Here is a 115,343-nt window from a genome sequence, read left to right on the forward strand (position 1 = left end):
CCGGGTATGTGTCAAAAATCATGAGTTATAAAAAATTAGCCTGATTCTTTTCTTTTATTGATCTTGTTCGAGTGGAGTCCGCCGTGTCACTTTCGCTTTGGCAGCAGTGTCTTGCCCGATTGCAGGATGAGTTACCTGCCACAGAATTTAGTATGTGGATACGCCCATTGCAGGCGGAACTGAGTGACAACACCCTGGCGCTTTATGCGCCCAATCGTTTTGTGCTGGATTGGGTTCGCGATAAGTACTTAAACAATATCAATGGCCTGTTGAATGATTTCTGCGGTACGGATGCCCCCTTGCTGCGTTTTGAAGTGGGCAGCAAACCGATCTCCCAAATCATCAGCCAGACCGTTACCGCCAGCGTGAGTGCAAGCGCACCCAGCGCACCGGTAGCGCGCGCCGTGGCGCCGTCCCGCCCCAGTTGGGACAACGCGGCTCCTCAGCCTGAACTTTCCTACCGCTCCAACGTTAACCCAAAGCATACCTTTGATAACTTTGTTGAGGGTAAATCCAACCAGTTGGCGCGCGCGGCGGCCCGCCAGGTGGCGGATAACCCGGGCGGCGCCTATAACCCGTTGTTCCTGTATGGCGGCACCGGCCTGGGTAAAACTCACCTGTTGCACGCGGTAGGCAACGGCATCATGGCCCGCAAGGCCAACGCCAAAGTGGTCTATATGCACTCTGAACGCTTTGTTCAGGACATGGTCAAAGCCTTGCAGAACAATGCCATTGAAGAATTTAAGCGTTATTACCGCTCGGTCGATGCGCTGCTGATCGATGACATCCAATTTTTTGCCAATAAAGAGCGTTCGCAGGAAGAGTTCTTCCATACCTTTAACGCCCTGTTGGAAGGCAATCAGCAGATTATCCTGACCTCAGACCGCTACCCGAAAGAGATTAACGGCGTGGAAGATCGCCTGAAGTCTCGCTTCGGTTGGGGGCTGACGGTAGCGATCGAGCCGCCTGAGCTGGAAACTCGCGTGGCGATCCTGATGAAAAAGGCCGACGAGAACGATATCCGTCTGCCGGGCGAAGTGGCGTTCTTTATCGCCAAGCGCCTGCGTTCCAACGTGCGTGAGCTCGAAGGTGCGCTGAACCGCGTGATTGCCAACGCAAACTTTACCGGCCGTGCCATTACCATTGATTTCGTGCGTGAAGCGCTGCGCGATCTGCTGGCTCTGCAGGAAAAGCTGGTCACCATCGATAATATTCAAAAGACGGTGGCGGAATACTATAAAATTAAAGTCGCGGATTTGTTGTCCAAGCGGCGTTCGCGTTCCGTTGCCCGCCCGCGCCAAATGGCGATGGCATTGGCAAAAGAACTCACCAACCACAGCCTGCCAGAAATCGGCGATGCGTTTGGTGGCCGCGACCATACCACGGTGTTGCACGCCTGCCGGAAGATTGAGCAGCTGCGTGAGGAAAGTCACGACATCAAAGAAGATTTCTCCAATTTAATCAGAACATTATCTTCCTAGCGCTATGAAATTTATCGTTGAACGTGAGCATCTGCTAAAACCGCTGCAACAGGTGAGCAGCCCGCTGGGCGGCCGCCCAACCTTGCCAATTCTGGGTAACCTGCTGTTGCAGGTGACGGAAGGCTCCCTGCTGCTGACCGGCACCGATCTGGAGATGGAGATGGTGGCGCGCGTTGCCCTGTCCCAGCCCCATGAAGCGGGCGCGACTACCGTCCCCGCGCGTAAATTCTTTGATATCTGCCGTGGTCTGCCTGAAGGGGCCGAGATCACCGTAACGCTTGAAAGCGAGCGCATGTTGGTGCGTTCCGGCCGCAGCCGCTTCTCACTTTCTACGTTGCCGGCGGCGGATTTCCCGAACCTGGACGACTGGCAGAGCGAAGTTGAATTTTCGCTGCCACAGGCAACGCTGAAGCGCCTGATTGAAGCTACGCAGTTCTCGATGGCTCATCAGGACGTGCGTTACTACTTAAACGGCATGCTGTTCGAAACCGAAGGGGAAGAGCTGCGTACCGTGGCGACCGACGGTCACCGTCTGGCGGTGTGCTCGATGCCGATCGGCCAGGAATTGCCGTCGCATTCGGTGATCGTGCCGCGTAAAGGCGTGATGGAGCTGGTGCGTCTGCTGGACGGTGGTGAGACCTTGCTGCAACTGCAGATCGGCAGCAACAACATTCGCGCTCACGTCGGTGACTTTATCTTCACCTCCAAGCTGGTTGACGGCCGTTTCCCTGATTATCGCCGCGTATTGCCGAAGAACCCGGACAAAACGCTGGAAGCCGGCTGCGACTTGCTCAAGCAGGCGTTTGCCCGCGCGGCCATTTTGTCGAACGAAAAGTTCCGCGGTGTGCGCCTGTACGTTAGCCAGAACCAGCTCAAGATCACCGCCAACAACCCGGAACAGGAAGAAGCGGAAGAGATCCTCGATGTCAGCTACGACGGCACCGAGATGGAAATTGGTTTTAACGTCAGTTACGTGCTGGACGTTTTGAACGCGCTCAAGTGTGAAGATGTGCGTCTGCTGCTGACCGACTCGGTTTCCAGCGTGCAGATCGAAGACGGTGCCAGTAAGTCTGCTGCTTACGTCGTCATGCCAATGCGGCTGTAGAATTTATCGGGCTATCTTACTTGCCCCTTTGCGATTGGGCAGTGCTCGCAATCCTCACGTACTCTGTGTACGCTCCGGTTGCTGTGTGCTGGCCGCACGCAAAGGGTCTGCGACAATAACGCCCTGGGCTGTTCGATGATTAAGATAACTGCAGCATGGCATTAACGCGTTTACTGATTAAAGACTTCCGCAATATAGAAGCGGCGGATTTGGCGCTGGCGCCGGGATTCAACTTCCTGGTTGGTGCCAACGGCAGCGGGAAAACCAGCGTGCTTGAGGCGGTGTATACCCTTGGGCACGGGCGTGCGTTTCGCAGCCTGCAGGCCGGCCGGGTGATCCGCCACGACCAGCCGGAGTTCATTTTGCACGGCCGCATTGACGGTGCAGAACGTGAAATATCCGTAGGATTAAGCAAGAGCCGTCAGGGTGACAGCAAGGTACGCATCGATGGCAGCGACGGCCACAAAGTGGCTGAACTGGCGCAGTTATTGCCGATGCAACTGATCACCCCCGAAGGTTTTACCCTGCTAAACGGCGGGCCGAAATTCCGGCGCGCCTTCCTGGACTGGGGCTGTTTTCATAACGAACCCGGTTTTTTCACCGCCTGGAGCAACCTGAAACGGTTACTGAAGCAGCGCAATGCCGCGCTGCGCCAGGTCAGTCGCTATGCGCAAATCCGCGCCTGGGATCAGGAACTGATCCCGTTGGCAGAGCGCATCAGCGAGTGGCGGGCAGCTTACAGCGACGCGATTGCCGCGGATATTACCGCGACGTGCGCGCAGTTTTTGCCCGAATTTGCCCTGAGTTTCTCTTTCCAGCGCGGCTGGGACAAAGAGAGCGACTACGGAGAGCTGCTGGAGCGCCAGTTTGAGCGCGACAGGGCGTTAACCTATACCGCGGTGGGGCCGCATAAGGCGGACTTCCGCATTCGTGCCGACGGCACGCCGGTAGAGGATTTGTTATCGCGCGGTCAGCTTAAATTGCTGATGTGCGCATTGCGCTTAGCGCAGGGTGAGTTTCTCACCCGGCAGAGCGGGCGGCGTTGCCTGTATCTGATTGATGATTTTGCCTCCGAGCTGGACACCGGCCGTCGCCGGTTGCTGGCCGATCGCCTGAAAGCCACCCAGGCCCAGGTCTTTGTCAGTGCCGTGAGCGCTGAACAAGTGACCGATATGGCCGGTGAAAAGGGCAAGATGTTCCGCGTGGAACAAGGTAAAATAGAGGTTCAACCACAGGACTAAAATGAGCGAGAAACGTTGATGTCGAATTCTTATGACTCCTCAAGTATCAAGGTATTAAAAGGGCTGGACGCGGTGCGTAAGCGCCCGGGCATGTATATCGGCGACACCGATGATGGCACCGGTCTGCACCACATGGTATTCGAGGTTGTGGACAACGCTATCGACGAAGCACTCGCTGGCCACTGTAGTGACATTCAGGTGACCATCCATGCCGACAATTCCGTTTCGGTACAGGATGATGGCCGCGGTATCCCGACCGGTATTCACGAAGAGGAAGGGGTTTCCGCAGCACAGGTGATCATGACCGTGCTGCATGCTGGCGGCAAATTTGATGACAACTCCTACAAGGTCTCCGGCGGTCTGCACGGCGTGGGCGTCTCCGTTGTTAACGCCCTGTCTGAGAAGCTGGAACTGGTGATCCGTCGTGAAGGCAAGGTGCATGAGCAAACCTATGCCATGGGCGAGCCATTGTCGCCGCTGAAAGTGGTCGGTGAAACCGATCAGACCGGCACCACGGTCCGTTTCTGGCCGAGCTATGAAACCTTCACCAACAATACCGAATTTGAGTACGACATTCTGGCCAAGCGCCTGCGCGAACTCTCTTTCCTGAACTCCGGCGTGTCTATCCGCCTGAAAGACAAACGTACCGACAAAGAAGACCACTTCCACTACGAAGGCGGTATCAAGGCGTTTGTTGAATACCTGAACAAGAACAAAACCCCGATCCACCCGAACGTGTTCTACTTCTCGACCGTCAAAGACGACATCGGTGTGGAAGTGGCGCTGCAGTGGAACGACGGTTTCCAGGAAAACATCTACTGCTTCACCAACAACATCCCGCAGCGTGACGGCGGTACCCATCTGGTCGGTTTCCGTACCGCGATGACCCGTACCCTGAACAGCTACATGGATAAAGAAGGCTACAGCAAAAAGGCTAAAATCAGCGCCACCGGCGACGATGCGCGTGAAGGTCTGATTGCCGTGGTTTCGGTGAAGGTGCCTGATCCGAAGTTCTCTTCTCAGACCAAAGACAAGCTGGTGTCTTCCGAGGTGAAAACCGCGGTTGAAACGCTGATGAACGAGAAGCTGGTCGATTATCTGATGGAAAATCCGGGCGATGCGAAAATCGTCGTCGGTAAAATCATCGACGCGGCGCGTGCTCGTGAAGCGGCGCGTAAAGCGCGTGAAATGACCCGCCGTAAGGGCGCGCTGGATCTGGCCGGCCTGCCGGGCAAACTGGCGGACTGCCAGGAACGTGATCCTGCGCTGTCTGAACTGTACCTGGTGGAAGGGGACTCAGCGGGCGGCTCTGCCAAGCAGGGACGTAACCGTAAGAACCAGGCAATCCTGCCGTTGAAGGGTAAAATCCTCAACGTAGAGAAGGCGCGCTTCGACAAGATGCTGTCTTCGCAGGAAGTGGCGACGTTGATCACCGCGCTGGGCTGCGGCATTGGCCGTGACGAGTACAACCCGGACAAACTGCGCTATCACAGCATCATCATCATGACCGATGCCGACGTCGATGGCTCGCACATCCGTACGCTGCTGTTGACCTTCTTCTACCGTCAGATGCCGGAAATCATCGAGCGTGGCCACGTGTTCATTGCTCAGCCGCCTTTGTACAAGGTGAAAAAAGGCAAGCAGGAACAGTACATCAAAGATGACGAGGCGATGGATCAATACCAAATCGCCATCGCGATGGACGGCGCAACCCTGCACACCAACGCCAGCGCCCCGGCACTGGGCGGTGAGCAACTGGAAAAACTGGTTGCCGAACACTACAGCGTGCAGAAGCTGATCGGTCGTATGGAGCGTCGCTACCCGCGCGCGCTGCTGAACAACCTGATCTACCAGCCGACTCTGCAGGAAGAAGATCTGAGCGATCAGTCCAAGGTTAAGACCTGGATTGATTCTCTGGTGAAACTGCTGAACGACAAAGAGCAGCACGGTAGCAGCTATGACTCGGTGATCTTCGAGAACCGCGAGCGCCAGATGTTTGAGCCGGTGCTGCGCATTCGTACCCACGGTGTGGATACCGATTACGCGCTGGACTTCGACTTCATCCACGGTGGCGAGTACCGCAAAATCTGCGTGCTGGGCGAGAAACTGCGCGGTCTGATCGAAGAGGGTGCCTTCATCGAACGTGGTGAGCGCCGTCAGCCGATTGAAAGTTTCGAGCAGGCATTGGAGTGGCTGGTGAAAGAGTCACGTCGCGGCCTGGCGGTACAACGCTATAAAGGTCTGGGCGAGATGAACCCAGAGCAGCTGTGGGAAACCACCATGGATCCGGAAAGCCGCCGTATGCTGCGCGTGACCGTGAAGGACGCCATTGCTGCAGACCAATTGTTCACCACCCTGATGGGTGATGCGGTCGAACCTCGTCGTGCCTTTATCGAAGAGAATGCCCTGAAAGCGGCAAATATCGATATCTAACGCATTGATGACTGTGAAAATCCGCGCCGGGCAACCCGCGCGGATTTTTTTACGCCGTTTTTGACGCTGACACGGCGGGCTGAAACGCGTTAGCATGGAAAAAAACCACTGGGAGAGGATCGAATGGCTATTGAACTGATTGCGATTGATATGGACGGCACGCTGCTCAACCCGCAGCACCAAATTACGCCGTCGGTAAAGCAGGCAATCACCGAGGCGCGCCGCAAAGGGGTGCATGTGGTGCTGGCCACCGGGCGGCCTTACGTCGGCGTGCAAGACTATCTGCGTCAGTTGGACATTCAGGGACCTGGTGATTTTTGTATTACCTATAACGGTGCGCTGGTTTTGAAGGCGGTAGATGGTGCCTGCATCCTGCAGGAAACGCTGGGCTTTGAGGATTATCTCTACTTCGAGCAGATGGCGCGTGAACTCGGCGTTCACTATCAGGCGTTTGATTTCGATACGTTGTATACACCGAACAAAGATATCGGCAAATACACCGTGCATGAATCGGAGATGACCGGCATTCCGCTCAAGTACCGCAGCGTGGAAGAGATGGATCCGGCGATCCGTTTCCCTAAGTTGATGATGGTTGACGAGCCTGAGCTGTTGGATCGTGCCATCGCCCGCATCCCGGCTGAAACGCGGGAGCGTTATACCATCCTGAAAAGCGCGCCGTATTTCCTGGAGATCCTGCATAAGAACGTGGATAAAGGGACCGGCGTAAAAATGCTGGCCGATCATCTCGGTATTGCACAGCAAAACGTGATGACGTTGGGCGATCAAGCCAACGACACCGCAATGATCGAGTATGCCGGCGTTGGCGTGGCCATGGGCAATGCCATTGAGGAACTGAAGGCGGTGGCGCAGTTTGTGACCACCACCAATACCGAAGACGGCGTGGCACGCGCCATCCAGAAATTTGTGCTGAATGCCTAACGTTGTTTTGCATCAGGGGGCGCAGTTGCGCCCCTTAATTTCGTTATAACCGCGCTAAAATTCCCTTCACAATCTGCACATCCTGAATCGCCAACCCGGTCAGATCGGCCAGGGTGATTTGCTCCGGATCGCTGCGCACCTTCTTTCCTTGCGCCAGAGCGGTACCTAATTCGACGATGGGTATCGAAGCCAACAATCCTTGCCGATAAGCCGTGGCGATTTCGCCGTATTCTGTACATTGAGACACAGAGTCTGCCAGCAACACATCTGCCCTGGCCACCAGACCGCTCTCCAGTTCCTGCTTGCCATGGGAATCGGCGCCTACCGCGGTGATGTGGGTGCCGGGCCGAATATCCGTCGCCCGCAGAATCGGCTCTCGGCTGGGCGTGGTGGTGATAATCAACCGGCAGTGTGCCGCCAGTTCTGCCGCATCCTGGGTTGTATGCACCCGAAATCCTTCGGCCTCGGCACGGCGACGGTAGGCTTGCAGCGCCGACTCGTTGCGGCCCCATACCCAGACTTCACGGCAGGCGGTCAGAGGTTTTAGCTGTTGCAACTGCAGCAGGGCCTGCATGCCGCAGCCGACGATACCTATGGCCGGGATCTCCGTCGGTGCGCACAGTTCGGCGACGATGCGCCCGGCCAGAGCGGTGCGTAATGCGGTTAACCAGCCTTCGTCCAGCAACAACGCCTGCGGTTCACCGGTTTGTGCTGAGAAAGCCATCATCAGCCCTTGATTGCTGGCCAACCCCTGCGCTGGATTACGGTAAAAACCGGAGGAAACCTTGAGGACAAATTGCTCGTCTCCTTCCAGCCACGCCGATTTAATACAGCAGTCACCGGCTGCCTGCTCAAACAGAAAATGTTGTACCGGCGGTTGCTGTACCTGCCGTTTTGAATAGGCAATAAACCCTTCTTTTAGCAGTAACGTGGTGGCATCTGCGTCGAAAGCTTCAAGTATCTGCCTTTTGTTAAGGATTTTCATCGGCGATCGCCTTGAGGTATTTCTCGAGCACGATGTTTTTTCCGCACAGGACGACGGCCACTTTTTTCCCCTGAAATTCCGGTGCCAGTTTGATGGCGGCGGCTAAGGCTACCCCGGCAGCCCCTTCGATAATCCAGCGATCGCTGACGGCAATTTGGCGCATAGCCTGCTTGATTTCAGTTTCACTGACCAAGACTTTGCGGTCGATCAACTGCTGACACAGAGAGAAGGTAATAGCACCGGGCTCCACGCCCCCGGCAGTGCCGTCGGACAGGGTATCTTGCTCTTCCACCGGGAAAATGTGGCCGGCTTCCAATGCGCTGTACATGCTGGTGGCGTTTTCCGGCCAACAGGCAATTAGCTGCGTTTTCGGCGATAGTTGCTGCAAAACGCTGCCAATGCCCGAAATATAGCCGCCACCACCCACCGCGACAAACACCGCATCCAAATCCGGCTGTTGTTCGACCAGCTCCATGCCGCAGGTCCCCTGACCGGCGATGACCTGCTCGTCATTATAGGGAGAGACATAAACTTTCCCTTGTTCCTGCGCCGCCTTTTCCCCCGCCTGCTCGGCATTCAGCGCATCGCCCGCCACCAGCTCTACCTGGGCTCCCAGCGCGCGAATGGTATCGAGTTTTATCGCCGCTGCCGTTTCCGGCGCATAAACCTTGACCTCAACGCCCATCAACTTTCCCGCCAGCGCCATCGCCTGGCCATGATTGCCGCTGGAGGCGGCGATCACTCCGCGTTGGCGTTGCTCTTCACTCAGTAGCCGCAGTTTATTACTGGCGCCGCGAAACTTAAAAGAGCCGGTAGGCTGCAGGTGGTCGCATTTCAGGAACAGTTCGCAACCCAAGCGTTGCGACAACAGTACGCTGCGTTCCAGTGGGGTGACGCGAACCTGTGGGCGCAATTGTTGATGGGCGGAAACAATTGCATCGAATAAGTGGCTCATGACGGCTCCAGTAAAGAAGGTGGTATAGACTTTAAAATCCAGTTTGTACTTTTTAGTCTTTTATGTAAACCCCGAAGTTACACAACCAGAAGGCGTTTATCTTATTGTCTGTTTTGTGATCTTGATTGTAGTACGATATTAATAATTAGTACTACAATCAGGCGTCGGTAGGTGAGTGAGTTATGAAGATTGTGCTGCAACCGCAGGACGCCAGCAGGCGCTACGGGTAAAGTGAATCCGTCACCACAGCATGGCGAACGCCACGGAGTCATTATGAATAAGCAGCAGATCGGGAAAACAGACCGAATCATTATTGAGATTGGCCGGCAGATCGTCGGCGGAAAGTATATGCCGGGTTCACCACTGCCGGCCGAGGCCGAGTTGTGCGAAGAGTTTCAGACCTCGCGCAACATTATCCGCGAAGTGCTCCGCGCGTTGATGGCAAAGCGTTTGGTCGAGGTTAAACGCTATCGCGGCGCCTTTGTCACCCTGCGCAATCAGTGGAATTACCTGGATACCGACGTACTGAACTGGGTGTTGGCCCAGGATTACGACCCACGGCTGATTGCTGCGATGAGCGAGGTTCGTAACCTGGTGGAGCCTTCTATAGCCCGCTGGGCAGCGGAACGGGCGACGTCCAGCGAACTGGCGGTGATTGAGTCGGCGCTGAACGACATGATGACCCATCACCAGGATCGTGAACGCTTCAATGAAGCTGATATCCGCTACCACGAAGCGGTGCTGGCGGCGGTGCATAACCCGGTATTGCAACAACTTAGCGTAGCGATTAGTTCGCTCCAGCGCGCGGTGTTTGAGCGTACCTATATGCCGGATGAGGGCAATATGCCGCGTACCCTGCGTGAGCATCGGGAATTGTATGACGCTATCCGTCATCAGGATCCAGATGCTGCCGAACAGGCGGCACTGGCAATGATTGCCAGCTCTACCAAAAGGTTAAAGGACATTACATGAGTGACAGCTTTATCGCGATTGACTGGGGTTCCACTAACTTGCGTGTCTGGCGCTACGAACAGGGTGTCTGTGTCGACAGCCTGCAGTCGGAGGCCGGTGTTACCCGCCTTGGCGACCGTTCGCCGCAGCAGGTTTTCAGTGAGATGATGGCTCGCTGGGCGGAACCGCTGCCGGTGGTGATGGCGGGGATGATCGGCAGCAATGCCGGTTGGTTGCAGGCACCTTATCTGCAATGTCCAACCCGTCTGAACGATGTGGCGCAGCAGTTAACCGTGGTAGAGCAGGCTTTACCTTATTCCGCATGGATCATCCCGGGAATATGCGTCGAACGTGCAGATAATTGCAATGTCATGCGCGGTGAAGAAACCCAACTGATTGGCGCTTATGCGGAACGGCCCTCGGCGGTGTATGTGATGCCCGGCACCCACAGCAAATGGGTGCGGATGGAGGGGGATACTTTGGCCGATTTCCGCACGGTCATGACCGGTGAGTTGCATCATCTGCTGCTCCAGCATTCGCTGATTGGTGCAGGGCTGGGCAGGCAGCATCCTGATCCGCAGGCATTTGTGCGTGGGTTGGAGACCGGCATGCATGAAACTCATATTGTGCGCAGCCTGTTTGAAACCCGTGCCGCTCATGTGCTTGGAAAACTGGAAAAAAGCGCGGTCAGCGACTGGCTTTCGGGGTTGCTGATTGGCAACGAGGTCGCGCAGATGCAGCGTAAGTATCCGCTGCCGCCGGGAGCGGAGCTCACGGTAATCGGTAATCCGCAACTGGGTGAACGTTACGCTCAGGCGCTGAATATGGCCGGGATATGCCACCAGATACTGGACGGCGATCGGGCTTTTCAATCGGGGATAAGGAGCATTGTGCATGAGCTGGAATACTGAGTTGCCGTTGATCGCCATCTTGCGCGGTATTACGCCGCAGGATGTAGGCGAACACGTCCAGGCACTATTACGTGAAGGGTTCGACGCGATCGAAATACCGATGAACTCGCCGGACTGGCAGCAAAGCATTGGCGATATGGTAAAAAAATACGGCGATCGTGCGTTGATTGGCGCCGGCACCGTGCTGCAATCGACACAGGTCGATGAGTTGGCCAGGTTGGGGGGCAAACTGGTAGTGACGCCCAACACCCAGCCGACGGTGATCCGCCGGGCGGTTGAGCTCGGCATGACGGTCTGTGCCGGTTGCGCCACCGCCTCGGAAGCGTTCAACGCGCTGGAAGCCGGCGCCCAGGCGCTGAAGATTTTTCCGTCGGTGTCCTTTGGCCCAGATTACATAAAGGCATTGAAGGCAGTATTGCCACCGCAGGTGCCGGTGTTTGCCGTCGGCGGTATTACGCCGGAAAACCTGCATCAATATCTGGCCGCAGGCTGTGCGGGTGCCGGGTTGGGGGGCGATCTCTATCGCGCCGGTCAATCGGTTGAGCGCACGGCACAGCAGGCTGCCGCATTTGTTCGGGCCTATAAGGAAGCGACTCAATGAAAATAACCAAACTGACCACCTATCGGCTGCCGCCGCGCTGGATGTTCCTGAAAATTGAAACCGACGAGGGCATTGTCGGCTGGGGCGAGCCGGTTATTGAAGGGCGCGCGCGTAGTGTAGAAGCGGCGGTACATGAGCTGTCGGAATATGTGGTCGGCCAGGATCCGGCGCGGATAAACGATATCTGGCAAACGCTGTATCGCGGCGGTTTCTATCGTGGCGGGCCGATACTGATGAGCGCGATAGCCGGTATCGACCAGGCGTTGTGGGATATCAAGGGTAAGACGTTGGGTGTGCCGGTCTATCAGCTGCTGGGTGGTCTGGTGCGTGACAAAATCAAGGCCTATAGCTGGGTAGGTGGCGACCGTCCCTCCGATGTGATAGCGGGAATCAACAAGCTGACGGAAATCGGCTTCGATACCTTTAAGCTGAACGGCTGTGAAGAAATGGGCATTATCGACAGCGCGCGCAAGGTGGATGCTGCGGTGGCGGTGGTTGCGCAGATCCGCGAAGCTTTTGGCAACAGGATCGAGTTTGGCTTGGACTTCCATGGGCGTGTTGATGCACCGATGGCGAAAATCCTGATCAAAGAGCTGGAGCCTTATCGCCCGCTGTTTATAGAAGAGCCGGTGTTGGCGGAGCAGGCGGAATACTATCCACGACTGGCTGCGCAGACCCATATCCCGATTGCCGCCGGTGAACGTATGTACTCGCGTTTTGATTTTAAAAGGGTGTTGGCGGACGGTGGCCTGGCAATTATTCAGCCTGACCTGTCCCACGCCGGCGGCATTACCGAATGCTTTAAGATTGCTGCCATGGCGGAATCTTATGACGTCGCGTTGGCACCGCATTGCCCACTGGGGCCGATCGCGCTGGCCTCTTGTCTGCATGTGGATTTTGTAGCGCGCAACGCGGTGTTCCAGGAACAAAGCATGGGCATTCACTATAACCAGGGTGCCGAGTTGCTGGATTATGTTGTGAATAAAGAGGATTTCAAAATGACCGATGGTCATTTTTATCCACTGACCAAGCCGGGTCTTGGCGTAGAGATCAACGAAGAACTGGTGATCGAACGCAGTAAACAGGCGCCTGACTGGCGTAATCCGATATGGCGTCACCCGGACGGTGCCGTTGCCGAGTGGTAATTCTTTATTAAATAACACATTGTAAATTAACGCTGAAAAGATACCTCGATCAGGTCTCGCCTGTCATTGCTGTCAGGCGAGATGCACACCTGCAAAATAGAATGTGAGGGTAGGCGATGAATAACGATCTGTACTCCTCAATAATTAAAAAAATGAATATAAGAATCATACCTTTCATTATGATTCTTTACCTGGTTGCTTATATAGATCGCTCAAATATTTCCGTGGCTGCATTGCAGATGAATGCCGATTTGGCCATGACGGCGGAAATGTACGGCATTGCGGCCGGTATATTTTATATTTCTTATATTATTTTCGAGGTGCCGAGCAACGTCATATTAACCCGCGTGGGCGCCAAACTGTGGATCGCGCGCATTATGATCACCTGGGGGGTTGTCGCCGCCGGCATGAGCCTGGTGCAAACCGCGAATCAGCTGTATGCGATGCGTTTCTTGCTGGGTATTGCGGAGGCCGGGTTTACCCCTGGGATTATCTATTATCTCTCCTGCTGGTATCCCCGCAGCGATCGTGCACGTGCGATGTCATTGTTTTATATAGGTGCTGCATTGGCTTCGGTGATTGGGTTGCCGATATCCGGATCCATCCTCGGCATGCATGGTTTTTTCGGAATTGAAGGCTGGCGCTGGTTATTCCTGCTGGAAGGCATTCCGGCGATGGCACTGGGTATCATGGTGTATTTCTACCTTGACGATGCGCCGGAGAAAGCGCGCTGGCTGACGCCACAACAGCGTGCATGGTTAGCCGAAACCCTGACGAATGAATCTGGGCAGGCGACTCTGGGCCACCACCATGGCTGGAAGGCGGCGCTGAAAAGCCAACGCGTGTGGGCGTTGAGTTTACTGTGGTTGTTGCAGGCATTCGGCACCATAGGCATCACGCTGTTTTTACCTCTGATAGTTAAGGGCGTGGTGGCCGAGCAGAGCAATTTTATTGTTAGTCTGCTTTCCGCGGTCCCCTTCCTTTTCGCCTGTCTCTTTATGTATTTGAACGGAAGGCATTCCGATCTTACCAAGGAGCGCTCTTGGCACCTTGGGCTTCCACTGATGGTCGCCGGGGGATTGCTGCTATTGGCGATTTACAGCCATAACCTGATCCTGGCCTACGGTCTGCTGGTGCTGACCGTGGGTCTGAATTGGGCGATCACTCCCATATTCTGGGCCGTGACGACAGAAACGGTGGCGGGGGTTGCCGGTGCGGCATCGATCGCCTTGATTAATGCGGTGGCCAATATTGCCGGACTTATTTTTCCACCGGTGATGGGGCGAATTAAGGACGTAACCGACAGTTATACGGCAGCGCTGATTATTGTCGCTATAGCATTAATTATCGGCGGCGTGATGGGCATAAAACTGGGTAGGCAAAGAAAAAGTACAGTCTCGCCTGAGAATATAAAAACCATTAATCATCATTTGTAATTTCAGCTGGTGAGTTGCCCTACAGTTTCTTCTCACCATTATTAAAATCCGAAAAATAACGGAATAACAAGAATGGACACAACCTTGACCTCAACACCACGAAGTAAACGCCGCTACCTGACGCTATTAATGATATTTGTCACCGTAGTCATTTGTTATGTCGACCGCGCCAACCTGGCGGTAGCTTCGGCGCATATTCAACAGGAATTTGGCATCAGCAAGGCGCAGATGGGCTATATTTTCTCGGCTTTTGCCTGGACCTATACTCTGTGTCAGATCCCCGGCGGTTGGTTTCTGGATCGCGTCGGGTCAAAACTAACCTATTTTATTGCCATCATGGGTTGGTCGATCGCCACGCTGCTGCAGGGATTTGCTGGCGGTCTGGCATCCCTGATCGGTCTGCGCGCAGTGACCGGCTTATTTGAAGCGCCCGCGTTTCCCACCAATAACCGGATAGTCACCAGTTGGTTCCCCGAGCAGGAGCGTGCATCGGCGGTTGGGTTTTATACATCCGGTCAGTTTGTCGGGCTGGCGTTTCTGACGCCGCTGCTGATATGGGTGCAGGAAATTTTGAGCTGGCACTGGGTATTTATTATCACTGGCGGTATCGGCATCGTTTGGGCGCTGATATGGCAGCGGGTGTACCAATCACCGCGCAACAGCAAAGGGGTGAACGCTGCCGAACTGGCATATATTCAAGCCGGTGGCGGCATGGTCGACGGCGACGTTGCATCGGAAAAGAAAAGCCGCGTGGCGCTCACCGCCGCCGATTGGAAACTGGTGTTCCACCGCAAGTTGGTGGGGGTTTATATCGGCCAGTTTGCCATTACCTCTACGCTGTGGTTTTTCCTCACCTGGTTCCCTAACTACCTGACCCAGGAAAAGCATATCGCCGCACTGACCGCAGGCTTTATGACTACGGTGCCATTTCTGGCCGCATTTTGTGGCGTCTTGCTATCCGGCTTCGTGGCCGATCGTTTGCTACGCAGCGGCCGCTCTATCGGTTTTGCGCGGAAAACGCCGATTATCTGCGGATTGCTGCTTTCCACCTGCATCATGGGGGCAAATTACACCAATGATCCGCTGTGGATTATGGTGCTGATGGCACTGGCGTTCTTTGGCAACGGTTTCGCTTCCATCACCTGGTCGCTGGTGTCATCGCTGGCGCCTACCCGCTTGATTGGCCTGACCGGCGGGGTTTTCAACTTTGTCGGCGGGCTGGGTGGCATCACCGTACCACTGGTGGTGGGATATTTGGCGCAGGATTATGGTTTTGCTCCTTCGCTGATTTATATCTCCGTCGTGGCATTGATTGGTGCGCTGTCGTACCTGCTGTTGGTGGGTGATGTGAAACGCGTCGGGTGATCCGGTAAGATGGCGGCTCAGTGCCAGCATGCGCAGGGGAGCCGCCATGAGCCATCGGGAAAAACAGCTGACTTTTGACCCACGTGGGCATCAGTTAACCAATATTAATGTCTGGACGCCGGACAGCCAGTGGCTGGCTTACGACGTACGCCCGAACGGTGCCTTCTTCACCGGTCTGAGCATCGAGCGGGTGAATGTCGATACCGGCGTAGTCGAAGTCGTGTATCGCGCGCAACAGGGCGCCCACGTTGGGGTAGTGACCGTCAGCCCGGATGAACCCGCCCGCTATGCTTTCATTCATGGGCCTGAACACCCAGACAGCGTCTGGCATTACGATTTTCACCATCGCCGCGGGGTGATCGTCAGCGAACCCGACCGCGAACTGGCCATTACCCTTGATGCGATGGACATCACTCCCCCTTATACGCCGGGTGCACTGCGTGGCGGCACTCACGTACACGTGTTCAGCCCGGACGGCAGTCGCCTGAGCTTTACCTATAACGACCACGTCATGCACGAACTGGATCGGGCGCAGGACCTGCGTAACGTTGGCGTGGCCGTACCGTTACAGGGAGTGAACCCGCCGAAGCAGCATCCTCGTGAATATGACGGCAGCCATTACTGCGTGCTGGTGAGCGAGACCACGCCACAACCCCAACCCGGCAGCGATCAGATTAACCGCGCCTATGAAGAGGGCTGGGTCGGGCAAAGGGGCTATGTACGGCCCGATGGGCGTCAGCAGCGCTGGGCGTTGGCATTTATCGGCGACACTCTTTCTCATCACGGTGAAAAGTTGCCGGAAGTATTCATTGTGGATTTGCCGCAGGATGACGCTGATTACGCCAGGGCAGGTTCCCGGCCGCTGCAGGGGACCGCAAACAGCTTGCCTGCGCCACCGCGGGGCGTGCACCAACGGCGGTTGACCTTTACCGGCGAGCGTCGTTATCCAGGCGTGGTAACCGCCCCTCGTCACTGGCTGCGCAGCTCGCCCGATGGCAGCATGATTGCCTGTTTAATGAAGGATGATGCGGGTGTGGTACAGCTGTGGACGGTTTCGCCAAACGGCGGTGAACCGCGGCAGGTCACTCGTGGTGAACAGGGGATCCAATCGGCGTTTAGTTGGCATCCACAGGGGGGGCGGATTGCGCTGGTGTGTGACAACAGCCTGATGCTGTGCGAGGTGGCCAGCGGCCGCATGCAGCGCCTGACTCAGCGGACGGCGCTACCGCCATCGGGCGATGCTATCGTATTTTCACCGGATGGAAACAAAGTGGCCTTTATGCGCGAGGTCGACGGATTCAGCCAGATTTTTGTGGTTGAAGCCTGATCGAGGGTGCGGGCGAGAAGCCCGCATCAGAATATTTTACTGGGGTGTGGTCGTAGCGGCATGGGCCGGATCGCCGCTAGCGGCCAGGTTCTGCTCTTCGCCGCGCAAAATACGCGCTTTAGGTGAGTCTGCGGTGCTGTCGCTGCCGGAGCGCATGTAGTCGTAAGGCAGTAATACGGTATCCATCACCGCCGAGAATGGCAGGTCCAACGCCACCAGCGGCATCATTGCCCAGCTGGTATTGTCGTCCTTCAGCATATCCACGCTGGCACGGGTGCCAGGATAGTAACCCTGATTAGGGCCGGTATGACTCATTACGCTGGAGCAGCCGTTGGTCGCTAACAGCATGCAACTGGTTGCTATGACTCTTATCGTTTTCATTTTCCATCCTGCAGGGTGCTGTTCCCCAAAATCTGCTGATCTATAACATCCTCTGGATGTTTTAAAAGGAGCAAGGACCCGCTCTGTGGCGGTTGTCTCACTTTATTGTAAGGGATAAAAAAACTTTCGCCGAACTGATTGTCATTTTTTTGATCGTGAGCGGTTGAAATGGTGAAAGCGACCCCCATTTTCTTATCAAGGCCAAATTAAGAATTTGCCGTAAGGGAATTCTGGCTATTTAGTCTGTCCATGATGGAAGGCTTAATTATTCAACCTCGCTGAAGTGCCTTAGGAGGCTGTTTTATGCGTAACTTTGATCTTTCACCGCTTTACCGTTCCGCTATTGGGTTTGACCGTTTGTTTAACGCGTTGGAGGCAGGTCAGAGCCAAAGCAATGGCGGTTATCCACCCTATAACGTTGAGCTGGTCGATGAAAATCATTACCGCATTGCGATCGCGGTGGCCGGATTTGCCGAACAGGAGCTGGAGATCACCACTCAGGATAATCTGCTGATAATCCGAGGCGCTCATAATAACGATCCAGCGGAAAGAACCTACTTATATCAAGGTATTGCCGAGCGAAACTTTGAACGTAAATTCCAGTTGGCCGAGCATATCCAAATTAAAGGCGCCAAACTGGAAAACGGGTTGCTGTATATCGATATGGAACGCCTGGTACCGGAAACATTAAAACCGCGTCGTATAGAAATTAAATAATTCATATTTCATCGGCGAAACGTCTCGCTGGTGAAATGTTAATGCCTGCCGACAGGGGGCATACCTTAATTTACCCTATAAATTTCAAGCTACGGGTAAAATCTCGCTTCATAGAAGGAGTTTACATCATGCGTAATTACGATCTTTCACCTTTGCTTCGTCAGTGGATTGGTTTCGACAAACTGGCCAGTTCAATGGGCGGCCAGGAGCCACAGGGGTTCCCGCCTTACAACATTGAGAAAAGCGACGACAACCATTACCGCATTTCTCTGGCGTTAGCCGGGTTTAAACAAAGTGAACTGGATATTGAAGTAGAAGGCCCACGCCTGACCGTACGTGGCAAGCCGACACCGCCAGAAAAACAGGTGGAATACCTGCATCAGGGGTTGGTGTTCAAAGACTTCAACCTGACCTTCACGCTGGCTGAACACCTGCAGGTCTCTGAGGCCAAGTTTGAAAACGGCCTGCTGCATATCGATCTGGTGCGTCATGTCCCAGAAGCTCTGCAGCCACAGCGTATCGCCATCGGCACCACGCCGGGGTTAGAATCAAAATAACGCTTTGAAAAATTTATAGTTTTACCTATGCATTTCAGGCCACAGAGGTTCGTACGGCGGCCTGAAAGAGGAAAGGTATCGACGGGGGAAGTCCAAACGGGCTTCCCCCGTTGCATTATGTGGCTTAACCCACAGTCGCGTTTTCCTACCTATGCCAAAATCCCTGTTAATTGTGTGACTTTGACCGCAAACCGGTTGTTAAACTTCTGGCAAGGATGTGACCTATGAGCGAAATCGCCCTGACCGTCAGTATGTTGGCGTTGGTGGCCGTTCTCGGGCTGTGGATGGGTAACTGGAAGCTGTATGGGGTTGGGTTGGGGATTGGCGGGGTGCTGTTTGGCGGCATTATCGTCGGGCATTTCGCCCAGAGTTGGCAGCTCAGTCTGAATGGCGACATGCTGCACTTCATTCAGGAGTTTGGCCTGATCCTGTTCGTTTACACCATAGGTATTCAGGTCGGGCCCGGTTTCTTCTCTTCTTTGCGGGTGTCCGGGTTGCGGCTCAACGGCTTCGCCATTTTGCTGGTGCTGGTAGGCGGGGTGGTCGCGGCGGTGGTTCACAAGCTGTTTGACGTCCCGCTGCCGATCATTCTTGGCGTGTTCTCCGGTGCTGTCACCAATACCCCCGCACTCGGCGCCGGGCAGCAAATTCTTACCGATTTGGGCTCAGATCCGGCAATGGTCGATCGCATGGGGATGGGCTATGCCATGGCCTATCCGTTCGGTATCTGCGGCATTCTGCTGGTGATGTGGCTGATACGCCTGTTTTTCCGCATCAATATCGAACGGGAGGCTCAGGCTTTTGAAAGCAGCCTGGGCAACCAGCGCGAGCTGCTGCAAACCATGAATATCGCGGTGCGTAACCCGAACCTGCAAGGGATGGCGATCAAGAATGTGCCGCTGCTGAACGGTGAGGATATTATCTGTTCACGCCTGAAACGCGGCGAGTTGCTGATGGTACCGGCGCCGCTCGAGAGACTGGAGCTGGGCGACTATCTGCATCTGGTGGGCAAACGCGAAAGTCTGGAAAATGCGCGGTTGGTGATTGGCGAAGAGGTTGACGTCTCGCTGTCAACGCGGGGGACGGAACTGCAGGTGGTGAGGGCGGTGGTGACCAATGAAAAAGTCTTGGGCAGCAAAATCCGCGATCTGAACCTGAAGCAAAAGTACGACGTGGTGATCTCGCGCCTCAACCGCGCGGGGGTTGAACTGGTGGCAGGCAGCAATGTAACGCTGCAATTCGGCGACATCCTCAATCTGGTTGGCCGCCCGGAGTCCATCGAGGCGGTGGCGGCCATTGTCGGCAATGCCCAACAGAAGCTGCAGCAGGTGCAAATGCTGCCGGTGTTTATCGGTATCGGTTTGGGGGTACTGTTGGGATCTGTGCCGCTGTTTATACCGGGTTTTCCTGCTGCGTTGCGCTTGGGCCTGGCCGGTGGGCCGCTGGTTGCGGCCTTGATACTCGGGCGTATCGGTAGCATTGGCAAGCTGTATTGGTTTATGCCGCCCAGCGCTAACCTGGCGTTGCGTGAACTGGGTATCGTGCTATTTCTGGCGGTGGTGGGGCTGAAGTCGGGCGGCAACTTTGTCGATACCCTGATTAATGGCGAAGGGTTGGCGTGGATTGGTTACGGTGCACTGATCACCGCAATTCCGTTGCTCAGCGTTGGCGTATTGGCGCGGATGGTGGGCAAGATGAATTATTTGACGCTGTCCGGCATGCTGGCAGGTTCAATGACCGATCCGCCAGCGCTGGCCTTTGCTAACGGTCTGCACCCGACCAGCGGCGCTGCCGCGCTGTCTTACGCCACGGTATATCCGTTGGCGATGTTCCTGCGCATCATGTCGCCGCAGCTGCTGGCGGTGCTGTTCTGGGCAATGTAAGGCTTTGGGGCGCTGTCTGAGCGCCCCTTATTCAAATCAGCCAGCTTCCTGATGAGCACGCTCGATCTCTTCCGCCAGTATCGCCACGCCACGTTCAATTTTCTCCGGATCCGGCACGTAGTTCATCCGCATGCACTGATGAGTATGCGGCCATTCATGCTCCAGCCCCGGGAAGAAGTAGTGGCCTGGCACCATCAGCACGCCGCGCTTTTTCAGGCGCTGATACAGCAGCTCGGTGGTGATCGGCAGATCCTTGAACCATAACCACAGGAAAATCGCCCCTTCCGGTTTATGGATCAGGCAGCGTTCCGGCGACAGATAGCGGCGGATAATGCCGATAGTCTGCTCGACGCGCTGCTTGTAGAACGGACGGATCACCTCGTTTGACAGTCGCAACAGGTCGCCACGTTCGATCATTTCCGTTGCCATGGCCGGCCCCATGCTGCCTGGCGACAAGCTGATAATGCCGTTCATGTTGGTCAGGGCACCGATGGTTTTCTCATCGGCGATCACGATGCCGCAGCGCGAGCCGGGCAGGCCAAGTTTCGACAGGCTCATGCACAGGATAATGTTCGGGTTCCACAGCGGCGTAGCGTCGCTGAAGATAATGCCGGGGAAGGGTACGCCGTAAGCGTTATCGATCACCAGCGGGATATTGCGCTGCTGCGCCAGCCGATCGAGTTTCATCAGCTCTTCGTCGGTGATCACGTTACCGGTCGGGTTGGTTGGGCGCGACACGCAGATCATGCCGATATCGTCGCCGATATTCAGATGTTCGAAGTCAACGTGATACTTGAACTGACCTTCCGGCAGCAGCTCAATGTTGGGCTTGGCCGAAACAAACAGCCCCTCGTCCAACCCGGCATCGGCGTAGCCGATATATTCCGGCGCCAACGGAAACAGCACGCGGCGACGGCTGCCGTCGGCATAGCGCCCGGCAAACAGGTTAAACAAGTAGAAAAATGCGCTCTGACTGCCATTTGTCAGTGCAATGTTCTGTGGCGAGATCTGCCAGCCCAGCTCATCGCGCAGCAAATTAGCCAGCGCTTTAAGCAGGGCGTCTTTGCCCTGCGGGCCGTCATAGTTACACAGCGCCTCGGTCAGTTTGCCCTGATCGAGCATGTCCTGGCACAGTTGTTTGAAGTAGCTTTCCATCTCTGGAATTTGCGCTGGATTACCGCCGCCGAGCATGATGGCACCGGGGGTGCGCAGGCCTTCGTTCAGGTCATCCATTAAACGGGTAATGCCCGCGTAACGGGTAAATTTGTCGCCGAAAAGTGAAAAAGTCATAGGTGCAACTGTATTGTTTTTAGCAGGTAATACCCCACCATACCGCCAGACAATTTCCGGTGCAATGCGGTTCATAAAACAACCACCGGGAGTAAACTTCACCCGATGGTTTTTTAGCAGCATATCTCTCTGAATTATTGTGACCGATCGCCGACCCAGGCCACCATCACTTTATCGTCGCCGAGCCGACGGCTGAAAGCATAGTAGTGTGCCGTTTGCTGCGACTGCTGTGTGCCGGCACCGATCGCCGGGTGACGAGCGCGGAATTGACCCAGCCGCTGCCAGTGTGCCAACAGAGGAGCTTTGCTACCCTGCAACTCGGCCCAGTTCATATCGGAACGGGTACCCTGCAACGGATCTGAGCCGGTAGGGCCTAGATCACGGCCACTTTCATCGCCGTAGTAAATCTGCACCGCACCGAGTGCCAACAGCAACAGATCGGCAGCGCGCTGCTGCAGCGTTAGCGACCCTTTAGCATCGCTGGCAAAGAACAGCCGGGTATCGTGCGAGGAGATGTAGCTCAACACGTTGAAATCCTGCAGCTTGTCGGCCATCTGTCGGTAGGTGGCATCGATGTTGGAGAAGCAAGCCAAGGCCTGGGAAGCCTGATCCTGGAAGTCAAAATTGATCATCGCGTCGAAGCCGTTCTGGTAATAGTCGCTTTTCATCACGCCATGGCCCCAGGCTTCGCCGGTCATCCAGAAAGGAGCATCATCCAGCGCCTGTTGTGGATGGGCGGCTTTCCACTCTGCCAGAGCTGCGGTGGCGCGCTGTTTCAATAGCGCCAGCGTTGGTTTTTCTACGTGCTTGGCGGTGTCGACGCGAAAACCGTCAATGCCATAGTCACGTACCCACTGGCTAAGCCAGGTGGTCAGGTAGTCGCGTGTGGTGGCGCCGGGAATCTCCCGCGCGGCGGTATCGGGTTTATGGCGGTAAAACAGGGGCAGACCACTGGCTCCGGGCGCTTCAGTTTTGATGTCCGGAAGGAAAGCCAGCGACATGGTGAGATCGTTATAGCCGGGTGGATCGTAGTCACCGATATCGGTACGGATCCAGTTTTTGCCCCACCATGAACTCCAGCCCGCTTTATCGCTGAAGTTGATGTAATCGTTGAAGCTGTGCCAGTTTTGACCTGGGCCTGGTCGCCAGTCGCCCCAATGTTTACCCAACGTTTTTTCGATTTCTTCCTCCTTCAGATACAGCGAACCGAATTGGAAGGTCTGCATATCTGCCAGCGTGGCGTAGCCGACGTGATTCACTACCACGTCAAACAGAATGCGGATACCGCGTTGGTGCGCCTGATCGACCAGCGTGCGCAGGTCTTGCTCGCTGCCCATATTGGCATCGAGTCGGGTCCAGTCCAGCGCGTAATAGCCGTGGTAAGCGTAATGCGGAAAGTCTCCTTTGGTGCCGCCGCCGACCCAACCGTGGATTTGCTCCAGCGGCGAACTGATCCACAGCGCATTGACGCCAAGCTGTTGCAAATAATCCAGTTTGTTCATCAGGCCAGCCAGATCGCCGCCGTGGAAGGTGCCGATCTCCTGCATGCCGTCGCTGCGGCGTCCGTAGCTGTGGTCGTTGGCCGGGTTGCCGTTCTCAAAGCGATCGGTAAGGGCAAAATACACCGTGGCGTTGTGCCAATTGAAGGGCGCCGGTTTTTCGCTACCGGCAGATTCCAACAACAGCAATCCACCGCTACCGGCGGCGGGTTGCAGGGTGATTTTGCCCTGGCTGACCTTTGCCGTTTGGCCTGAATAGAAATCGCGTACCAATTCGCCTTCGTCAAAGGTTGCCGCGACGTCAAGGGTGACCGGTTTACCGTCCCAGCGTTGGCAGGTGTGCGTGGCGGCGGCAGTGGCGATTTCCGCTGCGGTTTTCAGACTGAGTTGTAACGTCGGCGTGCCGCTGCGCGTGTCGATGCGCACCTGATATTCCCCGGTGCGGAACAGCCGCCAGTTAACCGGCGGGTTATCGCCGCAGGGTTGCAGTGACAACGTCTGGTTCAGTTTGACCGGCGCAGTTGGCTGCCAGCATTGCTGGTCTTGGTAAATTTTCAGCGGCAGTTCGCCTTTGGGCAGCGTGGCGTGGCTGGTGAACAAGCCGTCGGCGGAAGTACCGTCAAAGGCTGGGAAGCTTTGCAGCGTCCAGTTTGCCATTGCCGCAGGCGACAGCAGCATCAGCAGGGGAAGGGTCAGGCGTTTCATGGCTCTCCTTACGCGTGGCAGGAAGCGTTTTTATCGTAGGGTAACGCCCAGTGTGACGAACGATGAAAAAATAGCCTCATCCCGGCGCGAGATTTTCAGGGAGGAGAAGGCAGGGGGAGGTGAAGCTGTTATCCGGTGATTTTTTAATCTATATTACAATGTATACATTGTAGTGTGAGGTGATCTATGAGCGTGATGTCCGTTCGACTATCGGAAGATCTCAGTGAGCAGCTCGAAGCTTTGGCCAAAGCGACCGGCAGGACTAAATCGTTTTTGGCCGGGCAGGCCATCCGAGATTTTATTAACCGTGAAGCCTGGCAAATTGCTGAAACTCAGCAGGCAATTATTGAGGCGGATCAGGGAGATTTTGTTTCTGACGATGAAATGGAAGCCCGCTTCAAGAAGATGGGGGTGATTGTTAACGATGAAAATTAAATGGCTAAGGAAAGCCGCAAGCAATTTTGATGACGAATATGATTGGTTTTATCAAGAGAGTCCTCAGGTTGCGACAGAGTTTGCCAGGGAGGTTTTTCGCTTAGTGAATTTGCTGGTTTCAAACCCGGCCCTCGGCAGGGCAGGCAGGGTGATGGGCACCCGGGAAATTGTGATGAAAACCTTCCCGTACCTGATCCCGTACAGAATTAAAAACAATGAAATACATATCCTGAGAATATTTCATATGCGCAGGCGTCCGCCCAAAAGGTGTTGGTGATTTTGCATGGATGCCAGTTTCTTGCTTACTGGCACCCATGAACGTTACTACTTCAACAACTGCGGGTTAACGCAGTTTTCTGTGACCTTGGCGGTCAGCGCGGCGATCAGGTTGTCCACGGCGCAGGCGGCCATGCCATAACGGGTCTCATGGGTCGCAGAACCGATATGCGGCAGCGCTACTACGTTCGGCAACATCAACAGCGGTGAAGATACCGGCAGCGGTTCCTGTTCGAACACGTCCAGCCCGGCGGCATGAATAGTGCCGTTTTGCAGCGCCTCAACCAGTGCCGCTTCATCCACCACCGGACCACGGCCGGCGTTGATCAGAATGCCGCTCTTCTTCATCTTCGCCAGTTGGTCACGGCTAATCATATGGAAAGTTTCGTCGGTCAGCGGCAGCGTAATGCAGATGAAATCGGATTCGGCCAACAGGGTATCCAGGTCACAGCGGCGGGCATTAAAACGCTGCTCTGCTTCTTCATGAGTGCGGCGGGCGTTATACAGCACCGGCATGCCGAAGCCGAAATGAGCACGTTGCGCCAGCGCCAGACCAATACGACCCATGCCGAGGATGCCGATAGTTTTGTGGTGCACGTCAACGCCAAACCAGTCTGCCCCGATGCTGCCTTGCCATTCGCCGGCCCTCACTCGATCGGCCACTTCTACCACGCGACGAGCTGTCGCCAAAACCAGGCTCATGATGGTGTCGGCGACGGTTTCAGTCAGCACGGTTGGGGTGTGCATTAGCAGCACGTTATGGGCATTAAGCGCGTCAACGTCGAAATTATCGTAACCGACGGAAATGGTTGAAGCCGCGCGCAGTTTGGGTGCCTGCTGCAAGAAAGCCTCATCAATTTTGCCACCGGAACCGATGATCCCTTCTGCCTGTTGCAGCGCCTGGCGCAACTCATCGCGGTTTTCCGGGTTTAGCCCGTTGAAGGCGTGCACGGTGAAGTGTTGTTCCAGTCGTTCACGCAGATCGGTGGGAATGCTTTTGTATAACACGATAGAAGGCTTCATCACTTACTCCAGCAATACCCTTCGTCTTTCAGACTGCAGCGTTGTTAACTGCTCGAACTTCCCCCAGTGACTTACTTAAGTCAGCGCCTGGGGGAAGTTCGTTTGTCGCCTGGCTGCAGCCTGAAATCCATTGGGTATATTCAACAGAAAATAAATTATAACGAGACTAAGCCAGTTGTGGGTGAGCCTCGTTGCGAGCGGGCTTGACGATCAGCGTCACCACCACGGCCACCAGCAGCGCAATGGCCATAAACATATACGAAGCTGCCGGGCTGCCGGTTGCGCCGTTGAGGTAACCGACGAACCAGGAACCGAAGAAGGAACCCAGCGCGCCCATGCTGTTGATCAATGCCATGGCACCGCCGGCGACGTTTTTCGGCAGCATCTCGGGAATGATGGCGAAGAACGGCCCGTAAGGGGCGTACATTGCCGCACCGGCAATCACCAGCAGGGCATAAGAGATCCAGAAATGGTTGGCGCCTACGGCATAAGAACCAAAGAACGCCAGCGCGCCAATCAGCAGCAGTGGCCAGACGAACAGCTTACGGTTTTGCATTTTGTCCGAAGCCCAGGACACCAGGATCATGGCGATGGTCGCTGCCAGGTAAGGTACCGCCGACAGCCAGCCGGCCTCCACCATGCCCATTTCCATGCCGCTGCGCAGGATAGAAGGCAACCACAGCACGAAGCCATACACGCCAATGCTCCAGGCGAAGTACTGGACGCAAAGCAGGATCACGTTGCGTGAGCGGAAGGCTTCGCTGTAGTTACGCACCGCCTTGATGCCTTTCTGCTCTTCTTCCAACTGCTGCTGCAGGGCCAGCTTTTCGTCATCGCTCAACCATTTGGCCTGTGCAGGTTTGTCTTTGACCAGCACCCACCAGCAGAAGGCCCAGATCACCGCCGGAATGCCTTCAAAGATGAACATTTCACGCCAGCCGTAGGCATGGATCAGGTAGCCGGAAACCACCGACATCCACAGCACGGTGACGGGGTTACCGAGGATCAGGAAGGTATTGGCACGCGAACGTTCGGACTTGGTGAACCAGTTGCTGATGTAAATCAGCATTGCCGGCATCACCGCGGCTTCCACCACGCCGAGGATAAAACGGATGGCCGCCAGCATCGGGATATTGCTGACCATGCCGGTCAGCGAGGCGCAGGCGCCCCACAGGATCAGGCACCAGAAAATCAGTTTTTTAACGCTGCGGCGTTCGGCATAGATCGCCCCCGGGATTTGGAAAAAGAAATAGCCGAGGAAAAACAGCGCGCCCAGCAGCGATGACATGCCTTTGGTGATGCCCAGATCGTCATTGATGCCAGCCGCCGAGGCAAAGCTGAAGTTGGCTCGGTCGAGATAGGCCAGGCTGTAGGTGATAAACACGATGGGCATGATGTACCACCAGCGTTTAGCCGCGATAGTCGCTTTGGTCATGTTCAGATTCCTTCAGTGGTGTCGTGGTGCTCTCCCGGCGGATCTGGTTGTAGGGCCAGAGACATCAGCCGTTCGGAGAAGGCTATTAACTGATATTGTTTTGTTATATTTATTCAGCCAGTGCCGCGCGGGTCGGCAACCCTTCGCTGTCACCGATGGCCTGAATGGCCAGCGAGCCGATTTTATTGCCGCGTTGCACCGCCTGTTTCAGCGTTTTGCCTTCCAGCAGGGCGCTGATGGTCCCGACGGCAAAGCCGTCTCCTGCACCTACGGTATCCACCACATTGCTGACTTTGATTGCGGCTACCGCCGCCTGATCGCCCGCTGCGGTTTTAAACCAGGCGCCGTCCGGGCCGGTTTTAATGATCACCGCCTGTACGCCGCGCTCCAGATAAAAATCGGCAATCCCTTCCGGTGTCGACTGGCCGGTAAGAATTTGCCCTTCTTTCAGCCCCGGCAGCACCCAGTCGGCGGCAAACGCCAGCTTGTTCAGCTGCTCGGTCATCACCTGCTGGCTGGACCACAACACCGGGCGCAGATTGGGGTCAAATGAAATGGTTTTGCCCATCGCCCGCATCTCGCGCGCCGCGTGGTTGCACAGCGCCAGCGATTGACCGGACAGCGCTGCCGCCACGCCGCTCAGGTGCAGGTGGCGTGCGGAACCAAAGTAATCGCGGTTGAAGTCGTCGACCGACAGGTGGCTGGCCGCCGAGCCTTTGCGGAAATACTCCACACTGGGATCGGTACCATCGGAGGTTTTAGATTTGATCTGAAAACCGGTCGGATAATTAGCATCCACCGTCACTTGCTGGGCGTTGATGCCTTCTTTTTTCAACTGCTGCAGGGTGAAGCGGCCGAAAGTGTCGTTGCCGACGCGGCTGACCCAGCCGACGTTCAGCCCCAGACGAGCCAGGCCGATTGCGACGTTCAGCTCGGCGCCGGCAATGCGTTTGGTGAAGTTGTCCACTTCCGCCAGATCGCCGGTTTGGGTTGCCACGAACATCGCCATGGCTTCACCCAGAGTGACGACGTCCAGTTGCGCGCGATGCGCGGTAGTCAGCGTTGTCATGATGTTTACTCCGCGCGCAAAAGGTTAACGTAGTAGCGGGTCACGTCTTCCAGACTGTCACCTTGCAGTGGGAATTCAATGCCGCGTGGTGCGTCCAGCGGCAGGCGAGTCAGCAGATCGCGCCATTTGCCATCGCTGTCATCCAGCGCCACGGCACGCCAGCCTTTCAGGCTATGAGTTGCGGCTTTAACGTGAACGTAGCTGACGTGGCGGGCCAGGCGATCGGCGGCGGCGAAGGCGTCTTGCCCCACCCAGTGCCAGTTGGCCATGTCGAACGTCATGCTGACCGGCAGACGGTTATCTTCTGCGGCGTGGAAAAAGGCGTTGAGCAGCGACAAAATCCCGCAGTCAGGCGTTTGATCGTTCTCGACCACCAGGCTGACCGGATGTTGCTCCAGTGCCACTTTCAGTTCGGTAAAGTCGAAGCCCGGCTGGTAATGTCCAAGCGAGAGTTTCAACTGACGCGCGTTCAGCGTTTGGGCTTCCGCCAGTAGTGCCGGCAGGTTCGGGTTGAGCGTATGTTGTGGAGTGAACAGAGCCTCAGGCGCAGAGTAAACGGCAAACAGTTGCTGTTGTTCGATGGCCTGAGCCAGTGCCGGCAGGTTTTCCAGCTCCTGGGTAGAAAACAGTTCGCGGCGGATCTCTACACCGTCGGCGCCGGCATCGGCAATGATCGGCAATAATGCGGTCTGGCCGCCGAGCTGTTGGACGGTATCGGTGCCGTAGGCACCGGTCACCACGATAATTTCTCTTGTCATTTTTTGCTCCTGAGGTGGCGTTATCCCACCGCTGCTGTTAACCACACGTTAAATGGTACCGGTTCCAGGCGAAAGCGACAGAGTGTAAAAATATGATCGCAATCACGAACATGAGCAAAAAATAGTCTGGGGAGGATGTGGCTGGGGCGCCGTATGTCGCGCCCTGAGCGGGAAAGAAGGGGGGATTATCGGGTGGTGGAACCGCGCACGATCAGTTCACCGGGGAACATCTGCTCGCTGATGGGGGTATCCAGACCCTGAATGCGTTGCACCAGTTGCTCTAGCGCGGCGTGGCCCATCTGATAGGTCGGCTGTTTCAGCGTGGTGATGCCCACGCCGGCCAGTTCGGCCCATTCCAGTTCGTCAAAGCCCAGCAGGCCGATATCGCTGCCCCATTGGATACCCAGTCGACGCATGGCGCGTGCTACCTGCAGGGTCAGGGCACCGTTGGCGGAAATCACCGCTTTGCGCATGCCGCGATGGCGAGTATTGAAGTCGCCGAGCACCCCTTCCAGCAGCTTGACGTCGTTCAGCGGAACTTCGGCCTGTTCGGCCAACAGACCGGCATGTTGCGCCATGGTTTGGTTAAACGCGTGCAGCCGCTCCAGGCGGGTATTGACCGTGCCAATGGGCTCGCTGAGAAACAAAATGGCTTCGAAACCCTGTTGCAGCAGGTGTTCCGTGGCGGTCGTCGCGGCTTCGTGGTTGTTGAGGCCCACCACATCGCAGGCGAAATCATGAATTTTTCGGTCGATCAGTACCATCGGCAGCATGGATTGTTGCAGCGTCGATAACGCCTCTTCGCGCATACCAACGGCGTTGACCACAATGCCCTCTACCCGGTAGCTGCTGAGCAGTTGCAGGTAGTGCTGTTCCTGATTGACTTCGTTGTTGGTGTTACACACCAGCAGGGTAAAGCCGTGCTGACGGCAGGCGGCTTCGATGCCGCGCATCACGTCCACCGAATAGGGGTTGGTTATATCGGCGATAATCAGGCCAATCAGCCGCGTCTGTCCGCCTTTCAGGCTCCGCGCCATCTGGCTTGGGCGGTAGTCGAGCTGGAGGATAGCCTGCTCGATGCGCTGTTTGAGATCGTCAGAAAGCAGGTGCTGCTCACCATTCAAGTAGCGCGATACGCTGGTTTTACCGGTCTTGGCGGTTTTCGCCACATCGCTGATGGTGGCCCGCCCCGAGGCGCGTATTGCCTTAACACTGCTCACAACCGATCTCCCCTGAGGTTAATTGCCAAGGAGACTATCACACAGAATGTATAGCCGGGAATGTTGAATGGGATACGGGAAGGGGATCGACAGGATAAAAATGGCGGGGCATTGTGCCCCGCTCGGGATTATTGCAGCGGGCTGAGGGTGATCTCGACGCGACGGTTTTGCGCCTTGCCTTCTGCCGTGCTGTTGGAGGCGATCGGATTATCCGGGCCTGCCCCGGTGGTGCGAATGCGGTTAGCCGCCACGCCCTGGGTGATTAACGCGCTGCCCACGCCGTCGGCACGTTGCTGCGACAGGGTCATGTTCAGTGAACGGGAGCCGGTGCTGTCGGTGTAGCCGACCACGTTAACCGCCGTTTTCGGGTATTCCTTCAGTACCATGGCAACGCCGGTCAGGGTGTTGGCACCCGCCGGTTTCAGGGTGGCGCTGCTGCTGTCAAAGGTGACATTGTTCGGCATGTTTAGCACGATATTGTCGCCCTGACGGGTAACGCTGACGCCGGTGCCTTTCATTTTGTCGCGCAGCTTGGCTTCCTGCACGTCCATGTAATAGCCGGCGCCACCGCCCAATGCTGCACCTGCCGCTGCGCCGATCAGTGCGCCTTTGCCGCGGTCTTTTTTCGACGAGGACAGCACGCCAACGCCGGCACCCAGCGCGGCGCCCAGGCCTGCGCCAATACCGGATTTACCGGCTTCGGATTCCCCGGTGTACGGGTTGGTGGTACAGGCTGACAGCGTGAGCGCCACGCTCACCGCGCCGGCAATAATCGCAATGCGTTTTTTCATCTTTTTTCCTTTGTGGCATCAGAATCTGGGTGCGCCAATCCAATTTGGGGGCGCTAAAAAACCGTTGTCGGCATGCCAAGACGTGCCGAGGCGCTACTATGACGCGGATACTTTCCGGCAGTTCCGGAAAAAAACGTGACAAAATATAAGCGGATAACGGGCTTGAGCCTGTTATCCGGCAAAAAGCGAGGGAATACCATGCAGCGGATTCTGAATTGAACGCATCCCGGTGCGGGATGCGCCTTTTTTAGCCGGAAGTGACAAGATTTAAACTGCGGACGGCCAGTTCATGATTAAGGTATAGGCCTGCGTTTCTTCGTTAAACAGACGCTGCGTCACCTGAAACCCCAGCTTGTGGTAGAACGCGCAGGCGCGCAGGTTTTGCTCATACACCTCCAGGCTTAGCTGGGGATAGCGCTGTTGTACGTGCGCCATCAGCGCCTGTCCTACGCCATGGCCGTGAAAGGCCTGTTCAACGAACAGTGCGCCAATAAAGCGTTGATCCAACACGCTGATAAACCCGACGATTTCCCCTTGATGCCAATAGGCCCAGCTTTGCGCTCGCGGCAGATAGTTTTCCCGCACCAGCGTCGCGCTTTCTTGCCAGTAGCTTTCCTTGACGAACGGGTGCGCAGCAATGGTGCTGGGCAACCACAAGGCCATTAACCGCTCCATATCTGCCGGGTGGCAGGGGCGGATCACTGCGGCTTTGGGTAGCAGAGGCATCCTGTGAGATGATCGTTCACCAACCCGCTGGCTTGCATAAAGGCGTAGCAGGTGGTGGATCCGATAAATTTGAAGCCGCGTTTTTTCAGTGCCTTGGACATCGCGTCCGAGCGTTCGGTTTTCGCCGGCACCTGGTTCAGTTGCTGCCAACTGTTGAGCTGCGGTTCGCCGTCGACAAATGACCAGATAAAAGTGACAAAATCTTCCCCGGCCGCTTCCATGGCCAGATAGGCTTTGGCATTGGCGATGATGGCTTCAATTTTGCCCCGGTGGCGGATAATGCCGCTGTCTTGCAACAGCGCGGCTATCTCTTGTTCATCGATAGCGGCCACGCGCAGCGGATCAAAATTGTGGAAGGCGCGCCGGTAATTCTCACGCTTTTTCAGCACGGTGATCCAGGACAGCCCGGCCTGCTGGCCTTCAAGGCATAGCATTTCAAACAGCTCGCGCGCATCGGTGGTTGGTGCGCCCCATTCCTTGTCGTGATACTCGAGATATAACGGATCCGCCGTCACCCAACCGCAACGTTCATTGGCCATACTGACTGTCCTTGTGCTGTGTTTATTTACAGTAATCATTACCTGAAGTGGTGAACTTGGCAAGCCCCTGATTGTTTTATCATCAGTCGGCTTGACGTGGGGGAAAAGCCAGCAATATTTACTAGATGGCCGGCAGATAAAAAGGCCAATGATAAAAACGTATTTTCCTTCATTTGCTGGCTCTCAGGAGTCTATTCATGCCTCTTAAAATAACCTGTCTGCCCCGCCGGGCGGTGCTTGCAGTGGCGATATTATGCAGTATGACGACCCCGGTGCTGGCTTATGACCAACTCTACGTCTTCGGTGACAGTCTGAGCGATACCGGCAACAATGGCCGCTTTACCTACGACAGCAATAAACATCTGTTATACGACGAAGTACTGGCGCAACGCATCGGCGCGGCGTTAGTGGCTTCGGACGATGGCGGCAATAACTACGCCGCCGGCGGGGGCGTGGCGGTGCCGGCGCTCAACCCGGCGGACAATACGCAGGATCAGGTGCAGAGCTACCTCGGTCAGGTCAATGGACGGGCTGACGGCGATGGCCTGTATATACACTGGATTGGCGGCAACGACCTGGCGGCGGCGGCATTAAACTCGACGACCGCGCCGGGCGTAGCCTACAACAGCGCAGCGGCGGCGGCCGCGCAGGTTCATTCATTGCTGAATGCCGGTGCCGGTACGGTGATCGTGCCGACGGTGCCGAATATTGGTTCCACGCCGCAGTTGATGGAGCTGATCATCCAGCAGGCGTTGACGCCGGTGCAAAACGCAGCGGTTCAGGCGGCCTACGCCACCCTGAATTCGCTGGCCACGCCGGATAACGCTTCACGTGCCGAGGCTATCCATCAGGCCCTGACGGCGGCAGCGGCGCAGGGCAGCGCGATCCCCCAGGTGCAGCAGGCGATTGCCGCACAGCTGATTGCAGCCTATGACAGCCTCAGCGCGCAGGCGGCACAACTGACCGATTTCTATAACCAAAGCGAAGACCACCTGCTGGCGCAGGGGGGCGGGAACATCGTCCGGGTTGACGTGAACAAACTGTTTGGCGAGGCGATTGCCAACCCGGCGCAGTTTGGCTTCACCAATACCGCAGGCATGGCCTGTCCGCCGGGCGTCTCCTCTGCGGTGTGCCGTTCTACCATGCCGGGTTTTGATAGCAGCCAGGCCTACCTGTTCGCCGACCATTTCCACCCCAGCCCGCAGGCGCATCTGTTGATTGCCGATTACATTCAGGCGGTGCTCGACGGTCCTGCGCAGGTGGTGGCGCTGAATCAGGCGACGGCGGCCATGGCGCGTGACAGCCGTGCTACCCTCGACAGCCGTTTTCAACAGCTGCGCAGTGGCGAAAACCCGCAAGGATCGCTGGGCGTGTTCGGAGGCTATGCCGGGCAGCACTATGATTATTCTTCCAATCTCGCGGCGGGCGACGGCAATGCCACTACTCATAATCTGACGGTAGGGGTGGATTACCAGTTGACCGACGGCTGGCTGATCGGCGCGCTGATTTCCGGCTCCAATGACGATCAACAGCCCTCCAGCCGCTACGACTACAAAGCGCGTGGCCTGCTATTTTCCGCCTTTACCGCCCTTGAGCTGTTTGAAAACGGTTGGGTGAATGCCGATCTGCACTATGCGACGATGAATTACGATGATATTCGCCGCAGCATGCAGCTTGGGGCGTTAACCCGTACCGAAACCGGCAGCACCGACGGCAAGCAGTGGGGGGCGCGGATCACCGCCGGTTACGATTTCCCCGTCACCTCTTACCTGAACACCGGACCGATGGCACAGTTTGCCTGGGATTACAGCAACGTCTCCGGTTACAGCGAAGACGGCAATGACAGCACCGCCATGCGCTTTAACGATCAGACCTACCATTCGCAGATCGGTGCGTTAGGTTGGCGGTTGGACAGCAAGTTCGGCCTGTTTAATCCCTATGCTGAGGTGAGCTATCAGCATCAGTTTGGTGATGACGTTTACCGTGCCGGTGGTGGCCTGAAGTCCACGCAGACTTCGTTCACTCGCGACAGTGCCAGCCAGGATAAAAACTGGGTGGATGTGACGCTGGGGGCGAATATGCCGTTGACCGATCAGGTGGCGGCTTTCGCCACCGTTTCTCAGACCGGCGGCCTGAGCAGTGGCGAACAGTTTATGTATAACGTCGGGGTCAGCGCCCGTTTTTGAGTGCCGATGCCCGATCGCTTAGGGGGCCGTTTGCTGTATACTTGGGCGGTTGGGCAGCGTGATATCTGCCATAATCTTTTTTTCCGGCTGTAGCAGCGTCATGCACAGCATGCTGCAGAAAGACACCACGGCGGTGGCGAAGAACATGGCGCCATAACCGTGATGCTGTGCCAGCCAACCACTCAGCATCGGCGCGGTGATCGAGGCAATATTGGCGATCGCCAGCGTCATGCCGCTGTAAGCCCCCACCGAAGCCTTCGGCGTGACGTCTATCACCACCGACCAATACACGTTATTGACCAGCGCATTCAGCGCATTGCCCAGCGTCATCAACAAAATGATTTCGGTCGGCGTGCTCATAAAGGGGATCAAGACGAAGCAGGTGGCGGTCAGCAACAAGGTGACTGCCGCAAACAGGTTGCGCGCCAGCCGCAGGTTGCCAAAGCGTTTCAACAGCGCATCGGCGATGCGGCCGCCGAGCAGCACGGTGAAGCAGGCACCGCTCCACGGGATCATCGCCACGTACCACAGCGAATGCAGATCGTAGTTGAAAGTATCCTGCAGGTATTTGGGGCCCCAGGTCACCAATACAAAGGTGACGTAAAGGAATGAGAAGTAACCCAGCGCGTTAAATACCAGCGTGCGGTTGGTGAAAAACGCCCACCATGGCAGAGGTGCTTGTGCGTTATCGGCTTCCTGATCGGCGCTGATGATGGCCAATTCGGCGGCGTTGACTTCAGGATGCTCCTGCGGCGTGTCGGTGAAGAAACGGGCAAACAGCAAAATGGCGATCAGCGAAAACAGGCCCAGCAGCATGAACATGCTGCGCCAGTCATCGGTCAATAGCAGTAACCCCACGGCCAGCGGCGCGGTCAGCAGCGAACCCACCTGGGTGCTCAGCAACCCGATACCCAGCGAAAAGCCACGCTCTTTGCGCGGCGCCCAGTTGGCGATGGTTTTATTCATCAGCGCGTAGGCCGGACCTTCGGCAAAGCCGAACATGATCCGCAGTGCGGCAAACCCCATAATGGCGGAACCGCCGAACAGCGCCACGCCCAGTTCGCCGGCCCAGGCGGTCGCAATCTCCAGCAGCGACCACAGCGCCCCGGCGATCAGCCAGACTTTTTTGGTGCCGATACGGTCGGCCAGAAAACCGCCGCACAGCGAACCGAACAAATAGCCAAAGCCAAAATAGCCCAGCACGGCGCCCAGCTGCGCCTTGTTGAAGTTGAATTCATGGGAGATATCGTTGGCGGCGAAGGACAGTGCGCCGCGATCGACGTAGTTGATCAGTGCAATGAAGAACACCATGGCGAAAATGCGGTAACGATAGCGGCTGTCGGTTAAGGCGGTTGTCATCAGCGAATCTCCTGAAAGGGGGATATCAGGACGCTAGCAAGGTTGGTGCCAGCCTGAGTGATGCCTTCTGGCCGGGGAATTGGGGGGATTATGACGCTGAAACGGCGCTACAGAGGGGCATTTGCCCCGTTTTAGTGCGCGAAAAGACCGCGCTTCTTTGATGATTCACACTTGTTGCGGGATTCTGGCTGTATATCTTACGGTCAACGGGTATACTGGCCCATCCCATTTAAATCCACTTGTATCGCGTGCGAATTCAACATGCAAAAGTTTGATACCAAGACCTTTCAGGGCCTGATCCTGACACTGCAGGACTATTGGGCGCGCCAAGGCTGCACCATCGTTCAACCACTGGACATGGAAGTCGGCGCGGGAACCTCTCACCCGATGACGTGCCTGCGCGCGCTGGGGCCGGAGCCAATGGCTACCGCCTACGTGCAGCCGTCCCGCCGTCCGACTGACGGCCGCTACGGTGAAAACCCGAACCGTTTGCAACACTACTATCAGTTCCAGGTGGTGATTAAGCCATCGCCGGACAACATTCAGGAACTGTACCTGGGCTCGCTGAAAGAGCTGGGTCTGGATCCGACCATTCACGACATCCGCTTCGTGGAAGATAACTGGGAAAACCCGACGCTCGGCGCCTGGGGCCTGGGCTGGGAAGTTTGGCTCAACGGCATGGAAGTGACGCAGTTCACTTACTTCCAGCAGGTTGGCGGCCTGGAGTGCAAACCGGTCACCGGCGAGATCACCTACGGTCTGGAACGTCTGGCGATGTATATCCAGGGCGTGGACAGCGTATACGATCTGGTGTGGAGCAACGGCCCGCTGGGTGTGACCACCTATGGCGACGTGTTCCACCAGAACGAAGTGGAGCAGTCCACTTATAACTTCGAATACGCCGACGTGGACTTCCTGTTCTCCTGCTTTGAGCAGTACGAGAAAGAAGCCCAATCGCTGCTGGCGCTGGAGAAACCGCTGCCGCTGCCGGCTTACGAACGTATTCTGAAGGCCGGCCACACCTTCAACCTGCTGGATGCGCGCAAGGCGATCTCGGTGACCGAGCGTCAGCGTTATATTCTGCGTATCCGCACGCTGACCAAAGCCGTTGCCGAGGCCTACTATGCTTCCCGCGAAGCGCTGGGCTTCCCAATGTGCAAAAAGAACGAGAACTAAGAGGCAGCCATGACTCAACAGACTTTCCTGGTGGAAATCGGCACGGAAGAGCTGCCGCCGAAGGCTCTTCGTTCACTGGCAGAATCCTTTGCCGCGAATTTTACCGCCGAGCTCGACAGTGCCAATCTCGAACATGGCGAAGTGAGCTGGTTTGCCGCACCGCGCCGTCTGGCGCTGAAAGTGGCCGACTTGCGCGCTGCGCAGGCCGATCGCGAAGTCGAAAAGCGCGGCCCGGCCATTGCCCAGGCGTTTGACGCCGAAGGCAAGCCAAGCAAAGCGGCCGAAGGTTGGGCACGCGGTTGTGGCATCACCGTCGATCAGGCCGAACGCCTGGTGACCGATAAAGGTGAATGGCTGCTGTATCGCGCCCATGTTAAAGGCCAGCCTGCGCAAGCGCTGCTGGCGGGCATGGTCAGCAATTCGTTGGCCAAGCTGCCGATCCCGAAACTGATGCGTTGGGGCAATTCTGACGTGCAGTTCGTGCGTCCGGTTCACACCGTGACCCTGTTGCTGGGTGAAGAACTGATCCCGGGCACCGTGTTGGGCATCGATTCTGGCCGCACTATTCGCGGTCACCGCTTTATGGGTGAAGCCGAACTCACCCTCGACAACGCTGACCAATATCCGCAGATCCTGCTGGAACGCGGTAAAGTGGTGGCCGATTATGAAACCCGCAAGGCGCTGATCAAGCGCGATGCGGAGCTGGCAGCGCAGCAGCTTGGCGGCAAGGCCGATCTGAGCGAAAGCCTGTTGGAAGAAGTGGCCTCGCTGGTGGAATGGCCGGTGGTGCTGACGGCCAAATTCGAAGAGAAATTCCTGGCGGTGCCGGCGGAAGCGCTGGTCTACACCATGAAGGGCGATCAGAAGTATTTCCCGGTGTATGACGCCGCGGGCAACCTGATGCCGAACTTTATCTTCGTGGCCAATATCGAATCCAAAGATCCGCAGCAAATCATCTCCGGTAACGAGAAGGTGGTGCGCCCGCGTCTGGCCGATGCCGAGTTCTTCTTCAATACCGACCGTAAAAAACGCCTGGAAGACAATCTGCCGCGTCTGGAAACCGTGCTGTTCCAACAGCAATTGGGAACCTTGCGCGACAAGACCGATCGCATCCAGGCGCTGGCGGGCTGGGTTGCCGGCCAAATTGGTGCCGACGTTAACCACGCCACCCGCGCGGGCCTGCTGTCGAAGTGCGATCTGATGACCAATATGGTCTTCGAATTCACCGACACTCAGGGCGTGATGGGCATGCACTATGCGCGTCATGACGGCGAAGCGGAAGACGTTGCCGTTGCGCTGAACGAGCAGTATCAGCCGCGTTTTGCCGGCGATGCGCTGCCGGAATCGCTGGTGGCCTGTTCGCTGGCGATCGCCGACAAGATGGACACCCTGGCCGGTATCTTCGGCATTGGGCAACATCCGAAAGGTGATAAAGACCCGTTCGCACTGCGCCGTGCCGCGCTGGGCGTGCTGCGCATCATCGTTGAGAAAAACCTGCCGCTGGATCTGCAGACCCTGACCGAAGAGGCCGTGCGCCTGTACGGCAGCAAGCTGACCAACGCCAAGGTCGTCGACGAAGTTGTCGAATTCATGCTGGGCCGTTTCCGCGCCTGGTATCAGGAAGAAGGTCACGCCGTCGACACCATTCAAGCGGTGCTGGCACGTCGTCCGACCAAGCCTGCGGACTTCGACGCACGCGTCAAGGCGGTCACTCACTTCCGTACGCTGGAAGCGGCTACGACGCTGGCGGCGGCCAACAAGCGCGTCTCCAACATCCTGGCCAAATCTACCGATACGCTGAACGATCGCGTTCACGCTTCGGTGTTGAAAGAGGCGGCTGAGATCCAACTGGCGACCCACCTGGTGGTGCTGCGCGATAAGCTGGAGCCTTTCTTTGCTGAAGGCCGCTACCAGGATGCGCTGGTGGAATTGGCGGAGCTGCGTGAGCCGGTCGATGCGTTCTTCGACAACGTGATGGTGATGGCCGATGACGAAGCGGTGCGTGTAAACCGTCTGACGTTGCTGAGCAAGCTGCGTGAGCTGTTCCTGCAGGTCGCGGATATCTCCGTACTGCAATAAGCGGTTCTGTCGTGAAAAGGCGCCTTAGGGCGCCTTTTTTATTGCCGTCGGTGCAGCGAAACACCTTGAGCGGTTAGTCGGTATTTTTGCAGGCGACTGTTGGGTTTTTCGGGCAGGGTCATTTCAATTAGCCGCGCGTTTAGCGCAGGACGTAAATAACGCTCACTGAAAGATTTTCGATCCTGCAGTTGCAGCGCATGCTGAATTTCCTCGCGTGACATCTCGCCTTTAAGTATCGCCAATAGTTCGGCGACTTGGGGGGTGACTTGGGGGGTGACTTGGGGGGTAAGGCTATGTTCTAGCGCTCGCAAGATCATGCCCAGCATAAATTCGACAAAGGGAGCGCAGTCACTCTGTTGGTTACTGGTGTTCAGCGCCTGGTAATAACCGGAGTGATTGTCATGTACCAGGCTTTCAACCGGCACGTTGGCAAACAAGGGCTCCCAACGTGACAGGATCAGCGTTTGCCACAGTCTGCCCATTCGTCCGTTACCATCGGCGAAAGGGTGGATAAACTCAAATTCGTAATGAAATACACAGCTTGCGATCAGCGGCGGTAGGTCGGTCTCTTTTAACCAGAGCAGCAGTTGCCGAATTAACTGGCAAACCCTTTCCGCAGGTGGCGCCATATGAATGACGGTTTTACCGTTCATCACTCCGACACCGCCATGGCGGTAATGTCCGGCATCTGGCAATAGGCCAGCCATTAGCAGCCGGTGTGCAGCGAGTAAATCCTCCTCCTGCATGGGACGCCAGTTGTTCAAGTTTCCATAGCAACGAATAGCATTGAGCGCCTCCTGAATATCGCGAGGTGGCGCAATGATACGTTTACCTTCGATGATGGCGGTGATCTGCTCTTCACTTAAAGTATTGCCTTCGATAGCCAAAGAGCCCTGAATGGTACGGATGCGGTTGATGCGGCGTAGTCGTAAGGCATGTTCTTGCTCAGCCTGCATTTTTAAACGCGCAAGCCGATCGCCAACATCGGTTACCAGATGCAGCATGCGTGAGCTGATGGTCAACGGTGGCTGATAGGATGACATGCGCAGCTTGGCCCGGTGATAAATGATACAAAAGTGTATCATGCCCCTGAGTCGGTACAGTAGCCCCTTGCCAGCGCGTATAGCACCTTGCATGTTGGCCTTTCGCCCAAGAATAACCACCAAAAGGTGAATCGCGTATCGGATCGCATTCAGTTGATCTATTCTTATAGGCGCAAGGAGTGCAGCAAAAGGGACGGAGTCCGATGAAAAAGCAGGTTTATAACAGGAGTTATGTCACATGGCGGTAGGGATCAAGAGCAGAGTTTTCGCGCGTTGGTTGGCCCCGGTATTGGCATTGTTGGTGGTCATGCAATTGACTGCCTGCGGCGATAAAGAGCCGGAGCAACGCAAGGCGTTTATTGATTACATCCAGAATACGGTGATGCGCAGCGGCGCGAAAATCCCGACGCTGAGCGAAGATCAGAAACAGAAGTTCGGCAACTATGCCGGTGATTACGCCATCCTGGTCGGTTTTTCTCAGCAACTGTCCAAATCACTGGATGCCAGCCTGACGCCGGCGTTGGATCAGATTAACCAGATCCGCACCGCACAGGACTACATGAGCAAGCGCGATACGCTGCAACAGTCCGTTGGGGCGCTGAACCTGCTGGGGCAGCAAATCCAGTCAGCCAAGTCGCAGGCGGATACTGCCCGGACAGCGCTGAAGCAACCTGACGATCTGAAAGCCGTGTATAACCAGGCGTACGACAAGATTGTTACCGGGCCGGCCAATGCGCTGATGCCGGTGATTCCGACCACGGCCAGCTTCGTTCAGGATCTGGTTCAGGTGGGTGATTTCCTGCGTGCCCAGGGCAATCAGGTGGCCTTTAATAATAACGGCGTGCAGTTCCGTACTTCCCAGCAGGCAACGCAGTACAACACCATGATGTCGAATCTGGTGGCCAAGCAGCAGGATTTACTTAACGCACAGAAAATCGTCTCCAGCGTTACTCAGTAATCTCCAAACGCAGAAGCCGGCAGTCCGGCTTCTGCCATTCCCTTCTGACTTTCCAACGGCTTGCTCACTTCTTGCACCACGCATCTGTACTACACTTCAATTAATCATCTATTTCCGACATGTAGTTTTCTTTCATTCATCGCACCGCTATTTCCCGACGGGATGAATGCTCACAGGGAAGACCTTCTTCAAGCCAGGATTCGGTAGCCACTGAAAAATAGATTGTGATCACCATCACAATTTAAAAACAAACGCGCATCAATTAAATGTGACTCAAATCACATTTAATTGGGTTTTAGGCGAATTTTGTTCTCGTTGTGGCTTTTTTACACTGAGTAACTGTGATCAGGATCACTATAAGTGCCACGATAATGGGGGTGTTAGTGTGATATTTGTCACAAAAATTCCATGAAGTTCGCACGGTAAAAACTGCGTGATAGAGTCCATTTCGCATACAGCAACAACACGGCTGGATCGTAACAACAATAATCACGCGCTCTTATTGTCAGCGCGTAACAATAGGGGTGTGTTTTATGTTTTCACCAGACATCAAAGTCAAAGTTCAAAACTTTGGCCGCTTCTTAAGCAACATGGTGATGCCTAACATTGGCGCCTTTATCGCCTGGGGTATCATCACCGCGTTATTCATTCCTACCGGTTGGCTGCCGAACGAAACCTTAGCCAAACTGGTTGGCCCAATGATCACTTACCTGCTGCCGCTGCTGATCGGTTTTACCGGTGGCCGTCTGGTGGGAGGCGATCGCGGTGGGGTGGTGGGCGCTATCACCACCATGGGCGTGATTGTCGGGGCAGATATGCCGATGTTCCTCGGCGCCATGATTGCCGGTCCGCTGGGCGGCTGGGCCATCAAGCATTTTGACCGCTGGGTAGACGGCAAAATCAAAAGCGGCTTTGAGATGTTGGTGAACAACTTCTCCGCCGGCATTATCGGTATGCTGCTGGCTATTCTGGCATTTTTGGCCATTGGCCCGCTGGTTGAAGGGTTGTCACATATCCTGGCGACCGGCGTGAACATCATGGTGACCAATAACCTGCTGCCGCTGGCGTCAATCTTCGTGGAGCCAGCGAAAATCCTGTTCCTGAACAACGCCATCAACCACGGTATCTTCTCGCCGTTGGGCATTCAGCAGGCGACCGAAACCGGTAAATCCATCTTCTTCCTGATTGAAGCCAACCCAGGCCCGGGTATGGGCGTACTGATGGCCTACATGTTCTTTGGCCGCGGCAGTGCCAAGCAGTCTGCCGGTGGTGCCGCGATCATCCACTTCTTCGGTGGTATCCACGAAATTTACTTCCCGTACGTGCTGATGAATCCACGCCTGCTGCTGGCGGTGATCCTCGGCGGTATGACCGGCGTGTTCACACTGACCCTGCTGAACGGCGGTCTGGTGTCTCCGGCTTCTCCGGGTTCGATTCTGGCGGTATTGGCGATGACCCCTAAGGGCGCTTACTTCGCCAACCTGGCGGCGATCGCCGCAGCGTTCGTGGTGTCCTTTGTGGTTGCCGGGTTCCTGCTGAAAACTTCGAAAGCGAAAGAAGAGGATGACCTGGAAGAGGCCACTCGCCGCGTACAGGCGATGAAATCCCAGTCTAAAGGCGGTGCTGCGGCTCATGCAGCGGTGGATGGTGACCTGACCACGGTGCGTAAAATCATCGTTGCCTGCGATGCGGGCATGGGTTCCAGCGCCATGGGGGCCGGGGTACTGCGCAAAAAAGTGGCGGACGCCGGGCTGAAAAATATCTCCGTGACCAACAGTGCCATCAACAACCTGCCGGATGATGTGGATCTGGTGATCACTCACCGTGACCTGACTGAGCGCGCGATGCGTCATGCGCCGCAGGCACAGCACATCTCGCTGACCAATTTCCTCGACAGCAAGCTGTACAACGATCTGACCGAGCGCCTGGTGGCGGCCAATAAAACCACCGATAACCAGCAGAAAGTCATCAGCACGCTGGACGACAGCTTTGAGGCCACCGAGCAAAACCTGTTCAAACTGAGCGAAAGCAACGTGTTCCTTAATCTGCAGGCCAGCGACAAGGAGAAGGCGATCCGCTTCGCCGGCGAGCAGTTGGTCAAAGGCGGTTACGTTGAGCCGGAATACGTCGCGGCGATGCTGGAGCGTGAAAAACTCACCTCAACCTACCTGGGCGAGTCAATCGCCGTGCCGCACGGCACCATCGAAGCCAAGGACCGGGTGTTGCGCACCGGCGTGGTGTTCTGCCAGTACCCGCAAGGAGTGCGCTTTGGCGATGAAGAGGACGAGGTGGCACGACTGGTTATCGGTATCGCCGCACGCAACAACGAACATATCCAGGTGATCACCAGCCTGACCAATGCCCTGGACGACGACGGCGTCATTGAGCGGCTGGCGAATACCACCAGCGTACAGGAAGTGCTGGACCTGCTTAGCGGCAAGAAAGCCGGATAACAGAATCATTTTAAGGGGTGCAGCTTGCTGCACCCTTCGACATTAGAAAGGTAGGAATATGAAAGCATTACATTTCGGTGCGGGAAATATTGGGCGTGGTTTTATCGGCAAGCTGCTGGCGGACGCGCAGGCCGAACTGACTTTTGCCGATGTTAACCAAACGGTGTTGGATCTGTTGAACAGCCGTAAAAGCTACCAGGTTCACGTGGTCGGCGAACAGGAGCGGGTCGAGCCGGTCAACAACGTCAGCGCAGTGAACAGCGGCAGTGAAGAGGCGGTAGCGCTGATCGCCGAAGCGGATATCGTGACGACCGCGGTGGGCCCGCAGATCCTGGGTAAAATTGCCGGTACTATTGCCAAAGGGCTGATCAAGCGTCATCAACAGGGCAACAACCAACCGCTGAACATCATTGCCTGCGAAAACATGGTGCGCGGCACCAGCCAGTTAAAACAACATGTGTTCGATGCGTTGCCGCAGGACGAGCAGGCGTGGGTCGAGCAGCATGTCGGCTTTGTTGACTCGGCGGTTGACCGCATTGTGCCGCCGGCGGAAGCGGGCAGCAGCGATCCGCTGGAAGTGACGGTGGAAACCTTCAGCGAGTGGATTGTCGACCAGACCCAGTTCAAGGGCCAGCCACCGGCGATCGCCGGCATGGAGCTGACCGATAACCTGATGGCGTTTGTCGAACGCAAACTGTTCACGCTCAATACCGGTCATGCCATCACCGCTTATCTTGGCCAGCAGGCCGGTCTGCAGACCATTCGCGATGCCATTCTGGACCCGGCGATCCGCCGCGTGGTGAAAGGGGCTATGGAAGAGAGCGGAGCGGTATTGATCAAACGTTATGGCTTTGACGCCGCCAAGCATGCCGCTTATATCGACAAAATCCTCAGTCGCTTTGAGAACCCGTATCTGCACGACGACGTTGAGCGTGTGGGGCGCCAACCGCTGCGCAAGCTGAGCGCGGGCGATCGTCTGATCAAACCCCTGTTGGGCACTTTGGAATACGGCCTGCCGCACGCGAACCTGATTCAGGGCATCGCCGCCGCCATGAGCTACCGCAGCGAGCAGGATCCGCAGGCTAAAGAGCTGGTGGAACTGCTGGCTGAACTGGGGCCAAAAGCGGCGCTGGCGCAAATTTCCGGCCTGCCGGCGGAAAGCGAGGTTGTAGAACAGGCCATTGCTGTGTATAACGCCATGCAGCGCCAATAGGCTATTTTACTTGCCATTTTACGGTTGGGCAGTGCTCGAATTCCTCACGTACTACGTGTACGCTCCGGATTCTGCGCGCTGTCCGCCCGCAAACTGGCTGCGACAATAACGCCTATGGTATTAAATTAGTGGCCGATACAGCATACCCCTCCCACGCCATTCGAAAAGCGACGATGGAAGAAGCACAGGCATTTGAAAATAAGGTTCTGGAAAGGCTGAACGCAGGCAAGACGGTGCGCAGTTTCCTGATAGCGGCGGTAGAGCTGCTGGCGGAAGCGCTCAACGTACTGGTGGTGCAGGTGTTTCGCAAGGACGATTATGCGGTGAAGTATGCCGTCGAACCGCTATTGTCCGGTGCCGGTCCGCTGGGGGAGTTGTCGGTGCGCCTGAAGCTGATGTACGGGCTGGGAGTGATCTCCCGCCACGAATACGAAGATGCCGAGTTGCTGATGGCGATGCGCGAAGAGTTGAATCACGACGGGACAGAATACCGCTTTGTCGATGATGAAATCCTCGGGCCGTTCGGCGAGTTGCACTGCGTGACCGCGTTGCCGCCGGTGCCGACTTTCCTGCAGCCCGGCGAAGCGGAAGAGTCGCTGATCGCCATGCAGCGCCAGCGCTATCAACAGGTGTTGCGTTCCACTATGGTGCTTTCCGTCACCGATCTGATAGCCGGTATCGGCGCCAAACAACCGTCCCGGCTCTCTCCTCTCGGCCGCAGTTAGGCAAAGGCCGCGCGCCACTCGTCGAACAGCAGCCACAGTGCCGTGGCTGCCATCAATCCCGCCATCACGCCGTTAAACAACCGCAGTTTCCAGGTCACTCGCAGCGCATCACGCAGGCGATCGCCCAACACCGCCCAGACCAAGACGCAGGGAATGTTCAGCGCGGTAAAGGCAGCGATAATCATCAACGTATGACTGAGGCTGGCGCCTTCCCGCGGGGTGAACAGAATGGCGACGTTAATGGCCATCAGCCAGGCTTTGGGATTGACCGCCTGGAACAACGCCCCGTTGATTAAGCGCATTGGCTGCGCCTGCTGTTTGCCGTCCGGCGATGCCGCTTTGAACAGCTTCCAGGATAGCCACAGCAGATAGGTGCAACCGATCACCGCCAGTGGAAAACGGATCATCCCGGCCCAGCTCAAAATCAACGCCAGCAGGGTGGTGGTCAGGGCCAGCTGCACGGCGCAGCCGACGCTGATGCCAAAAACCATCGGCAGAGTGCGGCGCAGGCCAAAATTGACGCCGGACGACGCCAGCAGCAGGTTGTTGGGGCCTGGGGTGATCGACATGACGGTGACATAACTGATAAAAGCGGAGTCCAGCATAATGGGTTCCTCTCAGGGCTGGGGGAGCAAGGGAACCAGCATAAAACCTGTCGATGGATGGTGACAGAACCAAAAACCAGTTATTGTTATGGATACAGTTATACCAATATTAAACTGTACCCATTGCCTGGAGACAAACTGTGACCCTGCTCGATGAAATGCCGGAAACGCGCTACCAACAGCTGGCGGATACGCTGGCGGAAGCCATTCGCCGCGGTACGCTGCTGCCCGGCAGCCGTTTACCCTCGGTGCGTCGCTGCGCGCAAACCCACAGCGTCAGCATCAATACCGTGGTCGCGGCTTACCGCACGCTGGAAGATCGCGGATTGATAGAGGCGCGGCCACAGTCGGGGTTTTATGTGTGCAACACTCTGCCGGCGTTGAAGGCCGCTTTGCCGACCAGCAGCCGAATAGAGCCACCGGCGGACGATGTGCTGGCCTTGATCGACACCGTGTTTGCCGCCCAGCAGAACCCGGCATTCACCAACCTTTCGCTGGCCTGCCCGCAGACCTCGGATTTTTACCCCGGCGGGAAATTGGGGCGGATGCTTTCATCGCAGCTGCGTCGCCAGCCGAACCTGATCGGTCAGTACGCGCTGCCGCCCGGTAGCCTGCGGCTGCGTCAGCAGATCACGCGTCGTTCGATGACGCTGGGTATGCTGCTGGAACCGGGCGATATTACGCTGACGCACGGTTGCATGGAAGCATTGCAACTGGCGCTGCGGGTAACCACCAAACCGGGCGACTGTATCGGGCTGGAATCGCCGACCTATTTTTACCTGCTGCCGCTGCTGGCCAGTCTGGGGCTGAAAGCGCTGGAAATCCCCACCGATCCGCAACACGGGCTGTCATTGGACGCGCTGGAACTGTTGCTGAACGAGAAACGACTGAACGCGGTGATCGCCATGCCGACGGTGCAAAATCCGTTGGGTTGCACCATGCCGCTGGCGGCGAAAAAACGCCTGGCGCGGCTGATGAACGATCATCAGGTGCCGCTAATTGAGGACGGGTTGTACGCGGAGATCCAGTTCGGTGGCGCACTCTCCCCGGCGGTAAAATCATTCGACCGCGACGGTTGGGTGCTGTTTTGCTCCAGCTTTACCAAGACGCTGGCGCCGGATTTTCGCATTGGTTGGATCAGCGGCGGACGTTTCAACGATGCGTTGCGCAAGCTGAAGGCGGTGTCGTCAATGTCCGAGTCACAGTTGCTGTCGGAAACTCTGGCGATGTTTCTGGAAACCGGTGGCTACGATCACCATCTGCGCAACCTGCGCAAGCGCTATGCCGCCCAGGTGGATGAGGCGCGAGGGTTGATTGCGCGTCACTTTCCACGCGGTACGCGAGCCACGCAACCGGCGGGGGGATTTGTGTTCTGGGTGGAGTTTCCGGACGGGGTCGACAGCGTAGCGCTGTTCCACCAGCTGTTGGAGGAGCAGATCTGCCTGACGCCTGGCACGCTGTATTCTCCCAGCGGCCGCTATCGTAATGCGTTGCGGCTATCCTGTTGTTATCCGTTTAATGCGCGCTACAGCCAGGCGCTGGCACGCGTGGGGGCTAAAGCCTGCGAGATGAGTGGCTTGCCGCCGGGCATTGCGCAAGACGGGTAACGACGCGCGCATTTTGCTACAATGTGGGCATCATTGATTAGCGTGCCGACAGGCACAACAGGCCAGAAACCATGAAAGAGATAGAAAAGGCAGAGATTAAGCGCCTTAGCGACCTGCTGGACGCACTGAACCACAAAGACACCCTGGTGATCCAACAGGGCAATCCCGATCTGATTGCCCAGCACACCAAAGAAAAAGAGAAGCTGGCGGCAGAAATCGAGCGCCTGAAAGGCGTACGTGTTGAAAAGCTGAGCGCAGAAGCGCAAAAGCTGAGCCAACTGCCGTTCAGCCGTGAAATCACCAAGAAAGAACAGGCGGATATGGGCTCGTTGAAGAAAAACGTGCGCGGCCTGATCGTGGTGCACCCAATGACCGCTCTGGGCCGTGAAATGGGCCTGAAAGTGGTCACTGGCTACGCCAGAAAAGCTTTCTGATCGCCAGGGGCGCCGTCGATGGCGCCCCGTTTTCATAGCTTGGTGGTGAAATACGCCTTGGTCTGATAGGGCACGGTCAGGTTTTCTTTGCCCTGCAATTCCTCTTCTTCTGCCACCAGTTGGCGGATCTCATCGATCACTTCTTCCTGCTGCTGGGGCGGCAAGGCAGCGATAAAGCTGGTGGAACGCACCCGGTTATAAATCACATCTTCTGCCGCACCCTGGTGGGCGAGCATAAATACCTGCTCCTGCAGCGCATCCAGCCCTTTGAACGGGAAAAGTTTACGCCATTCTCCGGTGTAAAAACGCGGGGCGTCGCCTTCGTGACGGTCGACAATCTGGTTCAGCTTACGCACCCAACTTACGCGCGCATCGCGCATGTTCCACACCAGGCCAAGCTTGCCGCCGGGTTTGAGAATACGCTTTATCTCGGCCAACGCCTGCGGCGTGGCGAACCAGTGGAAGGACTGTGCGCAGACCACGGCGTCCACTGATTCATCCGGCAGCGGGATCGACTCCGCGGTGCCCGCCAATGTTTTCACCTGCGGCAGCGCAATCGACAGCTTTTCCAACATCTGCGCCACCGGTTCAACGGCGATCACCTGAGCGCCGGTTTCCAGCAGGCGGGGCGTGAATTTGCCGGTGCCGGCCCCGAGATCGATCACCGTCATACCGGCATGCAGGCCGAGGGTGTCGCGCAGCCAAGCGGCAACTTCCGGTGGGTAATCCGGTCGCCCTTTAACGTAGCGATCGGAATTGGCCTGATAGCCAGCGGCTGCGGCATGGTGGATCGAATGAGATGGGGAGGTCATAACTTTGCTCCTGCCTGAAAGAGGTTGCCGGTTGGGTTGCATCACAGTATAGGTCGGTAAAAAGGCTTAACGCAGTATTCTGCGCCACGTTTTTCCTTCCCGGCTGCTGTTTCTCAGCGGCCCAGCAAGCGGCGATTAAAGTCTTCAATACGGTGTTCACTGATACGCGTCAGCATGGTTTTACTCCAGCTGGCGGACAACCCGGCCACTGCCAGCAGGCGGCGATATTGCTCTTCATCAAACGGCATATGCCAGGCGATGCCAATCGCCTCTGCGACCGAGATATCGCTGCTGCGTGTTACCAGTTCCAACGGGCGCTCGCCGCTGACTTTACCGGCGGAGATCACGCGGTACAGCCAGCCGCAGCGGCCGCTTTGTTGCATCAGCACCGAGATGTCGTCGATATCAAAATGGTAGTTGAGCTTGAAGCAGGGAGAGCGCGGTTGGGTGACCTGGATCAGCGCGTCGCCCCAACGGAAGATGTCGCCCATAAACACGTTATGTTCGGTCAGCCCCAGGGTGGAAATATTTTCGCCAAAGGCCGGCGCGCTGAACTGTTCCGCCTGCGTTGGGAACTGTTCGCGCCAGTGTTGGTAATGTTCTCGGGGATAGTGACACAGCGCGCGGTCCGGCCCGCCGTGATAGCTTTTCTCCGCCTGCTCATCGCCTTCCAGGCCGAGGGGCGTCAGCTTGATGATTCCGTCCACCAGGCGCTTGGCGATGCCGCTTGGCCGCCCGCCCTCGTAGGGTTGAACGGTACCGATATAGACCTCAGGGTGATGCATATGCGCCTCCATGTCTCGCTTCGAAGGTTCAGCATAGCCTGAGTTAGCCGGGGGGAACAATAACCGCCCGAAAGGTTCGGGCGGGTAAACGTTAAAAGGTGGTCCAGTTATCTTCCGCTTCGGCGCTGGCTGCGGGCTTTTTCATCGCTGGTGCCTTGACCACCGTCCCTTTCACGGCGGCCGGTGCAGAAAGTTCCGCCAAACGGAATACCGAGACGCTTTGCAGTAGCATTTCCGCCTGTTCTTCCAGCGAGTCGGCTGCTGCGGCAGACTCTTCCACCAACGCGGCGTTCTGCTGAGTGGTGTGATCCATTTCCACAATCGCCTGGCCAATTTGGGCAATACCGCGGGTCTGCTCGTCGGAGGCGGCGGCGATCTCCGCCATGATGTCGCGCACATGGGTGACCGACAGGACGATCTGCTCCATGGTGTTGCCGGTGTTTTCCACCAAAGTGGTGCCGGTCTGTACCCGGCTGACCGACTCGGTAATCAACCCTTCGATCTCCTTTGCCGCCTGGGCGCTGCGCTGCGCCAGGTTGCGTACTTCGCTGGCCACCACCGAGAAGCCTCGGCCCTGTTCACCGGCACGCGCTGCTTCCACTGCCGCGTTGAGCGCCAAGATATTAGTCTGGAAGGCAATACCGTTGATCAGGGTGGTAATTTCGGCGATTCGCTGCGAACTGCTGGAAATGTCGCGCATGGTGCTGACGACGCTTTCCACCAGTTTGCCCCCTTGCTGGGCGGTTTGTGAGGCGTCCGTGGCCAGCTGATTGGCGTGATGGGCGTTTTCGGCGTTCTGTTTCACCGTGGCGGTGAGCTGTTCCATGCTGGCGGCGGTTTCTTCCACCGCGGCGGCCTGTTGCTCGGTACGGGAGGACAAATCGGTATTGCCTGCGGCAATCTCCGCAGCGGCGGTGGACACCTGGCTGACGCCCATCTGGATTTTCTCAATCATGTCGCGCAGGTTCTGGCTCATCGCCGCCACGGCATTCAGCAATTGCCCCAGTTCATCGCGACGGGTGCTGGTCTGCGCCTGCCGCAGATCGCCACTGGCAATGCGTTCCGCCAGCGCCAGCGTACTTTGCAGCGGTCGGGTGATTTGCAGCGTGATGCGCCAGGCGATCAGCAGCCCGGCAATGATGGCAACCAGCGTGGTGATGCCCATTTGCAGCTGCGCGGCGTTGATATCGTTATGGGTTTGCGTCAGTTCATCCTGCATAAAGGCGTTGACCAGCGTACCGACTTCCTGCGCGCTGTTGCCCAACTGCTGGCTGATGTTTTGCTCCTGCTGATAAGCCGGCAGGTAGGCCTGGATACGGTTCTTGTAATCATCAAGCGCGGTCAGCAGCGGTTGGAGCAGAGGACGCTGAGCGTCGTTGAGCCGCCGGCTGAGCGCGTTGGCCGCGCTACGGGCATCATCTATCGCCGCGACCAGCGGGGCTTCGGACTCGCTGCTCAGGCTCAACAGCAGGCCGCGCGCGCCGTAGCGCACCAGGGTCAGTTTTTGGTTCAACTGAATGAAGGCCAGCTGCAGGTCGCCATTGGTAAGCTGACGCTCTACCTGATTCAGGCTGTCTTGCACTTCCGACATGTTCCAGCTTTGGCGCACGGCATCCTTTGCCGCTACCGCCTTCTCGAAAGCGTTTTGCTGCTGCTGGTAGCGGCCGATCAGCTCCATCAAACGCTGCAGGTCTTTGCGGCTTTGGGGATCCCAGTCCAGGTCCTGACCCTGGTTAATCATCTTCACCGCGTTCTCGATGCTGGTGCGGTTATTTTTCAGGTATTCAGGCTTATAGGTTTGGCCGAACAGCGCACGGTTGTATTTGGCTTGATTGATCTCGTCATTCAGCTTGTTGCTGAAGTCGATGCGATCGGCGCGGGACTCGATGGTATGCAGATACTGTGCGCCGGTTCCGGCGATAATGGCCGTCAGTAACAGCATCAGGCCAAAACCGAGACCGAGCTTTTTACCCACGGTGAGATGAACGAACTTTCCTGCCAGTGTTTGCAATGCCGCCATAATGATTTTCCTTTCCGGGCGAACGTCAATTGAACAAATCATCGGCAAAGGGCGGTTAAACTTTAGCGGATTTTAGGCAAAAAAATGCCCGCATTACGCGGGCATCTTCAGTACCGGGGGCGAATTACTTCTTCGCAGCGAAGCGTGCTGCCGCTTCATCCCAGTTAACCACGTTCCAGAATGCCTTGATGTAATCTGGACGTTTGTTTTGATATTTCAGGTAGTAAGCGTGTTCCCACACGTCCAGGCCCACGATTGGGAAACCTGAAGCGCCAGCAACGGCTTCGCCCATCAGTGGGCTGTCTTGGTTAGCGGTAGATACCACGGCCAGTTTGTCGCCTTTCAGCACCAGCCAGGCCCAACCAGAACCGAAGCGGGTCGCTGCGGCTTTCTCGAACTCTTCCTGGAATTTCTCTACGCTGCCGAAATCACGCTCGATAGCGGCTTTCAGGGAGCCACCCAGCGTGGTACCGGTTTTCAGGCCTTTCCAGAACAGGCTGTGGTTAGCGTGACCGCCGGCGTTGTTACGCATGAAGGTGCGCTTGTCAGCAGGTACTTTATCCAGATCCTGGATCAGTTCTTCAACGCTGTATTGCGCCAGCTCTGGGTAGGCTTCCAGTACGGTGTTGGCGTTGTTAACGTAGGTCTGGTGATGTTTGGTGTGATGGATTTCCATCGTCTGCTTGTCGAAATGCGGTTCCAGTGCGTCGTAGGCGTACGGCAGGGATGGCAGTGAATAACTCATAATCATCATCTCCAGTGGTGTATGGGCGGCGCAATGTTGTGAGCACCGCGTAAGCAGTCGGATCATTATAGTTATTTAAATGATATTGAAAATGATTATCAATGCCCTACTTGCAGTGTGGTTTTAATCTGATCAACCAGGCGCTGCGGGTGGGTAAACACCGTGGCGCGGCCGGGTTTGCTGAAGCCGACCAGCGTCAGATTGCTGCGCTCGGCGATTTCCACGGCCAGCGAGGTTGCCGCAGACACCACGAACAAAATCTCCACGCCACACATCGCGGCCTTCTGCACCATTTCATAACTGGCACGGCTGGAGGTTAATACCGCTCCCTGAGACCAGCCCTGTTTGGCGCGTACGCCAAGCAGCTTGTCCAGGGCGACATGTCGGCCCACGTCTTCGCATCCGCCAAGTACTTCACCCTGTGGAGATAACCAGGCGGCGGCATGGGTGCAACCGGTCAGTTGCCCAACTTCCTGTACTTCTCGCAGCTGTTTCAATGCGGAGTCGAGATTATCCAGGGAAAAAGTTTGGGTGAATGGCAGTGCAGGCAGCGGACGGAAAATGTCTGCCAGCTGTTCAATACCGCATACGCCGCAGCCGGTGCGGCCTGCCATGGCGCGACGGCGCTCCTTCAAACCGGCAAACCGACGGCTGGAGAGCTCTATTTGCACCTCCAGTCCGTTACAGGTTTGGTTAATCTCTATACTGTAGATATCGCGTGGCGATTCGATGATGCCTTCCGACAGGGAAAAGCCCAGGGCGAACGCCTCAAGATCTTTGGGCGTGCACATCATCACCACGTGCGAGATGCCGTTATAGACCAGCGCGACCGGAACCTCTTCCGCCAGCCAATCCGGCTGTGCGGTGGCGAGTTGCCCGCGTTGATAAACCTGAGCTTGGGTCACCCCTGTGAGCGAGGTCTCATTTATGTGTTGGTCTGAGTTTATATTGTTCACTTAACTGGCACCTGTTTGTAACAACCACATACACGCTGTGGTAATATTGCCACCGCAAAAACAACAGTAATTTTAGCGCTTCCCGCTTCGAGGGGGAAAGCGCCATTTGAAACAATGTGACAATCGAGAGTGAAAGGAGACCCCCATGCAGGTCAGCAGAAGGCAGTTCTTTAAGATCTGCGCTGGCGGTATGGCAGGAACGACGGTAGCTGCGCTGGGCTTTGCCCCGGAAGTGGCGTTGGCGGAAACCCGGCAGTACAAACTGCTGCGCGCGCGCGAAACCCGTAATACCTGTACGTATTGTTCCGTCGGCTGTGGGCTGTTGATGTACAGCCTTGGTGATGGCGCCAAAAACGCCAAAGAAAGCATTTTCCACATTGAAGGGGATCCGGATCACCCGGTCAACCGCGGTGCGCTTTGCCCGAAAGGCGCCGGCCTGGTCGACTTCATCCACAGCGAAAGCCGCCTCAAGTTCCCGGAATACCGGGCGCCAGGTTCGGACAAATGGCAACGCATCAGCTGGGACGACGCCTTCACCCGCATCGCCAAGCTGATGAAAGAAGATCGTGACGCCAATTTCATTAAAACCAACGAACAGGGCGTTACCGTCAACCGTTGGCTGAGCACCGGCATGCTGTGCGCCTCTGCCGCCAGCAACGAAACCGGTTATTTGTCGCAAAAATTTAGTCGCGCTCTCGGCATGCTTGCCGTAGACAACCAGGCGCGTGTCTGACACGGACCAACGGTAGCAAGTCTTGCTCCAACATTTGGTCGCGGTGCGATGACCAACCACTGGGTTGATATCAAGAACGCGAATCTGATTATCGTCATGGGCGGTAATGCGGCGGAAGCGCATCCGGTGGGGTTCCGCTGGGCGATGGAAGCCAAAATTCACAATAAAGCCAAGCTGATCGTTATCGATCCGCGCTTTACCCGTACTGCATCGGTAGCGGATTTCTATACGCCAATCCGTTCCGGGACCGACATTGCTTTCCTGTCGGGCGTATTGCTGTACCTGATGACCAACAACAAAATTAACCGCGAATACGTTGAGGCCTACACCAACGCCAGCCTGCTGGTGCGGGAAGACTTTGCCTTCGACGACGGCCTGTTCAGTGGCTATGACGCGGAAAACCGCAAATACGACAAAACCACCTGGAACTACCAGTTCGACGAGAACGGCTTCGCCAAGCGCGACGTCACGCTGCAAGATCCACGCTGCGTATGGAACCTGCTCAAGGAACACGTCAGCCGTTATACGCCTGAGGTGGTGACCAACATCTGCGGCACGCCGAAGGAAGACTTCCTCCAGGTGTGTGAATACATCGCCGAAACCTGCGTGGCGGATAAAACCGCATCGTTCCTGTACGCCCTGGGCTGGACTCAGCACTCGGTCGGCGCACAGAACATTCGTACCATGGCGATGATCCAGCTGCTGCTCGGCAACATGGGCATGGCGGGCGGCGGCGTTAACGCGCTGCGCGGCCACTCCAATATTCAGGGCCTGACCGATCTGGGTCTGCTGTCGCAGAGCCTGCCGGGCTACATGACGTTGCCGTCGGATAAGCAACCGGATCTCGAGACTTACCTGAAAGCCAACACGCCGAAGGCGCTGCTGCCGGGCCAGGTGAACTACTGGGGCAACTACCCGAAATTCTTCGTCAGCCTGATGAAGAGCTTCTACGGTGACAAGGCGCAGAAGGACAACAGCTGGGGCTTTGACTGGTTGCCGAAGTGGGACAAAGGCTACGACGTGCTGCAGTACTTCGAAATGATGTCTCAAGGCAAGGTCAACGGCTACTTCTGTCAGGGCTTCAACCCGGTGGCGTCGTTCCCGAACAAGAACAAGGTCGTGGCTTCCCTGTCCAAACTGAAGTTCCTGGTGACCATAGATCCGCTTAACACCGAGACCTCGAACTTCTGGCAGAACCACGGCGAGTTCAACGACGTCGATTCGTCGAAGATTCAGACCGAAGTGTTCCGCCTGCCGTCCACCTGCTTTGCCGAAGAAAACGGCTCTATCGTCAACTCCGGCCGCTGGCTGCAGTGGCACTGGAAGGGCGCCGATGCCCCTGGCGAAGCGCTGAACGACGGCGAAATCCTGGCGGGCATCTTCACCCGTCTGCGTGAGATGTATGCGCGTGACGGCGGTGCGGTGCCGGAACAGGTGTTGAACATGACCTGGGACTACCTGACGCCGGATAATCCTGCGGCCGAAGAAGTGGCGATGGAGAGCAACGGTAAGGCACTGGCGGACATTCTCGACGCCGACGGCAAAGTGTTGGCGAAAAAGGGTGAGCAGCTCAGCACCTTTGCTCACCTGCGCGACGACGGCACCACCGCCAGCGGTTGCTGGATCTTCGCCGGTAGCTGGACGCCGGCCGGCAACCAGATGGCACGGCGGGATAACGCCGATCCGTCCGGCCTTGGCAATACGTTGGGTTGGGCCTGGGCATGGCCGCTTAACCGCCGCATCCTGTACAACCGTGCTTCGGCGGATCCGCAAGGCAAGCCTTGGGATCCAAAACGTCAGTTGCTGGAGTGGGACGGTGCCAAGTGGGGCGGAGTGGATATCCCGGACTACAGCGCCGCCGCACCCGGCAGTGACGTCGGGCCGTTCATCATGCAGCCGGAAGGCATGGGGCGCCTGTTCGCCACCGATAAAATGGCCGAAGGGCCGTTCCCGGAACACTACGAGCCGTTCGAAACGCCGCTCGGCACCAACCCGTTGCACCCGAACGTGGTGTCCAACCCGGCGGCGCGCGTGTTCAAGGACGACCTGGCAGCGATGGGCAAATCCGACAAATTCCCTTACGTCGGCACCACCTATCGTCTGACTGAGCACTTCCACTACTGGACCAAGCACGCGTTGCTCAATGCGATCGCGCAGCCGGAGCAGTTCGTGGAAATCGGCGAAAAACTGGCGGAGAAAAAGGGCATCCAGCATGGCGATACCGTCAAGGTCAGCTCCAACCGTGGCTACATCAAGGCCAAGGCGGTGGTGACCAAGCGTATCCGTACCCTGCAGGTGCACGGCCAAGAGGTCGACACTATCGGCATCCCGATCCACTGGGGTTACGAAGGGGTGGCCAAGAAAGGCTTTATCGCCAACACGCTGACGCCGTTTGTCGGCGACGCCAACACGCAAACGCCAGAGTTCAAGGCGTTCCTGGTTAACGTGGAAAAGATGTAACGGAGACGAATTATGGCAATGCAATCTCAGGACATCATTCGTAAATCCGCCACCAATGGTTTCACGCCGGCGCCGCGCGCCCGTGACCACCAGGAAGAAGTGGCCAAGCTGATCGATGTCACTACCTGTATCGGCTGCAAAGCCTGTCAGGTGGCCTGTTCCGAATGGAACGACATTCGCGACGAAGTCGGGCACAACGTCGGGGTGTACGATAACCCCGCCGATCTGACCGCCAAGTCGTGGACGGTGATGCGCTTCTCCGAAGTGGAGGAAAACGGCAAGCTGGAGTGGCTGATCCGCAAGGACGGCTGCATGCACTGCGCCGACCCGGGCTGCCTGAAGGCCTGCCCATCGGAAGGTGCGATCATCCAGTACGCCAACGGTATCGTCGACTTCCAGTCTGAGCACTGTATCGGCTGCGGTTACTGCATCGCCGGGTGCCCGTTCGACGTGCCGCGCATGAACAAGGACGACAACCGGGTGTACAAATGTACCCTGTGCGTCGACCGCGTTGATGTTGGCCAGGAACCGGCCTGCGTGAAAACCTGCCCGACCGGCGCCATTCACTTCGGTACCAAGGAAGCGATGAAGCAGGTCGCCGCCGATCGCGTCAGTGAGCTGAACACCCGTGGCTATCAGAACGCCGGTCTGTACGATCCGGCGGGCGTGGGCGGCACGCACGTTATGTACGTGTTGCACCATGCGGACAAACCGCAGCTGTATCACGGTCTGCCGGATAACCCGAGCATCAGCCCGGCGGTCACGTTCTGGAAAGGCGTGTGGAAACCCCTGGCGGCCATCGGCTTTGCCGCCACCTTTGCAGCGAGCGTGTTCCACTACGTCGGCGTCGGACCAAACCGTGTCGAAGAGGAAGATAACGACGAGCTGCATGATGAGGAGACGCGCAAATGAAAAAGGAAAAGCGTATTCAGCGCTACAGCGCGCCGGAGCGGATTAACCACTGGATTGTGGCGTTCTGCTTTGTGTTCGCCGCCATCAGCGGGCTGGGGTTCTTTTTCCCCTCCTTCAACTGGTTGATGAACATTTTCGGTACGCCGCAGCTGGCGCGCATTCTGCACCCCTTTGTCGGCGTGATTATGTTTGCGGCTTTCTTGCTGATGTTCCTGCGTTATTGGAAGCATAATCTGATCAATCGCGAGGACATCGTCTGGGCCAAAAACATCCATAAAATCGCCATGAACGAGGAAGTGGGTGACACCGGGCGTTATAATTTCGGTCAGAAGTGCGTATTCTGGGCGGCAATCATTAGCCTGGTGTTGCTGTTGGCCAGCGGTGTGGTGATCTGGCGGCCTTACTTTGCGCCGTCGTTCCCGATACCGCTGATCCGCATTGCGCTGCTGGTGCATTCGCTGGCTGCGGTCGGTCTGATTATCGTGATTATGGTGCACATTTACGCCGCGCTGTGGGTAAAAGGTACCATTACCGCGATGGTGGAAGGCTGGGTGCCGGCGGCCTGGGCTAAAAAACATCACCCGCGCTGGTACCGAGAGGTCCGCGAGAAACAACAGGAAGACAAACCCTGATGAGCATCCGCATCGTTCCTAAAGAGCAGTTAGGGGCACAGCGCGAGAAGTCCACAACGGCGGAGACCATCCCGCCGTTACTTTTCGCTAATCTGAAAAGCCTGTACAGCCGCCGCGCTGAACGCCTGCGTAAGCTGGCGACCGACAACCCGCTGGGCGACTACCTGAATTTTGCTGCCCAACTGGCCGAAGCGCAGCACCATGCGTTGCACGACAACCCGCTGACGCTTGATCTTACCGAAGTCCTGCAACAGGGTGCCGACAGTGGCAAGCCGCCGCTGGATCTGAGCGTTTTCCCGCGTAGCCAACACTGGCACCGGTTGCTGACATCGCTGATTGCCGAGCTACGCCCGCAGGCGCCGGAGCACATTCTGGCGGTGCTGGATAACCTGGAAAAAGCCTCGGCGCACGAGCTGGAATTGTTGGCTGATGCGTTGCTTAACCAGGATTTCGCCAAGATCGGCAGCGAAAAAGCGCCGTTCATCTGGGCCGCGCTGTCGCTCTATTGGGCGCAGATGGCCAGCCTTATCCCCGGCAAGGCGCGCGCCGAATATGGCGAACACCGTCAATTCTGCCCGGTGTGCGGCAGCATCCCGGTTTCCAGCGTGGTGCATATCGGCACCGTCAGCGGCCTGCGCTATTTGCACTGCAACCTGTGCGAAAGCGAGTGGCACGTGGTGCGGATCAAATGCAGCAACTGTGAGCAGACCCGCGATCTCAACTATTGGTCGCTGGACACCGAGCTGGCATCGGTTAAAGCGGAGAGCTGCGGTGACTGCGGTACCTACCTGAAGATTTTGTATCAGGAGAAAGACCCGCAGGTCGAGGCCGTCGCTGATGATTTGGCCACGCTGGTGCTCGACGCCAAAATGGAAGACGAAGGCTTTGCCCGCAGCAGCATCAATCCATTCCTGTTCCCGGGGGAGTGATGATCGGCTACCGGGCTGCGACATTTTAACCTTGGGCAGTGCTCGGCCTCCTCACGTACTGCGTGTACGGCTCCGGGGCCTGTGCGCTGTCCGCACTCAAACTGTCCTTGCCCGCTACGCCTTTAAGGCCGTAAATACCATTAATTTCGGACGGGGATTCTGGCATTCGCCCGGGCGAGTTGCTACGTTTACGCAATGACGCGCGAAGCGAAAGGAAAAGGGACAGACGATGTTGAAGACCATTGCGAAATTCACTGCGGTTGCTGTTTTAGCGGCAGGGCTGGCAGCCTGTGACAACAAGGACGATACCAAGCCGGAGATACCGAAGCCGGATCCCAAACCGACCGTCACGCAGCCTGCACCGCCACCGCCGGCGGTCGAAACTCCGCCAGCGACGCCCCCGGGGCTGAAAGTCTCGATGCAAAAGGGCAAGATCACCTTTGAATTGCCGCCGGGCTTTAGCGATCAGACTGAGAATAGCGGCATCGTCAACGACAGCCAGTCCACCATTCAGCGCTTCCTCGACGGGAAATCACGCCAGAGCACCGTCTCTTCCGAAGTGATCCCGCCTGACGGCATGAAGCTCAACGGCAGCGATAAAATGCTCAAGGACCTGACGCAGAGCATGCTCACCGAACTGGCCGATCGCTATCAAAATATTCGGACCACCAAAGAAGAGAATTTCACCGTCGGCAAGCAGAAGTTCCATCGGCTGGATACCGAGCAGAGCGTCAGCGGGCAGAAGGTAGTGTCTACCATCATGTTGACGGTGTTCAACAAGCGGGTGGTGACGTTGCAGATGCTGTCGCCGGCCAAAACGCCGGAAGCGCACCAGGCGCTGGTCCAGAAGATTATCGACACGCTGGCGGTGCAATAACAACGTTGTGGTTTGCAAGCGAGGGGAAGACTGATGAAGCTTATTGGCAGTTACACCAGCCCTTTTGTCCGCAAGATTTCCGTGATGCTGCTGGAAAAGGGGATGGCGTTCGAATTCGTTAACGATCCGCCGTATGAACCGGGCAGCCGGGTGGTTGAGCTGAACCCCTTGGCCAAAGTGCCGGTGCTGGTGGCCGATGATGGCGCCGTATTTTACGACTCGCGGGTGATTGCCGAATACCTCGAAATGTTGTCCGTGGCCCCGGCGTTTTTGCCTGTCGAACGCGCCGCCGCGTTGCGCATACGCCAGGTGGAAGCCTTGGCCGATGGCGTGACGGAAGCTGCCGCCACGTTGTTTCGAGAGAGCAAACGGGCGTCGGAAAAACAGGACGAAAACTGGATCTTGCGCCAGCGAAACAAGCTGACGCACGGACTGGATGCGCTGGAAAAACTGGCGCAGGAAAAAACGTTGCTCAATGCCGAAGCGCTGACGCTGGCGGATATTGCTACCGGTTGTGCGCTGGGCTACCTGAATTTCCGCCGCATCATGCCCAACTGGTGCGTCGAGCGACCGGCGCTGATCAAGCTGGCCGAGCGGCTGTTTGCCCGTGAAAGCTTTGCCCGCACCTTGCCCCCCTGATTTCCCTCACCCCGCTGCGGCGGGGTTTTACTTGATGCGAGACCTCCACACTGAAACCGAGCGACCATGAGCACTGAATCCCAGCTTCTTTACAGCCAGTTACCCGCCATCGATCGTCTGTTGCGCGATCCCGCTATCGAACCGCTGGTTACGCAGCACGGACAAACGCTGATTGGCGAGTTACTGCGTCAATTGCAACTGCAGGCGCGTGAAACCATTAAACACCACCAAAGGTTACCCGACTGGTGCGGTGACTGGGCACAGGCGCTCAGCGCGGGGCTGGAGCAATGGCAGCGTCCGGCATTGGCACCGGTATTCAACCTCAGCGGCACCGTGCTGCACACCAACCTTGGCCGGGCCCTACTGGCGCAGCCGGTAATAGAGGCGGTGACGAGTTCCATGGGCGCGGCGGTAACGTTGGAATACGATCTGGACGGTGCCGGTCGTGGTCACCGCGATCGCGCGGTGGCGGATTTATTATGCCAATTGACCGGCGCGGAAGACGCCTGCATCGTCAACAACAATGCGGCTGCGGTGCTGCTGATGCTGGCGGCGATCGCCCCCGGCAAGCAGGTGGTGGTGTCGCGTGGCGAACTGGTGGAAATTGGCGGTGCGTTCCGCATCCCTGACGTGATGCGCCAGGCCGGTTGCCAACTGGTTGAGGTCGGCACGACCAACCGCACCCACCTGAAAGATTACCGCAGCGCGATTAACGAACAGACCGGGCTGCTGATGAAGGTGCATACCAGCAATTACAGCATCCAGGGTTTTACCGCCGCGGTGGAAGAAGCCGAACTGGCGCAGCTCGGCGCAGAGCATGGCCTGCCGACCGCCACCGATCTGGGCAGCGGCTCATTGATTGATATGGCGCAATACGGTCTGCCGGCGGAACCCATGCCACAGCGGTTGCTCGCCGCCGGAGTAGATTTGGTGACGTTCTCCGGCGACAAGCTGCTCGGCGGCCCGCAGGCCGGCATCATCGTCGGCAAAAAGGCGCTGATCGCCAAGCTGCAGCAACACCCTCTGAAGCGTGCGCTACGCGTTGGCAAACTGACGCTGGCGGCGCTGGAAGCGACTTTACGACTCTATCAACAGCCCGAACTGTTGGCACAACAGCTGCCGACGCTACGGCTATTGACCCGCCCGCAGCAGGCGATGCAGGGTTCTGCCGAACGTCTGTTGCAGGTGCTGGCGCCACAGTTTGCCGGGCATTTCCAACTGCGTGCCGAACCCTGCTGGTCGCAGATTGGCAGCGGTTCGTTGCCGGTCGATCGGCTGCCCAGCTATGCGCTGACCTTTGCGCCGCTCGATGGCCGTGGCGCAACGTTGGAAGCGTTGGCAGAACGTTGGCGTCGGCTACCGCAGCCGGTGATCGGCCGAATTAACGACGGCAGGCTGTGGCTCGATCTGCGCTGTCTGGAGCAGGAAGACGCGCTGATTGAGGCCCTGAGAGAATGATTATTGCTACCGCCGGCCATGTCGATCATGGCAAAACCACCCTGCTGCAAGCGATCTCCGGGATCAATGCGGATCGCCTGCCGGAAGAAAAACGCCGTGGCATGACCATAGATCTGGGTTATGCCTACTGGCCGCAGCCCGATGGCCGGGTGTTGGGCTTTATCGACGTGCCGGGACACGAGAAATTCCTCGCCAATATGCTGGCGGGCGTTGGCGGCATCGACCATGCCTTGCTGGTGGTGGCCTGCGACGATGGCGTGATGGCGCAAACGCGCGAGCACCTGGCGATACTGCGATTGAGCGGGCGTCCGGCGCTGACGGTGGCCTTGACCAAAGCCGATCGGGTGGATGAAGCGCGTGTCGAAGAGGTTCGACAGCAGCTTGACGAGGAGCTGACGCGCCAGGGTTGGCAACAGGCACCGGTGTTTGTCACCGCCGCGCCGCAGTCGCAGGGAATCGACGCACTGCGCGCGCATTTGCTGGCGCTGCGGCCTGACGAACATGCGGTAACGCGCCGCTTCCGCCTGGCGGTGGATCGCGCGTTCAGCGTGAAAGGCGCTGGTTTGGTAGTGACCGGTACCGCACTGGGTGGCCAGGTGGCGGTAGGCGACACGCTGTGGCTGACCGGCGCCGACGTGCCGGTGCGGGTTCGCGGTTTGCACGCGCAAAACCAACCGGTTGAGCAAGCGCAGGCTGGACAGCGTATTGCGTTGAATATTAGCGGTGACGTCAGCAAAGATCAGGTCGCACGCGGCGATTGGTTGCTGGCGCAAAAGCCCCCGATCGCCGCCGAGCGAATTCTGGTGGCGTTGGATAAGGATTTGCCGATAAAGCACTGGCAGCCGCTGCATTTACATCATGCCGCCAGCCATATTACCGGGCGAGTTTCGTTGCTCAGTGATGGGCTGGCGGAACTGATCCTTGACCGTCCGCTATGGCTGGCCGAAAACGATCGGCTGGTGCTGCGCGATATTGGCGCACGCCAAACCCTGGGCGGCGCAAGGGTGCTGAGCTTGACGACGCCCAAACGGGGTAAGCGCCAACCCGAGTATTTGGCCTGGCTGGCGGCGCTGGCACAGGCCGACGATGACTGTCAGGTGCTGGCGCTGCATTTGCCCAAGGGCGCGCTGGATCTGGCGGCCTTTGCCTGGGCGCGACAACTGACCGAGAAACCGCTGGCGAAGTTGTTGGCGAGTCATGAATTGCTGATTGCCGGTGATAGGGCGTTGGCGCAGGAGAATGCACAGCTGGATCAACAGCGCCTGCTGCAGGTGTTGGCCGAGTATCACCAGCAGCATGCCGATCAGCTCGGCCTGGGGCGTGCGCGCCTGCGGCGCATGGCCGTGCCGCAACTGTCTGAGGCGCTGACATTTATGATGATCGATCGGCTGCTGGCTGCCGGTTTGCTTAGCAATACGCGCGGGTGGCTGCACCTGCCGGAGCACGGTTTGGCGTTCAGCGCTGAAGAGCAAATCCTGTGGGCCCGTATTGAACCGCTGTTCGGCGACGAAGCCTGGTGGGTGCGCGATCTGGCTGCCGAATTGGACGAGGACGAGGCATGGGTGCGGACCACGCTGCGTAAAGCCGCTCAGTTGGGCCATGTCACGGCAGTGGTGGTGGATCGTTACTATCTAAGCCAACGGATAGAACAATTCGCCGCGTTGATCCGTGAACTGGATGAAACGCAGGGCAGCGCCAACGCCGCCGATTTTCGTGACCGGCTCGGCGTGGGGCGTAAACTGGCCATTCAGGTGCTGGAGTTTTTCGACCGCAGCGGATTTACCCGCCGCAAGGGCAACCAACACCTGTTGCGCGACAGCGGACTCTATACCCGTCATACCTGAAGCTGCCTCTGCGTTGGCTGCCAGCACTCACCCCAGTCACTTACTTGAGTAAGCTCCTGGGGACTCATGCTCTTGCCGCGTTACTCGGCAAAGCTTCGCCCCGTTAGGGCCAGCGCAAGCGCTGTTCAACAAAGCCGCGGCTTTGTTGTGATGCAACTCCAATTATTTTGGGTATAGCCGCGTATTCTGATTAAGTCGCGAGGTCATCAGGATGAATACTGAAGGTTTATCACCACTGCCCATAAGAAAGATGATGAAAAGTATGCCGGGTTTGTGCGAGAGAAAGAACAGAGTGACGTTGAACAGATGAATTTTATCAGCCATGAGGCGGTACTGGCATGGGCTATAAGTTTGAGAACTGATTCATCTGACTGATAGAGTTAAATCCAGTGTAAATCTTGAAACACGGAAAGAGATATCGTCTCTTCCCGTGTCGTTAGCTCGGCGCTTGTTATAACGCAGCGTTAGGCGTCGGTGTTGCATCGCCGCTGCGGCGTTTGCTGAGGAACAGCGCCACCAGTGCCAGCCAGCACAGGCCACTGAGCAGGTTGAACAGATTGAACAGTCCGCTGCCGCCCCACACGTAAGCCACTTTAGCCAGCTCGATACCGACGGTGAACACCATCATGCTCAACATGCCCATGGTGGCGGAGACCGTGCCTTTGCTGACGTTGCTTGAGAACAGCGTCAAACGGTACAGCCCGGCGTTGGCCAGCCCGATGCCGAAAGCGTACAGGCTGAGACCCGCAGTCATCCACAGATAGGCATGGCTGGAGAATATCGTCGCCAGCGCCGCGATCAGCAAACCCACCATCATCGGCCCGGCACCCAATTTGATCAGGCGCGGGACGCTGTTCTTGCCGGTGAGACGTGCCAGCGTCAGGTTGCCGAGGATCAGCGCACCGAACACCGGAATTTGCAGCAGACCGTAATCCAGCGTCGACAGCGACTCGCCGCTGATCAGGATCACCGGCGATTGGGCAATCCAGGCCAGCAGCGGCAGGCTGGCGAAACCGATGGCCAACGCGCCGCAGATAAAGCGGCGGTTGGACAATACCTGACGATAGTCGCGCCACAGGTTGGCGGCCGAGAATTTCTCACCCTGCAGCGAAGCCGTCTCAGGCATGGCTTTCCACAGGCCGTAAAAGGCAAACGCAGCCAGTGCGGCGAACAGTACGAACATGCTCTGCCACGGCGCGACGTGGATCAGCGCGGCACCGGCCAACGGCCCCAGCAGCGGGGCAATCAGCGCCACGTTGGCCATCAGCGCGGTGATTTTGATGCACACCGACTCTTCAAACGACTCCTGGATGGTGGCGTAACCCACTGCGCCGATAAAGCACAGGCCAATCCCCTGCAGGAAACGCATAAAGATAAACTGTTCGATGCTGGTCACCAGCAAAATAGCCAGACAGGCGACGATAAAAAACGCCACGCCGGCCAGCATGACCGGGCGACGCCCGCGCCGATCCGACAACGGCCCCAGCAGCCATTGCAGGAAAATACCGCCGGCCAGATAGGCGGTCATTGAGGTTGGCACCCACTCTTCACCGGCGTTGAAATCGGCCACTACCGCCAACATGCCAGGTTGGATCATATCGTTGCCGATATAGGTGGCAAATTCGAACAGCACCAGACAAAGCGGGAATAAAAGCGCCTGTCGACCCAAGCGAGCCGCAGGTGGTAAAGTAGTTTTCATATTTATCGTACTGAAAGTAAAGAAGAAATAAGGAACTGCCAGGGCGGGAAGCGCAATCTGAGCGAGTTGTGGCGGCTATTTTGCCGCCAATTGTTCACCTTAGCAACGATAAGGTGTTGTTTCAGCACATTCTGATATTCGCCGTCAGGGTTGCCACCCACACTTTCGCTCTATAACCTTATTTTAACAAATCAAGATGACAATATTGCGGGCGATCTTTTGAGCAATAAAATTGGCTGGATAGATAACTTGCGCGCAGTGGCGTGCATGATGGTGGTGATGATCCACGCCACCACCTACTACGTCACCAGCGGGGTGGCGGTGGGCGAACATAACTGGGACATCGCTAACGTACTGAACTCACTGTCGCGCGTTTCGGTACCCCTGTTTTTCATGATTTCCGGCTACCTGTTTTTCGGCGAGAAAAGCGCCGGCAAAAAGCATTTCATCCGCATTGGCTACTGTATTGCGTTTTACAGCGCGGTCGCGCTGATTTATATCGCGGCGTTTACCAAAATCGGTTTCTGGCCGTCGCTGCGCGGCATATTGTTAAAGCCGGTGTTCTACCATCTGTGGTTCTTCTATGCGATCGCGGTGATTTATCTGCTGTCGCCGCTGATCAACGTCAAGCCGGTATCACGCCGCTATCTGGCCGGCGTGCTGGTGATCCTGGCGGTGGTTGCCAATCCCAATACCAGCTCAATGACCCTGGGTAACGTTCATCTGCTGCCGGTCAATCTGTATATCTACGGAGACACCTTTTACTACCTGCTGTACGCGTTGGCCGGCCGGGCGATTGGCATGATGGACACCCAGGGGCGAGGTACCAGTTGGCTGGCGATATTGGGGTTTGTGGCTAGCGTGGCGTTGATCGTTCAGGGCACCAAAAGCCAGATGTTCATCAACGGTAACTTTGCCGATACTTATTACATCTACTGTGGGCCGCTGGTGTTTATCGCGGCGGTATCCCTGGTGGTATGGTTTAAAAATTGTCTGCCCGAGCCTATTGGCTGGTTAGGCATTTTTTCCCGACATTCGCTGGCAATCTACGGTTTTCACGCCATTATCGTCAATTTTATGCGCAGCCGTCACCTGACGCTGACCGCCCATCCGTTACTGGATATCTTCTGGGTATTTGGCGTGGCGTTGGCGCTCAGCCTGCTGTTGTCGATGGGGCTGCAGAAAATAGACTCTCGGCGGCTGGTGTCATAACGCGGTCGAGCCGCGCTGCTGGGCACGCCGCAGTTGACGACCGGAGGAAAACCCCGCCGCCAGCGCCGCTTTTTCCAGCCCATAACCCTGTTGTAGCCGCTGCTGCGCCACCGCCAGCCGCAGCTGTTCATGGTATTCACGCACGCTGATGCCGACGTGGCTACGGAACAGCCTGGCCAGATGGCGGCTGCTGACATGGGCCTTTTCCGCCACCTGCGGCACCGACCATTCGGCCTCGGGTTCGGCGGCCATCACGTCTTGCGCACGGTGCACCGCCGGGTGCAGATGGTTGCGGTAACGCAGCCAAGGGGAGAGCTGCGGATCATCGCCGGAACGGCGAAAATACACCACCATTTCACGGGCAATCTCCATTGCCCGTATTGCACCGCATTGGCGGTTAATCAAATGCAGCGCCAGATCGATACCGGCGGTAATGCCGGCGCTGGTGTATAGGTTGCGGTCTTCAACAAAGATACGGTTCTCTTTCACCTGCGCGGCCGGGGCCTGCTGACGCATGCGTTCGATCACATCATGGTGGGTGGTGCACTGATAGCCGTCGAGTAGCCCGGCCTGCGCCGCCAGCAGGGCGCCGGAGCAGATACAGACCAGCGTGATGCGCTGCTGCCGCAAATCGGGTTGCAGCGCCGCCAGCCAGTGGCGGGCCTGTTCGGCCGCCTGATGGTCGAAATCGCTGCGTGAATCGCGTGCGCCGGGTACCACCACAATAGCGCCGTCTTCCAGTCGGGCGGGCAGCGGCTGCAGCTGGCTCAACGTCATGCCAATCGAGCAGGTGATCTGCGGCAGTGGGCTGATGTAGCGCAGGCTGAATGCCCCGGCCAAACGCAGGGTTTCGGCCGGGCCGCTGACGTCCAGCGATAGCGCGTTGGGCAACATCAAAAAATAGACGGCCTGCGGCATGATTACTCCTGTGAGAGTTGCGCCAGCACTTCATCCACGCTGGCGAGCTGGGCGAAGCGGTCGACCAGCACCGTCTCAGTATGCCGCTTGAGCTGTTCGGTGGTAAAGACTTCTCCATTGGGATGCTGCATCGGGAAAGTCATCGTGGCCTCGGTGACGAAAGTCACCCGATAACCGAGATCGGACGCCACCCGGGTGGTGGTTTCGCAGCACTGTTCGGTGCGGATGCCGGAGATAATCAAGTGATCGATATCCCGTTGGCGCAGCCAGGCGTCCAGACCGGATTCGGTCAGTGCATTGTGCACCTGTTTATGAACGGTGACGTCTGCCTGATGGTTGAGGAACGGCAGCGGTTTTACCCAGCCGGATGCCAGCGAAAACGGCCCCTCCGGTGATACGTGGAAAACATCAACCAAGGCTACGCCCTGCCGGCGACAGCCTTCGATCAGCCGTGTCAGTGCCTGCTGGAAAGCGGGCAGATCTTCTTCCTGCCAGAATGGGCGATGCTGGAATGATTGTTGAACATCGATGATCAATAACGCGCTCTGTGACATTTTCGGCCCTCCGCCAATGGGTATGACGCCATACTGCGCCGTTACTTTGTCTGGCAGAAGGCCAAAAACGGCCATCATGGTGACATCAACGGACCAGCATCAGACTTTGCCGACCTGGCCAGCGACCAGCCGCCCCTGATGGAAAGTGGCCGTGCGCGCCGGCAGGCGTGCCACCGCCTCGGCGGAGCAACTGGCGTTGACCAGTACAAACTCTGCGTTGTCCCCGGCCTGCGGCCAGACGCGTTGGCCTTTGTCGTTCAGCGGCAGCACGCCACCGGTCGAGATTGCCATAGCACGGGAGAGGTGGAATTCGTCGGAGCCGCGGTAAAGTTGGGCGTAAAGGTTGGCTTTTTCCAGAATGTCACCGCTGCCGAACGGTGACCAATGGTCGATCACGCTGTCGGTTCCGGTCATCACAAATACCCCTTTTTCACTGAGCTGCGGCAGCGGCATCATCAGCCCGCCAATCGGCACCGTAGAGGCGATGGTGATTTGCTGCGCCGCCAGCCGGCTAGCGGTTTCCTCCAGTTCATTCGGGTTCAGCACGGTCAGGGCAAACGCATGGCTGATGGTGACTTTACCGCGCAGCGCCGGGTTCTTTTCTACGGTGGCGATCATGTAGTTGATTGCCGCTACGCCAGCGGGGCTGGTTTCATGCAGGTGGATATCGACGCCTTTGCCGGTGTCGAGTGCAATCTGGAACATCGCATCCAGCGACTTCTCCATGGCGCCGTCAACGTTGGTCGGATCCAGTCCGCCGACGTATTGCACCCCCATTTGCATGGCCTCGCGCATCAAGCCGTCGACTTTGGAATGCAGCAGGCCATGCTGCGGGAAGGCGACGATTTCACAGCTGAAGTCCGCCCGGTGGTTTTCCAGCGCACGCTGCAGGTGTTCCAGGCTTTTCAACCCGCTGACCGGATCGATATTGCAGTGGCTGCGTGCCACGGTGCTGCCTTTCGATTGCAGCAAGGCGATCAGGTTTTCCGCACGCTGCTGCGAGGTGGGCAACAGCTTGGGGATCAAGGTCTGTTCGAGCGCGATCATGTCCATGATGGTTTTGCCCTGACGTGGGCGCGGTGCCTGCCATGGGCCGCTGTAGAAGGTTTTATCCAGATGGATATGCATGTCGCGAAATGCCGGCAGCAGCAGTTGGCCCTGCGCCTGATAGCGCGCTACCCCGGCGGGAGGCGTTGCTTCTTTCGGGTGCAGGGCGGCAATTTTTCCGTCTTTGATTTCAAGCTGATACAGCGCGGTGCGGGTGCCGATCACCGTCTCGCCATCGTACTCAAAACCGTCTTCCAGTCGAACGTCGCTCAGCCAGTAGTGGCTGTCGGTCAGGGTCATAGGTGTGCTCTCTGGTATACATGCGCTGCTCGCTGGCGCGGCGGCTTGCGCCACGCCCCCCGTCAGGCCAATGACTGCGCAGGCGGTGGTGATTTTGCCGGTTTGGCTGAGGAAAGCTCTGCGGCTTTGTTGTTGGTTTTTTTCCACGTTCAATTCCTTAATCCAGAGGTGAGGTGCGTCAAAAGACAGCCACCAATTTAGGAGAGGAGCGCGTGGGTTGGCAGTGACATTTGCCACTGGCGACTATTCGATTTGGCAATAATAAGGGGGCGCTGTTTGGCCCCCTTTCGGTTTTATATCAACGGTAACAGACGGGAATAGAGCTCGCGGAAGGTGCTGCGCAGCGCGGTGTACTGCTGGTGGCGCTCGGCATCCGGTGTATGTACCTGTTCCAGCGGCAATTCAGGCAACAATTCAACCAGTGGGCGTTGCGGGTTCAGGGCAATCTGAGCCAAGCGAGCCGCCCCCAGCGCCGGGCCAACATCGCCGCTGGTGCGGTATTCCAGCCGCTGACCGCTGATATCCGCCAGCATTTGTCGCCAGAAGGGGCTGCGCGCGCGCCGCCGCCAATCAGGGTGATACTGGACGGCTGCAGACCGCTGGCGTGCAGTACGTCCATGCCATCAGCCAGGGCGAAACCAACCCCTTCCAGCACGGCGCGCGCCAGGTCGGTTGGCCCATGCTGGTGAGTCAGGCCCCAGAATGCGCCTTTGGCGTTAGGATTGTTGTGCGGCGTACGCTCGCCGGACAGATAGGGCAGGAACCACAGCGGCGCTGCCGCCGGCGGCGCCTGTTCGACATTGCGCAGTAGGGTAGCGACGTCCTCGACGTTGGTCAGTTTGCACACCCAGTCCAGGCAGGATGCGGCGCTGAGCGTGACCGACATCAGGTGCCAGGTGTCGGGCAACGCATGGCAGAAACTGTGTACCGCGCTGGCCGGGTTACTGAGTAAACCGTCGCTGACGGCAAAATAAACGCCGGAGGTGCCGAGTGACAACATCGCCTGCCCCGGCTGATACAGGCCTACGCCGATCGCCCCGGCGGCATTATCACCGCCGCCGGCCACCACCTGCACTGGCGACATGCCCCAACGTTTGGCCAGTTCAATATGGGTCTGGCCGGTGATCTGATTGCCTTCGAACAGCTGTGGCATCTGGCGGCGAGTCAGGCTGCATGCCGCCAGCATCTCCTCGCTCCAGTCGCGCCGCGCCACGTTCAGCCAGCCGGTTCCTGCGGCGTCCGACATGTCGCTGGCGAATTCGCCGGTGAGGCACCAGCGCAGGTAATCCTTGGGCAGCAGGACTTTATCTATACGCTTGAACAGCTCGGGCTCATGCTGCCGTACCCACAGCAGTTTGGGGGCGGTAAAGCCCGGCATCATCAGGTTGCCAGTGATTTGCCGCGACTGCGGCACCGCCTGTTCCAGCGCCAGACACTGTGCGGCGCTCCTGCCGTCGTTCCATAAAATCGCCGGGCGCAGCACCTGCTGACGTGCATCCAACAGCGTGGCACCGTGCATCTGACCGCTGAGCCCAATGGCTTTTACCTGCTGCAGGTTGTGTTGCTTGCCCAGCGCCAGCATCGCGCGGTCGGTGGCGTGCCACCAGTCCTGCGGGGCCTGCTCTGACCATAGGGGATGAGGACGGGAAATGGGCAGCGATTCACCGTGGCTGGCGAGCAATTGGCCCTGCTCGCTGAGCAAAATAACTTTTACGCCGGAAGTGCCGAGATCGATGCCGATATACATGGTTGAGGATCCTTAAAGGCGCGGCGTGTGCCGCGCGATCGGTTAGCCGAACAGATAGCGGTTCATCAGGTTTTCGAGCTGTTCCTGACGGCCGCTGACGTGCTGCGGCGCCAGTGCATGGCCTTCAGCGTACTGCGCCAAGGCTTCGAGCGACAGTTTGCCCTGCAAAATTTGCTGGCCCAATTCACCATTCCAGCCGGCATAGCGTTTCGCTACCTGCTGATGCAACTGGCCGTCAGTCACCATTTTTGCCGCGACCTTCAGTGCCAGTGCCATAGTATCCATGGCGCCAATATGGCCATAGAACAGATCGTACTTGTCGGTGCTTTGACGGCGGACTTTGGCATCGAAGTTCAACCCACCGGTGGTGAATCCCCCGGCGTTGAGAATTTCGAACATCACCAGCGCGTTCTCTTCTACGCTGATCGGGAATTGGTCGGTATCCCAGCCCAGCTGTGGGTCACCCCGGTTGGCATCGACAGAGCCGAAAATGCCCAGCGCAATGGCGGTGGCGATTTCATGGTGGAACGAATGGCCTGCCAGCGTGGCGTGGTTGGCTTCGATATTCACCTTGATCTCTTTTTCCAGGCCGAACTGCTTAAGGAAACCATAGACGGTGGCGACGTCGTAGTCGTACTGATGTTTGGTCGGTTCCTGCGGTTTGGGCTCAATCAGCAGGGTGCCCTGGAAACCGGTTTTGTGTTTATGCTCCACCACCATCTGCATAAAGCGGCCAATTTGCTCACGTTCCTGGCGCAAATCGGTATTGAGCAAGGTCTCATAGCCTTCACGCCCGCCCCACAGCACGTAGTTTTCACCGCCCAGGCGCTGGGTGGCGTTCATGGCGGTGAATACCTGGGTGGCTGCCCAACTGAAGATTTCCGGATCCGGGTTGGTGGCGGCCCCGGCGCCATAACGCGGATGGGTAAAACAGTTGGCGGTGCCCCACAGCAGTTTCACGCCGCTGCTGTGCTGCTTTTCTTCCAGCACGTCGGTCATTACCGCAAAGTTGTGCAGATACTCTTTCAGCGAGGCACCTTCCGGTGAGACGTCTACGTCATGGAAGCAGTAGTAAGGTACGTTCAGCTTGTGGAAGAACTCGAACGCCACGTCGGCTTTGCGTTTGGCCAGCGCCAGCGCGTCGCCCGGCTGCTGCCAGGGACGATCGAAGGCACCGACGCCGAACATGTCCGCGCCGTTCCAACAGAAGGTATGCCAGTAACAGGCGGCGAAACGCAGATGTTCCGCCATGCGCTTGCCAAGCACCAGTTCATCCGGATTGTAGTGATGAAAGGCCAGGGGGTTATTGCTGGCTGGGCCTTCGTAGCGCACTTGCTCAAGCTGATCAAAATAAGGTTGCATTATCGACTCCTGGGTAGCAATGCCCGAGTTACGGGATGGCTTTATCTTCGGAGTTTGCGGCAGACGGCTCAATTACGTTATTTCACACTTAAATTCACAGAATTATTAAATGTGCGGCAGATCCCATAATAAGGGTTTAACCGTGCTTTATTTAAGGCTTCTTTCATTTTTATTTGTCGATGTGCTGTTTTACAGCGTGAAAGCATGACCGCCATCATAAAAATAACATTAAACCAAAAATCGTAATTGGCCGGTAAAAATCAGTAATTGCCGAAGTATAAATAAGCGACAACAATCTGCTCGAAGCTGTGTAATCGGCCTATTTCAATTACCTTCCTTATGCTTTAAATAACAAAGGTATATAAGATGAAATTTAAACCTGTGTTCCTTTCTGTCTGCGCGCTGCTGGCGCTGGCCAGCCAACCGGCGTTCAGCAAAGAAGTCAAAATCGGCATGGCGATCGATGACCTGCGCCTGGAGCGCTGGCAAAAAGACCGCGATATCTTCGTCAGCAAAGCCAAGTCGCTGGGGGCAGACGTGTTTGTCCAATCCGCTAACGGCAATGAAGAAACCCAAATGGCGCAGATCGAAAATATGATCAACCGTGGCGTCGACGTGCTGGTGATTATTCCTTATAACGGCCAGGTGCTGAGCAACGTCATCAGCGAAGCCAAACGGGAAGGCATTAAGGTCCTGGCTTACGACCGCATGATCAATAACGCGGACATCGATTTCTACATCTCCTTTGATAATGAAAAGGTCGGCGAATTGCAGGCGCAAAGCCTGGTGCAGCGGGTACCGCAGGGCAATTATTTCCTGATGGGCGGCTCGCCGGTGGATAACAACGCCAAGCTGTTCCGCCAGGGCCAGATGAAGGTGCTGCAACCGCTGATCGACGGCGGGAAAATCAAGGTTGTGGGCGATCAGTGGGTTGATGGATGGCTGCCGGAAAACGCATTGAAAATCATGGAAAATGCGCTGACCGCCAACAATAACAAGATTGACGCGGTGGTGGCTTCTAACGATGCCACCGCCGGTGGCGCAATTCAGGCGCTTGCCGCACAGGGCCTGGCGGGCAAAGTGGCCATTTCCGGCCAGGACGCCGATCTGGCGGCGGTGAAGCGTATCGTCGCCGGCACCCAGACCATGACGGTCTATAAGCCAATCAGCAAACTGGCCGATGAGGCTGCGGGCATTGCCGTGCAGCTGGGCAAGGGCGAACAGCCGAAAACCAACGCCAGCTTAAATAACGGCAGCAAAGAAGTGCCCTCCTGGTTATTAACGCCGATCCCGGTGGATAAAGCGAATATCGACAGCACTATTATTGCCGACGGTTTCCACAAAAAAGCCGACATTCAATAATTCCGAAAGCCGGTAATGTGGAGGGAATAATGCCCAACCTATTAGAAATGAAAAATATCACCATGCAGTTCGGTGCAGTTAAGGCGGTGGATAATGTCAGCCTGAAACTGGAAGCTGGCCAGGTATTATCGCTGTGTGGTGAGAACGGTTCGGGAAAATCCACCCTGATGAAAGTGCTGTGCGGAATATATCCACACGGCAGTTATCAGGGAGATATTTATTTCTCTGACGATTTATTGACGGCGAAAAATATTCGCGACACCGAGCAGAAAGGTATTGCCATCATTCACCAGGAGCTGGCGCTGGTAAAGCAGATGACGGTGCTGGAAAACATGTTTCTCGGCAATGAATGGCGCCGCTACGGGGTGATGGATTATGACGCCATGTACCTGCGCTGCCGGCGTATGCTGGCGCAGGTCAAACTGGAGGTGGATCCCAATACGCCGATTGGCGAACTCGGGTTGGGGCAGCAGCAACTGGTGGAGATCGCCAAGGCGCTGAACAAACAGGTTCGGCTACTGGTATTGGATGAACCTACGGCTTCGCTGACGGAAAGTGAAACCGCCACGCTACTGGCGATCATCGGGGATCTGCGCGATCACGGTATTGCCTGTATCTACATTTCGCACAAGTTGAACGAGGTGAAGGCGATCTCGGATCTGATCTGCGTGATCCGCGATGGCAAGCACATCGGCACCGGTCCGGCGGCGGAAATGAGTGAGGACGACATTATCGCCATGATGGTGGGGCGAGAGCTGACCGAGCTGTATCCGCAACAACAGCATGAGATAGGCGAGGTGATCCTGCAGGTGGATAACCTGACCGCCTGGCATCCGGTTAACCGTCAGGTTCGCCGAGTGGACGATGTCTCTTTCAGCCTGCGGCGCGGCGAAATACTCGGCGTTGCCGGGCTGGTCGGCTCAGGGCGTACCGAAACCATGCAGTGCCTGTTCGGCGTCTACCCTGGTCGTTGGCAGGGCAGCATTACCCTCAATGGTCAGCCGGCCACTATCAACAACTGCCGTCAGGCGATGCGCTACGGTATTGCCATGGTGCCGGAAGACCGCAAGCGTGATGGCATCGTCCCCGTGATGGGCGTCGGGGCCAATATGACGCTGGCGGCGCTGAGTGATTTCAGCGGCATGCTGACGGTGATCGACGACGCCCATGAACAGGCAACCATCCGCCAGTCGCTGGCGCAGCTGAGGGTGAAAACCTCCTCGCCAGAACTGGCTATCGCCCGCTTGAGTGGGGGCAATCAACAGAAGGCGATTCTGGCCAAGTGTCTGCTGTTGAAGCCGAAAATCCTGATTCTGGATGAACCGACACGCGGCATCGACATCGGTGCAAAACAAGAAATCTATAAATTAATCAATCAACTGGTACAGCAGGGGATTGCGGTGATCGTGGTTTCTTCCGAGTTGCCGGAAGTGCTGGGATTAAGCGATCGGGTGTTGGTGATGCACCAGGGGCGCATCAAGGCTTCGTTGATCAACCGCGGTTTGACTCAGGAACAGGTGATGGAAGCCGCTTTGAGGAGTGAAACAGATGTCGAAAAACACGCAGTCTGAAGCGTTGGTAGCGGCAAGGGTGGAGAAAAAAACGACGGTGAAGCTGAAATCCATCAATTTGCAGGTGTTTGTAATGTTGGCGGCGATAGTCGTCATTATGCTGTTCTTTACCTTTACCACCGAAGGGGCCTATCTCAGCGCGCGTAATATCTCCAACCTGCTGCGCCAGACGGCGATCACCGGCATTTTGGCAGTCGGAATGGTGTTCGTGATCGTTTCGGCGGAAATCGATCTGTCGGTCGGTTCGATGATGGGGCTGCTGGGCGGCGCGGCGGCGATTTTTGACGTCTGGTTCGGTTGGCCGTTGCCGCTGACCATCGTGGTGACGCTGGTGGCCGGTCTGCTGTTGGGGGCCTGGAACGGCTGGTGGGTTGCCTATCGCAAAGTCCCTTCGTTTATCGTCACTCTGGCGGGGATGTTGGCCTTTCGCGGCATCCTGATCGGTATCACCAATGGCACCACGGTGGCACCGACCAGCGGCGCCATGTCGCAAATCGGTCAGAGCTATTTACCGGGTGGGCTGGGTTTCGGTATCGGCGCGGTGGGGCTGATGCTGTTTGTGGCCTGGCAATGGCGGCGGCGCAGTCGACGCGTACAGCTGGGGTTGCCGGTAGCCACGCCGACCGGTGACGTAACCCGCCAGAGCATTTTGGCGCTGCTGGTACTCGGCGCAATCTATTTACTCAACGACTATCGCGGGGTGCCTACGCCGGTGCTGATCCTGACCGCGCTGATGCTGGCGGGGATATTTATGGCCACCCGCACCGCCTTTGGCCGTCGGATTTACGCTATCGGCGGCAATATTGACGCTGCGCGCCTGTCGGGCGTCAACGTCGAGCGCACCAAACTGGCGGTGTTTGCCATCAACGGTCTGATGGTGGCGATTGCCGGTCTGATCCTCAGTTCGCGGCTGGGCGCCGGTTCGCCTTCGGCGGGGAATATTGCCGAGCTGGACGCCATCGCTGCCTGCGTGATTGGCGGCACCAGCCTGGCCGGAGGCATAGGCAGCGTGGCCGGGGCGGTGATGGGGGCGTTTATCATGGCCTCGCTGGATAACGGCATGAGCATGTTGGACGTACCGACTTTCTGGCAGTACATCGTCAAGGGGGCCATTTTGCTGCTGGCTGTGTGGATGGATTCCGCCACCAAGCGCCGGGCATAAGAATATATCCTTCATACTTGAAGCTGCATCTGTGTTGGCTACACTCACTCACCCGAATCACTTACTTTAGTAAGCTCATCGGAATGAGTTCCTTTGCCGCCTTGATACGACTCCAATTATTTTGGATATAGCGCCCGCGGTCACAGTTATGAGGTGATGCTTGCTGCTCTCGCAGAAAATACCCTGTAGCTTTCAAGTTGCAGTCAGGCGACTCACTCGCCATCCCCAGACAGGGTTGGGGCGCTGCATGCTGCGCCCGCCTTAATCGGGGCGAATTTATTCGCCCCCTACTGGGGGTTACCGGGGATACCGCATGTTCGAAAAGCGCTTTCGCATTACGTTGCTGTTCAACGCCAATAAAGTGTATGACCGCCAGGTGGTTGAGGGCGTTGGTGAGTATTTACAGGCTTCACAGTGCGATTGGGACATCTTTATCGAAGAGGATTTTCGCTGCCGTATCGACAACATCAAGGATTGGTTGGGCGATGGGGTGATTGCCGATTTCGACGACCGTGAAATCGAACATTTGCTGCATAACGTCAGGGTGCCGATCGTCGGTGTGGGCGGCTCTTATCATCGTGATGAGGATTACCCGCCGGTGCATTACATCGCCACGGATAATCAGGCGTTGGTTGAGGCGGCGTTCAGCCACCTGAAGGAAAAGGGCATTAATCGCTTTGCCTTCTACGGCTTGCCGAGCGAAGGCGGTAAACGTTGGGCGCAAGAGCGTGAACATGCTTTCCGTCAGCGGGTGGCGCTGGAGCAGTATCAGGGCGTGGTCTATCAGGGCATGGCCACTGCGCCGGAGAATTGGCAATACGCCCAGAACCGGCTGGCGGACTGGGTACAGACGCTGCCGCAGCAGACCGGCATCATCGCCGTGACTGATGCCCGGGCACGCCATCTGCTGCAGGTTTGCGAACATCTGGACATTGCGGTGCCCGAAAAGCTGTGCGTCATCGGCATCGACAATGAAGAGCTGACGCGCTACCTGTCGCGGGTGGCGCTGTCTTCCGTGGCGCAGGGCACCCGCCAGATGGGCTACCGTGCCGCCAAGCTGCTGCATCAGTTGCTCGATCGTCGTGAGCTGCCGCTGCAACGTATTCTGGTGCCGCCGGTGAAGGTGATCGAGCGTCGTTCCACCGACTTTCGTTCGCTGCGTGATCCGGCGGTGATCCAGGCCATGCATTATATTCGCCATCACGCCTGTAAGGGTATCAAGGTCGAACAGGTGCTCGATGCGGTAGGGCTGTCGCGTTCCAATCTTGAAAAACGCTTCAGAGATGAAACCGGCGAAACCATCCACCATGTAATCCATCAGGAAAAGCTGGATCGGGCCTGTAACCTGTTAAAGGCAACTTCATTGACCATCAACGAGATTTCGCAGATGTGCGGCTACCCCTCACTGCAGTATTTTTACTCGGTATTCAAGAAGGGTTACGACATGACGCCGAAAGATTACCGCGAGCGTTACGGTGAGGTCGGGTATTAGTGCTTGCTTGTTTAATGTAGCTTTGTTGGCTACATTTGTAGCTAATAAGGCTACATAGAGAAGCACCATGTACGACTCTTTGCTCGATCTTTTATTCAGTGAATATCGACGAAAAGTGCTAAATCTGCTGCTAATGCAGCCGGAGCAGGCATTTCATGTCCGCGAAATTGCGCGTCGGACCGCAACTCAGGCCGGTACTCTACATAAAGAGTTGAGCAAGTTGGCGCTGGGCGGCATTCTGCTAAGACAGCCCCAAGGGAAGCAGATTTATTATCGCGCTAACCCCGACTGCCTGATTTTTGCAGAGTTGGTAGCGATTTTCCGCAAAACCTCTGGGGTGGCCGCACGTTTGCGGCAGGTATTATCCGAGCTTAATGCTGAGCTTGAGCTGGCGTTTATTTTTGGTTCGATCGCCAGTGGTAAAGCGACGGCAGACAGTGACATAGACGTCCTGATCGTCGGTCACTTGTCTTTTTCTGAGGTGATCAACGCGTTTTACCCGTTACAGCAGGAACTGGGTCGAGAAATTAACCCCAAGCTGTACTCGCCGGCAGAGTGGCAAATGGCTTTGGCGGAAAACTCAGCCTTTATTCAGGATATTATGAGTAAGCCCCAGCTAAGGATTTTGGGAGGCAAGGATGACGTTAGACAACCTGATAGGTCTTGGCCTGGAGGCGATACAACCTGACGCGGGCGCCATCAGAAAATTACTCTCCGCCGCTGCGCGTAACCAGCATGATGCCAGCATCACTTTGCTTAGCAATGAAACACGTTTTGATGCGGCCTATAAAGCGGTTATGCAAATTGCCAATGCTGCTCTGCAGGCGGAAGGTTTTCGGACTTCGACAAATAAACCTGGTCATCATCAGCTAATGATTCAATCGTTGCCGCTTACCCTGGGTATCTCGCGTGAAGCAATGATCTGTCTGGATGCTTTGCGAAAACAACGCAATATCGCTGATTACTCAGGTGATTTAGTGACGGATGCAGCAGTGTACACCTGCCTGGAACAAGCCGAGGCACTGTGGTTGGCGATTAATGATTGGTTGTCACTCAAACATCCGCATCTTTTGGAATAGCCTGTTCACACTAATCCGCAAAACGCCTTCAGCCGTTCGGCCAGTGCCGGGGTGGCGGCGGGGGCACCGTCGCGGTAATAAAGCGCCAGTTCGATGCTGTCGATCGGCGGTAACCCTTCGGCGATGCCGAGCACCCGGTGGCTGGGCAAGCGACAGCTCGCTGGCAACAGCGTGACGCCCAACCCGGCGGCGGATGCGGCGGTGAGAGCCGCCAGACTGGCACTGCTGTAGCCGATGCGCCAGCGCTTGCCAAGGTTATCCAGCGCCTGGCACAGGTCATCGCGGTATAGGCCATTGAGCGGGAACACCGCCAGCGGTACCGGGGATTGTTCGATGGCCGGAAAGGCCAGGCTATCCAGCCACAGTAGCGGCTCCGGCCTGGCGGCGCGCGGAGGTTGACTACGACGCTGTTTCACCAGGATCAGGTCCAGTTCTTCACGGGCATAGGCGCTGTGCAGATCGGCGCTCAGGCCGCTGGTGACGTCCAGCCGCAGGTGCGGGTGCGCCCGGCTGAATTCCGCCAGCAGTTCCGTAGTCGGTGCCGCGAAATCCTCCGGCATCCCCAACCGCAGTACGCCGTCGCGCCAGATACCGGTCAGGGCGTCATGTGCCTCTTCATTCAGCGCGATGATCCGCCGCGCATAGCTCAACAGTTTGACGCCTTCCTCGGTCAGTAATACCTGATGAGAGGAGCGCTCAAACAGCGGTTTACCGAGCATCTCCTCCAACCGACGCACCTGCTGGCTGACGGTGGACTGCGATAAAAATACCCGGTCCGCGGCGCGGGTGAAGCTACCGCTGTCGCACACGGCGACAAAGCTGAGCAATAACTGCGGATTGAACATCGGGTAGCGATTCATTTTCCCACTGCTGGCTATTTTATTATTTAATTTCCCAATACTAGCGGCGTTGCCTAGAGTAATGCAACGCTGCGGCGTACAGGTTGTGACGTCGCACTCTTCACCCCGGAAGTTCAGGAATAGACCGTGTTAAATCATTTTATTGCTCCCCCTTTCTTACGCCGCTGGTTCAATCCCCTGCTGTGGGTACTGGTGCTGATTGGCTTGAATATGCGGCCGTTGCTGACGTCTATTGGCCCGCTGTTGCCGACGCTGCGCCAGGCTACCGGGCTGAGTTTTGGCGGCGCGGCCCTGCTGACCACCTTGCCGGTGTTGATGATGGGGCTGATGGCGTTGGCTGGCGGTGCCATCAACCGTTTGTTCAGTGAACGCACCAGCGTTGTCCTGAGTTTGCTGGCCATTGGCCTGGGTGCTGCCTGGCGCGAGCTGGCACCGGGCAGCACGCAGTTGATGTTGAGTGCGGTGCTGGGCGGGCTGGGAATTGGCGTTATCCAGGCGGTGATGCCCGGTATTATCAAGCATCATTTTCTCAAGCAGATGGCGTTGGTGGCCGGGCTGTGGTCGGCGGCGCTGATGGGCGGCGGTGGACTGGGGGCGGCGATTACCCCCTGGCTGATGAGTGTTGGCCATGACTGGCATAGCGCGCTGGCCTGGTGGGCAGCACCGGCGCTGGTGGCGTTGATCGCCTGGTGGCCCGTCAGCCGAGGTTTGGCACGCCTGACGCCATCCGGTACTGCTCGCGGACCGAGCTTATGGTGCAGCCGTCGCGCCTGGTTGCTCGGTGCCTATTTCGGTTTGATTAATGGCGGCTACACCAGCCTGATCGCCTGGCTCCCCCCTTATTACATGCAGCTCGGCTGGCAGCCGCAGGCCAGCGGGTCGCTATTGGCGCTGATGACCTTCGGCCAGGTCGTGGGGGCGCTGCTGTTGCCCGCCTTGGCGCGCGCTACGGACCGCCGTCCGCTGTTGTTGCTGGCGCTGATCATGCAGTTGGCAGGTTTCATCGGCCTTATCTACCTGCCGCAAACGCTGCCTTGGCTGTGGGTACTACTATCCGGCCTGGGGCTGGGCGGTGCATTCCCGCTGTGCCTGGTGCTGGCGCTCGACCATATTCCGCACCCGGCGGCGGCGGGGCGACTGGTGGCATTTATGCAGGGTATCGGCTTCCTGCTGGCGGGTACGACGCCGTACATTTCCGGCCTGTTGCGTGATTACAGCGGTGGCTTTGTGCTAGATTGGCAAATTCACGCACTGCTGGTGGTGGTGCTTATCGCCATCACCTGGTGCTTCCATCCGCACAGCTACCGGCGAGCGTTCGCCGAATAATATTTCTGTCATTGCGGCTCCCTATAGTGACGTTGCTTTTACTTCTGGGCGATAACAACAAAAAGGGAACCATGACATGCACATCACCAAAACTCGTCTGGCGCTGTTGGCTGGCTGTATGGCGCTGAGCGGTAACCTGTGGGCTGACGCCCAACCGGTGTCTGCGACGCTGGCCGGGCATGCGATACTGGCGGTAAAATCCAGTATTGCGGCGCCACAGGATGCTCCCACCGATTTGCAACAAAGCGGTAAGTACACCAGCGGCAAACGCGTGACGGAACTGGGCAGCGTGGCGGGAAAATCCGCCGATCGCATGACCGGTATCGGCCTGCCGATCGCGGGCCAACCCCTTCAGGGCCATTCCGGTATCAAGCACATGCCTGACGGCACCTACTGGGTGTTGACCGACAACGGCTTCGGCAGCAAAGCCAACTCACCGGATGCGATGCTGTACCTCAATCACTACAAAATCGACTTTGACAACGGCACGGTGACGCCACTGAAAACGGTATTCCTGCACGATCCTGACCAGAAAGTGCCGTTCCATATCGTCAATGAGAGCACCGACCAGCGTTACCTGACCGGCAGTGACTTCGACCCGGAAAGCTTCCAGTTCGCCGACAATGCCCTGTGGATCGGCGATGAATTTGGCCCTTACCTGATCAAGGCCGATCTGGACGGTAAGGTTTTGGCGGTGTTCGACACCAAGGTGGAGGGCAAGGTAGTCAAATCGCCGGATAACCCGACGCTGACCCTACCGGGTGCACCGGATGGCAAACAGAACTTCCAGGTGGCGCGTTCCAAGGGTTTTGAGGGCATGGCGGCATCGCCGGACGGCAGCAAGCTGTACCCGTTGCTTGAGGGCGCGCTGTGGGATGGCGAAAAGTTTGAAAACCGCGATGGAAAACGTTACCTGCGGGTGCTGGAATTTGACGTGAAACAGCAGGCCTGGACTGGCCGCAGCTGGCAGTACGTGCTGGAAGACAACCAGAACGCCATCGGCGATTTCAATATGATCGACGCTACCCATGGACTGGTGATTGAGCGTGATAATGGCGAAGGTACGCCGGACAAAGCTTGTGCGGCGGGTGCGCCAACCGACAACTGCTTCAGCCAGGTGGCGAAGTTCAAGCGGGTATATAAAATCGCTTTTTCTGATGCCAACGTCGGCAAACCGGTCGATAAACTGGCTTATATCGACCTGTTGAACATTCAGGACCCGAACAAGTTGGCGCGCAAACCGCTGAACAACGGTGTGCTGACCTTCCCGTTCTTCACCATTGAAAACGTCGACGTGGTGGACGGCAGTCATATTATTGTCGGTAACGACAATAACTTCCCGTTCTCCTCCAGCCGCCAGCCGAACATGGCGGATGACAATGAATTTATCCTGCTGGACGTCAAAGATCTGTTGAAGCCGTAATTCTGCCGGCCTCCGGTATTTTTGCCGGGGGCCGCCGCTATTTCCCTCTTAGCGCTAAGGATAAACTGCGCTATAATCAGGCTCTTGCTTCTGACTCCCGAAGGAAGATCCTCGTCCCCGGTGGGGCGGCCGGACTTCAAATCCGGTTGGGGCCGCCAGCGGTCCTGGGCAGGTTCGACTCCTGTGATCTTCCGCCACTCTCCAGCGTAAACCCCTTCGGAGCAGCCAATGACCTTCTGCCGCGATGGCTTTATCCCCACGGTAACCGACTTCTCATTGCAGGATGCGTTCACGCCTGTGCTGACAGCGTTGGTCGCAGGCTTGCCGAGCCATTTCCCCGACTTGATCCACTGTATTTATCTCTATGGCAGTGTGGCACGCGGGCAAGCGACACCGGGGGAGTCCGATTTGGATATCACCTTGTTGCTGAGTCGGCGGGCTACTGACGCTGAATTGGCGCTTATTGAGCAATGGCGTGAGGATTTCCAGCAACATCAGACGATAGTCAGTAAGGTGGATTTTGATATTGGCACCCTCGATGAAGCGCTAAATCCCGCCAATCGCTATAGCTGGGGCTATTGGTTGAAACACCATTGCCGCTGTCTTTGGGGAAATGACGTAAGCAACGTATTGCCACTGTTCCGGCCAGATCGTCGTATTGCGCGGGCGGTAAATGCCGATCTGCGCACCGTGCTGGAAGATTATGGTGTGAAAATCTCGGGCGGGTCTCGGGTTGCTGAGCTGCAACGACTCAAACGCGAAGCGGCCAGAAAGCTGATCAGAGCAACTAATATGCTGCGTGATCCTGATAGCCTGTTTTGGCCGATAGCGCTTGATGATTATGCCGAGCAATTATTAGCGCGGCATCCTGATAAGGCTACAGAAATAGATTATCTGCTGGCACATGCTATCAATAATGCTAATGACGCTGAGTTTACCGAGCGAATGATGGACTTTCTTTGTTGGCTTGAACGTCAGCAATAAAGCCGCCCCGAAGTGGCGGCTTATAACTTAAGGCTTAGGCGTACTGGGTTAACTTCCAGGTAGCCGCCTTATTATTGTAGGGCGGCATGGTATTACCTTTCGCTATGGGGGCGGTGGTTGATGGTGTGCCCACGACCTTCCAAACGCCGCTTTCCGGGCATTTTTGCCCTGTTGAAGCAGTAGAACCAAGGGGGGATCTGGTCATCATGATCTTTCCTTAATCAGTGCGGCGCTACCCTAGCACCGCTAATAAAGATATTTACAGGTTCCTGTAGATATTCAATCCCATAAGTGAAATACAAGACATTAGTTTGATATTAGTGAATGCTGGAGTTGATTTTTTAAATTTAAAGATATTTAGCCATTGTTTGTTTCGATATATAAATAATTTATATCATTTTCATTGCACTATTTTATTTATATATATGTTGATGAGTAATCTTAATTGATTATTATTAAATGGTTGGGGTGTTTATAAAATAGTCCAATATATAATAAATTAAAATAGCGCAGTGGACTCGGCTCAAAGACGTTATCTCTGGCGAACACCATTCTTTGCACTGACGCTAGATCGTCTAGTCAAACAGGGGCTGGTCAACAGCGTCAGCGCAGATGAATTTGAAAGGATAAATTAGCAGTGTTAAAGTAAGGATCCCGGTCAGCAGTGATTTTTCGTATACCCTGTCTGACCGGAAATTTTTCCCTGGTGTTGGCTGTGTTGGCTACCTGACCGCAAAGGTCAGGTTTTTTTTCCAGTGCCTAACGAGACTCATTATATGTTGCGGTTCCAAATCCGTAAGTTGTACTTAAGTCCCATCTATACCTAAACTTAAGTTCAGGTTCGATCACCAAAGGGAAAGTCTGACCGCCACGGAGCCTGTATGTTTTCTGCCTTCAATGAAAATCGAACAATAACGGAAACCCTTCGGGATCATATCGATAGGAAGTTGTTACCATTCGGTAGCCCGGAATATGCCTACCTCGCTCTCAGAAAGAACAATCCATCAGATTCACTTATTATTTCAAGCTATCCGGGTGAGTGGCTGGATCTCTATCGAACCAATAATTTCCAACTCACTGACCCGGTAGTATTGATTGCGTCTAAACGCACTTCACCCTTTGTATGGGACGAGAATATTACTCTGATGACAGATAAGATATTTTCTCTCTCTAAACGGTACAATATTGTTAATGGATTGACCTTTGTGTTGCATGACCATCTGAACAATCTGGCGCTATTATCTGTCGTTATAGGCAGTCGCGTACAAGGGGAATTGGAAAAACGTATCTCATCCGATCTCGGGACTATGCAGATGTTACTGATCGATATTAATGAGCAGATGTATCGTCTAGCCGGATCGGCAATTCCCGGCATGCAGAAAAATAATATGAACACACAGAAGCCTATTTTCACCCCACGAGAAAAGGAAGTGCTGTATTGGGCGAGTATGGGTAAAACCTATGGGGAAATTGCTGCTATTTCAGGTATTTCCGTGAGCACGGTGAAATTTCATATGGGTAATACAGTGGTTAAATTGGGCGTCAGTAACGCTCGCCAAGCCATCCGGCGGGGCGTTGAGCTGGAACTTATTACGCCGGTGGCGACATCGGGCAGATAAAACGAAAGGTCAGGCGGTGAAACCTTCAGCCCTCTTTCTGGGTCAGCAGAAGACTGCATGGCATTACCCCGCGAAAGGACAGCTCTCCGCCAACTGAGTCAACCCCTCACGTTCTTGTCGGAACGAAACCTTGCCCTGATCCAGCGTGACCACAAAAATGCTGTCGAAGTCGCTGCCTGGCCATTCGGGCACCAAACTGGCGTCGCCGCCGCGCGCGGCAACGATGTTCTTCACTGCCTTATCGAGATTCTTGTGCTCCCAGGCGATGAAGATGCGCGAGTTTTGGTACTTATCGCTGAGCAGCTCCTGCTGCAGCCCGGCGATGTCATCGGCGTGGAATTGAATGCCGATCGGCAGTCCGACACGTACCGCGGTGGGCATAATGGTCGACAGCGCTCGCAGCGAACTGCCGGTCTTATTCTCTTTGGGCCCGGCGGCAAAGATAAAATCAGGTTTGCCATAGCGGTCCAGTAGCACGTCCGGCAGTGCCAGCGCGCGATTGAGCCCTTTGCAGGTTAACTGCCCGCTGTCGTTGGCGGGTTTCTCCCCGTGCCGCACGAAGATCAGCGTTTCCTGTGCCAGTGCGCTTTGGCTGAGCAGCAGCAACGCCGCTAAACCGCCCAGGATTTTGTTGCCGATTTTGTTAAACATCCTCAACCCTTATGTAATGGCCTGCTGATTTCTGAGCGCTTTTCGTCACGTTACTCGCTATCATAACTGGCGTGACAACAAGGCATGCCGCGCTGATGCGGTGCCTCTGGGATAATTAAATACTGACCTAAGGAAGGATTTACAATGAAAAACATTTTCTTTTTTGATGCGATGCTGACGCCGAAAATCATCACCGGCGTGTACTGGCTGTGCCTGCTGGGCATCATTGTTGGCGGGATTGGGTCGATGTTCTACGGTGAGTTCTTCCGCGGCCTGTTTGCGATCATTATCGGCGGCGTGTTCACCCGCGTTTGCTTCGAAATGATCATCATTGCGTTTAAAAATAATGAGTACCTGCGCAAGATTGCCGAAAAGCCTTAATTAAGTAGTAAACGCCGGGCCATGCCCGGCGTTTTGTTATTCCCCCAGCGTTATCGCCAGCCGTTCCCTCATTAATTCAATAAAATTCTCCGGCACGGTTCTCGCCGTTGGCGAGCGTAGCGCCTGGCTCCAGACCGGCTCCGGGAAATGTGAGTCGTCGAGGTAGCGCGGGATGATATGCCAATGCAAATGGGGCAGTGCGGTGCCCAGGCTGGCGATATTGATCTTCGCCGGCGTCAGCAATTGCCGTAGTTGCGCTTCAACCTGAGCGACCACGGTCATGATGCTGTTGCGCTGATCGTCACGCAAATCGCTCAGTTCGGCGATATGCTCATGCCAGACCACCCGACACCAGCCGGGGAAAGGGCTGTCGGCAATGAAAATGGCCCGGCACAGCGGGTTTTGCCACAGCAGGATTTCATTGGTTGGATGGCAGTAAACGCAGGATTCATTGTTCATTTTTATTCTCCCGCCGCGGTTTTGGGCGCAGCGAAGCTCCCGCCGCGCATTAGCGCAGCATGGATTCAGTATGGAAGAGAGCGGAGCCGTAGCCCCGCAGGAGGTTACGTGTTAATGACCGACTGGCGGCGCACCAGGCTAGGCGCGAATAAAAATTCCTCCACCGGCAATTCAGGGTTTTCCAGCCGACCAATCAGCCGATCGACAATTTTCACCGCCATCTCGCGCAGCGGCGGCGCCACTGAGCTAAGCGCCGGGTTAAACAGCTCGGACAGGAACATGTTATCGATGCCGACAACTGAAATATCCTCGGGCACCCGCACACCAAGCCGCTGGAAGGCCGAAATCATGCCGATGGCCAACATGTCGTTCAGCGCTACAATGCCGTCCGGCCGGGGGTCACTCTGGCAAATTTGTTCGGCCAGCGTCTTGCCTAACTCGGCCATTTCAGCATCGCCGTAGGCGAACTGCGCCTTGCCTTCGATCACCCAGGCCGGCAGCCCTGCGTTTTCCAGTGCCTGCCGGTAACCGGCAATTTTGTTGGCGCGGCTGCTGGTCATGCCGGAAGCGGTAGCGAAGGCGATACGGCGGCAGCCTTGGGCGATCAGATGCTGTGCCGCCATGCTGCCGGCGGCGCAATTATCCATCGACACGCTGTCGATCGGCAGCGCCGCCTCGCCAGTGGCGGCCAGGGTGCGCTCGTCGTAGTTAATCATCACCAGGCCGCGTTTCAGGGCATCGCGAAAATGGGGGCGATCGTAAAACGTGGAGGCCACCACCACGCCGCGAATGCCTAACGCCAGCAGATCGTCGAGAAAACGGATCTCTTCTTCCTGTTGGCGATGGGTATCGCCCAGCAACACCTGATAACCATAGTTTTGCTTGGCCGCCAGCTCAATTTCGCGCACCAGCGCTGCGAAGCTGGGGTTGACGATGGACGGTACCAGCAGGCCCAGCATTTTGACCTGCCCGGTTTTAAGCTGCTGCGCGGCGCGGTTTGGCTGGTATTGCAGCGCCGCCATCGCCTGTTCAATACGGGCCAGCGTATCCTTGCGCATCTGATCGACTCGGCCGTTCAGCACGTTGGATACCGTACTGACCGACACCCCGGCATGACGTGCCACATCACGTATATTCGCCATCACATTCCCGTTTTGCATTAACCCATTACCCCGACTTTATCACGCGGCCGAAAGTGAGTCACAGACCCTTAGGGCGCGAGTTGACCGCCGTTGACGTCGATAATTTGCCCGGTGATATATCCGCTACAGTTATGCGAGGCCAGGAACAGGTAGGTGGGCGCCACCTCTTCGCTGCGGCCAAAGCGGCCCATCGGAATGGAAGCGCGCATTTTACCCAGCACTTCGTCGCTCTTGCCGTGATGGAAAGCGGTGTCGATGCTGCCTGGCGACACGATATTGAAACGGATATTGTCCTGGGTGAACTCCTTCACCCAGTTACGGTGGATATTGTGCAACCAGGCTTTGGCGCTGGCATACAGCCCGGCGCCGATCCCGCCGCCTTCGCGTGCCGCAATGGAGCCGGTGCTGATGACGCTGGCGGTCGTCCCGTTCTCGCGAGCCGAAGCGCGCAGGTGAGGGATAGCGAATTTGGTCACCATCAGCGCCGAGCGGCAGTTCAAATCCATCACTCGATCAAAAAACTCGTCGTCTATCGCTTCCAGCCCGTTGCGACCGCCCAATCCACCGGCGTTGTTGATCAAAATATCGATGCCGCCAAAGCGGGCGACAAAGGCTTCCACCAATGCCTCGCAGCCGGCGGATCGAGACAGATCGGCCGAGAAGAATGCGCATTCACCGGGGAAGGTGGCGATCTCTGCCGGTGGCTCACTGCGCAGGCCGTTAATGCCGACCTTGGCGCCGTGCCGGGCGAACAGGGCGGCGGTCGCCAGCCCGATACCGGCGGTGGAACCGGTGATCAATACGCGTTTGTCGGTTAAATCAGAGAACATGGTGTGACTCCTTGCTTGAGAAAATCAGTAGCCCAGCCGCATCGGCAACCAGGTGGAGAGCGCCGGGAATAGCGCGATAACGATGATGCCAAACAGCACGATCAGCAGGTATTTGGCCATAGGTTTAATCACGTCCTGCATCGGGACGCCGCAGATGGCGCAGGTGGTGTACAACCCCAGGCCGATCGGCGGGGAAAACAGGCCGAAACCCATCGCCAGAATCATCACAATGGCGTAGTGCAGCGGGTTGAAGCCGAGCTGGGTGGCGATGGGCACCAGGATCGGCGCAAAGATAATCAGCGCCGGAGCGCCCTCTAGCACTGCGCCGAAAATAATCAGGATGACAATCGACAGCAGCAGGAACAGCCACGGACCGTAGTCTGCGCCGATGGCGACCAGCAGCTGTGCGCACTGTTGCGGGATCATTTCGATGGTCAGAGCGAAGGACAAACTGGTGGCGCAGGCGACGATAAACAGCAGCATGCCGGACAGCGCGGCGGTGTCGACAAACAGCTTCAGGGTAGCTTTCAGCGTCAGCTCACCAAAGGCCAACCGCCCGACCACGATGGCGTAGACCACCGCGAAGGCGGAGATCTCCGTGGAGGTGGCGATGCCGGCCACCACCCCCTTGCCGATCATCAAAATCATGACCAGACCGACGGCGGCGCCGATCAACAGTTGGCGCGTCGGCATCCGTACCGGGTAGGCGTCATCGACGTTGATGCGTTTGCCGAATATCACGGCGGCAATCAGCAGCAATACCAGCAGGCACAGGGCGGGGATCAGCCCGGCGATAAACAGCGCGCCAATCGAAATGTTGGCGATAAAGCCCATTACGATCAGGTTTACACAGGGGGGAATGGTCTCCGCCATAATGGCTGAAGCGGCGAATACCCCGGCAGACTCTTCGGCAGGTTGGCGAGCCCGACGTACCGCCGGCATCAGTACGCCGCCGACCGTGGCGACGTCCGCCAGCTTGGAACCGGAAATGCCGGAGAAAAACGCCATCGACAAAATCGTCGTCATGTTCAGGCCGCCGCGATAGCGCCCCATGCCGCGCACGATCAGCTCAACCAGCCGTGACGACATGCCATTGACTTCCATCACCGCGCCGGCCAACAGAAAGAACGGGATCGCCAGCAGCACGAAATGGTCGACGCCGGCGGTGACCTGTTGGGCAAAGAAGACGAACGGCAGCGACGGATCGCTGAGGAAAAACACCATCGCCGACATCCCGAGGGTAAAGGCGATCGGCACGCCGGAGATAATGCCAAGAATAAAGCAGGCCAGCATCAATGCGGCGGGCAGCGAGCTGAGCCCGGTGCCAGTATGCAAGCTAAGGTAGCCCGCGGCACCCAACAGCGCGACAACGGCGGCGCTGGTTAACACCACTTTCAGCGGCGCCTGGCAGGCGTGGTCGAGCGCGCTGACCAACATCACCGCGGCACCGATAAATACCGGCACCACGAAAATTGCCTGCGGCAGGCCGTGCTCGGTGGTCTGCGGCAGCGAAATGCCGACCAGGCTGAAGCTGGATACCGTCAGCCCCAATGCCACCAACACCAAAACCCAGCGGCTGGCATGCACCACATACGGCCGGGTGGCTTCCGGTAGCCAGCGCAGAAACAGATCGACACCAATGTGTCTGCCGCGCCCGGTGGAGGTGGCGACGCCGAAGAACACCAGCGTCACCATCAGCGCTCGCGCCACCTCTTCAGCCCATTCGATCGGGCTGTGCAGCGCGTAGCGCCAGACGACTGAAGCGAATACCACCACCACGTTCACCAGCAGCGCCAGTGCGCCGCCCCAGGCGGTAAAGCGGGTCAGGCCGCGGCTTAACTGCGTCAGAATAGCCACTTTTTTCACGCTCATTTCAAGGGTTACAGGAAGGGTCATAGCAAATCCTCCGCCGGGGCGCGTTACGGCTGCGCTGCGGCATGAATGGCGTCCAGCACCGCTTTGGCCTGTGGATACTTAGCGGTAAATGCCGCCTGCAGCGGCAGGGTTTGCTGGCGGAAATAGTCGCGGTCGGTTTCGCTGAAAATCACGCCGGCGGCTTTCAGTTTTTCCATGGCCTGAATTTCTTTTTCCGCCGCAATTTTGCGTTCATAAAGGGTGGCTTCGTTGGCCGCGGCCAGCACCTCGTCACGCAAGTCTTGCGGAATGCGCTGGAAAGCCGCCTGGCTGATGGTGGCTACTATCGGGTTATAGATATGACGGGTCAGCGTGGCGTTTTTGGCGATCTCGTAATACTTGCTGGTGTACACCGTGGCGGCATCGTGTTCCACGCCGTCGATCACTCCCATCTGCAGTGCGGAGTAAACCTCACCGCCGGGCATTGGGATTGCCGTAGCGCCCATGCTTTTCAGCGTGGCGATGAAATTGGGGGCCGGCAGCACCCGCACCTTCATCCGATTAAGATCCTGCGGCGACTGCAGCGGTTTTTTACTGTAAATGTTGCGCGCCCCCAGGCTGAAACCGTAACCCAGCACCTTGATGTTGCTCTGTTTGGCCAACATGGCGCTCAGCAGTTGGCCTGCCTGGCCGTCGAGCGCCCGGCCCAGCTGTTGGTTGTCATTAAACAGATAACCCAGATCCAACACGCCGATCTCCGGCACCAGCGTGGCCCAGATGGAAGTCCCGGAGATCATCATGTCGATCGCGCCGATGCGCACCTGCTGCACCGCATCGGCTTCTTTTCCGAGCATGCCGTTCGGGAAATAGTTGAGGGCAATTTTACCCGGCAGACGCTGCTCCAAATTCTGTTTGAAACGGTTGAACCAGATAGCGTGTGCGGAGTAGCCATCGTCGGGTAACGATGAATAAACCCGCAGGTTGACTTCGGCGGCGTTGGCGCGCAGCGGCAGGGTAAACAGCATAAATAACAACGTGATAAACAGGCGCGGCGTTAAGCGGCATGTCATTGATTTCATGAGCCTGGCTCCCGATCGCAGACAGCCTGCGATGCTGGTGGTGAAGATGATTCCCCTGCTGGGCAATGCGGTAGGGACAGGGGGGAACGGGACGATACTTTGTGTCTTAATCTTTAACTGTAACGTTTTAGTGTATCGTTACAGAAAACCTACAAACATTCGGTTGGCAGATCAATTTTTATCCGTGAAAAAGGCCGGGAAATACGCGTTCTGTGAGCAGGCTCTAAAAATAGGCGGGTAGAAGTTGGCGGTCAGTGAGCTGCCCCTGCGGGCGTTTAGCTTCTATAATCGCTGCTGGATAACCGTGAATTCAGGAGTGAGCATGCCTTCCAGGGCGATAATTAAATGGACCAAACGACTGACGATAGTGGGCGTCACCGTCTTGCTCACGCTGTTTGCGGTGCGGGTTTACGATACTCAGCGCGGCCCTGCGTTGGAGCCGTGGCATACTTTTGTGCCGCACGAGTTGTCGGCCGCCGAGCTGGATAAAACCAACTGGCAAGGTTATCTGGCCGCAGAGAGCCGGGTGTTTGACGAGGTGAAAGTTAACGTCACGGACAAACTCTCCGCCAGCGAACGCATTCCGCTCAACCGTTATTTTGACGGCAGCCCGGTCTACCCGGAACATTTTGCCCACGACTGGAACCGCTCCTACGAATTGCTGCCGCAGGGCGAACCCCGTGGTGCGGTGGTGCTGCTGCACGGCCTGACAGATTCGCCTTATAGCCTGCGGCATATCGCTGAGAACTACCGGCAGCAGGGGTATGTGGCGGTAGGTATTCGCCTGCCGGCTCACGGTACGGTGCCGGGGGCACTGACCGATATTGAATGGCGCGACTGGCTGGCGGCAACGCGTTTAGCCGTGCGCGAGGCGCGCAGCAAGGCCGGAGGCGACAAGCCGCTGCATATCGTGGGCTTTTCCAACGGTGGTGCGCTGGCGATGAAGTATGCGTTGGATGCGCTGGACGATCCGCAGTTGGCGGCGCCGCAGCGGTTGGTGTTGATCTCACCGATGATTGGCGTGACCAGTTTTGCCCGTTTCGCCGGTATTGCCGGCTGGCCGGCGGTGTTTCCGGCGTTTGCCAAAGCGGCCTGGCTCGGCGTCTTGCCGGAGTTTAACCCCTTCAAATACAATTCATTTCCGGTGAACGGCGCGCGTCAGTCTTACCTGCTCAGCAACGGTCTGCAACAGCAAATCGCTCGGGCAGCGCGTGACGGCAAGCTGGACAAGTTGGCGCCGGTGCTGACCTTCCAGTCGGTAATGGATTCGACCGTCAGTACGCGGGCGGTGATCCGCGCGTTATATAATGAATTGCCGGCTAACGGCAGCGAACTGGTGCTGTTTGACGTCAATCGTACGGTAAACTTTGGGCCCTTGCTGCGACCCAATGCGGCGGCGGCGGTCAGCCAACTGTTGCCTGCGCCGCCGCGCCGTTATCAAACCACGGTGATTGCCAACGCCTCGCCCGAGAGTAGCGAAGCCATTGCCAGTGTGACAGCGGCCGGAGAAACGACGCAAAGCGTACAGCCACTGGGCATGACCTATCCGGCGGACATCTATTCGCTGTCGCACGTGGCACTGCCATTCCCGGTGAGCGATTCGCTTTATGGCCGCTTCCCGGCTCAGCGCGGCGAGTTCGGCATCAGCCTGGGTACGCTGGCAGCGCGTGGCGAACGTTCGGTGCTGGTGGTCGATCTGGATTCACTGATGCGCATTGCCTCTAACCCGTTTTTCCCTTATCTGCTGCAGCGCATCGATAGCAAGCTTTAGTCGAAACCGAGGATGCTGAAGGCATCGTCCTGCGGGTAGTAGCCGAGCAGGCGGGTGGTTTCCTCCAGCGACAGGCGCTTATAGCGGTTGTTGGAAACGCCGTGCACCACCGCATGGTGCACGCCTTCAATGCGCAGGCAGCGTTCGAGCAGATCGGCGGCGTCGCGATGGCTGAGGAAGGCGCTCATATCACGGGCGCTGAGTTGTTCACCGCGTGCCAACGTGGTGAAGTTGGCGATGCGTACCGACAGCGAAGACAGCCCCTCCTGATGGGCAAAGTAGGCGGCGATGCCCTCGCCAAACGCTTTGCTGACCCCGTACAGATTTTTCGGCTTGGGTGCGTCCTGCGGTCGAATTTGGTAATCCAACGGATAGCCCTCGACCGCCTGCGCGCTGCTGGCGAACACCACGCGTTTGCAACCGGCGTCCTTCGCCGCACGGAAGATATTGAAGGTGCCGAGGATATTGTTGTCCATCAGTGAATTGCAAAAATCGGCATCGGGGGAAGGATCGGCCGCCAGGTGCAGTACGGTATCGATATTGGCGCAGGCCGACCGGCAGGCTTCGATATCGGCGATATCAAAACTGATGATCTCGTCGTCCGGCTGCAGATTGTGCAACAGGCTGACGTCTCTTTCCGCCAGCCGCAGCTGATAGCGATTGCCAACGGACTGACGGAATGCCGTAGCGACCCGGCCGCCCGCGCCGGTAATCAGAATTCGTCCAAACTCAGTACGCAAAGTCATGATCTCAGCTGTCCCTAAAGTGAATTACGCGGTGATCAGTAATAATCCCCTGCGTGACTTTTGTCCAGTATCAATTAGCCTTGCTGATGTTTTATGTCGCCAATGGGCATTTTTTTTCGATGGTATCCGCCAGAAAAGTCATCACTGCGCGTACGGCAACGGACCGCGCCAGATCGGGATAAGTGACCAGCCACAGCTCGCGAGTTGGCGCGGTGATGGGGGTGGGTAAAACCACCAGATCTGGGTCGCTATCGGCGACAAACGTCGGCAATACCACGGCACCTAGCCCCGAACGCGCGGCTTCTTGCAGCGAGAACAGATCGCTGGCCTCAAAAACCACCGGGCGGCCCTGTAACAGCTGCTGCAACCACTGCTGGTGGGGCTGGTGTTGGTAGTGGTGGTCATAGGCGATAAAGGCCCGTGCGGCTTCCGGCAGGGCTGCGTGCTGCGGCGTGGCGTACAGCGCGTAGCGCATCATGCCGATGCGCTGAACCAGCAGATCCGGTTGTTGCGGACGTACCATTCGCACCGCCACTTCGGCATCGCCACGGTCCAGTTCGGCGATGGCCGATTCGCCGGAGAGTATCAACGTAATATGCGGAAAAGCCTGATGAAATCTCGCAATCTCCGGTGCGATAACCCGTGCGGCTATCGACGGCGGTGCACTGATGCGCACCTGGGTTTGCGGTGTTTCGCCGGCGCTGCGCGCATGACGGACAATGGCGTGGCTTTGGTTTTCAATCTCGGCAGCCAGCCCTGCAATCATTTTGCCATCCTGTGTCAGCGGTGTGCTGCGCGGCAGGCGGAGGATCAGCCGCAGACCGAGCGCTTTCTCCAGTGCCGCGACTCGGCGGCCCACGGTGGCGTGATCACAGCCCATTTCTCGCGCCGCTGCCGACAATGAACCGGTACGCGCCAGCACCACAAAGTGTTTTAAATCCTGCCAATCGAACATCAGTGAATTCCTGCACAGTATCGTTGCAAATTTATGGAATATTCACACAGAGCGGGGTGTGATTCAATGCCGTTATGTTTGAAACCAAATTGAATTATTCAATAAGGTAATCTTATGAATTTGCAACTGCAGGATCGCGTCGCGTTGGTGACCGGCGCCAGTGAAGGAATCGGTGCGGGTATGGTCAGGGTATTTGCAGCGCAGGGCGTTACCGTGGTGGCTACCGCCCGTCGTGAAGATCGCCTGCTGGCCCTGGCAGATGAGATCGCGAAAAGCGGTGGCATACGGCCTTACGTGACTGCGGCGGATATCACCGATGCAGGAGCACTCGACAGCCTGCTTGCTCAGGTGCAGCAACGCTTCGGCACGATAGACATTGTGATTAATGCCGTCGGCGGGGCTCGTCCAACCGCACTGAACGAAGGCGACGCGGGTTGGGAAGAGGCTTTTGCCCTGAATTTCACGCCGGCGCGTCGGGTCACCCACGCACTGTTGCCCGGTATGCAGGCGCAGGGATGGGGCCGGATCATCAACATCAGTGGCTCGATGGAGCCGCGTAGTTTAAACGCCGCCACTGCCGCTAAAGGTGCATTGCATCTGTGGGCCAAGGGGCTGGCGGGAGAGGTGGCGGCGCAGGGCATTACCGTCAATACGCTGCAGCCCGGGCGGATTAATAGCGAACAGGTGCGTGAAAAACTGCACCCGACCGACGCCGCACGCCTGGCATTTATCGAACAGAATATCCCGATCGGCTATTTTGGCGAGCCGGAAGACATGGCTTATCTGGCCGCGTTTCTTTGTTCCCCGCTCGCGCGATATATCACCGGTGCGGTGATCCCGGTAGACGGCGGCATGCACTATTTCGCTCACTGACGCCGTTTTGTACGGCGGATCACAGTTCGGTAATTTGCCGTCGCAAGCTCTTGCCTCGACAAAAAGTCGGGTGGTAACGTCATAACTCAGCCGATTTAGGGTTGTCACTGCTCAGGCAGGCAAAACCTAAACCTCGTGCTTCTGTCCCCTTTGTGGGTGCAGAGGCCATGAGGTTTAGGTTTTTTTTTGCGCTGAATTCTGTGGCGGCGATTGGCCACCGCTGAATGGGATTTGGCAGAACGCAGGATTGAAGGATATCGCGATGAAATATGAAGCATTAGCCAGTGAGATTTTGGCCGGCGTCGGTGGCCGCGACAACGTAAAAAGCCTGGTGCACTGCGCCACTCGCCTGCGCTTCAAGCTGCGCGACAGCCGCCGTGCCGACGCCGCCGCCCTGAAAAAAAATCCGGGTGTGATCATGGTGGTGGAAAGCGGCGGGCAGTTTCAGGTGGTGGTAGGCAACCATGTGGCCGACGTCTACAACGCGGTCAATCAGGTGGGCGGCCTGAGCGAGCGTGAGGCGGTGGCGGAAGATGGTGACAAAAAAGACAATCTTTTCAGCCGCTTTATCGACGTGGTCTCCGGCATTTTTACTCCGCTGTTGGGGGTGATGGCCGCTTCGGGGATCTTGAAAGGCTTCCTGGCATTGAGCCTGGCCTGCGGCTGGCTGCTGGAGAGCAGCGGCACCTTTAAAATGCTGTTTGCTGCCAGTGATGCGCTGTTTTACTTTTTGCCCATCATGCTCGGGTACACCGCTGGGAAAAAATTTGGCGGTAACCCCTTCATCAGCATGGCGATCGGCGGTGCTTTGACCCACCCCCTGATGATGGCGGCGTTTGAAGCCGCCCAGCAGCCCGATGCGGTGCGGGAGTATTTCTTCGGTATCCCACTGACCTTTATCAACTACAGCTCGTCGGTCATTCCGATCATATTTGCCGCCTGGATTTCGTGCCGCCTGGAGCCGCTGTTTAACCGGGTGATCCACAGCGCGGTCCGCAACTTTATTACGCCGCTGTTGTGCCTGGTGATCACCGTCCCGCTGACTTTCCTGCTGATCGGCCCGGCGGCCACCTGGCTCAGCCATCTGCTGGCCAATGGCTATCAGAGTATTTACGCCTTTAACCCGATTATTGCCGGGGCGTTTATGGGCGCGATGTGGCAAGTGTGCGTGATCTTTGGCCTGCACTGGGGACTGGTTCCCTTGATGATCAACAACCTGAGCGTGTTTGGCCGCGACACCATGGTGCCGCTGCTGCTGCCGGCCGTGATGGGGCAGGTGGGGGCCACGCTGGGCGTGATGTTGCGTACCCGTGACGCCAAACTTCGGGCGCTGGCAGGTTCTGCTATCGGCGCAGGGATTTTTGGTATCACCGAGCCCGCCGTTTATGGCGTGACCCTGCCGAACAAGCGGCCGTTTATTTTCGGCTGTATCGGGGGGGCGCTGGGCGGAGCGGTGATCGGTTATTTCCACACTGCCACCTATTCCTTTGGTCTGGTGAACGTTTTCACCTTTGCGCAGATTATTCCCGCCGGTGGTTTTGACGCCACGGTGTGGGGCGCGATTGCCGGTACCTTGCTGTCGTTCTGCTTTGCGGCGGTGGCCAGCTATCTGTTCGGCGTGGTCCCCGTTGAAGCGGTCGCCGAGCAGACGCCTGCAGCCCCGCTTAACCGCAAACAGTCCGTCGTCAGCCCGATTGCCGGTGACGTATTGCCGCTGGAGCAGGTGAACGACGCGACTTTCGCCAGCGGTTTATTGGGCAAGGGGGTAGCGATTGTCCCATTGCAGGGCCGAGTGGTGTCACCGGTCGCCGGGCACGTGGCCTCATTGTTTAAAACCCGGCATGCCATCGGCATTGAATCGGACGACGGTGCGGAGATCTTGATTCACGTCGGTATAGATACCGTCAAGCTCGACGGGCTGCATTTCAGCGCCCATGTGCGAGAGGGGGATCGGGTTAAGCCAGGCGATCTGCTGATTGAGTTTGACCAGGCAGCGATCCGCGCCGCCGGCTTTGACACCACTACGCCGATCATCATCAGTAACAGCGATGACTACGTCGAGGTGTTGGCCAGTGGCGAGAGCAGGGTGCGGGAGCAGGCGCCGCTGCTGACTTTATTACGTTAACCGAGGAGAAAACCATGAGCAGCAAATTTCCAGACCATTTTCTGTGGGGCGGTGCGGTAGCGGCCAATCAGGTGGAAGGAGCCTATCAGACCGACGGCAAAGGCCTATCGACCTCTGATTTGCAGCCGCAGGGCATTTTCGGCGCGATTGTCCCACGGGTTGACGGCGACAGCGGCATCAAGGACGTGGCGATCGATTTTTATCATCGTTACCCGCAGGACATCGCGTTGTTCGCTGAGATGGGCTTCAAGTGCCTGCGAACCTCCATCGCCTGGACGCGGATTTTCCCGCAGGGCGATGAGGACACCCCGAACGAGGCGGGGTTGGCGTTCTATGACCGGTTGTTCGACGAAATGGCGAAGTACGGCATTCAACCGCTGATCACGCTGTCGCACTACGAGATGCCGTATGGGCTGGTGAAACGCTACGGCGGCTGGGGCAGCCGCAAGACCATCGGCTTTTTTGAACGCTACGCACGCACGGTGTTCGAGCGCTATAAGCATAAGGTGAAGCACTGGCTGACCTTTAATGAAATCAATATGTCGCTGCATGCGCCCTTTACCGGCGTTGGCCTGGCAGAGGACAGCAGCAAGAGCGAGATTTACCAGGCCATTCATCATCAACTGGTAGCCAGCGCCAGGGCGGTCAAAGCCTGCCACGAAATCGTGCCGGACGGCAAAATCGGCAATATGCTGTTGGGCGGTATTGTTTACCCGCTGAGCTGCCGACCGGAGGATGTACTGGAGACTCAGCGCCAGAACCGCGACTGGCTGTTCTTTGGGGACGTGCAGGCCCGCGGTGACTATCCGGCCTATATGCAGCGCTACTTCCGCGAAAACGGCATTCAGATTGAGATCACCGCCGAAGACCGGCTGGCGCTGCGCGAGACCATCGATTTTATCTCCTTCAGCTATTACATGAGCGGCTGCGTCACCACCGACGAACAGCAAAACAACGCCGCCCGCGCCAACATTCTCAATATGGTGCCTAACCCGCATTTGGCCAGTTCGGAGTGGGGCTGGCAGATTGACCCCGTTGGCCTGCGTTATTTGCTGAACGTCTTGTACGATCGCTATCAGAAGCCGTTGTTTATCGTCGAGAACGGGTTGGGGGCCAAGGACCGTATCGAAGCCGACGGCAGTATCAACGACGACTACCGCATCGATTATCTCAACGATCATCTGGTGCAGGTGGCGGAAGCGATCGACGACGGCGTGGAAGTGATGGGCTACACCAGTTGGGGGCCGATCGATCTGGTCAGCGCTTCTAAAGCCGAAATGTCCAAACGCTACGGCTTTATTTATGTCGACCGCGACGATGCCGGTAACGGTAGCCTGGAGCGCCATCGCAAAAAGAGTTTTTACTGGTATCGCGACGTGATCAAAAGCAACGGTAACTCACTGAAAGAAAAAGCCTAGGTTTTACCCATTAACCCGGTGGCAATCACCGGGTCATGACCTTTATCTACTGCTGCCAATGTTTGGGGAATTCTCGCCCAGGGAATGCTGTTGCCCGCAGTCAGCGTAATATGCGGAGAAATATAATAATGAAATACCCATTACCTCACTCAATAACCTGCGCAGGATTACTGTGGATCAGCGTTGGCGCACAGGCGGAAACTTTGCAAACCGCCAAAGACGTGGAGGCGCCAACGGCCCAGTGGCAAGGCGTCGCGCTCGGGTTTGAACCGCCACAACCTGGGTTGTTGGGCGACATGCTGGGGATCAGACCGATCCTGGAAGATCATGGCTTTCACTATAATCTGGGTTATCTCAGCCAGCTTTCCTATAACGCCGGCGGTGGATATAACCACGACAGGCAGGCGTCCTATATTGATCAGTTCTCGCTGACCTTCAGCCAGGACCTGCAGGCGCTGACCGGCATTCCGGATGCGGCGCTTGAAGGCAATATCGTTAACCGCAACCATGATAACAACCTGACGCGCGACCGCCTGCAGGATCCGCGCGTTAATCCGACCGATTTGTCCCAGGAAAGTTACGGCGGCCAGTCGATCACCCGGCTGGGCTGGCTGACCTTTAGCCGCAGTTTTCTGGAGCGTCGGCTGCAATGGCGCATCGGCATGATGAACAAGGTGCAGGATTTCGATCAGATCATTCCCTGTGACTTCCAGACGCTGACGCTGTGCGGCGGCAAGTCCGCCAACTCATTGACCTGGTATAACTGGAATGTCCACTACTGGGGTACCACGCTGCAATACAAACTGACCGACGGGTTGACCTTCAAAACCGGCCTGATGGAGCAGAACCCAAGCGCCCCAAGCCGCAGCCATGCCTGGAGCTGGTCGACCAAAGGCAGTAAAGGCCTGTTGCTGCCGATGGAGCTGGAACTGAAAACCCATGCGGTCAATCAGTTGCCGGGGGTATATAACCTGGGAGTGTTGTTCACCAATGCCCGGCAACAAGATTTGTATGAGGGGGTCTCCGGCGGCCCGGGAGCGAGCGATCCAAACGGCTATCGCAGCCATGACCGCACCTGGTTCCTGTACAGTGGTTTTAACCAACAGCTAACGCGTCATCCGGATGATGCCAATCGGGGTCTGAGCCTGTTCTACAGCCTGGGATTGGCTGATCCGCGTTCCAACTATATGCATTACTCCACCTCCACCGGTATTCGCTACCGCGGATTGTTTGACGCGCGGCCGGACGATTGGCTGGGCCTGGGCGTTTCAATGGTCAAGTTGAGCGACCATTACCGGGATAATCAGCGTTACCTGAATCAACTCAACAACGCCACCGCGTATAACGATCCTAATTTCCGCCCGGTGCCAGGACATTCCGTGACGGCAGAACTCTACTATCGCTTCAACGTCACCCCCTGGCTGCAGCTGCAGCCGGGCCTACAATACTGGCATCATCCGGGGGGCGTAAGTGAAACGCAGGATGCCTGGGTGACGGCGTTGAAAACCGTAGTGACCTTCTGAGGATTACGCCGCATCGCTTTCCCGGTAACGCTGGCGTGCATGTTCGAACCAGCTTGCCGGGACGTTATGCGGCGGCAACAGCAGCTTTTCCAGACCCTGCTCGACGATATGGTTGGCCTGGCGCCACAGCGTCGGGTCGCCTTCGGTCAGCACTTCCAGCAGACGCTGTTTTTCTATCAAATAAGTGCGCGCAAAATGGCTGTCGAATTCCAGCAGTGAACGAGTGTTGTCGATCAGATCGGCCAGTTTGATGGTTTTGGCCTGCGGTGAAGCGTTGGCGCTGTGCCGTCGATCGCGGTTTTTACGTTCGAAGCGATTACCGCCGCCGGTGCCGCTGACGTTGGTCAGCATTGCCACCAGTTCTGCCACCTTTGGCCCAAAATGGCTCTCGATATCGCCGAGGGTGGTGGGCGTGTCTTCCACCGTGTCGTGCAGCCAGGCGGCAGCCAGCATTTCCTCGCTGTGCGGCACGCTGCTGACGATTTCCATTACCGCCTGCGGATGAACGATGTAGGGGTCATTGGTGTATTTGCGGCGCTGATCGATAGCCGCATGCGCCTTGGTGGCGTAGCGGCGTGCGCGTTCTACCAGTGTGGTTGTCATATCCTTTTCCTCCGGCACAGCACCCTGCTGTGGCATCCCCTGCATTAAAAAAGGTAGCATACCGATTAAAAAATAGCTTGCGATTACATCGTGCGCTATCTATATTCAAAACATGAAAAGTAAAAACCCCGAACACCCCGTAGCGAAAAACCTGCTGCTGCTCGATCAGCAGATGTGTTTTGCCCTGTACTCCGCCAATCTGGCGTTGCACAAGGTGTATCGCAAACTGCTGAGCCAGCTTGATCTCACCTATCCGCAATATTTGGTGATGCTGGTGCTGTGGGAGCGTGACGAAATCACGGTTTCGGACATCGGCGAGCGGTTGTTTCTTGATTCCGCCACGCTGACGCCGCTGTTGAAGCGGCTCGAGACGGCAGGGCTGTTGTTGCGTTACCGCGCCACGACCGACGAGCGACAGGTGATTATCGCGTTAACCGACGCCGGGCGCGCGCTGCGTGAAAAAGCGCAGGCGGTGCCGGAAGCCGTGATGTGCGCTACCGATTGCAGCCTCGATGAAATCGTTAATATCAAGCAGCAGCTCGAAAAGCTGCGCGGCAAGCTGATAGATCAGATTTGAAGAACGGCTGCCAGACGCAGGATCGGCGATCCTGCGCTACACTGAAATAAGTGGGTAATTTAAGTAGTGCGCGATTTAATCGTGAGATATAGACCTATGATCGGGTTCAGCCAACTGGATCCGATATGATGCCTCCAACCAAAAGAAGGAATGATTTATGTCGATTGAAAAAGTTGTTTACCGCGCTCATGCCACCGCAACCGGTGGCCGCGATGGCCGTGCGACCTCATCCGACGGCGTGTTGGATGTCAAACTGGGCGTGCCGAAAGAAATGGGTGGCGCGGGCGGTGAAGTCACTAACCCGGAGCAGCTGTTTGCTGCCGGTTACTCGGCCTGTTTCCTCGGCGCGCTGAAGTTTGTTGCGGCGAAAGAAAAGGTGAAAATTCCTGCCGAAGCCAAAATTGATGGCACCGTCGGCATCGGTGAAATCCCCAACGGTTTCGGTATCGAAGTGCAACTGGATATCAGCCTGCCGGGTATCGAGCGCAGCGTGGCGGAAGACCTGGTGAAAAAAGCCCACGTGGTCTGCCCTTATTCCAATGCTACCCGCGGCAATATTGATGTAACGCTTAACGTTAAGTAAGACTTTCGCCAACGTCACGGAAAAAGGGGAGGGTATCCCTCCCTTTCTCGTTCTGCCCCGCCTTTACACTTCTCACAAAAAATGAAAAAAATATCCGTTTCTTGAGAATTCTCTTGATTATTACCCCCGAAATAGCGCTTATTGCCGATCGGCTGAACCTGAAGCCGCATTGAATGTCTGACTGATTCAGAACTGTTACCGTCCGGAGCCACCGCGTTACATGAACAAAGTTAAATCGCTTTCACAGCAGAATTTATCGTTATTGTTAGCGATTTATATCGGCATCTTTTTAAACCTTTCCGTTTTCTATCGTCGCTTTGATTCGTTTTCGCACGGCATTCAGGGGATTAAGGTTATTTCTGCGGTAACCGAGGTTATCGCTATCGTGCTGTTTACCTTCTTTATCATGCGGCTGGTCTCGCTTGGTGGCCGGCTGTTTTACCGTATCGTTGCTTCGTTACTGGTGCTGATTTCCGTTGCCGCCAGCTATTACATGACGTTCTTCAACGTGGTGATTGGCTACGGCATTGTGGTCTCGGTCATGACCACGGATATCGACCTGTCAAAAGAAGTGGTCGGCTTGCACTTTGTATTATGGATGCTGGTGCTCAGCGCCTTGCCGCTGCTGTGCATTTGGAAAAACAACCTGCGCTACACGCTGATCGAACAGCTGAAAACCCCAGGGCACCGGGTGAAACCGCTGGTGGTGTTGGTGGCGGTGGTGGCGCTGGTGTGGTTGCCGCTGCGTATGTTGGACAGCGAACAGAGCGCGCAGGAAAAAATCACCAATGTGGATTTGCCGAGCTACGGTGGCGTAGTGGCGCACTCCTATTTGCCATCCAACTGGCTGTCTGCGCTGGGGCTGTTTGCCTATACCCGGTATGACGAAAGCCAGGATCAGGCCAATTTGTTCGACCCGGCCAAGAACTTTACCTATGTGCCGCCGGCCGATATCGATGATACCTACGTGTTGTTTATTATCGGTGAAACCACGCGCTGGGATCACATGGGGATACTGGGTTACGACCGTGACACCACGCCACGCCTGTCCAAAGAGAAAAACCTGGTGGCGTTCCGCGGTGAATCCTGCGATACCTCGACCAAACTTTCTCTGCGCTGCATGTTCGTGCGCGAAGGCGGTACCTCAGACAACCCACAGCGTACGTTGAAAGAGCAGAACGTGTTTGCAGTGCTGAAGGATCTGGGCTTCACCTCGGAGCTGTTTGCCATGCAGAGCGAGGTCTGGTTCTATAACAATACCGAAGTGAACAACTATTCGTTCCGCGAAATGATCGCCTCCGAGAAACGCAATGACGGTAAATCGGTTGACGACATGCTGTTGGTAGACGAAATGAAAGAGTCGCTGGCCCGCTATCCGCAGGGCAAGCACATGGTGATCCTGCACACTAAAGGTTCGCATTACCTCTATTCACAGCGTTATCCACGCAGCTACGCGCGTTACCAACCTGAGTGTACCGGCGTCGACAATTTCTGTTCTAAAGAGCAGCTGGTTAACGCCTTCGATAACTCAGTGTTGTATACCGACAGCTTTATCGCCAACGTGATTGATCAGGTGCGTGAGAAGAAGGCAATTGTGTTCTATTCGTCCGATCACGGCGAATCTATCGGCGAGAATTCGCACCTGCACGGCACGCCGCGTGAAATGGCACCGCCGGAGCAGTTCCGCGTACCGATGATGGTATGGGCATCCGATAAATTCCTGGAAGATCCTCAGCATCGCGGGGCGTTTGAACAACTTCAGGCCCAACAGCGCGTGGGTAAAACCCACCGTCATGTAGAGCTGTTCGATACCATTCTCGGCTGCCTCGGATATACCTCGCCGAACGGCGGCATCGTGGCGAAAAACAACTGGTGTAATATTCCGCAGGAAAAATTGCCGGCGGCACAGTTGTAACCTCTGCAATACCGGGCGCACTGCGCCCGGTAAAATCTGTTAATACCTTCCCTTCATCAATTAATCCGGCACAGGCTTGCGGTATATACCCGTCATCTTTCAACTTGCAGCGTTATTACCTGCTTACAAGACCCGTCCGTGGGTCTTGCCCCTTCGGGGCTGCTGCAAGCAGCGTTCAAATCTGTTCCCGACAGATTTGTCGTTCACCCCAGTTACTGTAGGGGGCGAATAAATTCGCCCCGATTAATGCGGGCGCAGCATGCGGCGCCCCTACAATACCTGGGGATGAACGAGCTGGGCGCCTAGCTGCAACTTGAAAGCTATAGGGTATACTTGGGCACTTTCCCCCTCGAACCGGAGATTTCCATGACCTTGCGCGTGGCGTTTATTGACGATCATGACATTGTGCGATCGGGCTTTGTGCAACTGCTGTCGCTTGAGGCGGATATTCAGGTAGTGGGGGAGTTCAGCAGTGCTGCTCAGGCGCGCGCTGGGCTACCAGGCCTGGAGGCGGAAATCTGCATCTGCGATATTTCGATGCCGGATGGCAGCGGGTTGGATTTGCTGGCGGACATTCCCTCGGGCATTCGGGTGGTGATGCTGTCGATGCATGACAACCCGGCGCTGGTAGAAATGGCGCTGGAGCGCGGCGCCTGCGGCTTCTTGTCCAAACGCTGCAAGCCGGAAGATTTGATCACCGCGGTGCGCACCGTCGCCAGCGGCGGCGTGTACCTGATGCCTGAAATCGCCCAACAGCTGGCACGGGTGAAGGTGGATCCCCTCACGCGTCGCGAACGCGAAATCGCGCTGTTACTCGCCCAAGGGCAGGAGGTACGGGAGATTGCCGTGGCCCTGGGGCTATCGCCGAAAACGGTCCACGTGCATCGCGCCAATCTGTTCGCCAAGCTGGGCATTAACAATAACGTCGAACTGGCGAAGCGGATGCTGAATCTGTGATGCAACGCCTGATCACCCAACTGGCGCTGTTTTTCATTTATGCCACCAGTGCGTTTTGCCTGTGGGGCATCGGCACCGCGCTGATCGACCCGCCCTGGCAGGCGCTGCTGCTGTTCCCGTTTGGCCTGCGCCTGGGCATTCTGCTGCAAAGCCCTTACCGCTTCTGGCCGGGGATCTTGCTGGCCGACCTGCTGCTGATGGTATTGCTGGCGGATCAGTTCGGTTACGGGCCGGCGCTGTGGGCTTCGGTGGTGGTGCTGGTGTTGACGGTGTTGCTTAGCCTGGTCGCGTCCCCGTGGCTGCTGCGCCATCAACAAAACGACAGCGAATGGCAATGGCCGCTGATGCAGGGCGCGGTGGTGGCGGTCGCCGCACTGCTGCAGGCGCTGGTGTGGCAGGTGGTGAACGGCGAGGGCGCACGGGCGCTGTTGCTTGGGCTGGCGGGTGGCTTCACCATCGCCCCGACCTGCCTGCTGCTATGGCACTATCTGGCGCGGCAAATCTGGGTACCGCTCGAACCGGGCCTGATCCATAAACCGGTGACGCTGCGGTTACGGCATCTGGCTACCTATCTGCTGCTGTTTGCGCTCAGTATCTGGCTGCAACAGCAGGTGAATGCCGCCGAGCTGCGCCGCTTTGCGCCGTTTTGTCTGGCCATCCCGATCGTCTTCATGTCGTACCGTTACGGTTGGCAGGGGGCGCTGTTGGCGACGCTGCTCAACGGCGTGGTGTTGGTCGCCAACGAGCCACCGCAGCCCGAGTCGCATCGCGACCTGCTGTTGTCGCTGCTGGCCCAGAGCCTGACCGGGCTGCTGCTTGGGGCCGGCATTCAACGCCAGCGTGAGTTGAACCAGCAGCTACGGCTGCGATTGACGGAAAACCGCCAGCTGGCGCGCGCGCTGGTGACGGCCGAAGAGCAAACCCGGCGGGAGGTCGCGCGTGAGCTGCACGACGAAGTCGGCCAGACCATCACCGTGATCCGTACCCAGGCCAGCATTATCAAGCGTCTGGCACCACAGCCGCCGGTGATCGGCTGTGCAGAAGCGATAGATACGCTGGCGCTGCGGGTGTATGACGGCGTTCACGACGTGCTGACTCAGCTGTGGCCCGCCGCCCTGAATAACCTGCCGCTGTCGGCGGCGGTGGCGGCGATGTTGCGTGAGTCGCTACCGCAGGATACGTCGCTGGTGAGCACGATGCAGTGGCAGGTGCCGGATGAACTGCTGGATGAAACGCTGAAAATTACCCTGTACCGGGTTTGCCAGGAGGGGGTGACCAACGTCTGCCGCCACGCTGCTGCCAGCCGCATTGAGCTGGACGCGCGTCTTCGTCACCGTAAAGGGCGACCGCCGCAAATCCTGCTGAGCATTCGCGATAACGGCATCGGCATCGATTTGGCTGACCATGAGCCGGGTTACGGCCTGCGCGGCATGCAAGAGCGCATTAGCGCACTGGGGGGCCAACTGCGGCTGACGTCGGAGCATGGCACCTGTTTGAATGTGATCTTACCCACAGTTTCAACGGCAGAAGCGTAAAACTAGGAAATACTCCTAACTGCGTCGGGAATCCGGCGTAAGCCATTCGCGCGCGCGCGCAGCATGATAGCGGCACTTTTCCTATTCTCTGAGGTTTCACATGTGGTCTTTCCTTAAAAGCCGCCAGGATGTGCCGCCGGTTACCGATCAAAAACAGATCGATGCCAGCTATAAATACTGGCGTATCCAGCTGATGTGGACGATGTACATCGGCTATGCCGCGTTTTACTTTACGCGCAAAAGCTTCAACTTCATCATGCCGGCTATGCTGAGCGATCTTGGCCTGACGATGTCCGATGTCGGCATCCTGGGTACGCTGTTCTACATTACTTACGGCTGCTCTAAATTCATCTCAGGCATGATCAGCGATCGTTCCAACCCGCGCTATTTTATGGGCCTGGGTCTGATCATGACCGGCGTGCTCAATATCTTCTTCGGGCTTAGCTCTTCGTTGCTGATGCTGGGTACGCTGTGGATCCTCAACGCCTTCTTCCAGGGCTGGGGCTGGCCGCCTTGTTCAAAAATCCTCACCAGTTGGTATTCCCGCTCCGAACGCGGCAGTTGGTGGGCTATCTGGAACACTTCGCACAACTTCGGTGGTGCGCTGATCCCGCTGCTGGTCGGCTTTATCTCGCTGCACTTCAGCTGGCGCTACGGCATGATCATTCCGGGCATTATCGGCGTGTTATTGGGCCTGCTGATGTGTTGGCGCCTGCGTGACAAGCCGTCATCCATGGGGTTGCCTAGCGTCGGTAAATGGCGCAACGACGCCATGGAACTGGTGCAGGAATCGGAAGGCCAGGGCCTGACCAATCGGGAAATCATCAAGCGTTACGTGCTGACCAACAAGTACATCTGGCTGCTGGCAGTGTCTTACGTGCTGGTATACATCGTACGTACGGCGATCAACGACTGGGGCAACCTGTACCTGACGCAGGAAAAAGGCTATTCGCTGATGACCGCCAACTCGGCGATTTCCCTGTTCGAAGTGGGTGGCTTTATCGGCTCGCTGGTGGCCGGTTGGGGCTCCGACAAGCTGTTCCGCGGTAACCGTGGGCCAATGAACCTGATCTTCGCCATCGGTATCTTCCTGTCGGTGGCGGCGCTGTGGCTCATGCCGGGCGTGACCTTCCTGCTGCAGGCTGCCTGTTTCTTTGCCATCGGCTTCTTTATCTTTGGCCCGCAGATGCTGATCGGCATGGCGGCGGCGGAATGTTCGCATAAGGATGCCGCCGGAGCGGCGACCGGTTTCGTCGGTCTGTTTGCCTATCTCGGGGCGGCACTGTCCGGCTACCCGATTGCCCGCATCATGGAAATCTGGCACTGGAACGGTTTCTTCGTGGTGATCTCTATCGCCGCCTGCCTGTCCGCGCTGTTCCTGCTGCCGTTCTTGCGTGCGCAATCACCGGCGCTGAAAACCGCCAAGGCATGATGCAAAAGCGCGGTACAGGGCATTGTACCGCGCTTTATGACGCTTTTATCGCCACTTGGCGGGCTGGGTTGAAAAAGTGATTGACGCGTATTATCCCCAGCAGTAAGATGCGCCCCGCATCGGCGAGTAGCGCAGCTTGGTAGCGCAACTGGTTTGGGACCAGTGGGTCGGAGGTTCGAATCCTCTCTCGCCGACCACATTCGAAAAACCTGCTTTATAAGCAGGTTTTTTTTCGCCTGTTATTTGCCCTTCAGGCTGCTTTTCCTGTTACGAAGTCAAAATGAATTTCGTCATAAGAGAAGATAATCTTTGCACCTTTCTTATCTAAAACGCCGGCATTCAGTAGTGCTTGCACATCCGTATGTACGGCTTTGAAATCCCGGTTTAGTCGTCTGGAAAGCTCTCGAATCGACATAGCTTCTGCACCGGTCATTATTTCCAGCAGAGTCATCCGATTAGCGTTCAGCAAGACATAAGTCAGCGTTTTGACATCGGGGAATATCAGCCTGTTACCCATCTCCTTACCGGATAAAGCTTTGGCAAAATCAGTCTTCAACCCGTCTATTGCCTGTTGGACAGGCATTACACTTACCCTCAGAGTGCGCATTTCGGCCTCCTTAGCTGGTTAACTTCTGCAATTCTGCAATAAAGTCGTCAATCAGCTGATTAATATCGATAAAATTTATCGAGATCTCAACGGTATCCAGATGCTTATGGTCACCTTTGCCTGCCTCGTTGTCGTAGCGTAATACGCATTTATCCTCAACCACATAGGCCAAGCGATATTTGTACTTGTGGTTGCTGCCTCTTACCGCAGAAGTGACGTCCCATACAACCAGACTGAGCAAACTGTTTGTATCCAGCCAAATACGCCTGTTCATTACGAGTGTCGCTGGCATTGAACATTCCTTGTTGATGTTTACGCTACCATCAATTTAAATTTGATGTCAATAATGACATCAATCCCATGACAAATATTGATCCTTGCCCAGAAATTAATTCACACTCCTTATTCCTATTGGCAGCAGTGATTCATTATTAAATAAATTCATCGCTGCTCAATAAAACCCGCTTGATAGCCATCTTGTTTTAATGATTATTTTATCTATAGTCTGAATACACGAAATGGGAATGATAGATTTCCGTTGCGTGGAAAGATGAATACTTATTTATTAACTTTAATCGGCCAGGATTATTGCGGGATTATTTTGTTCCGACAATGGGTGGCCATGATTAATTATTTTATGTTTATCCTCTCGGAATAAAGGAATCAGTTATGCGCAAATTTAATAAACCGCTGTTGGCGTTGCTGATCGGCAGCACGCTGTGCTCTGCGGCGCAGGCCGCTGCACCGGGCAAACCTACGTTGGCCTGGGGCAATACCAAATTCGCCATTGTCGAAGTCGATCAAGCGGCGACGGCTTATAATAATCTGGTGAAAGTAAAAAATGCCGCCGACGTTTCTGTTTCATGGAATTTATGGAATGGCGATACCGGTACCACGGCGAAAGTATTATTAAATGGCAAAGAAGTTTGGAGTGGTGCCTCAACCGGTGGTTCGGGAACCGCAAACTTTAAGGTGAATAAAGGCGGCCGTTATCAAATGCAGGTGGCGTTATGCAACGCCGACGGTTGTACCGCCAGCGATGCAACCGAAATTGTGGTGGCAGATACCGACGGTAGCCATTTGGCACCTTTAAAAGAACCTTTGTTGGAAAAGAATAAGCCTTATAAACAAGACTCCGGCAAAGTGGTTGGCTCTTATTTCGTTGAATGGGGCGTTTACGGCCGTAATTTCACCGTCGATAAACTTCCGGCTCAGAATCTGACGCACCTGCTGTACGGCTTTATCCCTATCTGTGGCGGTGACGGCATCAACGACAGCCTGAAAGAGATCGAAGGCAGCTTCCAGGCGTTACAGCGTTCCTGTCAGGGGCGTGAAGACTTTAAGGTATCGATCCACGATCCGTTCGCTGCGCTGCAGAAAGGTCAGAAGGGCGTGACCGCCTGGGACGACCCCTACAAAGGCAACTTCGGCCAGTTGATGGCGTTGAAACAGGCGCGCCCGGACCTGAAAATCCTGCCGTCGATCGGTGGCTGGACGTTATCCGATCCGTTCTTCTTTATGGGCGATAAGGTGAAGCGCGATCGCTTCGTCGGCTCGGTGAAGGAGTTCCTGCAAACCTGGAAGTTCTTTGATGGCGTAGATATCGACTGGGAATTCCCGGGCGGGCAGGGTGCTAACCCGAAACTGGGCAGTGCGCAGGATGGGGCAACCTATGTGCAGCTGATGAAAGAGCTGCGCGCCATGCTGGATCAGCTTTCGGCGGAAACGGGCCGTAAGTATGAACTGACCTCTGCGATCAGCGCCGGCAAGGATAAAATCGATAAGGTGGATTACAACACCGCACAAAACTCGATGGATCACATTTTCCTGATGAGTTACGACTTCTATGGGGCATTCGATCTGAAAAACCTGGGCCACCAGACTGCGCTGAAAGCGCCGGCCTGGAAACCGGATACGGCGTATACCACGGTGAATGGCGTTAATGCACTGCTCACGCAGGGCGTGAAGCCGGGCAAAATCGTGGTGGGCACCGCCATGTACGGTCGCGGTTGGACCGGGGTGAACGGTTACCAGAACAACATTCCGTTTACCGGCACCGCCACTGGCCCGGTGAAAGGTACCTGGGAAAATGGCATCGTGGATTACCGCCAGATCGCCAATGAGTTTATGAGCGGCGAATGGCAGTACAGCTACGATGCTACCGCTGAAGCACCCTATGTCTTCAAACCTTCCACTGGCGATCTGATCACCTTCGACGATGCGCGCTCGGTGCAGGCGAAGGGCAAATATGTGCTGGATAAGCAGCTGGGCGGGTTGTTCTCATGGGAAATTGACGCCGATAACGGCGAAATTCTGAATAACATGAACAGCAGCCTGGGCAACAGCGTCGGTACGCCTTAAATCGGTTGTAGTACGTTGCCGGGGGATATCTTTTCGCCCCCGGCTTTTTACAGACGAAAGTTTTTTAACGGCGCATAGATTGTGGTGTCGTCTCGATCAAAAAGGGCTTCAGTGCCTCACTCTTTCGGGTAGGGGATCAGCATTTCATCCTGTATTTAACGCAGATCACAAAAATAACCGTTCAGATATTCATCATTCAGCAACAAACTTTTTTAGTTTTTTATCGGAGTTAAACACCAGTAACTTTCTTCAGTGCAGGCTAACGAACTAAAAATGACCGTGTAGCATAATTTTTAATGCTGCAACTGTTAAAGAAAGGTTTTTTTTATGTTTGTTTGCTGTTTCTCACAGTCTGTGTAAATCCCTACTGGTTATATTGACGACACCCCAAACAGTTGGCAATTTGGTAGCCTCAGGGGTAAGAGCGAGAGTTGTTTGAGTGAATTCCACGCGCTCAGACGCCCCCACCGGGACGCGTTCCACCCGGCTCTCTCGCGCAATTATCCCTCCCAGCCTTCGGGCACACTGCACAGGCCGCGCAATAAAAAATACAGGCTCTGGCGGTAAAACACACATCACATCACATAATGGAGCACTAGCGATGACAAGTTCCTTGGGAAAAACAGGGATTCTGAAATTCGGTATTGGGCTGATTGCGTTGACCGTTGCGGCCAGCGTGCAAGCCAAGACTCTGGTTTACTGTTCTGAAGGTTCCCCGGAAGGGTTCAACCCGCAGTTGTTTACCTCGGGTACCACTTATGACGCCAGCTCGGTGCCAATTTACAACCGTCTGGTCGAATTCAAAATCGGCACCACCGAACTGCAGCCGGGCCTGGCTGAAAAATGGGACGTTAGCGAAGACGGCAAAGTCTACACCTTCCACCTGCGTAAAGGCGTGAAGTGGCAGAGCAGCAAAGATTTCAAACCGACCCGTGACTTCAACGCCGACGACGTGGTGTTCTCCTTCGAACGCCAGCTGGACGCGAATAATGCCTATCACAAAGTCTCCGGCGGCAGCTATGAGTACTTTGAAGGCATGGACATGCCGAAACTGATCGCCAAAATCGAGAAGGTGGACGATTCCACAGTCCGTTTCGTGCTGAACCGTCCGGAAGCCCCGTTTGTGGCTGACCTGGGTATGGACTTCGCATCCATTCTGTCTGCCGAATACGCCGACGTGATGATGAAAGCCGGTACTCCGGAAAAAGTTGACCTGAACCCAATCGGTACCGGTCCGTTCCAACTGCTGCAATACCAGAAAGACTCCAAAATCCTTTATAAGGCATTCGACGGTTTCTGGGGCACCAAGCCGAAGATCGACCGTTTAGTGTTCTCTATCACGCCAGACGCTTCAGTGCGTTACGCCAAGCTGCAGAAAAACGAATGTCAGGTGATGCCGTTCCCGAACCCGGCTGACATCGCCCGCATGAAGCAGGACAAAACCATCAACCTGATGGAACAACCGGGGCTGAACGTTGGCTACCTGTCGTTCAACGTTGAGAAAAAACCGCTGGATAACCTGAAGGTGCGTCAGGCGTTGACCCTGGCGGTCAACAAGCAGGCGATCATCGACGCGGTGTACCAGGGCGCAGGCCAGGCGGCTAAAAACCTGATCCCGCCAACCATGTGGGGCTATAACGACGCGGTGAAGGATTACACCTACGATCCGGTCAAGGCCAAAGAGCTGCTGAAAGAAGCGGGCATGGCAGACGGCTTCGCCATCGACCTGTGGGCTATGCCGGTACAACGTCCGTACAACCCGAACGCGCGCCGCATGGCGGAAATGATCCAGTCTGACTGGGCGAAAATCGGCGTGAAAGCCAAAATCGTGACCTATGAGTGGGGTGAGTACCTCAAGCGCGCCAAAGCGGGCGAGCATCAGACGGTGATGATGGGCTGGACCGGCGACAACGGGGATCCGGACAACTTCTTCGCCACGCTGTTTAGCTGTGCGGCGGCGAAAGATGGTTCCAACTACTCTCGTTGGTGCTACAAGCCGTTTGAAGATCTGATCCAACCGGCACGCGCTGAATCGAACCACGACAAACGCATCGAACTGTACAAACAGGCTCAGGTAGTGATGCACGATCAGGCTCCGGCACTGATTGTCGCCCACTCCACCGTTTACGAGCCAGTGCGTAAAGAAGTGAAGGGCTATGTTGTGGATCCGCTTGGTAAGCATCACTTTGAGAATGTCTCTCTAGATTAATTCTGGCCGTTAAGCCGGCGACACACGAATGGACTTGGCAGGGGCGCAACAGGTTGCGCTTCTGCTGACCAGTCTCCGGCGTATGGCATCAGGATTGTTCAAAGTGTGTGAGCTTTAATAAGCCTGGCGGACGATGAGCTGCCGGGCACTTTATACAGAGAGTTCGGGATATGTTGCAGTTCATACTCCGACGTTTGGGGTTAGTTATCCCAACGTTTATCGGCATAACTTTGCTGACTTTTGCATTCGTCCATATGATCCCCGGTGACCCGGTGACCATCATGGCCGGGGAACGCGGGATCTCCGCAGAACGCCATGCGCAGTTGATGGCGGAAATGGGGCTGGATAAACCGCTCTATCAACAATATTTCTCTTACGTATCCAACGTGTTGCAGGGTGATTTGGGTACGTCCCTCAAAAGCCGCATCTCCGTTTGGGATGAGTTTGTTCCACGCTTCAAGGCCACGCTGGAATTAGGGTTCTGCGCGATGATTTTTGCCGTGCTGGTGGGTATCCCGGTCGGGGTGCTGGCGGCAGTCAGGCGAGGCTCAATATTCGATCACACCGCGGTGGGCATCTCGCTGACCGGCTACTCGATGCCGATTTTCTGGTGGGGCATGATGCTGATCATGCTGGTCTCGGTGCAGCTAAACCTGACGCCGGTATCGGGGCGGGTCAGCGACACGGTGTTCCTCGACGATACCTTGCCGTTAACCGGTTTTATGCTGATTGATACCCTGATTTGGGGCGAACCGGGCGACTTCGCTGATGCCGTGATGCATATGATCCTGCCGGCTATCGTACTCGGCACCATTCCGCTGGCGGTGATCGTGCGTATGACGCGCTCCTCAATGCTGGAAGTGTTGGGCGAAGATTACATCCGTACCGCGCGCGCCAAAGGCGTGAGCCGCATGCGGGTGATCGTGGTGCATGCTTTGCGCAATGCCTTGCTGCCGGTGGTAACGGTGATTGGCCTGCAGGTCGGCACCATGCTGGCCGGTGCGATCCTGACCGAAACCATCTTCTCCTGGCCGGGCCTGGGGCGCTGGCTGATGGATGCGTTGCAGCGTCGCGACTATCCGGTTGTTCAGGGCGGCGTATTGCTGGTCGCCTGTATGATTATTCTGGTTAACCTGCTGGTAGACGTGCTCTACGGCGTGGTCAACCCGCGTATTCGCCACAAGAAATAAGGGGCGCTCTAATGTCTCAAGTCACTGAGTC

The 115,343-nt window shown here is 56.6% G+C and carries 99 protein-coding genes, 2 tRNA genes and 1 pseudogene (1 of these 102 running past the window's edge); 63 read left to right on the plus strand and 39 right to left on the minus strand.

Going from position 1 to position 115,343, the window contains the following annotated elements; all coding sequences use genetic code 11:
* Positions 1 to 83 precede the first annotated feature (83 nt).
* The 5 genes from dnaA (at position 84) to yidA (ending at position 7,199) form a co-directional block, all read left to right on the plus strand.
* Positions 84 to 1,481, plus strand: a complete 1,398-nt coding sequence (gene dnaA, locus M495_RS00005; protein ID WP_041414068.1) for a chromosomal replication initiator protein DnaA — start codon at positions 84 to 86, stop codon at positions 1,479 to 1,481.
* Positions 1,482 to 1,485: 4 nt separating this feature from the next.
* Positions 1,486 to 2,586, plus strand: coding sequence for a DNA polymerase III subunit beta (dnaN, locus tag M495_RS00010; RefSeq protein ID WP_020824632.1), 1,101 nt, complete (start codon positions 1,486 to 1,488; stop codon positions 2,584 to 2,586).
* Between the two features lie 155 nt (positions 2,587 to 2,741).
* On the plus strand, positions 2,742 to 3,827 hold the full coding sequence (recF, locus tag M495_RS00015) for a DNA replication/repair protein RecF (RefSeq protein ID WP_012004508.1): 1,086 nt from the start codon (positions 2,742 to 2,744) through the stop codon (positions 3,825 to 3,827).
* An 18-nt stretch (positions 3,828 to 3,845) separates the two neighbouring features.
* Complete coding sequence (gene gyrB, locus M495_RS00020) at positions 3,846 to 6,260, plus strand: DNA topoisomerase (ATP-hydrolyzing) subunit B (RefSeq protein WP_020824633.1); 2,415 nt, start codon at positions 3,846 to 3,848, stop codon at positions 6,258 to 6,260.
* Positions 6,261 to 6,383: 123 nt separating this feature from the next.
* Positions 6,384 to 7,199: a sugar-phosphatase gene (gene yidA, locus M495_RS00025; RefSeq protein WP_020824634.1), complete on the plus strand. Its 816-nt coding sequence runs from the start codon at positions 6,384 to 6,386 to the stop codon at positions 7,197 to 7,199.
* Between the two features lie 43 nt (positions 7,200 to 7,242).
* On the opposite strand, the gene M495_RS00030 is transcribed toward yidA, so the two are convergent.
* A complete protein-coding gene (locus tag M495_RS00030; RefSeq protein ID WP_020824635.1) occupies positions 7,243 to 8,184 on the minus strand; it encodes an ornithine cyclodeaminase family protein in 942 nt (313 codons plus the stop codon).
* On the minus strand, positions 8,171 to 9,139 hold the full coding sequence (locus M495_RS00035) for a threonine/serine dehydratase (RefSeq protein ID WP_020824636.1): 969 nt from the start codon (positions 9,137 to 9,139) through the stop codon (positions 8,171 to 8,173). The genes M495_RS00030 and M495_RS00035 overlap by 14 nt, the downstream gene beginning before the upstream one ends.
* Positions 9,140 to 9,412: 273 nt before the next feature.
* Between M495_RS00035 and dgoR the strand changes: the two genes are divergently transcribed.
* The 7 genes from dgoR to M495_RS00070 all read left to right on the plus strand — a co-directional run bounded on the left by dgoR (position 9,413) and on the right by M495_RS00070 (position 16,875).
* Positions 9,413 to 10,111 carry a D-galactonate utilization transcriptional regulator DgoR gene (dgoR, locus tag M495_RS00040; RefSeq protein ID WP_020824637.1) on the plus strand — a complete coding sequence of 233 codons (699 nt, stop codon included), beginning with the start codon at positions 9,413 to 9,415 and terminating at the stop codon, positions 10,109 to 10,111.
* The gene (locus tag M495_RS00045; RefSeq protein ID WP_020824638.1) at positions 10,108 to 11,001 is read left to right on the plus strand and encodes a 2-dehydro-3-deoxygalactonokinase; all 894 of its coding nucleotides are present in this window, start codon (positions 10,108 to 10,110) and stop codon (positions 10,999 to 11,001) included. The genes dgoR and M495_RS00045 overlap by 4 nt, the downstream gene beginning before the upstream one ends.
* Positions 10,985 to 11,602 (plus strand): 2-dehydro-3-deoxy-6-phosphogalactonate aldolase, encoded by a 618-nt coding sequence (locus tag M495_RS00050; RefSeq protein WP_020824639.1) that lies wholly within the window; start codon positions 10,985 to 10,987, stop codon positions 11,600 to 11,602. Before M495_RS00045 ends, M495_RS00050 begins: the two co-directional genes overlap by 17 nt.
* A complete protein-coding gene (gene dgoD / locus M495_RS00055; protein ID WP_020824640.1) occupies positions 11,599 to 12,747 on the plus strand; it encodes a galactonate dehydratase in 1,149 nt (382 codons plus the stop codon). The genes M495_RS00050 and dgoD overlap by 4 nt, the downstream gene beginning before the upstream one ends.
* Positions 12,748 to 12,863: 116 nt before the next feature.
* Complete coding sequence (locus M495_RS00060) at positions 12,864 to 14,183, plus strand: MFS transporter (RefSeq protein ID WP_041414071.1); 1,320 nt, start codon at positions 12,864 to 12,866, stop codon at positions 14,181 to 14,183.
* Between the two features lie 72 nt (positions 14,184 to 14,255).
* Positions 14,256 to 15,548, plus strand: coding sequence for an MFS transporter (locus tag M495_RS00065; RefSeq protein WP_041414073.1), 1,293 nt, complete (start codon positions 14,256 to 14,258; stop codon positions 15,546 to 15,548).
* A 46-nt stretch (positions 15,549 to 15,594) separates the two neighbouring features.
* Complete coding sequence (locus M495_RS00070) at positions 15,595 to 16,875, plus strand: DUF3748 domain-containing protein (RefSeq protein WP_020824643.1); 1,281 nt, start codon at positions 15,595 to 15,597, stop codon at positions 16,873 to 16,875.
* 36 nt (positions 16,876 to 16,911) lie between these two features.
* Here M495_RS00070 and M495_RS00075 read toward each other — a convergent pair whose 3' ends face one another.
* Positions 16,912 to 17,256 (minus strand): YceK/YidQ family lipoprotein, encoded by a 345-nt coding sequence (locus M495_RS00075; protein WP_041414075.1) that lies wholly within the window; start codon positions 17,254 to 17,256, stop codon positions 16,912 to 16,914.
* Positions 17,257 to 17,559: 303 nt separating this feature from the next.
* Between M495_RS00075 and ibpA the strand changes: the two genes are divergently transcribed.
* The 3 genes from ibpA to M495_RS00095 all read left to right on the plus strand — a co-directional run bounded on the left by ibpA (position 17,560) and on the right by M495_RS00095 (position 20,413).
* Complete coding sequence (gene ibpA, locus M495_RS00085) at positions 17,560 to 17,973, plus strand: small heat shock chaperone IbpA (RefSeq protein WP_020824646.1); 414 nt, start codon at positions 17,560 to 17,562, stop codon at positions 17,971 to 17,973.
* A 128-nt stretch (positions 17,974 to 18,101) separates the two neighbouring features.
* A complete protein-coding gene (gene ibpB, locus M495_RS00090; protein WP_020824647.1) occupies positions 18,102 to 18,530 on the plus strand; it encodes a small heat shock chaperone IbpB in 429 nt (142 codons plus the stop codon).
* A gap of 224 nt (positions 18,531 to 18,754) precedes the next feature.
* Complete coding sequence (locus M495_RS00095) at positions 18,755 to 20,413, plus strand: putative transporter (protein WP_020824648.1); 1,659 nt, start codon at positions 18,755 to 18,757, stop codon at positions 20,411 to 20,413.
* Between the two features lie 36 nt (positions 20,414 to 20,449).
* Here the strand turns inward: M495_RS00095 and M495_RS00100 are convergent, their stop codons facing one another.
* Together M495_RS00100 and M495_RS00105 are read right to left on the minus strand one after the other, a co-directional pair.
* Positions 20,450 to 21,703 (minus strand): valine--pyruvate transaminase, encoded by a 1,254-nt coding sequence (locus tag M495_RS00100; protein ID WP_041415136.1) that lies wholly within the window; start codon positions 21,701 to 21,703, stop codon positions 20,450 to 20,452.
* 134 nt (positions 21,704 to 21,837) lie between these two features.
* Positions 21,838 to 23,907, minus strand: coding sequence for an alpha-amylase (locus M495_RS00105; RefSeq protein WP_020824650.1), 2,070 nt, complete (start codon positions 23,905 to 23,907; stop codon positions 21,838 to 21,840).
* Positions 23,908 to 24,093: 186 nt separating this feature from the next.
* Between M495_RS00105 and M495_RS00110 the strand changes: the two genes are divergently transcribed.
* Together M495_RS00110 and M495_RS00115 are read left to right on the plus strand one after the other, a co-directional pair.
* Positions 24,094 to 24,342 carry a CopG family ribbon-helix-helix protein gene (locus M495_RS00110; protein ID WP_012004528.1) on the plus strand — a complete coding sequence of 83 codons (249 nt, stop codon included), beginning with the start codon at positions 24,094 to 24,096 and terminating at the stop codon, positions 24,340 to 24,342.
* On the plus strand, positions 24,332 to 24,619 hold the full coding sequence (locus M495_RS00115) for a type II toxin-antitoxin system RelE/ParE family toxin (protein ID WP_020824652.1): 288 nt from the start codon (positions 24,332 to 24,334) through the stop codon (positions 24,617 to 24,619). The genes M495_RS00110 and M495_RS00115 overlap by 11 nt, the downstream gene beginning before the upstream one ends.
* 47 nt (positions 24,620 to 24,666) lie before the next feature.
* Here M495_RS00115 and ghrB read toward each other — a convergent pair whose 3' ends face one another.
* From ghrB to M495_RS00155, 8 genes are all read right to left on the minus strand, one after another.
* On the minus strand, positions 24,667 to 25,641 hold the full coding sequence (gene ghrB / locus M495_RS00120; protein ID WP_020824653.1) for a glyoxylate/hydroxypyruvate reductase GhrB: 975 nt from the start codon (positions 25,639 to 25,641) through the stop codon (positions 24,667 to 24,669).
* 166 nt (positions 25,642 to 25,807) lie between these two features.
* Complete coding sequence (locus tag M495_RS00125) at positions 25,808 to 27,076, minus strand: MFS transporter (RefSeq protein WP_020824654.1); 1,269 nt, start codon at positions 27,074 to 27,076, stop codon at positions 25,808 to 25,810.
* A 109-nt stretch (positions 27,077 to 27,185) separates the two neighbouring features.
* A complete protein-coding gene (locus tag M495_RS00130; RefSeq protein ID WP_020824655.1) occupies positions 27,186 to 28,145 on the minus strand; it encodes a sugar kinase in 960 nt (319 codons plus the stop codon).
* A gap of 5 nt (positions 28,146 to 28,150) precedes the next feature.
* Entirely contained in the window at positions 28,151 to 28,903 is a 753-nt protein-coding gene (locus M495_RS00135) for a sugar phosphate isomerase/epimerase family protein (RefSeq protein WP_020824656.1), read from the minus strand.
* Between the two features lie 185 nt (positions 28,904 to 29,088).
* Positions 29,089 to 30,123: a LacI family DNA-binding transcriptional regulator gene (locus tag M495_RS00140; RefSeq protein WP_020824657.1), complete on the minus strand. Its 1,035-nt coding sequence runs from the start codon at positions 30,121 to 30,123 to the stop codon at positions 29,089 to 29,091.
* Between the two features lie 128 nt (positions 30,124 to 30,251).
* Positions 30,252 to 30,914, minus strand: coding sequence for an OmpA family lipoprotein (locus M495_RS00145; RefSeq protein ID WP_020824658.1), 663 nt, complete (start codon positions 30,912 to 30,914; stop codon positions 30,252 to 30,254).
* 267 nt (positions 30,915 to 31,181) lie between these two features.
* Complete coding sequence (locus M495_RS00150) at positions 31,182 to 31,616, minus strand: N-acetyltransferase (RefSeq protein WP_170868541.1); 435 nt, start codon at positions 31,614 to 31,616, stop codon at positions 31,182 to 31,184.
* Entirely contained in the window at positions 31,613 to 32,179 is a 567-nt protein-coding gene (locus M495_RS00155) for a DNA-3-methyladenine glycosylase I (RefSeq protein WP_020824660.1), read from the minus strand. The genes M495_RS00150 and M495_RS00155 overlap by 4 nt, the downstream gene beginning before the upstream one ends.
* 197 nt (positions 32,180 to 32,376) lie before the next feature.
* Between M495_RS00155 and M495_RS00160 the strand changes: the two genes are divergently transcribed.
* Positions 32,377 to 34,365, plus strand: coding sequence for an autotransporter domain-containing esterase (locus tag M495_RS00160; protein WP_020824661.1), 1,989 nt, complete (start codon positions 32,377 to 32,379; stop codon positions 34,363 to 34,365).
* Positions 34,366 to 34,383: 18 nt separating this feature from the next.
* On the opposite strand, the gene M495_RS00165 is transcribed toward M495_RS00160, so the two are convergent.
* A complete protein-coding gene (locus M495_RS00165; protein ID WP_020824662.1) occupies positions 34,384 to 35,724 on the minus strand; it encodes an MFS transporter in 1,341 nt (446 codons plus the stop codon).
* A 261-nt stretch (positions 35,725 to 35,985) separates the two neighbouring features.
* Here M495_RS00165 and glyQ point away from each other — a divergent pair, with 261 nt between their 5' ends.
* Both glyQ and glyS read left to right on the plus strand, forming a co-directional pair.
* On the plus strand, positions 35,986 to 36,900 hold the full coding sequence (gene glyQ, locus M495_RS00170; protein ID WP_020824663.1) for a glycine--tRNA ligase subunit alpha: 915 nt from the start codon (positions 35,986 to 35,988) through the stop codon (positions 36,898 to 36,900).
* Between the two features lie 9 nt (positions 36,901 to 36,909).
* Entirely contained in the window at positions 36,910 to 38,979 is a 2,070-nt protein-coding gene (glyS, locus tag M495_RS00175; protein ID WP_020824664.1) for a glycine--tRNA ligase subunit beta, read from the plus strand.
* 38 nt (positions 38,980 to 39,017) lie between these two features.
* Here glyS and M495_RS00180 read toward each other — a convergent pair whose 3' ends face one another.
* Positions 39,018 to 39,983 (minus strand): Fic family protein, encoded by a 966-nt coding sequence (locus M495_RS00180; RefSeq protein WP_236615023.1) that lies wholly within the window; start codon positions 39,981 to 39,983, stop codon positions 39,018 to 39,020.
* Between the two features lie 277 nt (positions 39,984 to 40,260).
* Between M495_RS00180 and M495_RS00185 the strand changes: the two genes are divergently transcribed.
* The 4 genes from M495_RS00185 to M495_RS00200 all read left to right on the plus strand — a co-directional run bounded on the left by M495_RS00185 (position 40,261) and on the right by M495_RS00200 (position 45,371).
* Positions 40,261 to 40,980: a DUF3053 domain-containing protein gene (locus M495_RS00185; RefSeq protein WP_020824666.1), complete on the plus strand. Its 720-nt coding sequence runs from the start codon at positions 40,261 to 40,263 to the stop codon at positions 40,978 to 40,980.
* A 533-nt stretch (positions 40,981 to 41,513) separates the two neighbouring features.
* Complete coding sequence (locus tag M495_RS00190) at positions 41,514 to 43,433, plus strand: PTS mannitol transporter subunit IICBA (protein WP_020824667.1); 1,920 nt, start codon at positions 41,514 to 41,516, stop codon at positions 43,431 to 43,433.
* Positions 43,434 to 43,491: 58 nt separating this feature from the next.
* Positions 43,492 to 44,646: a mannitol-1-phosphate 5-dehydrogenase gene (locus tag M495_RS00195; RefSeq protein ID WP_020824668.1), complete on the plus strand. Its 1,155-nt coding sequence runs from the start codon at positions 43,492 to 43,494 to the stop codon at positions 44,644 to 44,646.
* Positions 44,647 to 44,819: 173 nt separating this feature from the next.
* Positions 44,820 to 45,371, plus strand: a complete 552-nt coding sequence (locus tag M495_RS00200; RefSeq protein ID WP_020824669.1) for an MltR family transcriptional regulator — start codon at positions 44,820 to 44,822, stop codon at positions 45,369 to 45,371.
* Here the strand turns inward: M495_RS00200 and M495_RS00205 are convergent.
* Positions 45,368 to 45,976, minus strand: a complete 609-nt coding sequence (locus M495_RS00205) for a LysE family translocator (protein WP_020824670.1) — start codon at positions 45,974 to 45,976, stop codon at positions 45,368 to 45,370. The two genes, M495_RS00200 and M495_RS00205, sit on opposite strands and share 4 nt — an antisense overlap.
* Positions 45,977 to 46,116: 140 nt before the next feature.
* Between M495_RS00205 and M495_RS00210 the strand changes: the two genes are divergently transcribed.
* Together M495_RS00210 and M495_RS00215 are read left to right on the plus strand one after the other, a co-directional pair.
* The gene (locus tag M495_RS00210; RefSeq protein WP_020824671.1) at positions 46,117 to 47,583 is read left to right on the plus strand and encodes an aminotransferase-like domain-containing protein; all 1,467 of its coding nucleotides are present in this window, start codon (positions 46,117 to 46,119) and stop codon (positions 47,581 to 47,583) included.
* Positions 47,584 to 47,654: 71 nt separating this feature from the next.
* A complete protein-coding gene (locus M495_RS00215; RefSeq protein WP_020824672.1) occupies positions 47,655 to 48,017 on the plus strand; it encodes a YibL family ribosome-associated protein in 363 nt (120 codons plus the stop codon).
* A gap of 32 nt (positions 48,018 to 48,049) precedes the next feature.
* Here M495_RS00215 and M495_RS00220 read toward each other — a convergent pair whose 3' ends face one another.
* The 5 genes from M495_RS00220 to fdhD form a co-directional block, all read right to left on the minus strand.
* On the minus strand, positions 48,050 to 48,829 hold the full coding sequence (locus tag M495_RS00220) for a methyltransferase domain-containing protein (RefSeq protein ID WP_020824673.1): 780 nt from the start codon (positions 48,827 to 48,829) through the stop codon (positions 48,050 to 48,052).
* A gap of 113 nt (positions 48,830 to 48,942) precedes the next feature.
* A complete protein-coding gene (gene yiiM / locus M495_RS00225; RefSeq protein ID WP_020824674.1) occupies positions 48,943 to 49,614 on the minus strand; it encodes a 6-hydroxyaminopurine reductase in 672 nt (223 codons plus the stop codon).
* 91 nt (positions 49,615 to 49,705) lie between these two features.
* The gene (locus M495_RS00230) at positions 49,706 to 51,634 is read right to left on the minus strand and encodes a methyl-accepting chemotaxis protein (protein WP_020824675.1); all 1,929 of its coding nucleotides are present in this window, start codon (positions 51,632 to 51,634) and stop codon (positions 49,706 to 49,708) included.
* Positions 51,635 to 51,758: 124 nt separating this feature from the next.
* On the minus strand, positions 51,759 to 52,379 hold the full coding sequence (gene sodA / locus M495_RS00235; RefSeq protein WP_041414081.1) for a superoxide dismutase [Mn]: 621 nt from the start codon (positions 52,377 to 52,379) through the stop codon (positions 51,759 to 51,761).
* A gap of 98 nt (positions 52,380 to 52,477) precedes the next feature.
* On the minus strand, positions 52,478 to 53,335 hold the full coding sequence (gene fdhD, locus M495_RS00240; protein WP_041414082.1) for a formate dehydrogenase accessory sulfurtransferase FdhD: 858 nt from the start codon (positions 53,333 to 53,335) through the stop codon (positions 52,478 to 52,480).
* A gap of 145 nt (positions 53,336 to 53,480) precedes the next feature.
* Between fdhD and fdnG the strand changes: the two genes are divergently transcribed.
* The 8 genes from fdnG to selB all read left to right on the plus strand — a co-directional run bounded on the left by fdnG (position 53,481) and on the right by selB (position 63,819).
* Positions 53,481 to 56,528 carry a formate dehydrogenase-N subunit alpha gene (gene fdnG, locus M495_RS00250; RefSeq protein WP_144079297.1) on the plus strand — a complete coding sequence of 1,016 codons (3,048 nt, stop codon included), beginning with the start codon at positions 53,481 to 53,483 and terminating at the stop codon, positions 56,526 to 56,528.
* A gap of 12 nt (positions 56,529 to 56,540) precedes the next feature.
* Entirely contained in the window at positions 56,541 to 57,440 is a 900-nt protein-coding gene (gene fdxH / locus M495_RS00255; RefSeq protein WP_020824680.1) for a formate dehydrogenase subunit beta, read from the plus strand.
* On the plus strand, positions 57,437 to 58,072 hold the full coding sequence (gene fdoI, locus M495_RS00260; RefSeq protein WP_013810963.1) for a formate dehydrogenase cytochrome b556 subunit: 636 nt from the start codon (positions 57,437 to 57,439) through the stop codon (positions 58,070 to 58,072). Before fdxH ends, fdoI begins: the two co-directional genes overlap by 4 nt.
* Positions 58,072 to 59,001: a formate dehydrogenase accessory protein FdhE gene (fdhE, locus tag M495_RS00265; RefSeq protein ID WP_020824681.1), complete on the plus strand. Its 930-nt coding sequence runs from the start codon at positions 58,072 to 58,074 to the stop codon at positions 58,999 to 59,001. Before fdoI ends, fdhE begins: the two co-directional genes overlap by 1 nt.
* A gap of 229 nt (positions 59,002 to 59,230) precedes the next feature.
* Complete coding sequence (locus M495_RS00270; RefSeq protein WP_020824682.1) at positions 59,231 to 59,878, plus strand: DcrB-related protein; 648 nt, start codon at positions 59,231 to 59,233, stop codon at positions 59,876 to 59,878.
* A gap of 33 nt (positions 59,879 to 59,911) precedes the next feature.
* Positions 59,912 to 60,517, plus strand: a complete 606-nt coding sequence (locus M495_RS00275) for a glutathione S-transferase (protein WP_020824683.1) — start codon at positions 59,912 to 59,914, stop codon at positions 60,515 to 60,517.
* 66 nt (positions 60,518 to 60,583) lie between these two features.
* Positions 60,584 to 61,975: an L-seryl-tRNA(Sec) selenium transferase gene (gene selA / locus M495_RS00280; protein ID WP_020824684.1), complete on the plus strand. Its 1,392-nt coding sequence runs from the start codon at positions 60,584 to 60,586 to the stop codon at positions 61,973 to 61,975.
* A complete protein-coding gene (gene selB / locus M495_RS00285) occupies positions 61,972 to 63,819 on the plus strand; it encodes a selenocysteine-specific translation elongation factor (RefSeq protein WP_020824685.1) in 1,848 nt (615 codons plus the stop codon). Before selA ends, selB begins: the two co-directional genes overlap by 4 nt.
* A gap of 451 nt (positions 63,820 to 64,270) precedes the next feature.
* Here selB and M495_RS00290 read toward each other — a convergent pair whose 3' ends face one another.
* Complete coding sequence (locus tag M495_RS00290; protein WP_041414085.1) at positions 64,271 to 65,518, minus strand: MFS transporter; 1,248 nt, start codon at positions 65,516 to 65,518, stop codon at positions 64,271 to 64,273.
* Between the two features lie 219 nt (positions 65,519 to 65,737).
* Between M495_RS00290 and M495_RS00295 the strand changes: the two genes are divergently transcribed.
* Positions 65,738 to 66,730 (plus strand): acyltransferase, encoded by a 993-nt coding sequence (locus tag M495_RS00295; protein WP_041414086.1) that lies wholly within the window; start codon positions 65,738 to 65,740, stop codon positions 66,728 to 66,730.
* Here the strand turns inward: M495_RS00295 and M495_RS00300 are convergent.
* The 5 genes and pseudogenes from M495_RS00300 to xylA form a co-directional block, all read right to left on the minus strand.
* On the minus strand, positions 66,725 to 67,648 hold the full coding sequence (locus M495_RS00300; protein WP_020824688.1) for a GlxA family transcriptional regulator: 924 nt from the start codon (positions 67,646 to 67,648) through the stop codon (positions 66,725 to 66,727). The two genes, M495_RS00295 and M495_RS00300, sit on opposite strands and share 6 nt — an antisense overlap.
* Positions 67,649 to 67,650: 2 nt before the next feature.
* A complete protein-coding gene (locus M495_RS00305; protein WP_020824689.1) occupies positions 67,651 to 68,202 on the minus strand; it encodes a cysteine hydrolase family protein in 552 nt (183 codons plus the stop codon).
* A gap of 99 nt (positions 68,203 to 68,301) precedes the next feature.
* Positions 68,302 to 69,696, minus strand: coding sequence for an amidohydrolase family protein (locus tag M495_RS00310; protein WP_020824690.1), 1,395 nt, complete (start codon positions 69,694 to 69,696; stop codon positions 68,302 to 68,304).
* 146 nt (positions 69,697 to 69,842) lie between these two features.
* Positions 69,843 to 71,296 (minus strand): annotated as a pseudogene (gene xylB / locus M495_RS00315) (xylulokinase).
* A gap of 42 nt (positions 71,297 to 71,338) precedes the next feature.
* A complete protein-coding gene (gene xylA, locus M495_RS00320) occupies positions 71,339 to 72,658 on the minus strand; it encodes a xylose isomerase (RefSeq protein WP_020824691.1) in 1,320 nt (439 codons plus the stop codon).
* 366 nt (positions 72,659 to 73,024) lie between these two features.
* On the opposite strand from xylA, the gene xylF reads away from it, so the two are divergent.
* The 6 genes from xylF (at position 73,025) to M495_RS00350 (ending at position 79,324) form a co-directional block, all read left to right on the plus strand.
* On the plus strand, positions 73,025 to 74,020 hold the full coding sequence (gene xylF, locus M495_RS00325; protein WP_020824692.1) for a D-xylose ABC transporter substrate-binding protein: 996 nt from the start codon (positions 73,025 to 73,027) through the stop codon (positions 74,018 to 74,020).
* A gap of 29 nt (positions 74,021 to 74,049) precedes the next feature.
* Positions 74,050 to 75,591: a xylose ABC transporter ATP-binding protein gene (locus M495_RS00330; RefSeq protein WP_020824693.1), complete on the plus strand. Its 1,542-nt coding sequence runs from the start codon at positions 74,050 to 74,052 to the stop codon at positions 75,589 to 75,591.
* Positions 75,569 to 76,753 carry a xylose ABC transporter permease XylH gene (xylH, locus tag M495_RS00335; protein WP_020824694.1) on the plus strand — a complete coding sequence of 395 codons (1,185 nt, stop codon included), beginning with the start codon at positions 75,569 to 75,571 and terminating at the stop codon, positions 76,751 to 76,753. The genes M495_RS00330 and xylH overlap by 23 nt, the downstream gene beginning before the upstream one ends.
* Before the next feature lie 313 nt (positions 76,754 to 77,066).
* Positions 77,067 to 78,245, plus strand: coding sequence for a D-xylose utilization transcriptional activator XylR (xylR, locus tag M495_RS00340; protein ID WP_020824695.1), 1,179 nt, complete (start codon positions 77,067 to 77,069; stop codon positions 78,243 to 78,245).
* 67 nt (positions 78,246 to 78,312) lie between these two features.
* Positions 78,313 to 78,933 (plus strand): nucleotidyltransferase domain-containing protein, encoded by a 621-nt coding sequence (locus M495_RS00345; RefSeq protein WP_020824696.1) that lies wholly within the window; start codon positions 78,313 to 78,315, stop codon positions 78,931 to 78,933.
* On the plus strand, positions 78,884 to 79,324 hold the full coding sequence (locus M495_RS00350; RefSeq protein ID WP_020824697.1) for a hypothetical protein: 441 nt from the start codon (positions 78,884 to 78,886) through the stop codon (positions 79,322 to 79,324). Before M495_RS00345 ends, M495_RS00350 begins: the two co-directional genes overlap by 50 nt.
* A 5-nt stretch (positions 79,325 to 79,329) precedes the next feature.
* Here the strand turns inward: M495_RS00350 and M495_RS00355 are convergent, their stop codons facing one another.
* Positions 79,330 to 80,184: a LysR family transcriptional regulator gene (locus M495_RS00355; RefSeq protein ID WP_020824698.1), complete on the minus strand. Its 855-nt coding sequence runs from the start codon at positions 80,182 to 80,184 to the stop codon at positions 79,330 to 79,332.
* Positions 80,185 to 80,310: 126 nt separating this feature from the next.
* On the opposite strand from M495_RS00355, the gene M495_RS00360 reads away from it, so the two are divergent.
* From M495_RS00360 to M495_RS00375, 5 genes are all read left to right on the plus strand, one after another.
* A complete protein-coding gene (locus M495_RS00360; protein WP_020824699.1) occupies positions 80,311 to 81,510 on the plus strand; it encodes a cyanate transporter in 1,200 nt (399 codons plus the stop codon).
* A gap of 76 nt (positions 81,511 to 81,586) precedes the next feature.
* Positions 81,587 to 82,933, plus strand: a complete 1,347-nt coding sequence (locus tag M495_RS00365) for an esterase-like activity of phytase family protein (protein WP_020824700.1) — start codon at positions 81,587 to 81,589, stop codon at positions 82,931 to 82,933.
* 102 nt (positions 82,934 to 83,035) lie between these two features.
* Positions 83,036 to 83,130, plus strand: a tRNA-Sec gene (locus M495_RS25715).
* Positions 83,131 to 83,161: 31 nt separating this feature from the next.
* Positions 83,162 to 83,917 (plus strand): nucleotidyltransferase domain-containing protein, encoded by a 756-nt coding sequence (locus M495_RS00370; RefSeq protein WP_020824701.1) that lies wholly within the window; start codon positions 83,162 to 83,164, stop codon positions 83,915 to 83,917.
* 881 nt (positions 83,918 to 84,798) lie between these two features.
* Positions 84,799 to 85,536 (plus strand): helix-turn-helix transcriptional regulator, encoded by a 738-nt coding sequence (locus M495_RS00375; RefSeq protein ID WP_020824702.1) that lies wholly within the window; start codon positions 84,799 to 84,801, stop codon positions 85,534 to 85,536.
* Positions 85,537 to 85,599: 63 nt separating this feature from the next.
* On the opposite strand, the gene M495_RS00380 is transcribed toward M495_RS00375, so the two are convergent.
* Entirely contained in the window at positions 85,600 to 86,187 is a 588-nt protein-coding gene (locus M495_RS00380) for a histidine phosphatase family protein (protein WP_020824703.1), read from the minus strand.
* A 144-nt stretch (positions 86,188 to 86,331) separates the two neighbouring features.
* On the opposite strand from M495_RS00380, the gene M495_RS00385 reads away from it, so the two are divergent.
* Positions 86,332 to 86,568 carry a DUF4282 domain-containing protein gene (locus M495_RS00385; RefSeq protein WP_020824704.1) on the plus strand — a complete coding sequence of 79 codons (237 nt, stop codon included), beginning with the start codon at positions 86,332 to 86,334 and terminating at the stop codon, positions 86,566 to 86,568.
* A gap of 36 nt (positions 86,569 to 86,604) precedes the next feature.
* Here the strand turns inward: M495_RS00385 and M495_RS00390 are convergent, their stop codons facing one another.
* The 5 genes from M495_RS00390 to M495_RS00410 all read right to left on the minus strand — a co-directional run bounded on the left by M495_RS00390 (position 86,605) and on the right by M495_RS00410 (position 91,932).
* Positions 86,605 to 87,027 carry an HIT family protein gene (locus tag M495_RS00390; RefSeq protein WP_020824705.1) on the minus strand — a complete coding sequence of 141 codons (423 nt, stop codon included), beginning with the start codon at positions 87,025 to 87,027 and terminating at the stop codon, positions 86,605 to 86,607.
* Positions 87,028 to 87,131: 104 nt separating this feature from the next.
* The gene (locus M495_RS00395) at positions 87,132 to 88,169 is read right to left on the minus strand and encodes a LacI family DNA-binding transcriptional regulator (protein ID WP_020824706.1); all 1,038 of its coding nucleotides are present in this window, start codon (positions 88,167 to 88,169) and stop codon (positions 87,132 to 87,134) included.
* 68 nt (positions 88,170 to 88,237) lie between these two features.
* On the minus strand, positions 88,238 to 88,999 hold the full coding sequence (locus M495_RS00400) for an SDR family NAD(P)-dependent oxidoreductase (RefSeq protein WP_020824707.1): 762 nt from the start codon (positions 88,997 to 88,999) through the stop codon (positions 88,238 to 88,240).
* 24 nt (positions 89,000 to 89,023) lie between these two features.
* A complete protein-coding gene (locus M495_RS00405; protein WP_051150502.1) occupies positions 89,024 to 90,895 on the minus strand; it encodes a TRAP transporter large permease in 1,872 nt (623 codons plus the stop codon).
* Between the two features lie 23 nt (positions 90,896 to 90,918).
* Positions 90,919 to 91,932 (minus strand): TRAP transporter substrate-binding protein, encoded by a 1,014-nt coding sequence (locus tag M495_RS00410; protein WP_041414090.1) that lies wholly within the window; start codon positions 91,930 to 91,932, stop codon positions 90,919 to 90,921.
* A gap of 322 nt (positions 91,933 to 92,254) precedes the next feature.
* On the opposite strand from M495_RS00410, the gene M495_RS00420 reads away from it, so the two are divergent.
* Positions 92,255 to 93,703, plus strand: coding sequence for an alpha/beta hydrolase (locus M495_RS00420; protein ID WP_020824711.1), 1,449 nt, complete (start codon positions 92,255 to 92,257; stop codon positions 93,701 to 93,703).
* On the opposite strand, the gene M495_RS00425 is transcribed toward M495_RS00420, so the two are convergent.
* Positions 93,700 to 94,449: an NAD-dependent epimerase/dehydratase family protein gene (locus tag M495_RS00425; RefSeq protein ID WP_020824712.1), complete on the minus strand. Its 750-nt coding sequence runs from the start codon at positions 94,447 to 94,449 to the stop codon at positions 93,700 to 93,702. The genes M495_RS00420 and M495_RS00425 overlap by 4 nt on opposite strands.
* A 91-nt stretch (positions 94,450 to 94,540) precedes the next feature.
* On the minus strand, positions 94,541 to 95,404 hold the full coding sequence (locus tag M495_RS00430; protein ID WP_020824713.1) for a LysR family transcriptional regulator: 864 nt from the start codon (positions 95,402 to 95,404) through the stop codon (positions 94,541 to 94,543).
* Positions 95,405 to 95,518: 114 nt separating this feature from the next.
* On the opposite strand from M495_RS00430, the gene M495_RS00435 reads away from it, so the two are divergent.
* The 4 genes from M495_RS00435 to M495_RS00450 all read left to right on the plus strand — a co-directional run bounded on the left by M495_RS00435 (position 95,519) and on the right by M495_RS00450 (position 101,343).
* Positions 95,519 to 96,277, plus strand: coding sequence for an SDR family NAD(P)-dependent oxidoreductase (locus tag M495_RS00435; protein WP_020824714.1), 759 nt, complete (start codon positions 95,519 to 95,521; stop codon positions 96,275 to 96,277).
* A 262-nt stretch (positions 96,278 to 96,539) separates the two neighbouring features.
* Complete coding sequence (bglF, locus tag M495_RS00440) at positions 96,540 to 98,402, plus strand: PTS beta-glucoside transporter subunit IIABC (protein WP_020824715.1); 1,863 nt, start codon at positions 96,540 to 96,542, stop codon at positions 98,400 to 98,402.
* A gap of 14 nt (positions 98,403 to 98,416) precedes the next feature.
* A complete protein-coding gene (locus M495_RS00445) occupies positions 98,417 to 99,820 on the plus strand; it encodes a glycoside hydrolase family 1 protein (protein WP_020824716.1) in 1,404 nt (467 codons plus the stop codon).
* Positions 99,821 to 99,948: 128 nt separating this feature from the next.
* The gene (locus M495_RS00450; protein WP_041414092.1) at positions 99,949 to 101,343 is read left to right on the plus strand and encodes a carbohydrate porin; all 1,395 of its coding nucleotides are present in this window, start codon (positions 99,949 to 99,951) and stop codon (positions 101,341 to 101,343) included.
* Between the two features lie 3 nt (positions 101,344 to 101,346).
* Here M495_RS00450 and M495_RS00455 read toward each other — a convergent pair whose 3' ends face one another.
* Positions 101,347 to 101,946: an HD domain-containing protein gene (locus M495_RS00455; RefSeq protein ID WP_041415142.1), complete on the minus strand. Its 600-nt coding sequence runs from the start codon at positions 101,944 to 101,946 to the stop codon at positions 101,347 to 101,349.
* A gap of 112 nt (positions 101,947 to 102,058) precedes the next feature.
* On the opposite strand from M495_RS00455, the gene M495_RS00460 reads away from it, so the two are divergent.
* The 7 genes from M495_RS00460 to M495_RS00490 all read left to right on the plus strand — a co-directional run bounded on the left by M495_RS00460 (position 102,059) and on the right by M495_RS00490 (position 109,142).
* Complete coding sequence (locus M495_RS00460) at positions 102,059 to 102,523, plus strand: MarR family winged helix-turn-helix transcriptional regulator (protein WP_020824719.1); 465 nt, start codon at positions 102,059 to 102,061, stop codon at positions 102,521 to 102,523.
* Between the two features lie 157 nt (positions 102,524 to 102,680).
* On the plus strand, positions 102,681 to 103,106 hold the full coding sequence (locus M495_RS00465; RefSeq protein WP_004934114.1) for an organic hydroperoxide resistance protein: 426 nt from the start codon (positions 102,681 to 102,683) through the stop codon (positions 103,104 to 103,106).
* Between the two features lie 220 nt (positions 103,107 to 103,326).
* Positions 103,327 to 105,021, plus strand: coding sequence for a kdo(2)-lipid A phosphoethanolamine 7''-transferase (eptB, locus tag M495_RS00470; RefSeq protein WP_020824720.1), 1,695 nt, complete (start codon positions 103,327 to 103,329; stop codon positions 105,019 to 105,021).
* Positions 105,022 to 105,387: 366 nt separating this feature from the next.
* Positions 105,388 to 105,978, plus strand: coding sequence for a transcriptional regulator UhpA (gene uhpA, locus M495_RS00475; RefSeq protein WP_020824721.1), 591 nt, complete (start codon positions 105,388 to 105,390; stop codon positions 105,976 to 105,978).
* Entirely contained in the window at positions 105,978 to 107,513 is a 1,536-nt protein-coding gene (uhpB, locus tag M495_RS00480; RefSeq protein ID WP_020824722.1) for a signal transduction histidine-protein kinase/phosphatase UhpB, read from the plus strand. The genes uhpA and uhpB overlap by 1 nt, the downstream gene beginning before the upstream one ends.
* Positions 107,514 to 107,613: 100 nt before the next feature.
* Entirely contained in the window at positions 107,614 to 108,945 is a 1,332-nt protein-coding gene (uhpC, locus tag M495_RS00485; RefSeq protein ID WP_020824723.1) for an MFS transporter, read from the plus strand.
* A 120-nt stretch (positions 108,946 to 109,065) separates the two neighbouring features.
* Positions 109,066 to 109,142 (plus strand) — tRNA-Pro (locus M495_RS00490).
* Between the two features lie 53 nt (positions 109,143 to 109,195).
* Here M495_RS00490 and M495_RS00495 read toward each other — a convergent pair.
* Complete coding sequence (locus M495_RS00495; protein WP_020824724.1) at positions 109,196 to 109,552, minus strand: HVO_A0114 family putative DNA-binding protein; 357 nt, start codon at positions 109,550 to 109,552, stop codon at positions 109,196 to 109,198.
* A 10-nt stretch (positions 109,553 to 109,562) separates the two neighbouring features.
* Entirely contained in the window at positions 109,563 to 109,844 is a 282-nt protein-coding gene (locus M495_RS00500) for a toxin-antitoxin system TumE family protein (protein WP_041414093.1), read from the minus strand.
* A gap of 377 nt (positions 109,845 to 110,221) precedes the next feature.
* Here M495_RS00500 and M495_RS00505 point away from each other — a divergent pair, with 377 nt between their 5' ends.
* From M495_RS00505 to dppC, 4 genes are all read left to right on the plus strand, one after another.
* Positions 110,222 to 111,913 carry a glycosyl hydrolase family 18 protein gene (locus tag M495_RS00505; RefSeq protein ID WP_020824726.1) on the plus strand — a complete coding sequence of 564 codons (1,692 nt, stop codon included), beginning with the start codon at positions 110,222 to 110,224 and terminating at the stop codon, positions 111,911 to 111,913.
* A 601-nt stretch (positions 111,914 to 112,514) separates the two neighbouring features.
* A complete protein-coding gene (dppA, locus tag M495_RS00510) occupies positions 112,515 to 114,122 on the plus strand; it encodes a dipeptide ABC transporter periplasmic-binding protein DppA (protein ID WP_020824727.1) in 1,608 nt (535 codons plus the stop codon).
* 170 nt (positions 114,123 to 114,292) lie between these two features.
* Positions 114,293 to 115,312, plus strand: coding sequence for a dipeptide ABC transporter permease DppB (gene dppB, locus M495_RS00515; protein ID WP_020824728.1), 1,020 nt, complete (start codon positions 114,293 to 114,295; stop codon positions 115,310 to 115,312).
* An 11-nt stretch (positions 115,313 to 115,323) separates the two neighbouring features.
* Positions 115,324 to 115,343: the start of a dipeptide ABC transporter permease DppC gene (dppC, locus tag M495_RS00520; RefSeq protein WP_041414095.1), read on the plus strand. It continues 883 nt past the right edge of the window; 20 of the gene's 903 nt are visible here — the first part of the coding sequence; the start codon lies at positions 115,324 to 115,326; its stop codon lies off the right edge, out of view.

This window comes from Serratia liquefaciens ATCC 27592, from assembly GCF_000422085.1.
Taxonomy (GTDB): Bacteria; Pseudomonadota; Gammaproteobacteria; order Enterobacterales; family Enterobacteriaceae; genus Serratia; species Serratia liquefaciens.

Coding starts and splice junctions, on each gene's coding strand:
- M495_RS00385 (WP_020824704.1), top strand. CDS start 86,332: ATGAAAAACATTTTCTTTTTTGATGCGATGCTGACGCCGAAAATCATC.
- uhpC (WP_020824723.1), top strand. CDS start 107,614: ATGTGGTCTTTCCTTAAAAGCCGCCAGGATGTGCCGCCGGTTACCGAT.
- M495_RS00410 (WP_041414090.1), bottom strand. CDS start 91,932: ATGAAATCAATGACATGCCGCTTAACGCCGCGCCTGTTTATCACGTTG.
- M495_RS00505 (WP_020824726.1), top strand. CDS start 110,222: ATGCGCAAATTTAATAAACCGCTGTTGGCGTTGCTGATCGGCAGCACG.
- M495_RS00380 (WP_020824703.1), bottom strand. CDS start 86,187: ATGTTTAACAAAATCGGCAACAAAATCCTGGGCGGTTTAGCGGCGTTG.
- M495_RS00370 (WP_020824701.1), top strand. CDS start 83,162: ATGACCTTCTGCCGCGATGGCTTTATCCCCACGGTAACCGACTTCTCA.
- M495_RS00155 (WP_020824660.1), bottom strand. CDS start 32,179: ATGGCCAATGAACGTTGCGGTTGGGTGACGGCGGATCCGTTATATCTC.
- M495_RS00455 (WP_041415142.1), bottom strand. CDS start 101,946: ATGACAACCACACTGGTAGAACGCGCACGCCGCTACGCCACCAAGGCG.
- M495_RS00275 (WP_020824683.1), top strand. CDS start 59,912: ATGAAGCTTATTGGCAGTTACACCAGCCCTTTTGTCCGCAAGATTTCC.
- M495_RS00130 (WP_020824655.1), bottom strand. CDS start 28,145: ATGACAACGCTGACTACCGCGCATCGCGCGCAACTGGACGTCGTCACT.
- M495_RS00220 (WP_020824673.1), bottom strand. CDS start 48,829: ATGACCTCCCCATCTCATTCGATCCACCATGCCGCAGCCGCTGGCTAT.
- M495_RS00300 (WP_020824688.1), bottom strand. CDS start 67,648: ATGCCGCAGGCCGTCTATTTTTTGATGTTGCCCAACGCGCTATCGCTG.
- sodA (WP_041414081.1), bottom strand. CDS start 52,379: ATGAGTTATTCACTGCCATCCCTGCCGTACGCCTACGACGCACTGGAA.
- uhpA (WP_020824721.1), top strand. CDS start 105,388: ATGACCTTGCGCGTGGCGTTTATTGACGATCATGACATTGTGCGATCG.
- M495_RS00075 (WP_041414075.1), bottom strand. CDS start 17,256: ATGAAAACGATAAGAGTCATAGCAACCAGTTGCATGCTGTTAGCGACC.
- glyQ (WP_020824663.1), top strand. CDS start 35,986: ATGCAAAAGTTTGATACCAAGACCTTTCAGGGCCTGATCCTGACACTG.
- M495_RS00465 (WP_004934114.1), top strand. CDS start 102,681: ATGTCGATTGAAAAAGTTGTTTACCGCGCTCATGCCACCGCAACCGGT.
- M495_RS00405 (WP_051150502.1), bottom strand. CDS start 90,895: ATGACCCTTCCTGTAACCCTTGAAATGAGCGTGAAAAAAGTGGCTATT.
- M495_RS00375 (WP_020824702.1), top strand. CDS start 84,799: ATGTTTTCTGCCTTCAATGAAAATCGAACAATAACGGAAACCCTTCGG.
- xylF (WP_020824692.1), top strand. CDS start 73,025: ATGAAATTTAAACCTGTGTTCCTTTCTGTCTGCGCGCTGCTGGCGCTG.
- M495_RS00145 (WP_020824658.1), bottom strand. CDS start 30,914: ATGAAAAAACGCATTGCGATTATTGCCGGCGCGGTGAGCGTGGCGCTC.
- M495_RS00215 (WP_020824672.1), top strand. CDS start 47,655: ATGAAAGAGATAGAAAAGGCAGAGATTAAGCGCCTTAGCGACCTGCTG.
- M495_RS00305 (WP_020824689.1), bottom strand. CDS start 68,202: ATGTCACAGAGCGCGTTATTGATCATCGATGTTCAACAATCATTCCAG.
- M495_RS00445 (WP_020824716.1), top strand. CDS start 98,417: ATGAGCAGCAAATTTCCAGACCATTTTCTGTGGGGCGGTGCGGTAGCG.
- dgoD (WP_020824640.1), top strand. CDS start 11,599: ATGAAAATAACCAAACTGACCACCTATCGGCTGCCGCCGCGCTGGATG.
- xylA (WP_020824691.1), bottom strand. CDS start 72,658: ATGCAACCTTATTTTGATCAGCTTGAGCAAGTGCGCTACGAAGGCCCA.
- M495_RS00070 (WP_020824643.1), top strand. CDS start 15,595: ATGAGCCATCGGGAAAAACAGCTGACTTTTGACCCACGTGGGCATCAG.
- bglF (WP_020824715.1), top strand. CDS start 96,540: ATGAAATATGAAGCATTAGCCAGTGAGATTTTGGCCGGCGTCGGTGGC.
- M495_RS00185 (WP_020824666.1), top strand. CDS start 40,261: ATGGCGGTAGGGATCAAGAGCAGAGTTTTCGCGCGTTGGTTGGCCCCG.
- dppB (WP_020824728.1), top strand. CDS start 114,293: ATGTTGCAGTTCATACTCCGACGTTTGGGGTTAGTTATCCCAACGTTT.
- M495_RS00195 (WP_020824668.1), top strand. CDS start 43,492: ATGAAAGCATTACATTTCGGTGCGGGAAATATTGGGCGTGGTTTTATC.
- eptB (WP_020824720.1), top strand. CDS start 103,327: ATGAACAAAGTTAAATCGCTTTCACAGCAGAATTTATCGTTATTGTTA.
- yidA (WP_020824634.1), top strand. CDS start 6,384: ATGGCTATTGAACTGATTGCGATTGATATGGACGGCACGCTGCTCAAC.
- M495_RS00065 (WP_041414073.1), top strand. CDS start 14,256: ATGGACACAACCTTGACCTCAACACCACGAAGTAAACGCCGCTACCTG.
- glyS (WP_020824664.1), top strand. CDS start 36,910: ATGACTCAACAGACTTTCCTGGTGGAAATCGGCACGGAAGAGCTGCCG.
- M495_RS00060 (WP_041414071.1), top strand. CDS start 12,864: ATGAATAACGATCTGTACTCCTCAATAATTAAAAAAATGAATATAAGA.
- M495_RS00125 (WP_020824654.1), bottom strand. CDS start 27,076: ATGACCAAAGCGACTATCGCGGCTAAACGCTGGTGGTACATCATGCCC.
- M495_RS00190 (WP_020824667.1), top strand. CDS start 41,514: ATGTTTTCACCAGACATCAAAGTCAAAGTTCAAAACTTTGGCCGCTTC.
- M495_RS00100 (WP_041415136.1), bottom strand. CDS start 21,703: ATGACTTTTTCACTTTTCGGCGACAAATTTACCCGTTACGCGGGCATT.
- fdxH (WP_020824680.1), top strand. CDS start 56,541: ATGGCAATGCAATCTCAGGACATCATTCGTAAATCCGCCACCAATGGT.
- M495_RS00365 (WP_020824700.1), top strand. CDS start 81,587: ATGCACATCACCAAAACTCGTCTGGCGCTGTTGGCTGGCTGTATGGCG.
- M495_RS00050 (WP_020824639.1), top strand. CDS start 10,985: ATGAGCTGGAATACTGAGTTGCCGTTGATCGCCATCTTGCGCGGTATT.
- M495_RS00390 (WP_020824705.1), bottom strand. CDS start 87,027: ATGAACAATGAATCCTGCGTTTACTGCCATCCAACCAATGAAATCCTG.
- xylR (WP_020824695.1), top strand. CDS start 77,067: ATGTTCGAAAAGCGCTTTCGCATTACGTTGCTGTTCAACGCCAATAAA.
- M495_RS00035 (WP_020824636.1), bottom strand. CDS start 9,139: ATGAGCCACTTATTCGATGCAATTGTTTCCGCCCATCAACAATTGCGC.
- M495_RS00495 (WP_020824724.1), bottom strand. CDS start 109,552: ATGCGCACTCTGAGGGTAAGTGTAATGCCTGTCCAACAGGCAATAGAC.
- M495_RS00330 (WP_020824693.1), top strand. CDS start 74,050: ATGCCCAACCTATTAGAAATGAAAAATATCACCATGCAGTTCGGTGCA.
- uhpB (WP_020824722.1), top strand. CDS start 105,978: ATGCAACGCCTGATCACCCAACTGGCGCTGTTTTTCATTTATGCCACC.
- recF (WP_012004508.1), top strand. CDS start 2,742: ATGGCATTAACGCGTTTACTGATTAAAGACTTCCGCAATATAGAAGCG.
- xylH (WP_020824694.1), top strand. CDS start 75,569: ATGTCGAAAAACACGCAGTCTGAAGCGTTGGTAGCGGCAAGGGTGGAG.
- M495_RS00180 (WP_236615023.1), bottom strand. CDS start 39,983: ATGCTGCATCTGGTAACCGATGTTGGCGATCGGCTTGCGCGTTTAAAA.
- M495_RS00290 (WP_041414085.1), bottom strand. CDS start 65,518: ATGAAAACTACTTTACCACCTGCGGCTCGCTTGGGTCGACAGGCGCTT.
- M495_RS00350 (WP_020824697.1), top strand. CDS start 78,884: ATGACGTTAGACAACCTGATAGGTCTTGGCCTGGAGGCGATACAACCT.
- gyrB (WP_020824633.1), top strand. CDS start 3,846: ATGTCGAATTCTTATGACTCCTCAAGTATCAAGGTATTAAAAGGGCTG.
- M495_RS00230 (WP_020824675.1), bottom strand. CDS start 51,634: ATGGCGGCATTGCAAACACTGGCAGGAAAGTTCGTTCATCTCACCGTG.
- selA (WP_020824684.1), top strand. CDS start 60,584: ATGAGCACTGAATCCCAGCTTCTTTACAGCCAGTTACCCGCCATCGAT.
- selB (WP_020824685.1), top strand. CDS start 61,972: ATGATTATTGCTACCGCCGGCCATGTCGATCATGGCAAAACCACCCTG.
- M495_RS00395 (WP_020824706.1), bottom strand. CDS start 88,169: ATGGCGAATATACGTGATGTGGCACGTCATGCCGGGGTGTCGGTCAGT.
- M495_RS00425 (WP_020824712.1), bottom strand. CDS start 94,449: ATGACTTTGCGTACTGAGTTTGGACGAATTCTGATTACCGGCGCGGGC.
- M495_RS00205 (WP_020824670.1), bottom strand. CDS start 45,976: ATGCTGGACTCCGCTTTTATCAGTTATGTCACCGTCATGTCGATCACC.
- M495_RS00165 (WP_020824662.1), bottom strand. CDS start 35,724: ATGACAACCGCCTTAACCGACAGCCGCTATCGTTACCGCATTTTCGCC.
- dgoR (WP_020824637.1), top strand. CDS start 9,413: ATGAATAAGCAGCAGATCGGGAAAACAGACCGAATCATTATTGAGATT.
- ibpB (WP_020824647.1), top strand. CDS start 18,102: ATGCGTAATTACGATCTTTCACCTTTGCTTCGTCAGTGGATTGGTTTC.
- M495_RS00355 (WP_020824698.1), bottom strand. CDS start 80,184: ATGAATCGCTACCCGATGTTCAATCCGCAGTTATTGCTCAGCTTTGTC.
- M495_RS00450 (WP_041414092.1), top strand. CDS start 99,949: ATGAAATACCCATTACCTCACTCAATAACCTGCGCAGGATTACTGTGG.
- fdhE (WP_020824681.1), top strand. CDS start 58,072: ATGAGCATCCGCATCGTTCCTAAAGAGCAGTTAGGGGCACAGCGCGAG.
- M495_RS00110 (WP_012004528.1), top strand. CDS start 24,094: ATGAGCGTGATGTCCGTTCGACTATCGGAAGATCTCAGTGAGCAGCTC.
- M495_RS00095 (WP_020824648.1), top strand. CDS start 18,755: ATGAGCGAAATCGCCCTGACCGTCAGTATGTTGGCGTTGGTGGCCGTT.
- M495_RS00030 (WP_020824635.1), bottom strand. CDS start 8,184: ATGAAAATCCTTAACAAAAGGCAGATACTTGAAGCTTTCGACGCAGAT.
- M495_RS00045 (WP_020824638.1), top strand. CDS start 10,108: ATGAGTGACAGCTTTATCGCGATTGACTGGGGTTCCACTAACTTGCGT.
- M495_RS00460 (WP_020824719.1), top strand. CDS start 102,059: ATGAAAAGTAAAAACCCCGAACACCCCGTAGCGAAAAACCTGCTGCTG.
- M495_RS00345 (WP_020824696.1), top strand. CDS start 78,313: ATGTACGACTCTTTGCTCGATCTTTTATTCAGTGAATATCGACGAAAA.
- M495_RS00105 (WP_020824650.1), bottom strand. CDS start 23,907: ATGAAACGCCTGACCCTTCCCCTGCTGATGCTGCTGTCGCCTGCGGCA.
- M495_RS00200 (WP_020824669.1), top strand. CDS start 44,820: ATGGAAGAAGCACAGGCATTTGAAAATAAGGTTCTGGAAAGGCTGAAC.
- ghrB (WP_020824653.1), bottom strand. CDS start 25,641: ATGAAGCCTTCTATCGTGTTATACAAAAGCATTCCCACCGATCTGCGT.
- M495_RS00435 (WP_020824714.1), top strand. CDS start 95,519: ATGAATTTGCAACTGCAGGATCGCGTCGCGTTGGTGACCGGCGCCAGT.
- dppA (WP_020824727.1), top strand. CDS start 112,515: ATGACAAGTTCCTTGGGAAAAACAGGGATTCTGAAATTCGGTATTGGG.
- yiiM (WP_020824674.1), bottom strand. CDS start 49,614: ATGCATCACCCTGAGGTCTATATCGGTACCGTTCAACCCTACGAGGGC.
- M495_RS00420 (WP_020824711.1), top strand. CDS start 92,255: ATGCCTTCCAGGGCGATAATTAAATGGACCAAACGACTGACGATAGTG.
- M495_RS00400 (WP_020824707.1), bottom strand. CDS start 88,999: ATGTTCTCTGATTTAACCGACAAACGCGTATTGATCACCGGTTCCACC.
- M495_RS00430 (WP_020824713.1), bottom strand. CDS start 95,404: ATGTTCGATTGGCAGGATTTAAAACACTTTGTGGTGCTGGCGCGTACC.
- dnaN (WP_020824632.1), top strand. CDS start 1,486: ATGAAATTTATCGTTGAACGTGAGCATCTGCTAAAACCGCTGCAACAG.
- fdoI (WP_013810963.1), top strand. CDS start 57,437: ATGAAAAAGGAAAAGCGTATTCAGCGCTACAGCGCGCCGGAGCGGATT.
- M495_RS00270 (WP_020824682.1), top strand. CDS start 59,231: ATGTTGAAGACCATTGCGAAATTCACTGCGGTTGCTGTTTTAGCGGCA.
- M495_RS00115 (WP_020824652.1), top strand. CDS start 24,332: ATGAAAATTAAATGGCTAAGGAAAGCCGCAAGCAATTTTGATGACGAA.
- ibpA (WP_020824646.1), top strand. CDS start 17,560: ATGCGTAACTTTGATCTTTCACCGCTTTACCGTTCCGCTATTGGGTTT.
- M495_RS00500 (WP_041414093.1), bottom strand. CDS start 109,844: ATGCCAGCGACACTCGTAATGAACAGGCGTATTTGGCTGGATACAAAC.
- M495_RS00135 (WP_020824656.1), bottom strand. CDS start 28,903: ATGACAAGAGAAATTATCGTGGTGACCGGTGCCTACGGCACCGATACC.
- M495_RS00160 (WP_020824661.1), top strand. CDS start 32,377: ATGCCTCTTAAAATAACCTGTCTGCCCCGCCGGGCGGTGCTTGCAGTG.